The organism is Pseudonocardia sp. C8, assembly GCF_014267175.1.
Lineage (GTDB): Bacteria > Actinomycetota > Actinomycetes > Mycobacteriales > Pseudonocardiaceae > Pseudonocardia.
On sequence record NZ_JACMTR010000002.1, the window covers coordinates 4,712,496 to 4,827,838 of the forward strand.

A 115,343-nucleotide genomic window follows, 5' to 3' on the forward strand; every position below is an offset into this window, starting at 1 on the left:
TCAGCAGCGGGTCGATGACGGCCAGGGTCGGGCGCAACCGCCAGTGGCTGATCCCGGTCTTGACCCGCATCGAGAGGATGTCCAGCACGCACATCGCCGTCGACTCGGAACCGGTGCCCGCCGTCGTCGGGACGGCGATCAGCGGCTTGAGCTGTCCCGGGGGCACCTTCGCGCCGCCGATCGGCTTGTTGATGTAGTCCATCAGCTCGCCGGGGTGGCTGGTGAGCAGGTTGATCGCCTTGGCGGTGTCGATGGCCGAGCCGCCGCCGATCGCGACGAAGCCGTCCCACGGGCCCTGGGCGCGGGCGTACTCGGTCGCCTTGTTCATCGAGTCGTCGGTCGGCTCGACGTGCACGTCGTCGAAGATCTCGGACTCGATGCCGTAGCGGGACAGGTTGTCGGCCACGCGCTGCGGTGCGCCCAGCGCGTTCACGCCGCGGTCGGTGACGATCAGGACCCGCGACACGCCGTAGGCCGACAGGTCGAAGCCGACCTCGTCGATCGCGCCGGCGCCGAACTTCAGCGGGGGCGCACCCCAGGTGAAGATCGTCTCCTCGGTGAGCTCGGGAACCGCGGACGTCATCAGGTGTACGACCCCTCAGGTGCCTTGCGCAGCTGGTGGATCTGCTCGGCGTCGTGGCCGAACACCATCGTCGCGTCCGTCTGCTCCTGGATGCCGCGCAGCTTCTCCACCGAGGAGAACCAGTCCTCCAGGTTGTTGACGATCGCGGCGGGCGCCGGGGGCGGGCCGTAGCTCTCCCCCATGTAGACCGCGTCCGAGGTGAAGATCATCGTTCCGGTGTCGGGCAGGTCGACGCGCATCGACATGCAGCCGGGGGTGTGCCCCGGGGTCTGGATCATGCTCACGCCGGGGAGCAGCTCGACGTCGCCGGAGACGATCTCCCAGTCGATGCCCTCGTAGTCGGCCTTGAGGTGGGCGCCGTTGAACGGGCCCTCGAAGCCCAGCGCGAACTCCTTCTCCTTGTCCGAGCAGATCATCTTCGCGTTCGTGTTCGCGAACATCTGCGCGTTGCCGGCATGGTCGAAGTGCAGGTGCGACAGGACCACGTAGTCGATCTCGTCGAGCCCGACGCCCATCTTGTGCAGCTGCTCGTCGAGGTACTCGTCGTCGGCGACGGCGTCGTAGGGGAAGAACTCCTGCAGGCCGGTCGGTGCCCACCGGGTCTCCCAGTCCGACGGGCAGCTGGTGTCCCACAGCAGCTTGCCCTCGTCCGTCTCGACCAGGACGCAGTGCGTCGGGACCTCGACCCAGTCGACCGGTGCGTCCTTCTCCGACCGTGGCTTGATGCTGACACCGGGCTTGAGGAGCAGGAACGGGAGGTTGGCGTGCATCGCCCCGCAGGGGATGACGCTGAGCTTGTTCGCCGTGGCCATGGGGAGTCCCTTCGTCGTCGGAGGGTCTGGCGGCTCGTTTCGGAGACAGTCTCGGGAAGGTACGACCGGCCGTCCATGGCCGTGTGCGCCTGATTTGATCTCAGAACATGGCGCGGAGACACATAAGGTCGGTCGCATGAAACCGGCTCCGCCGTTCCCCGAGCCGAGCCAGGACGAGCTCCTGCGCGCGATCGGGGAGACCGCGCTCGATCTCGCCAACGTGGGCGACCGGGAGGTGATGCTCGGTGCGATCCTGCGCCGCACCCGCCAGCTGCTCGCCGCGGACATGGCCTACTTCAGCCTCAACGACCTGCACTCCGGCACGACCTACATCCAGCTGACCGACGGCGTGCGCACCCCCGAGTACCGGGCGATCCGGATGCCGTTCGGCACCGGCATCCTCGGGCGGGCGGCCGCCGGCGCGGAGACCGTCGCGACCGCGGACTACCTCGCCGACCGGTCGCTGAACCACCTGTCCGGCATCGACGTGATCGTCCGCGGCGAGGGCGTCCGGGCGATCGCGGGCGCCCCGATGCGCCTCGGCGGCCGGGTCGTCGGGGCCCTGCTGGTCGCCCACCGCGCACCCCGCACGCTCGGGCCGGCGGCCCGCAGCGCGCTCGAGCACATGGCCGTGCAGGCCGCGGTCGCGCTCGAGCAGACCCGCCGCGGCGAGGAGATCCGGCGGCTGCGCACGACCCGCGACGACGGCTCCGACCCCGGGGCCCGGCTCCGCCTGGAACACCTGCTGCAGCTCGACGAACGCCTGATGGGGGCCATGGCGGGTTCCACGGCCGAGGCCGCCGGCGTCTTCGCGGTCCTCGCCGACTCGGTCGGCCACCCGCTGTCGCTGCACGACCCGACCGGTGCGCTGCGGATGGGACGCCGGTTGCTCACGCCGGAGGAGCTGGCCGGCTGGCGGCTGCGCTCCGCGGTGCGGACCTCCCAGCAGGGCGGCGGCGTCGCGATCGCACACCTGCCCGGCGGCGGGACCTACGCGCTGCTCGCGATCACCACGGCCGGGGAGCACCTTGCGACGCTGGTGATGGAGGGCGCCGACGACGACGCGGTCGCCCGCCTCGCCCACGCGTCGGCGTTCGTCACGGTCGCGCTGCTCGTCGAGCGGGCGCTGGCCGAGGCCGACGAGGCCGCCCAGACCACCCTGGTCGAGGAGATCGTCGACAGCCGCGTCCCGCCCCGGCCGACCCTGGGGTCCCGGCTGGCGCACTACGGCGTCTCGCCGGACGCACCGGCCACCGTGCTCGTCCTCGACGTGGACCCGGCCTCCGCCGTCTCGGCGGCACGGACGGTCCGGTCGCTCGACGGCGCGGGCCGCTGGCTGGTGTCGGTGCACGACGGACACGTCTGCGTCATCGCCGGCGGCCGTGCGACCAGGGCCTGCGACGCCGGTCCCCGCCCCGCCGCTGCGGTCGCGGACGGCCTGGCCGCGGCCGGTGTGACGGCGCTCGTCGGCACCGCGTACAGCCCGACCGGTGGGCCCGCCGACCTGCGCCGCGCGCACTCCGAGGCCACCGACGTCGCCGCCGCGGCGCGGGCGCTCGGCCGGACCGCCGGGCACGCGGACTACGCGTCCCTCGGCGCGGTCGGCGCGGTGATCCGGGACCGGACCGGGACGACGGCACGGGAGATCGTGGACCGTCACCTCGGACCGGTCCTCGACTACGACCGGCGCCGGCGCACCCGGTTGGCGGACACCCTCTGGCACTGGTTCGCCGCGGGCGAGCTGCTCGTCCCGGCGGCGGAGGCGCTGTCGGTGCACCCGAACACCGTGCGGCAGCGGCTCGAACGGATCGACGACCTGCTCGGGGACTCGTGGCGCACCCCCGAGGGGCGCTTCCACGTCCATCTCGCCCTGCGCCTGCAGCGGGCGACCGCTCCGCCGGGCCCGCCCGGGTGACCGCCGCCTGCTGCGAATCCACGACGACACCCGGTGTCCGCTCGGTCACCGAGCGCTCCACCGTTCGGCCCGACCGGTACCGGTGACCGGACGCGCCGACGGGCCGGGAAGTTAGGGCCTTCAGCGCATCCGCTCCGGCCCGGGGTGTGCCAGTCTCGGCCTCGGCCCAGACGACGTCCGGACACGGCCCCGATGTCCCCGGCTGGGCCCTCGCTCCCCCGCGAGAACGCCCCGCAGGCGGTCACGGGTGTCCCCGACCCGCGCCCGCCGGCCTGGAGACCCATGCACCTGCCGACCCGCCGGGCGATCGCCGGCTACTTCCCACGCGGTTACGCGCTCAGCGACGAGGACTGGGCACGCCGGCACCGCATCGTGCTGGGTGTGCTGATCGGCCACATCCCGGCGCTGGTGCTGTTCGCGCTGTTCCTGGGCTGGGGCCTGGAGTCGGCGTTGCTGGCGGCCGGGGGTCCGGCGCTGTGCGCGGTGCTGGCCCGCGTGCTGTCGGGCCGGCGGCGGCTCGCCTCCGGGCTGGCCACGCTCGGCCTGGTCACGTGCTCGGTGACCCTGGTCGCGCTCACCCACGGCACGATCGAGGCGCACTTCCACTTCTTCATCATCATCGGGTTCATCGCGCTCTACCAGGACTGGATCCCGTTCCTGCTGAACTTCGCGATCACCGTGCTCAGCCACGGCTTCGGGTCTGCGCTGCACGGATCGATGGTCTTCAACCACCACGCGGCGCAGATGTCGCCCTGGACCTGGTCGGCGATCCACGGTGTCGCGGTGGCGTTCGCCTGCACCGCGACGATGGTGTTCTGGCGGATCAGCGAGGAGCAGCAGCAGGAGCGGCAGGCCATCGCCGCCGAGCTCACCGAGATGAACCGCCGCCGGTTCACCGCGGACCTGCTGGTCAACCTGGCCCGGCGCAACCAGAGCATGCTCTACCGACAGGCCGACATCATCAACCAGCTGGAGGAGTCCGAGCGCGACCCGGACACGCTCGCCGAGCTGTTCGTCCTGGACCACCTGACCACCCGGGTCCGGCGCAACTCGGAGAGCCTGCTCGTGCTGTCCGGCGAGGCCCCGTCGCGGATGTGGAGCAGGCCGGTCCCGCTGCGCGACGTCGTCCGGGCCGCGATCGCCGAGACCGAGGAGCTCGAGCGGGTCACGTTCACCGTCGACGAGCACACCGCCGTGCTCGGGCACACGGTCACCGACATCACGCACATGCTCGCCGAGCTGACCGAGAACGCGGTGCGCTTCTCGCCACCGGACTCGACGGTCGTGATCCGGGCCCGGCCGGACCGCACGACCCCGGGCGGGCACGTGCTGACCGTCGAGGACTGCGGGGTCGGCATGCCCGACGACGACCTGGCGGCGGCGAACGAGCTGCTCGCGGACCCGCCCGAGGTGGACCTGTCGGTGGCCAACCGCCTGGGCTTCCACGTGGTCGCGCGGCTGGCCGGCCGGCACGGGATCCGGGTCACGCTGGGCCGCACCCCCGGCTCCGGGATCACCGCGGTGATCGCGATGCCGAACAGCGTGTTCGCGCCCGTGTCCGGGCCGGACGTCGACGCCGACCAGGGCGTGCCCGCTCCCGAGCCGCCGGTGGCGCGGGCCGCCGCGACGCCCACCGGCCCCGGGACCCGCGTCACCGGGATCGGGCGCTCCCCGGCCGGGGACCACGGCGACCCGGTCGCCGCCGGGGACCCCATCGCCACAGGCCCGGTCGCGTTCGCCGGCGGCACCGCCGCGTCCACCACCGGCTCGACGGGGTCCATCACGGGGTCCGTCACGGGGTCCGTCACGGGCGCGACCGCATCCGGCACCGGGGCGTCCGGCACACCGGCCGGGCCCGCGCCCACCCGGGTCCCCGACTTCGGCCACCCCGGGCCGGGCTGGACCGGCTGGTGGGACGGGGCACCGCAGGAGCCCGCCGCGCGCCCGTCCCCGGTCCCGCGCCCGCGGCCGCAGGCCGGGAACCCGGCACCGGTCCCGGCCCAGCGCTCCGCCGAGGCCCCACCGGTGCCCGCGTCGCTGCGCCGCCGGGTCCCGCAGGCCAGCATCGCCCCCGAGCTCCGGGAGCCCGGAGCAGCCGACGGGTGGGGCGAGTCGTCCGGGTCGCACGCGCTGCCGGCCCTGTCCTCGGACCGGGCGGCCGAGGCGGCGCAGGCGCTGTCCCGGTTCCAGGCCCGGCGCGACGCGGCCCGCGCCGAGGTGGGACACGACCCGGCCGTCCGGGCCCGCGGGGACGGGATCCGCTCGTGAGGCGCGGTCCCGACTGGCTGGTCACCGACTTCGCGGCCCGCACCCCGGGCGTGCGGTACGCGCTCGCCGTGTCCGCCGACGGGTTACGGCTCGCCGCGTCCGACGGGCTCGACGACGGCCTCGCCGACCGGCTCGCCGCGGCGGCGTCGGGCCTGCTGAGCCTGGCCCGGGGCACCGCGACCCTGCTCTCCGCGGGGTTCCCGACCCAGACGATCGTGGAGATGACCGACGGCTACCTGTTCCTCGGCCCGGTCGGGCACGGCGCGGTCCTCGCCGTGCACACCGACCGCGACTGCGACATCGGGATGCTCGGCTACGAGATGACGATGCTCGCGAGGCAGGTCGGGCACGCACTCGAGCTGGCCCTCCGCACCCCCGGGGCGGCCGGGTGAGCGCCCGGCACGAACCGCAGGACGCGCGCACCGACGGCCGGGTCGTCCCGGCGTACGCGCTGACCGGGGGCCGGACCCGCAGCGCCCGCGACCTGCCGATCGAGTCGCTGGTCACCCGCACCGACCAGGGCCGGCGCGGGGGCGGCGAGCTGCAGCTGGAGCACCGCGTGATCCTCGAGATGGCCGAGCGGCCGGTCTCGCTGATGGAGCTCGGCGCCCGCCTCGGCGTGCCCGTCGGCGCCGCCCGGGTCCTCGTCGGGGACCTCGCCGAGGACGGCCTGCTGGTCGTGCACGCCCCTCCCCCGTCGGACGGCGGACGCCCGGCCCCGGCCCTGCTGAGCCGGCTGGTGGAAGGGCTCCGGGCGTGCTGAGAGGAGCTTGCGGAACGAACATCAGCGCTGAGAGCAGCATGCGGAACGAACATCAGCGCTGACCCCCCACAACCACACCATCCAAGGAGCGATGATGGAACCCGGGTCCGCGGCACCCGTGCCGCTCAAGATCCTCATCGCGGGCGGGTTCGGGGTCGGCAAGACCACGCTCGTCCGTTCGCTGTCCGAGATCCCGCCGCTGCTCACCGAGGCGGGCATGACGTCCGCGTCGGTCGGCCTCGACGACACCCGCGCGGTGCCCGGCAAGACCACCACGACCGTGGCGATGGACTTCGGCCGGATCACCGTGGACGGCGGGCTGGTGCTCTACCTGTTCGGCACCCCCGGCCAGGACCGCTTCTGGTTCATGTGGGACGAGCTCGCCCGGGGCGCGGTCGGCGCCGTCGTGCTGGTCGACCTGCGGCGGATCGACGACTGCTTCGCCGCCGTCGACTACTTCGAGAGCAGGCGGATGCCGTTCGCCGTCGCCGTGAACGGTTTCCCCGGCGCCGACGCGTTCACCACCGACGCGGTCCGCGAGGCCCTCGGCGTCGCGGCGGACGCCCCGGTACTGCGCATGGACGCCCGCGAGCGCGGTTCCTGCCTGTCCACGCTGGTGGTGCTCGCCGAGCACGCGCTGGAGCGCTCCCTGGCCGTGCACTGAGCGACCGGCAGTGAGCGGCCGGCACCGAGCGACGGGCACCGAGGCGACCGGCACCGAGCAACCGGCACGGCGCGACCGGGCCGGTACGGTCCGGAGCGTGCGACTCGTTCTCGCCTCCGCCTCCCCCGCCCGCCTCGCCGTGCTCCGCGCCGCCGGGACCGATCCGCTGGTCGAGGTCGCGGGCGTCGACGAGGACGCCCTGCTCGCCGCGTACCCGGACGAGACACCGGGCCGGAAGGTGACCCTGCTGGCCGAGGCGAAGGCCACCGCCGTCGCCGAGCGCATCGCCGGCGAGCACCCCGACGCGCTGGTCGTCGGCTGCGACTCGATGCTGCTCGTCGGCGGGGAGCTCGTCGGCAAGCCCGGTGACGCCGGGACCGCCCGCCGGCGCTGGCAGGAGATGGCCGGCAAGACCGGCGAGCTGCTGACCGGGCACGCGGTGCTGCGGCTGGCCGGTGGCACGGTGGCCGACCGCGCCACCGGTGACGCCGCGACCGCCGTGCGGTTCGCCGAGCCCACCGCCGAGGAGCTGGAGGCGTACCTCGGCACCGGGGAACCGCTGCACGTCGCGGGGGCCTTCACCCTCGACGGGATCGGCGGCTGGTTCGTCGAGGGCATCGACGGCGACCCGTCGAACGTGATCGGGATCAGCCTCCCGCTGCTGCGCAGGCTGCTCGGCGAGGTCGGGGTGAGCCCGGTCGAGCTCTGGCGCGACCAGGGTGACCGGCGCTGAGCGACCGGAGCGCGTCCCGGCTACCCTCGCGGGCATGGCTGTCCCGAACGACCCGGACCCGAAGCTCGCCGAGTACGCCCACCCCGAGCGCCTGGTCACCACCGCCTGGCTGGCCGACCACCTCAAGGACCCGGGCCTCGTCGTCGTCGAGTCCGACGAGGACGTGCTGCTCTACGACACCGGGCACATCCCGGGCGCGGTGAAGGTCGACTGGCACACCGAGCTGAACGACCCGGTGACCCGCGACTACGTCGACGGGGAGCGCTTCGCCGAGATCATGTCGGAGCGCGGCATCGGGCGGGACACCACGATCGTCGTCTACGGCGACAAGAACAACTGGTGGGCCGCCTACGCCCTGTGGGTGTTCTCCCTGTTCGGGCACCCCGACGTGCGGCTGCTCGACGGCGGCCGCAGCAAGTGGATCGCCGAGGGCCGGGAGGTCACCACGGACACCCCGTCCCCGGAGCGGGCCGAGTACCCGGTCGTCGCGCGGGACGACTCGGTGATCCGGGCCTTCAAGGACGACGTGCTGGCCCACCTCGGCAAGCCCATGGTCGACGTCCGCTCGCCGCAGGAGTACACCGGCGAGAAGCTGCACATGCCGGACTACCCGCAGGAGGGTGCGGTCCGGGGCGGGCACATCCCGGGCGCGGCCAGCGTCCCGTGGGCCCGCGCCGCCGCCGAGGACGGCTCGTTCAAGACCCGTGCCGAGCTGGAGGCGATCTACCAGGAGGAGCAGGGGCTGCGGCCGTCCGACGACGTCGTCGCCTACTGCCGGATCGGCGAGCGCTCCAGCCACACCTGGTTCGTGCTGACCTACCTGCTGGGCTTCGGATCCGTCCGCAACTACGACGGCAGCTGGACCGAGTGGGGCAACGCCGTCCGGGTCCCGATCGTGCAGGGAGAGGAGCGCGGGTCGGCGTGAGCGAGAACGCGGCACCGAGCCTCCCGCCGGAGCTGGCCGAGCTGGTCGACGACTTCGCCGGCGTCGGGCCGAAGGACCGGCTGCAGCTGCTCCTGGAGCTGTCCCAGGAGCTGCCCGACCTGCCCGAGCGCTACGCGGACGCGGCGGACTCGATGGAGCAGGTCCACGAGTGCCAGTCACCGCTGTTCCTGGCCGTGGAGGTCGACGACGGCGACGACCCCGCGACCCGGGCCGTGCACCTGTTCTTCTCCGCACCACGGGAGGCCCCGACCACCCGCGGGTTCGCGTCGATCATGCACACCGGGCTGGACGGCCAGCCGGCCACCGCGGTGCTGGACGTGCCGGACGACTTCTACACCGACCTCGGCCTGGCCGAGGCCGTGAGCCCGCTGCGGCTGCGCGGCATCGCCGCGATGCTGGCCCGGATCAAGAACCAGGTGCGCGCCGCCCTCGGCTGACTGTGAGGGCGCTGGGCCGTTCGCGGGTCCCAACCTCAAGTCTCGGTGAAATCCGGGAACCCTCCACGTGAGCGAGCGCACACTCTCCCCAACGACGAGGCATCGCAGCGCCGCTGGGGGGTGGTCGGAATGGGCACGAATCTCACCGGAGAGACCTGGGGGGTCTCCGGGCCCACGTTCCTGGTCGTCTACGTGATCATCGGGGTGACGGCGGTCGCGCTCGCGCTCTGGCGACGCTCCCGGATCGCCGCCGGGGACCCGGCCGGGGGCCGGCTCCTGGACAACCGGCCCGAGGACGTCGCCTACCTCAACGGCGGCCCCGAGCTCGCCGTCTACGCCGCCCTGTCGGCGATGCACGTCGACGGCACGGTCGTGACCTCGGGCCGGACCGCCGGCCAGGTCCGCGCCGGCGGGCCGCTGACCCGCACCGCCACCGGGCTGCAGCGGGCCATCCACCGCTCCGCGCACCGGCTCACCCCGGGCCGCACGCTGCGCCTGCACGACGCGGTCCGGGCCGAGCTGGACCGGATCGGGCAGCGCCTGCGGTCCACCGGACTGCTCCTGAGCGCCGACGAGCGGAACCGCTACCGCGCCACCGCCGTCCTGCCGGGGCTGGTCGTCGTGCTCGGCGTCGCCCGGATCAGCGCGGGCACCGCGAACGGGCGGCCGGTCGGCTTCCTGATCCTCCTCACCCTGGTCATGGCCGCGGTGACCGGCGTCCTGATGCTGCGCGCGCCGCACCGCACCCGGGCCGGGGAGGCGGCCCTGCGCCGGCTCCGCACCGACCACGCGGCGCTGTCGCCGTCGATGCGCCCGGACTGGACGGCGGTCGGCCCGGCCGCGGCCGCGCTCAGCGTCGGCGCGTTCGGGGTCGGCGCGATGCTCGCCGCCGAGCCCGCGTTCGCCGAGGAGCTCGCCGCGCAGAAGGTCGCCGCGCTCGGTAGCGGCTCCGGCAGCAGCGGTGGGTGGACCGGCGGCGGTGACAGCAGCAGCGGTGGCGGTGACGGCGGCGGGGGTGGCGGTGGCTGCGGGGGTGGCGGCTGCGGCGGCTGACCACCACGGGACGGACATCCCCGGGGGATCGGGCCGGCTCGTCCCCGCAACTCCACTCTGGGGGGTGTGGAGTTGCGGGGGCGGACCGTCCCGGGCCACCGGGGAACGCGACGGTGGAGGCACGATGACGGGTCCACGCGGCACCGGCGCCGGCTGGCGGGGCGCGATCGCCGCCGTGCTCGACGACGTGCCGGGGCTCGGGTTCCACGAGGTGATCGCCGAGTCGATCCGGCCGGACGCCGTCCCGGAGCCGCTGCGGCGGCGCGACGTCGTCGTCCACGGGGTCCGGCTGTCGCTCGGATCCGCCGGCGGGGTCGAGCCCGCCCGGGTGGCGCACCTCGCCGCCTCCGCCGCGGCGACGGACGCCGTGCTGGTCAGCGAGCACGTCGCGTTCGTCCGCGCCGGCGGGCTCGAGGCGGGGCACCTGCTGCCGCTGCCCCGGACCCGGGAGGCGCTGGACGTGCTCGCGGCGAACGTCGCGCGGACCCGCGCCGAGCTGGACGTGCCGCTGGCGCTGGAGCCGATCGCGGCCCTGATCGACTGGCCCGACGACGAGTACGGCGAGGCCGAGTTCCTGGCCCGGTTGCACGGCCGCACCGGCGCGCCGCTGCTGCTCGACGTCGCGAACGTGCACGTGAACGCGCTGAACCGGGGCCGGGACCCGCGCGCCGAGATGGACGCGCTGCTGGCCGCGCTGCCGCCGGAGGCGATCGCGTACTGCCATGTCGCCGGCGGTGCCGAGCACGACGGGCTGCTCCACGACACGCACACCGACCCGGTCCCGGACGCCGTGCTCGCACTGCTCGCGCACACGGTCGCGCAGCTGCCGACACCCCCGCCGGTGATGCTGGAACGCGACGGCCGCTACCCGCCCGCCGGTGAGCTGCGCGCCGAGCTGGCGGCGATCGCCGCGGCAGCAGGGCACCCGGCGCCGTGCGGGGCGGGGAGCGGTGCGCGATGAACGCCCTCTGGCCGCCGGACCCGGGTGCTCCGCTGTCACCGCGCCGGTCCCGGACGCACGCTCCTCGCCCCGCGGACCGGACGGGTGCACCCGGTCACGGTCCACGCCTGCGCGTCGTCGACGAGGGCGCCCGCCGGCGGGAACCCGAGCGCACCGACCACGTGCCCGCGCCGGACCCACCCGATGCCCGCGGGCTCGCGGAACGGCAGGCCGAGCTGGTGGCGGCGCTCGTCGCGGGCGGGCCGGACCCGGCAGGCGTCGATCCGCACCGGCTGGCCGCCACCCGCGCGGCGCTGCTGCGCAAGCGGGCCGGTCTCGCCGCGGCGGAGTGGCCGCTGCTCGCCGCCGGGCTCGGCCCGCGGTGGCCCGCCGTGTTCGCGGAGCGCTTCGCGGGCGTGCCGCCGTACGGCCCCGTCCGGGAGGGCTGGGATCTCGCCCGGGAGCTCGCGGCGGCGGGCCGGCTCGGTCCGGGGGCGGCCCGCGAGCTCGCCGCCCGGGAGACGGAGTGGCGTTACGACGGGCGTTCGGCGCCGCGGCGCCGGTCCGCGGTCGCGCGCCTGCTGCGTCGCGCGGCCCGTGTTCCGCCTCACCGCTGAACCGATCAGGACCAGGCACGGCGGCCACCGACCGGCGCCGACGTTGCCATCGCCACATTCCCCGCCGGTAACTTCGGGGTGTCAGGCTCTTAGACTCCGCTCAGACCCAAGCGCCGGAGCATCGGGCCGGCGCTCGCGACCGGAGGAGTTCGACCGTGCCCGCACTGCGCAAAGTGCTCGTCGCCAACCGGGGAGAGATCGCTGTCCGGGTGATCCGAGCGGCCAGGGACGCGGGCCTCGCCAGTGTCGCCGTCTACGCCGACCCCGACCGGGACGCGATGTTCGTCCGGCTGGCCGACGAGGCGTTCGCGCTGGGCGGGTCGACCGCGGCCGAGTCGTACCTCGACATCGAGAAGGTGATCGGCGCTGCGAAGCAGGCCGGGGCCGACGCCATCCACCCGGGCTACGGCTTCCTCTCGGAGAACGCCGACTTCGCCCAGGCCGTGATCGACGCCGGGATCACCTGGATCGGCCCGTCCCCGCAGTCGATCCGCGACCTCGGCGACAAGGTCACCGCCCGGCACATCGCGATGCGGGCCGGGGCGCCGCTGGTGCCCGGCACGAAGGACCCGGTCGCCGACGCCGACGAGGTCCTCGCCTTCGCCGACGAGCACGGCCTCCCGGTCGCGATCAAGGCGGCGTTCGGCGGCGGCGGTCGCGGCATGAAGGTCGCCCGCGAGCGGTCCGAGGTCGCCGAGCTGTACGACTCGGCGGTCCGCGAGGCCACCGCGGCGTTCGGGCGCGGCGAGTGTTTCGTCGAGCGCTACCTGGACCGGCCGCGCCACGTCGAGACGCAGGTGCTGGCCGACCAGCACGGCAACGTCGTCGTCGTCGGGACCCGGGACTGCTCGCTGCAGCGCCGCTTCCAGAAGCTCGTCGAGGAGGCGCCCGCGCCGTTCCTGTCCGACGAGCAGCGCAAGACCCTCTACGACGCCTCCAAGGCGATCTGCAAGGAGGCCGGCTACTACGGCGCCGGCACCGTCGAGTTCCTCGTCGGCGAGGACGGGATGATCACCTTCCTGGAGGTGAACACCCGCCTGCAGGTCGAGCACCCGGTGTCCGAGGAGACCACCGGCATCGACCTGGTGCGGCAGATGTTCCGGATCGCCGAGGGCAAGGAGCTGGAGTTCACCGACGACCCGGAGCCGCGCGGCCACGCGATCGAGTTCCGGATCAACGGCGAGGACGCCGGCCGCAACTTCCTGCCGGCGCCCGGCACCGTCGAGCGGATCTGGTACCCGGCCGGACCGGGCGTCCGCCTGGACGCGGGCGTCGAGGACGGCTCGGTCATCGGCGGACAGTTCGACTCGCTGCTGGCGAAGCTGATCGTCACCGGCGCGGACCGCACGCAGGCCCTCGAGCGGTCCCGCCGCGCGCTCGCCGAGTTCAAGGTCGAGGGCATGGCCACCGTCCTGGACTTCCACCGGCTCGTCGTGGCCGACCCGGCGTTCGCCGCCGGGGCCGGCGAGGACTTCGCCGTGCACACCCGGTGGATCGAGACCGAGTGGAACAACACCGTCGCCCCGTTCGAGGGCGGAGCCGGGGCCGAGGAGGAGTCCGGCGAGCGGCAGACGGTCGTCGTCGAGGTCGGTGGGCGGCGCCTGGAGGTCTCGCTGCCCGGCGACCTCGCCCTGGGCGGGGGCGGGGGCGGCGGCGCGGCCGCCGGCCAGAAGGCCGCACCGCGGAAGCGGGCCGGCAAGGGCGGCGGCGCGAAGGTGTCCGGTGACGCGGTCACCGCCCCGATGCAGGGAACGATCATCAAGGTCGCGGTGTCCGACGGCGACACCGTCTCGGCCGGGGACCTGATCGTCGTCCTGGAGGCGATGAAGATGGAGAACCCGGTCACCGCCACCAAGGACGGCACCGTCACCGGGCTCGCCGCCGCGCAGGGCGATTCGGTGTCCCAGGGCACCGTGATCTGCGAGATCAAGGACTGAGCGCGGAGCCTGCGGAGCGCGCATCGGCACTGAGCGCGGAGCCTGCGGAGCGCGCATCGAAACCGCGCCGCCGGCCGGACCGTTGACCGGGGCGCCCGGGGCCTCTAGCGTTCCTGCTCGCCGTGCACGCCGAGCAGGCGCCCGCGGCCGCACCACCGCACCACCGCACCACGCACAACTGCACAGAGCCGACCCGTGTGTCCGACGTCCACGGGGCCCGGAACTACCGCCACGCGGAGTACCGCGCCGCGGATCCGCTCACCACGCAGGCCCAGCCGCGCCGTGAGCCGTCATCATGCTCGACCGAGACGTCACAGGATCCGTCATGCCCCCCGACCATCGTTCGTCGTCGTTCGTGACGACGCACGTCCACACCGATGGCCCGATCCCGGGCCCGCACTCCCTGCTCACCCTGACCTCGGCCGCGTACTCCGCGGGCGGGGTCCCGATCGGTACGTTCACGGCCAACCTCCGGGAGCTCCCGGGGGCCACCGTGCACCCGGCCGCGCTCGAGATCTGGCGCGGCCGGGCCGAGGAGTGGCTCCAGACCCGGCGGGCCGCACGCCCGCCGGGCCGGGTCGCGATCGCCTACACCGCCTGGGTCGACGGCCTGGGCGGGAATCCGGTGTTCATCACCGACCCGGAGGAGCCCGAGCACCTGTTCGCCTACTGGTACCTGCAACGGTTCGCGGGACGGTGGCCGTTCTCGGCGGTCGTCGCCGCGTCCGCCCACCAGGACCGGCCGTGGTCACCGCCGCCCTGCCCGCTCGCCGGGTGCCGGACGGCCGATGACACCGGCCACCGCGCCGCCGGGACACCGGCAGCCTGATGCACACCCCCGTCCGCGCCGGTCCGGCGCGGGCGGGGGTGTCGTCATGTCGGGGTGTGCCGCCACAGATCGCGGCACCGGTTCGCGTTCCGCGGAACGCGCCGCACGCCCTGGTGCCACCGTGCACAGGCCCGTCCGCGTTCCGCGGAACGCTCCCCACGCACCGGATGCCACACCCGTTCGCGAACCCGTCCGTCGTTCCACCGAACACGCCACAAGCCCCGGACGCCACGGTCCCCGGGCCCGCCCGCGTTCCGCGGAACGCGCCGTAGGCATCGGATGCCACCGTTCGCGAGCCGTCCAGGTTCCGCGGAACGCGCCGCAGGCGCTGGTACCGCCGTTCGTGAGCCCGTACGCGTTCCGCGGAACGCGCCGCGGGCGCCGGGCGCCGCCGTTCGCGATGGCGACCCGCTCCCCGCGAACGGCCGTGCCGCGGAGCGGGCCTGCCTAGCGTGCGCCGGGAGTCCGTGCCCGCTCCCGGCGGAGGTCGCCGTGCCCGTCCCCACCTTCGTGCTCAGCGCGGCGGAGTTCGCGGTCCTGCGGGAGCATCTCGGGCTCGGTGCCGCACCCGCCGCGCTGCGCCTGCCGCCGGCCGGCCGGACCCGGGCCGAGCGGGTCCGGATCGTGGCCCACGGGCCGGGCGGGCTGGACGGGCTGCGTGGCCGCGGCCTGGCCGGCCCGGCGGGTGCGGACCCCGTCCTGGTGCGGCAGCTCGTGCTGCTGCACCGCCCGGAACGGCAGCTGGAGGTCCGGGGCTGGTTCGGGGCGCCGCTGCGGGCGGTCGCCGCCGAACGCGACGGCGACGGGGTCCTCGCCGTGCACACCGGCGGCACGGTGACGGTCAGGCCCGCGGGGGCGCCGGCGCACGCGGCGGTGTCGGCGCTGCCGCCGGTCGCGGCCGGGCCGCTGCTCCGCGTGCCGGCCACGGCTCCCGCGCTCCCCGGCGACCGTGCTGCACCCGTCGGCCCGCTCGGCGTGCCGGTCACGGCCCCGGCGGGTCGCGGTGACGCGGACGTCGTCGCCGCGGTGCTCCGCGGACCGACCCACCGGGCCCGGGTGTGCGCCGTCCGGTACGACCGCTGGGGCAGCCCTGCCCGGCTGCCGGGGCACGTCGCCGTCGTCGACACCCCGGACGGCCGCTACCTGCTCACCGGCGGCCCCGGTCGGGCGAGCCTCGCCCCGGCCGACCGGGACACGCTGGCGGGACTGCTGACGGACCTGCTCAGGCCAGGTCGGAGTGCTGCATCAGCTGACGACCCGCCTCGGTGATCGATCCCGACAGCGAGGGGTAGACCGAGAAGGTGTGCGCGAGGTCGTCGACGCTGAGCCCGTTCTGGACGGCGAGCGCGATCGGCAGGATCAGCTCGCTGGCCACCGGCGCCACCACCACGCCGCCGACGACCGTGCCGGACGCCGGCCGGCAGAACAGCTTGACGAAACCGCGCCGCAGCCCGCGCATCTTGGCCCGCGCGTTGGTCGACAGCGGGAGCATGACCGTGCGGGCCGGGACCTCGCCGGAGTCGATCACCTGCTGGCTGATGCCGACCGTCGCGATCTCCGGGCGGGTGAAGACGTTCGCCGCGACCGTGCGCAGCCGGATCGGGGCGACGCCCTCGCCGAGGGCGTGCCACATCGCGATCCGGCCCTGCATCGCCGCGACCGAGGCGAGCATCAGGACCCCGGTGCAGTCGCCGGCGGCGTAGACGCCCGGCTCGGACGTCCGGGACACCCGGTCGACCGTGATGAACCCGCCCCGGTCGGTCTCGATCCCGGCCTTGTCCAGGCCCAGGTCACCGGTGTTGGGCACCGAGCCGACCGTCATCAGCGCGTGCGAGCCGGACACGGTGCGGCCGTCGGTCAGCGTCACCAGGACGCCGTCGCCGGTGTTCTCGACCTTCTCGGCGCGGGCGTTGGGCAGGATCTCCACGCCGCGCTCGGCGAAGACCTCCTCCAGCACGGCGGCCGCGTCGGCGTCCTCGTGCGGCAGCACCCGGTCCCGGCTCGAGACGAGGGTCACCCGGCAGCCCAGCTCGACGTAGGCGGAGCAGAACTCGGCCCCGGTCACCCCGGACCCGATGACGATCAGGTGCTCGGGCAGCTCCTCCAGGTCGTAGAGCTGGCGCCAGTCCAGGATCCGGTCGCCGTCCGGGCGGGCGGACTCGAGCACCCGCGGGGTGGCGCCGGTGGCGACCAGCACGACGTCGGCGAGGATCGACTCGCCGGAGCCGTCGGCGTGGGTGACGGCGATCTCGTGCGCGGCCCGGGACTCCGCGGGCCCGGTGAACTGGGCGGTCCCGGACACGATCCGGACACCCTCGTTCTCCAGCTGCGCGCGGACGTCGGCGGACTGGGCGAGGGCGAGGGACTTGACGCGCTCGTTGACCGCCGGGAGATCGACGGCCGCGTTCCCGCGGTCGACGAGCACACCCAGGTCCTCGGCGCGGTGCAGGTCGACACGGACCGCGGCGGACGAGATGAACGTCTTCGACGGGACGCAGTCGGAGACGACACAGGCGCCGCCCATCCCGTCGCGCTCGACGACGGTCACCTCGCTGCCGTGCTGGGCGGCGACGAGCGCAGCCTCGTACCCGGCCGGTCCGCCGCCCATGATGACGATGCGGGTCACGGGACGTCTCCCCCTGTGGATGTCGGTGGTGGGGCCGGTGAGCGGCCTCGCCCACCGACGTCGGCTCCGAGCACAGTACGCGTGTCCGATTCCTCGGGGCGGCCGGGTCGAGGCGCTGGATCGGGGCCGATTACCCTGCTCGCGTGCCGCTGTATGCCGCGTACGGGTCGAACATGGACCCCGAGCAGATGAAAGAGCGCGCCCCGCACTCGCCGATGGCCGGGACCGGGTGGCTCCAGGGCTGGCGGCTGACGTTCGGCGGTGAGGACTACACCTGGGAGGGCGCGCTCTCCACCGTGGTGGAGGAGCCGGGTTCGCAGGTCTTCGTCGTGCTCTACGACGTCCCCGAGCACGACGAGAAGGTGCTCGACCGCTGGGAGGGCAGCGAGCTCGGGATGCACAAGAAGCTGCGCCTGCGGGTGGCCACCCTGGACGGCAGCGTGCTCGCCTTCGTCTACGTGCTGAACGCCTACGAGGGCGGCGAGCCGTCGGCCCGCTACCTCGGGGTGCTCGCCGACGCCGCCGAGACCGCGGGCGCGCCCGCCGACTACGTCAACGACCTGCGCAGCCGGCCGAGCCGCAAGTCCTCCCCCGGCGGCTGAACCGCCGCCGCGGCGCCGGCGCCCGGACGAGCCCGGGCCGGGCGAGCCGGGCCGCACGCCGTGGTCCGGGCGCCGCCCGGTCAGGACGCCGTGGCCAGGGCCGCCAGGGCCGCGTGCACCAGCACCCGGGTGCCGAACGGCAGCGCCCGCTCGTCCAGGTCGAACGTGGGCTGGTGGATGTCGCGCTTCGGGCCGCTGCCCGGCCACACACCCAGCCGGGCCATCGCGCCCGGCGCCTGCTCCAGGTACCAGGCGAAGTCCTCGCCACCGGAGGACTGCTCGGTGCCGGTGTCGGCCGCGTCCCCGCCGACGGTCACGGCCGCGTCGCGCAGCAGGCCGGTGGAGACGTCGTCGTTGACCACCGGCGGGACACCGCGGACGTGGTCGAGCACGTAGCCGACGCCGGTCGGGGCCAGCACGGAGGCGACCAGCGCGCGGACCGTGTCCTCGAGTTCGGTCCAGGTGGCGTGGTCGGCGGTACGCAGCGTGCCGCGCAGCAGCCCGGACTGCGGGATGGCGTTGGCGGCGTCGCCGGCGTGCACGGCGCCCCAGGTCAGCACGGTGCCCGAGCGCGGGTCGACGTGCCGGGTCAGCAGCAGCGGGACCTGGGTGGTGAGCAGCCCGAGCGCCTGGACCAGGTCCGCGGTCAGGTGCGGGCGGGACGTGTGCCCGCCGGGCGAGGTCAGCCGGATCTCGAGCAGGTCGCAGGCCGACGTGATCGGCCCGACCCGGGTGCCGAGCCGCCCGACCTCCAGGCGCGGGTCGCAGTGCAGCGCGAAGATCCGCTGCACGCCTTCCATGACCCCCTGCTCGACGACGTCGAGCGCCCCGCCGGGCTGGACCTCCTCGGCCGGCTGGAACACCAGCCGGACCCGGCCGGGCAGCGACGGCGCCGCGTTCAGCGCCAGCGCTGCACCGAGCAGCATCGCGGTGTGGGCGTCGTGCCCGCAGGCGTGCATCACGCCGGGGGTCGTGGAGGCGAACCCCAGCCCGCTCTGCTCCTGCAGGGGCAGGGCGTCCATGTCGGCGCGGAGCGCCACCAGCGGTTCGCCGTGGCCGACGTCGCACACGACGCCGGTGCCCCCGGACAGCGTGCGCGGCTCGAGGCCGGCGCGCAGCAGCGTCTCCGACACCCGGGCCGTGGTCAGGTGCTCCTGGCGGGCCAGCTCGGGCTGCGCGTGGATCGCCCGGCGCCAGCCCACGATGTCGCCCGTGTGCGCCCGCATCCACGATTCCAGCCAGGCCGGACCCGTGCCGGCGCCGAGGTCGTCGACGGCGATGTCGACGGTCTCGGGGAGCTCGGTGCGGGTCTGCAGCGCAGTCACCTTGTCCTCCTCGTCCGGTGAACGTCCGGGCCCGGCGCTGCGGTCCGCTGCCGGCCGCCGTCGGCGGCAGCTGTCACGGATACCGTTCCATCGCGCCCGTCTGAGAGGAATGGTCCTCACCCGTCCGGCGGTGTTCCAGTCGAAAGCGGCCGTTCCGGGATCGAGGCGGCGAGGGGTCGGCGAGCTGCTGCCAGCGGGTTCGTCACGCATGACGAGCGGGCGGGCGGAGGCACGACGAGCGGGCGTTACGGCCGTTCACCGCCGGTTCGCACCACCGTCGCGTCCGCGTCGTCACCGCGCCGTGATCCGGGGTCGCCCGTCGGACGGCGGCGCCCGCCGGGCGTCCGGCCCCACCGGCGCCGTCACGCATCGTGATCGGCCGGCACGCGGAGTGACATACCGTGTCCGAGCAGATCCGCCGGGGCACGATGGGACAATCACGGCGTGTCCGTTCCCGAGGGCGAGGTCCAGCGCCGTCAGATCGCCGGGCGGTACCGCGTCGACGGCCCGCTCGGCAGCGGCGCGATGGGCACCGTGTGGTCCGGCTTCGACGACGTCCTGCAGCGGCGGGTCGCGCTCAAGGAGCTGAAGATCCCGGACGGGATCCCGGACGGGGAGAAGCTCGAGCTCCGCGAGCGGATCATGCGCGAGGCCCGGGCCCTGGCCGGGCTGTCGCACCCGAACGTCGTCACCGTGTTCGACGTCCTGGACTCCGGGGGCGACGAACCGCTGGTGATCATGGAGCTGGTGCCGTCGCGGAACCTGGCCGCGGCGATCTCGGAGCTCGGCCGGCTGGACGTCGCGCAGGCGGGGGTGGTCGGGTTCGGCACCGCGGCGGCGCTGCGCGCGGCGCACCGGGCCGGGATCACGCACCGGGACGTCAAGCCCGGCAACGTGCTGATCTCCGACGACGGCCGGATCAAGCTCACCGACTTCGGTATCGCCCGCAACGAGTCCGACGCGCCGATGACCTCGGCCGGGCTGGTGCTGGGCTCGCCCGCCTACATCGCGCCCGAGGTCGCGGCCGGCCAGCCGGTGACCCCGGCCGCGGACCTGTGGGGGCTGGGCGCCACGCTGTTCGCCGCCGTCGAGGGCCGGCCGCCCTACGACGTCGACGGCGACCCGGTGAAGACGATCACCGAGGTCGTCGACGGCCCGGTCCCGGTCCCGAGCGTGACCGGCCCGCTCGCCGAGGTGATCGGCGGGCTGATGGTCAAGGAGCCGTCCGGGCGCATGACACTCGACGAGGTCCGGGCCCGGCTGCGCCCGCTGCTCGCCGACCCGGACGACCCGATCTTCCCCGGGTCCCCGGACGTCCCGACGATTATGGCCCGGGTGCCGGCACCGACCGCGGCCTCGGGCCCGCAGGCATCGCGTGCGCCGGGCACCGGGGCCCACGCCCCCGGCGCCCGCGCGCGGGCCGGGGCGCCGCTCGCCGCCGATCCCGGCCCGGTCCCGGCCGCGCCGGCGCCGCGGTCACCGGAACCGGCCCGGGCCGCCCCGCCGCGGCCCGCGCCCGCCCGGCCGCAGGCCACCCGGGCCGCGGCCCGGCCGGGTGGCGTCGCCGGGGTGCTCGGCGGGATCCCGCTGGTCCTCGCGGGCGTGCTGCTCGTGCTGGTGGGCGCGCTGGCCGGGTTCGCGGGCGTCCGCGCCCTGGCCGGGCAGGAGCCGCTGAGCACGGTCACGGTCGCCACCGAGCGCACCCCGCGGATCGCCCACCCGGACCCGCTCGGGTTCTCGGTCGCCGTCCCGCAGGACTGGACGCAGTACCGCTCGCCCGCCCGGGACGGGTCGGCGGTGGTCCGGTTCGTCAGCCCGGACGGCCGGCAGGAGCTGTCGGTGCAGGCGGCGGCCTCGCTGCCCGCGGTCACCGATGCGCTGACCCCGGAGGCGCTCGGGGTCGACGCCGTCGACGCCGGCCCGGTGCGCACGCTGCCGGACGGCACCAGCCAGGTGGAGATGACCACGACCAGCGGCCCGCACGAGCGCCGCATCCTCATGCGGGTCATCCCGGGCCGGAGCCCGGACGGCGTCTGGGTGCTGCAGCTGGCGTCCCCGGCCGGCCGGGCCGAGGGCGCCGCGGACGGCCTGTTCGACGCGATCGCGACCGGCTTCCGGAGCACCGCGGGCTGACCCGGCGGGCCCGTGGCGGGGGCCGTTTAGGCTGGCGCGCATGTCCGTCCGCACGACGACCGCCGCGGCCGACGCCGCTGCCGAGCTCGCCCGCCGCACCGGCGCCGCCACCCACGACGTCGCGGTGGTGCTCGGGTCCGGCTGGCGCCCCGCCGCCGACGTCCTCGGCGCGGAGGACACCGGGGACGCAAGGGACACCGGGGCCGTCGAGATCCCGATGACCGAGCTGCCGGGGTTCGTGCCGCCGTCCGCCGTCGGGCACGGCGGCACGGTCCGCTCGCTGACCGTCGGCGGGACGCGGGTGCTGGTACTGCTGGGCCGCACCCACCTCTACGAGGGGCACGGCGTCGACCCGGTCGTGCACGGGGTCCGGACGGCGGCCGCAGCGGGGGCCCGCGCGGTCGTCCTCACCAACGCCGCGGGCGGGATCACCGAGGGCCTGTCGGTCGGGCAGCCGGTCCTGATCGCCGACCACCTGAACCTGCTGGCCCGCTCGCCGCTGGTCGGTCCGCGGTTCGTCGACCTCACCGAGGCCTACTCCCCCCGGCTGCGGGCGGTGGCCCGGGAGCTGGACCCGTCGCTGGTCGAGGGGGTCTACGCCGGGCTGCCGGGCCCGCACTTCGAGACGCCCGCCGAGATCCGGATGCTGCGCGGGCTCGGCGCGGACCTGGTCGGCATGTCGACGGTGCTGGAGACGATCGCCGCCCGGGCCGAGGGGCTCGAGGTCGCGGGGATCTCGCTGGTCACGAACCTGGCCGCGGGCCTGTCCGGGCAGCCGCTGAGCCACCAGGAGGTCCTCGAGGCCGGGCAGGCGGCCGCGACCCGGATGGGAACCCTGCTGCGCGACCTGATCGGCCGGATCTGAGCAGCGTGCTCACTCCTGCCCTGCGCGACGCGGCGGCCCGCTGGATCGCCGACGACCCGGACCCGGCCACCCGCACCGAGCTGCAGCGGGTCCTAGCGGCGGCGCTGGCCGGGGGCCCGGACGGCTCCGCGGCCGCCGCCGACCTGGCCGACCGGATGTCCGGGCCGCTGCGGTTCGGCACCGCGGGCCTGCGGGGCCCGGTGCGGGCGGGGCCGTCCGGGATGAACGTCGCCGTGGTCACCCGGGCGACGGCCGGGCTGGCGGCCTGGCTGCGGGCCGGCGGGCACACCGGCACCGTCGTGGTGGGCCGCGACGCCCGGCACGGCTCGGCCGCGTTCGCCGAGACCGCCGCCCGGGTCCTCGCCGGGGCCGGGTTCGCCGTCGCCCTGCTCGACGGCCCGGTGCCGACGCCGCTGGTCGCGTTCGCGGTCCGGCACATCGGCGCCGACGCCGGGATCGCGGTGACCGCGTCGCACAACCCGCCCGCCGACAACGGCTACAAGGTGTACGTGTCCGACGGGGCGCAGATCGTCCCGCCCGACGACGCCGGCATCGAGGCCGCGATCACCGCCGCCCCGGCCGCGGTGGCGGTCCCGCTCGGCGCGCTCCCGGACCCGGTCGAGGTCACCGGGGCCTACCTCGACCGGGTCGCCACGCTCCCGCGCCACCCGGCCGGCCCGGCGATCCGGGTCGCCCTCACCCCGATGCACGGCGTCGGCGGCGCCCTCGCCACGGCGGCGCTGGCCCGGGCCGGGGTGCACGACGTCCACCTGGTCGGCTCCCAGGCCCGGCCGGACCCGGACTTCCCGACGGTCGCCTTCCCGAACCCCGAGGAGCCGGGTGCGACCGACGCGCTGCTGGAGCTGGCGGCGTCGGCAGGAGCGGACCTGGCGATCGCGCTGGACCCGGACGCGGACCGGTGCGCGATCGGGGTGCCGTGGCCGGACGGGTCCTGGCGGATGCTCTCCGGCGACGAGACCGGTGTCCTCCTCGGGCACTTCGTGCTCGTGAGTGGAAAGCAGGGCCAGGGCCCTGCTTTCCACTCACGACCGCTGGTCGCCACCACCGTCGTCTCCTCGTCGATGCTGGCGAAGGTCGCCGCGGCGCACGGGGCCCGGTTCGCCGAGACGCTGACCGGCTTCAAGTGGATCGTCCGGGCCGGGGACGGCCTGGTGTTCGGCTACGAGGAGGCGATCGGCCTCTGCGTCGACCCGGACGGCGTGCGGGACAAGGACGGGGTCTCCGCCGCGGTCGTCGCCGCGGACCTCGTGCGCGGGCTGGCCGCGGCCGGGTCGTCGGTGCCGCAGCGGCTCGACGAGCTGGCCGCCGAGTTCGGCGTGCACCTCACCGAGCCGATCTCGATCCGGATGGACCCCACCGACCGGGACGCGGCCGTGCAGCGGCTGCGGGACGCCCCGCCGTCCGGCTGGGCGGCCGACCGGCCCGCGGCGGACGTGCTGCGGCTGCGCCGCCCCGGCGTCCGGGTGGTGATCCGGCCGTCCGGGACCGAGCCGAAGCTGAAGACCTACCTGGAGGTCGTCGAGGAGCCGGCCGGCGACGTCGCGGCGGTGCCGGCGTCCCGCGAGCGGGCCCGGGACCGGCTCGCCGCGCTGCGCGCCGAGGTGGACGGGATGCTGGGGACATGAGCGAGCGTGCCAGCGAACCGTCGCGCCGGGCCAGGCTGCTGATCGTGCACCACACGCCGTCCCCGTCGACGGCCGAGCTGCTCGCCGAGGTGCAGGCGGGCGCGGCCGACCCGGAGATCACCGGGGTGGAGACGGTGTCCCGGGCGGCGCTGGCCGCGACCGCGTCCGACCTGCTGGCCGCCGACGCCGTCGTGCTGGGCACCCCGGCGAACATCGGCTACATGTCCGGGGCCCTGAAGCATTTCTTCGACCAGGTGTACTACGTCTGCGGCGACGACACCCGCGGCCTGCCGTACGGGCTGTGGGTGCACGGCGGGTCGGACACCTCCGGCGCGACCCGCGCGGTCACCACGATCGTCGAGGGCATGGGCTGGACCGCGGCCGCGGCCCCGGTCGAGGTCACCGGCGCCCCGGACCAGCGGGCCCGCGCGGCCTGCCGGGAGCTGGGCGGGGTGCTGGCGGCGACCGTCATGCCGGAGGACTAGCGCGAAACCTGCGGAGCGCGCATCTGCACCCAGCGCGGAGCCTGCGGAGCGCGCATGTCGTACCGACCGTCAGGCCGGAGGACCGAGCGCCCCGGAGGCACGCCTGCGGTCGGTCCGGGCGGCGAGCCAGTCCTCGATCCGCTCGGCCCACATCCCGGCGATCACCCGGTAGGCGGCCGGGGCGGCGTGCAGGCCGTCCGCGGTGCGGGTGGCCGGGAACAGCCGGCCGACGTCGACGTACTCCACCGAGTGCCCGGCCGCCCGATGCTTCGCCGCCACGCCGGGCAGGTAGCGCGCCAGCAGCGCCCGCTCGACCCGCTTCGTCGGCATCGGCGCCCACACCCCCGCCATGATCACATGAGTGCGTGGGGCCGCGGTGAAGATCCGGTCCAGCATCTGGTCCAGGTGGCCCGCGGTGGCCCGGGCGGACACCCCGGCGAGCAGGTCGTTGGTCCCGGCGTGCAGCAGGACGACGTCCGGTTCGGCGGCCAGCACCCAGCCGCCGGTCAGCGGGACCATCCGGGCCGCCGTCCAGCCCGACCGTCCCTCGTGGTCGGTGTCGGGCAGCACGTCCGGGCCGGACGACCGGCTGCCGACGTACTCGATCCGCACGCCGTCCGCCGCCAGGCGTTCCCACAGCGGCAGCCGGTACCCCGCCGTGGCGAGGCTGCCGACTCCCACCGTCGAGGACGCGCCGAGCGGCAGCACCCGCAGCGTCCCGGGCGGATGCAGCGCGGGCGTCTCGGTCTCGTCCGGCCGGTCCGCCGCCGGCACCAGGGCGACGGCGGCGGCCAGCAGCGCCGTGACGGTCCCGCACAGCAGGCGGCGCCAGGTCCGGCGGGTCTCGCCGGCCGGGCGGTGCCGGGCCCGGTGGCTGCCCGGGCGGGCGCGCGACGCACCGGCCACCGGCGGCCGGTCCGGGCCGGGAGGAGGCACCGGTCGTCAGACCGAGCCGAACTGGCGGTCCCCGGCGTCGCCGAGGCCCGGGACGATGAAGGCCGAGTCGTTGAGCCGCTCGTCGATGCTGGTGGTCACCATGCGGATCGGCAGCCCCGACTCCTTGAGCCGCTGCAGCCCCTCCGGTGCGGCGAGCGCGCAGATCGCGGTGACGTCGTCGGCGCCGCGACGGGTGAGGAGCCCGACGGTGTGCACCATGGACCCGCCGGTGGCGAGCATCGGGTCGAGCACGAACACCGGCCGCCCGACCAGCGACTCGGGCAGCGACTCCATGTAGGGCACCGGCTCGTGGGTCGTCTCGTCCCGGGCCATCCCGACGAAGCCCATCTGCGCCTCGGGGACGAAGTTCAGCGCGGCCTCGGCCATCCCGAGGCCGGCCCGCAGGACCGGGACGAGCACCGGCGGCGCCGCCATCCGGTGGCCGACGGTCCGCGAGACCGGGGTGTGGATCGGGTGCTCGGCCAGCGGCGCCGAGCGGGTCGCCTCGTAGATCAGCATCAGCGTGAGCTCCCGCAGCGCCGCCCGGAAGGTGGCGTTGTCGGTGCGTGCGTCCCGCATGGTGCTGAGCCGCGCCAGGGCCAGCGGGTGGTCGACGACGATCGTGTCCACGGACCGACAGCCTACGGACGTGCGGCCGCCCTGGGAGCCCCCGACGGCCGGTGGCGTGCACGACCGGTGACGGCCGTCGGACACGCCGGAGTGATGCCGACCCGTGACCGGACGGCCATCCCCCGTCCACCCGCTGCGCGGACACCGACGCGTGTCGGCGTTCACGCAGCGTAGGGTTTCTCGCCCACCTGACGAGTGATGTCCCGACACCCCGCGGAGCACTCCCGGCCCACCCGGGTGAGGCCCCGGGCGCCCCCGCGGACCTTGCGTGACGAGCCGCCCCCGATCGGTCACACGATCACGACGCGTGCCGCTCCCGGCCCGCCCGACTCGCCTCTTCGCGTGAACCACGGCGACAGGCGTCGCAATCGGCACGCGCGGTCGCCGATCACGGGATTCACCTGACCCGAACGGGTGGTATGGCCGAAACGGTGTCACACCGGGGCCGCCGCCGACGCTGTACTAGATGACGAGGAGGTGATCCGATGCCGGAGAACACGACTTCCGAGGAGCAGACGTTGATCGCTGCTGCGGAGAAGCTCACGCAGTGCGACGGCTACGTCGTTCTTGCGGTGGACCCGCAGACCGGGGAGGTGGACGCCCACGGCCCGTTCGACGGGATGACGGCCACGGTCAAGGCCGACCAGCTGCGGCGTGACTTCGACCGCGGGGGGCTCGAGGACGTCTCCATCGGCGTGGTCCGCCTGCACAGCCAGGCCTGACCCGCCGGGGGTTCCCCGAGACCCCTGATGTCCCCGACGCGACGATAGGGTCGCCGGCGTGGCAAGCGACATCGTCCCGATCCGGCTCGCTCTCACGCGGGGCGACGTGGTCACCCTGTGGGCTCCCCCGTGGCGGGAGGACGGCGAGGAATGGGAGGCCTTCCTCGGCGATGACGAGCACGTGTTCGTCTTCGACGAGGTGGCGGGCCTCGCCGCGTACGTCCGTACCGCGACCGGTCACGACCTGGAGGATCACCCCGCGTGGTCCGCGGTCCCCGCGCTCTCCGTGGCGGAGCTGACCCCGGACGACGCGCATCGTCATGATCTGGTCGGCGTGCCGGAGCTCGCGGCGGGCGACCCGGACTCCGGACGGGTGCAGGAGCTGCACGAGACGGTCTCGATCGTCCGGTCGCTGGCCGACGTCTGCGATCTCGCGGACGTGACGGCCGTACTGGACGGCGAGCCCGCGTTCGCCCTGCTCGCCGAGGGGTCGCACGCGTTCGCCGGCCGCGACGGCGCGAAGCGCTGGACGGCGCTGTCCGAGGCGATCGCCCAGCACTGGGACGACGTCGTCGACACGGTCGACGGGCTCGTCACCACCCCCGAGGTCGACGAGGGCGCCCTCGAGAAGGCCCGGGCCGAGGCACCCGCCGCCGACGACGCGGACGACGAGGAGCTGGAGGCCCAGGCCCTCGCCGCGGGCGAGGCCACGGACGCCGGCACCCGGGACACGGACGAGGACACCGACGAGGGCCCGACCGGTTTCTGGGCCGAGGTGGGCATCGACCCGATCCGCATCGTGTCCGGCGACCGCTCGCTGGTGACCCTGCGGTGCTACCTCGACGACAAGCCGGTGTTCCTCGGCTCCGACGGCCGGATCGACGTCTTCGGATCGGAACGGGCGCTCGTGCGGGCGCTGGCCGACCCCGAGCACCCGGCCGTGCAGCGCACCGACCTCGCGGTGGCCGTCACCTTCCCCGAGGTGCTGGAGGCCGCCCGGGTCGGCGAGCTCGAGGCGACCGTCGAGGACATGAACACCTACGTGCTCACCGGCATCGGCACGGACCTGGCCGAGGGTGTGCTCGACCTGGACCCGGTGCAGCTGGACCTCGCCGCCGAGCTGCTGACCGACGTCGGCGAGTGGGCGGGCGACCCGGAGCCCGCCGAGGCACTCGCCGAGTCGAACAGCCTGGGCTGGCTGGTGTCGTTCGTCGTCCGGCCGGACCCGACGCGGATGGCCCCGAGCCCGCCGTTCACCCAGGAGGCGCAGGCCTGGGGCGAGCTGGTCGCCGGCCTGGAGGCCCGGCTGCGGGAACACTAGGCCTGTCGGGCCAGCGCCGCGTACCCCGGCTTGATGACGCCCTCGATCAGGGCCAGGCGCTCGTCGAACCCGATGAACGCCGACTTCATCGCGTTCACCGTGAACCAGCGCAGCGTGTCCCAGCCGTACCCGAACGTCGCGGCCAGGTCGGACAGCTCGCTGGTGAGCGTGCAGCCCGACATGAGCCGGTTGTCGGTGTTCACCGTGACCCGGAACCGTAGCTCGGTGAGCAGGCCGATCGGGTGCTCGGCCAGCGAGCGCGCGGCCCCGGTGTGCACGTTGGAGGTCGGGCACATCTCCAGCGGCACCCGGCTGTCCCGGACGTAGGCGGCCAGCCGCCCGAGCCGGGGCCGCTCGCCGGGCCGCACGTCGATGTCGTCGACGATCCGGACGCCGTGCCCGAGCCGGTCGGCGCCGCACCACTGGATCGCCTCCCAGATCGACGGGAGCCCGAACGCCTCGCCGGCGTGGATCGTGACGTGCGCGTTCTGCTGGCGGACGTACTCGAACGCGTCCAGGTGCCGGGTGGGCGGGAAACCCTTCTCGGCGCCGGCGATGTCGAAACCGACCACCCCCACCGGCGGCGGGCCCGCGGAGCCGGTGTCCAGCGGCAGGCGGTGCCGGACGGAGAGCTCCGCGATCTCCCGGGACCGCGCGGCGTGCCGCATCGCGGTGAGCAGCACGCCGATCCGGATGGACTGCCCGGCCTCGGCGGCCCGGTCGATGCCGAGCCGGAACCCGTCGAGGACGGCGGCGATGACGTCGTCGACGTCCAAGCCCTGCTCCACGTGCAGCTCCGGCGCGAACCGCACCTCGGCGTAGACGACGCCGTCCGCGGCGAGGTCCTCGGCGGCCTCGGCCGCGACCCGGGTGAGCGCCTCGGGGGTCTGCATGACGGCGACGGTGTGGCCGAACGTCTCCAGGTACCGCTCCAGCGAGCCGGAGTGCGCGGCGCCGAGGAACCACGCGGCGAGCTCGCCGGGGTCGGTGGTCGGCAGCTTGCGGTAGCCGGTCTCGCGGGCCAGGTCGATGACCGTCTCGACGCGCAGGCCGCCGTCGAGGTGGTCGTGCAGCAGCACCTTCGGGGCGCGGCGCACGGTGTCAGGGGTGAGGGGCGCGGGGTCCGGACCAGTGGGATCAGCCACACCGGCACGGTAGGGGATCCGCTCCTCGCCCGGCGTGCCGCGCTGCGGGAGCCCGGGGTGCCTGCCATCATCGCCACGATTCGGGTGGTCCCGCGTGCCCCGGACGGCGCAATCCACACCGTCCGTCGACGCTCGATCGGCGGTCGCTACCCTCTGGGCACTCCCCACTTGGCTCAGAGGAAGCGCAGCAGGTGCCATGAGCGACACTTCGAACCTCTCGTTCGACCGGATGCGCGGCATGCTCATGCGGGCGGCCGAGATCCGTGACAGCGAACAGCAGCAGATCTTCGACTCCCTCGACGAGATCCACGCCCGGCTGGCCGCACTGGACGCCATCGGCACCGTGCGCAAGAAGCTCACCGAGATCCCCGACCGGACCGAGCTGAACGTCCTGGCCGAGCGGCTCGACGAGACCGTCACCAAGCTCGACAACCAGGAGATCGTCCTGGGCGCGATCACCCGGGCCATCGAGTCCCTCCCGGACAAGCTGGCGAAGCCGATCGCCCAGCTCGACGGCCGCCTCGACGGCATGGGCGGGCGCCTGGAGGGCGTGTCGGGCCGGATGGACGGCCTCGACGACCGCCTCGGCGGCCTGCACAAGCGGCTCGACGACCTCGACAACCGGCTCGACCGGCACGAGATGCGCCTCGACGCGATGCCGAACGCCGTCGCCTCCCCGATCAAGGAACGCGTCGACGGCGTCGAGCGGCAGGTCAAGGAGCAGCTCGACGCGGCCGTGCACTCGTTCGAGGAGACCGGCGAGGGCCTGCGCAACCTGCTCGGCGACACCTCGGTCGGCCTGCACCGCCGGCTGGAGGAGCTGTCCCAGCGCCCGGCCGTCGACCCGACCCCGGCCTTCGACGCGCTCACCGAGCGGCTCGAGGCGCTGTCGACCCGGCTGGAGGAGGTCGGCTCCCGGCTGGACGCCGTCGAGTCCGGTCTGGACGGCAAGCTGGGTGAGCTCGACGGCTCGGTCAAGGAGCGGATCGGCGAGCTCGATGGCACCGTGTCCGAGAAGCTGACCGGTGTGGACGAGAAGCTCACCGGCTTCGACGAGCGGCTCGACAAGCTCTCCGGCGACGTCGACGGCCGGCTCGACAAGCTCGCCGAGAACGTCGACACCCGGCTCGACAAGCTGTCCGGTGACGTCGACACCCGGCTGTCCAGCCTCGACACGGCGCTGCGGGACCGTCCGGACGCCGGGTCGGTGACCGAGCTGGTGACCCGGGCGAACGCCGAGTCCGAGCGGCGCAACGCCAGCCAGCTGGACGAGGCCATGGCGACCTTCGCCGAGCTGATCATGGGTCGGGGCGGGCAGTACGCCCAGCAGACGCCGCCGCCCCCGCCGCGCCCGGCCCAGCGTCGCAGCCGGCAGAAGGTGTCGGTGAAGAGCCAGAACGGCGCCTCCGCTGCCGACCTCGTCTCCGACGACCCGGACGCCTGACCGGCCCCGCGATCGCGCCTCGTTCGTCCGGAACGGACGCCTCGGCCGGACGGATCGGGCGCCCGCGGTTGAGTTCTGATCGACCGGGTCGGGTGTCCCTCCTCAGGCGGCTGCGGTGGTCCGCCCGGGCGGGAGCAGGGCATCGAGGATGGGTGCCGGGTCGAGCGGGTCGCCGTACCAGGCCGGGGTGAGGGTGGTGCGGTCGATCCGGAGGCCGGCCTGGGTGTTCGACTCGACCATCTGCCCGGCGTCCCCGGTGAGCGGTCGCCCGGTCGCGGGCACCGGCGTGCCGTCCGGGCGATGGAACTCCCATCTCCCGCCCCCGCGATGGCGGATCAGGTAGCCGTGGTCATGGACCAGGCGGTGATGGTGGCTGCACAGCAGGACGAGGTTGCAAGTACCTTCGCAGTGGTTCCTACGGGGTGACGTTGCGGGACATGGCCTTCCACCCGTGAAGGCGGCCCCGGGCGGTGTAGCAGCACCGGCCCCGGGGCCTTGACGGACTCTGGAGGTCCGCCCATGGCCCAGCTTCTCACTCCCGCACCCGCTGACGACCGGCTGATTGCCCTCGATGCCGTCGCCGCCACCCTCGACCTCACGCCCGCGTGGACTCTGCCCGGGCAGGCCGCACGGTGGACCGGCGATGGTGTCGACCTGGTCGCCGACGACGACGCCCGCGGCGGGTACGTCCATGTCCTCCGCGACGACGCCGACGCCACGTTCGGCCCGCACGCCGACCCCGCCGAGATCGCCACTGCGGTCCGCGCGGCCCGGTCCGGCGAGGTGACCGAGGCTGATATCCGCCTGACGGACGTCAGGTCCGGCGGGCGTTGGCACACCGCCTACAACGAGCCGCACAGCGTCCACGGCCGGTGGCAGAGCCCGCCGACGTGCCACGCCTCCCGCGCCGCCGAGGACCGGATCGGCGGGGTGACCGCGCTGGCCGGGCCGGGTGCCGCCTCCCACCGGACGTGGACGCTCGCTCCGTGCGACGGGTCGTGCGAGCGATGAGCGCCGGACGGCACACCGGGCGGCGGGCGTGGATCCTGGCCCGGCTCCCGCTCGGCCGTCTGCGGGTGACCGCGTGCGGGCTCTGCGCGGCCCTGGTCGCCGCCGAGCACACCGACGCGCACGACCGCTACCACCGGGCCGTGGTCGCCGCGCTCAGCGGATCCGACCGGCCCTGCGAACAGCAGGACTGAACGGCCGTTCCCGCACGACCGACGCCCCGGCGCTGATCTCAGCGCCGGGGCGTTCTGGTGATTATTAGTCGTCGCCGGGGCCGTTGTTCGCGCGGCTCGATCGGAGGTCGTCGATCAACGGGTTGAGGACGGCCGCTGCGCGCTCCAGCTCGGGGAGGTTGGCTTCCGCGATCGTGGCGGCGTTCGCGGTGAACCGGTCGTCGCCGTGTAGCTTGCTCAGCCGGTTGCTCACCCGAATCAGATCGCGGTGCAGGGCCAGAAACTGCTGCGGGAGCGGAGAACGCCTCATCGACGTGGGCATGGTCGGCGAGGTGTAGGTCTTGCCATCCAGGCCGGTGATCTCGGCGGGCTGCCGTTCGCCTCGGTGCTCGCGCGGGCTGGGTGCAGTGCTCTCCGGCGAATCAGGTGATCCAGATGGATCACCTGATGCGGACACGTCCCGTTGCACGGTGCCGTAGCCCTGGCCGGTGGCGCTGGCGATGGCGCGGACGGACATGCCGTGCTCGCGCATGGAGGCCACCACTTCGCGGCGCTCCTCGCGTGGGAGCTTGAGTCGCGACGTACCGAACTCGCGGTCGCAGTACTCGTCCCAGCTCAAGTAGCCCAGCGCGGCCCAGGCGCGGGAGACGTGGGCCTGCCTGATCAGTTCCCAAGCGCCCTCGACCGTGATCTTGATTCGGTCGGTGAGCTGCCGCGCTTGCTCGGGGGTGGCCTCGGCATCGTCGGTCGCGATCTCGCGCACGCCGTCAGCCCAACTCTCGCTCGATACCGTCGAGATCCATGCCCTCACCGCGGGCGAACGCCGAGACCGCAGCCTGCCCGCCGCGGGGGCCGACCTTGTTGCCGATCGTGTCGTCGACCAGGACGAAGAGCCCGTAGTCCTCGGCCCGCCGGTCGCGGCGACGGGACTTGACCAGCATCAGGCCTTGCCGCTGCGCGGCCCGCCGCAGCCGGTTCTCCCGGATCTTGTCGTCTCGCCCGATCGAGGGTTGCGATGTACGCGAAGTCATGCTTGGGAAGGTACGGAGAGTGATGCTTTAGTGACTAGTCGCCCATAAGTGCGGCACCACGAGTAGCTCGTGACACGATCAGGTGACCCGATCTCCTATCTGGGACGAATCCGAGAGGCAGAGCGTGCCGGGTCGCCGCGGGCCCGGGGAGGGGGTGGGACCCCGGGGGTCTCGGACCTCTAGGTCGTCGGCCTCGGGTCAGGCCCGTAGGCCCGGGTGCGGGGGCGTGGGCGTCGGGCTCGGGCCAGGCTGCGGCGGGATTTGCACAAGGCGGGGAAGGCGTCCCCCGCCCTCATCTCCGGGGGGATGATTGAAGCGCCGCTGGTGATGGGGACTCTCGGTCCACAGTTCTGATGAGCTGCTCAGGTCCGCCGTAACGGGTAGTGCGCGCTACGCCGATTGGCAGGTCATGACGTACCCCTCTGCTGCCAAGGCTACTGGCCCTGGCCTCGCCATCGCTGCCTGGACTATTGGCTCACTCGCGATCCTTACCACCCTCTACTGGCGGGCAGGTCTCGGGATCATTCCCCTCGTGATGTTGGTGCTCTCGCTCGGATTGACCGTGGCGGCTCGTGCTGCGTCGTCGCCAAGCCGCCATCGCACGGCAGCTGCGGTCACGACGGGGGTCGCCGTCGGGCTGAACGTCCTGTTCATCGTGCTGTCGATCTTGGTTCCGACCAGCTAAGCCTTCATCAGACGGCCGGGCTGTAGGTGATGTGCACGACGGATTCCGGGTGGATGAACCCGAACCCGCCGCGGAGCCTGCTACGGACCGCGACCCGGTCGCTGCTGAAGTAGGGGCTGGCGTCGGCGGTGACCTCGGCGTCGAGGGTGCGCAGGATGGTGAAGATCCGGCGTGCGTCCACGCCCCAGACCTGATCGGCGGGCACGTCCGGGGTGACGATGATCGGACGGCCCTCGGCGATCCTCCGGCTCGGCGCGGCCGGGTCGAGCTGGAGCAGGCCGCGGTTGCTGCCGTCGCCGTCCTTGAGTCCGGCCAGGCGCAGCGCCATCGAGCTACTGCACAGCCAGGCGGTGATGTTGGCGCCGACGTTCTCGGCGGCGGCGGCCGCGCGGGCGAAGGCCTCCAGGTCGACCAGGGCGCCGCCGACGATCTCCTGATAGCCGACCCCGGCCAGCCCGGTCGGGGTGTTGGGCGCGGTGCCATCGCCGACGAACGCGGTGTCGAGCTGGCGGGCGGTGTCGCGGGTCAACCCATCGCCGAGCACCCCGGCGGCGACGTCGTCGGAGTCCTCCAGCAGCTCGGAGCTGACGACGGTCAGCCCGGCTACCTTCGACGGAACCACGACCACCTCGTCCAGCGCGGCATCCGAAACGGGGATTTCGCCACCTTCGGCGACCCAGCCCGCCGAGGGGTCGGCGGTGATCCTGGGGGCTCGCCAGGTCGGGCCCTTGAGCCGGACCACGGTGGCGACGGCCGGGTCGGTGGCAACCGCGCGGGCGATGACCGGCTCGACGAACAGGGCGGAGACCTGCTCCGGCGAGAAGATCGCCGAGCCGTTTCCGGTGGTCATGACCATGTGAACACTCCAGGGTGGACGCGCGCCGATGCTCGCGTGTCGTCTGCTGAGGATTCACGCGGCGGGATCCACCCGTCTCCGCGCGGCCCACCCGGGGCGGCGTGCCGGACCGGCGGGCTGACCTGAGCCGGACGCCGGTCCGTGCACTGTGGAGGCTACCGGGTGCGCAAGGCCTCGGACCAGGACGCGCCCGACGGCCGGGCACCGGAGGGGTAGGAGCCTTGCCCGATACCGGCGCGGACCTCGGCCGACGACGGGGAACGTCGGAGCCCGGGCCGGGCACCGACCAGGGTCGCGGCCGCGGTGCGGATCCGGTCGGGGTCCGGGTGCCCGTCGTCGTCGATCAGGTCGTGCAGCTCGGCCTTGCCGACGTCGAACAGGTCGGAGCCGACCTCCAGGTGCTCGGCGGCGACCCGCTCGGCTTCCCGGCGCTGGAGAGCGGTCACCTGCTCGGCCAGCCGGTCGCGCTCGGCCTCAGCCTCACGGAGCCGTCGCCGGTACCCCGCGGCCTCGGCGTTGCCGGACTCCTCCGTGGCCTCAGTGCCGTTCTCCCGTCCGCCGGTGCCCTCGCCCTCCGGCGGGGCGGTGCGGGCCGCAGCGGCGCTTTCAGGGGCCTCTGAGTGGTCGGTGGCGGTGTTCGGGTCGCGGGTCTCGGTGCTCACGGTGCCTCCTCGGGGGCCGGGTCGAGGGAGATCGGGTTGCCGACCTCGTCCAGAAAGGACCGGCGGATGATGCCGGGGCTCACCCTGGTGACGATGGTGGTGTGCGGGGTGGCCGTGATGCCGAGCGCGGCCAGCAACGCGGCCTCGGTGTCGGTGGTCGCCCGGGGCTCCCACCCGATCGGCCACACGTAGTCGGCATCGGCGACCCGCCGGGCATCCTCGGCGGCCAGCAGCGGGCACCCCTGATCATGGGCGAACCGCAACGGGTCCACCGCCGGGTGCGGGTCGAGCCGTTGACCGCCGCACGCCGGGCAGTGGGCGGTCATCGGTTCACCTCCCGCTCGGCGACATCCGCAGCGTGGATCATGTGCGCGCTCACCGCGCGGGCGGTGGCGACGTCAAACCGGACCGTGCCGTGCTCGGACACGACCTCGGCCGGAATCGCCAGCTCGACCCCGGCGAGGGTGTCGACGCCGTCCGGGCCGATGGCGGTCGTGCCGATCGCGGCCACTCCGATCAGGGAACGGTCACCGGCACCGGTGTGCGGGGCGATGCCCCACATCTCGATCCGGCCCTCGGCATCGGTGGTTCCGTCGTTGGTGCTCATGCGAGGCGGCTCCATTCGCCAGGGGTGATACGGACGGCCACGGCGCGGCCGTCGCGGTTGTGCCGCACCTCAGTGCCGACCTCCACGTCCCACCCGTTGTGGGTGAGCCAGTCCAGCTCGGTCAGATCATCGGGCCGCAGCCGGGACGGCTCGGCGACATAGACCCACTGACTCGGGAGATCCGAGCGGGGCACCCGCCACGGGTCGACCAGCCAGTCCACGCTGGACTCGGGGAACCGGTCGCGAAGCGTGCACAGCGGGCCGGTATCGGTCGGCCAGCCGTGCTCGGCCGGAGTGGCGCTGGTGGTGTCGGTGGTCATGATCAGTTCTCCTCTCGGTAGGGCGAATCGGTGCCGGGCGGGTAGGCGCAGGACCGGCACCGCCCGTTGATCAGTGGGTGGTCGCTGGGATGACGGCAGCGGGAGCAGCAGGGCCTATCCGCGCCTGGATCCTGGGGAGAGTCCATGGAACGGCGCGAATGACCTGATTGAGCGTGACCTGCGGAAACGCTCCAATCATCCGCGCCAGGCTCGTCATCGGCGCCAGTGCGTTCGCCCTGGTCGGAGCCAATGCCGCCAGTCATGCCACCCTGGGGGCTCTCCCTGGCGCGGCGGGGATGATCCGAGTCGATCGACCAGATAGCTCCCTGCTGGAATCCGCGGCGCCTGGACCGGACTCCGGCTCGGTGGCGGACCCGCTGCAACGTCCGCTCCGGGATGTCGACCTTCTGGGCTGCCTCGCGGATGTCCTGGAACGGCGCGGTCCCGCCCTTGTCGTTCAGGTACTTGTTCAGCCAGTCCACGGCGTGGTCGCGTTCGGCGCGCTCGTCGGGATCCCCGCTGGTCTCCTTGGCGTCGCGCAGCAGGTCTTCCACCGATCGCGACGAGGGGCCGGTGAAGTCGAACCGGGCCGTCGCCGCGGTGCCCTTGGGGGTGGGGATGTCGACCGGGGTCAGGGTGTAGCTCAGCGATGGCAGATCATCGCGACCGAGACTGTTCTTGGTCTGGGTCATCACCCGCCCGTCGTCGTCCCGGGCGAATCCGAGCACGGCCCGCGCCACGTTCTTGAACGCGCCGGAGGCGGTGATCAGGTTGGACACGTCGGTACCGGAGGACTTGTTGAAGTGCGCGATCCCCAGGATCACGGCGCCGGTGCGGTCGGCCAGGGCGGTCAGCGGGTCAAGCGCGGTCCGGACCTCCCGTTCCCGATGGGTGTCGATCTTCTGCGCGACCGCGGACATCAACGGGTCCACCATGGTCGCCGCCACCTCGTGGCGGATGATCTCGGACTCGAGAAGGTCATTGTCGTGCGGCAGCGACAGGGCCCCGTCGGCGCCGGACTCGGTGATCACGTCGAACCGGCCGATCATCGACAGGTCAGCCCCGGCGGCGATCAGCCGCGGAACGATCGTGTGCTTCCACGAGTCCTCGACGGTCACGTAGAGCACCCGGCGCGGGGTGCCGTGGAACGCGCCGGGCAGCGTGCCCCGGCTGATCTGTGCGGCCATCCAGATCGCGAACGAGGATTTCCCGGTGCCCTCCCGCCCGGCCGCGATGACCTGCGACCCGGCCGGAACTCGCCCGTGCCCGTCTTCGGTTGTCCAGGCCCACACGACCGGCTCCGGCTCGATCTGTGAGGCCCAGGTGATCCGAGACTGGCGGCCGGTCGCCACCGTCTCGACGTCGGCCAGGTCCTCGACCCCGTATCCGGCGTGGACGTGGTCGGTCAGGTCGGCGCCCTTGTGGCCGGGCACCGGCTCGACCACCCGCACCGACCGAGCCCGGCCGGACAGGGCCGCACGGACCCGTTCGGCATGGGCCCGGCCCGGATCGTCTCGGTCGCGCACGACCAGCACATCCGCCCCGACGAGCGCCGCCGTGTGCTCGGCCTTCCAGCCTCCGGAGGATCCGCCGACACTGCACGTGGCAGTGACGCCGTACTCGCGGGCGGTCTCGACGTCGCGTTCACCCTCGACGACGAGGATCTGCCGACCGTCCGCCGCGGCGGCGAGCACCTCCGGCAGCCGGTAGAGCGTCGTGTTCAGCTCCGGGCAGCCGCCGAACTCGTAGTGCTCGCCCACCCGGTGCACCTGGTGGAACTTCTTGCCCGCCCGCCGGACGACCTTGGCGAACTCGGTGCCATCGGCGCGCTGGTAGACGTACTCGGCGCTGCCCGCGGGCGGGGCCCGGTGCGCGCCGTCGCCGTTCCGGCTCGGCGGTGCGGGGTCGGCGAACAGATCGGCCATCCGCAGCCCCAGGGCGCCGACGACGTCGCCGGTCTCGCATCCGGCGTGACACTTCAGCCCGACGCCACGGTCGTCCTCAGTGATCGACAGCGAGGGGGTCCTGTCGTCATGGCCGGGACACTGCGCCCGGCCGTTGTTGACGATGAACCCGTGGTCCTCCAGGGCGGCGCGCACCCTGTCGATCGGGGCACTCATCGGCGGGCCCCTACGCGCTTCGGGCTCCGCGCTCGGCTCCGCCGACGACGCTGCTGCGTCGGGACCGCAGCGACCGGCGGCCGGGACCGCCCGATGTTCACGGCGACGTCGCCGTGCTCGTCGAGGAACCGGATGTGCGGCAGAACGGGCGTCGTCGCGGCAGAAGGCGACTCCTCCGCCGGGACGGCATCCACGCTTCGGCACCGGCCACAGAGGACTCCGGGCGCGCCGAGCCAGGACCACGCCTGGCTCCCGCAGCGCGGGCATCGACTAGTGGGAAGCGACCGCGGCGCGAGGGTCTCGCCGTGGCCGTCGTGGTCATGCATGATTGACGTCAGCTCCTATCGGGCTGACGCCCTCGCGCGGGATGGTCGGGCACCACGTACGCGCGGGGGCGTCGTGGTGTCTACAGCGGGCGGTGAAGCGACGGCAGTAGCCCGCGAAGTCGCTCGATCTGCTCGGCGGTCGGTGCGGGCGCGGACTCGACGACCTCGCGGATGTGGTCGGCGAGCCGGTCCACGGCGAACCTGCGCCGGTCGTCGTCCACGCTGGGGTCGTCGGGGCCGCGGTGCCGGGTGCGCGCGGCGAGGGAGGCGCGTTCCCGCCGCTGCTCAGGGGTCAGAGGCGGGCGGCGACGCTGCGTCTCGTTGACGGTCATGGGCGGTGACTCCGCTGGGTGCAGTGCCCAGCGGGCCGCGTTCGAGGAGGCGACCCCCCGGGCACGGACGGCCTGGGGATCACGCTCGACGTCCCGCGGCACCCGGCCGTCGGACCTCCGGCAGCGGGTCCGCCCGGGACCCCTACTGCCCTCCGTCGTTCACCGCGCCCGCGGAGCGTGGACCCGAGGGGCCACCACCCGCACCGGCGTTTCAGTCCGCCTGAGACTCGGCGCGGGCCGCTTCGTGATCACGGCTAGCGAGTGCGCTAACGGTAGCAACGTGCTACCTGCTGCGCACTACTTCGCCGCGTCGGTGCTGCGCAACCAGTCGATCCGCTCGACCACTGGCATAGTCGCCCCGCCGCCGCGGCGGCCCTCCGGGCGCCGGTGCGCGACCAGCGTGCCGAGCAGGTCCGGGGCCAGCAGTATCCGAGCCACCGCCCGGCGAGTCGACATCGGAGACTTGCCCCACGCTGCCGCGACGTTCTTGCCAGGCGTGATCAACCCGCGCAGCGCCGACGGGGTCTGTAGCTCTCGCTCCCGAGCTTCGGCCGCCCGCAGCCGCTCCAGCAGTTGCGGCTCGGTGCGGGCGGCCAGGGTCAGCGAGACCGATCCATCGGCCACGGCGTCGGCCAGCTCATCCAGGCGGGTCCGCAGTGAGGCGATCTCGGCACGCACATTCTCAATCTCGGCGTTCTGATCGTCATTGCCCGCGGCGAGCGCCTCATGGATGTCGGCGCGGGCGAGCCACTTCAGCATGGCCTTCTCGGCGATCGAGTCCAGCTCATCGGCGTCGACTCGCACGCACCCGCGCTCGTGGCACTGGTACTCCCGTCTCCGGGCTCGGTTGGTCGCGGCCAGTCGGGAGTCACACTCGGCGCACCGGGCGATCATGGAGAGCAGATGGACACCGCGGCCGGGCCGAGTGGTTCGCCGGGTCGGGTTGGTCAGGATGCGCTGTACCGCGTAGTAGTCGGCCTCGGACACGATGCCGGGCCAGGCTCCAGGGACGATGCGGGCGTCGGTGCTGAGCGCCGCGGGCCGCTGGGTGCCGCGCACCCCGTTCCGTCCCGGGTCGTGCACCCGCAGCCCTGCATAGGTGGGGTTGAGCAGCAGCGACCGCAGGTGCGCTCCAGAGAACGGTCCGCCGGATCGCTTCTGAATGCCGCGCTCGGCGAGGTCGGCGGTGATCGACCGCAGCGAGTGCCCCTTGATCACCCGGTCGAACAGCTCGGCGACCACCGGCGCCTCGTCGGGGTGCGGTTCCTGGCCGATGTAGCGCCGGGTGTGTCCGTCGTAGGTGCGGCGGTACCCGTATGCGACCGGACCGTGCGGCTTGCCGTCCGCGGCGTTCGCGGCGGCGGCCCGCTTCGCCCGCAGGGAGACCTTGGACGACTCGTACTCGCTGTCCACGGCGTCCTCCTGGAGGGTGCGCCGATCGCGGCCGTTGGTCGGATCGTAGGTGCGCCCGTGCGTGGTGACATGGATGGCAACGCCGCGCTCGGCGCAGATGTCGATCAGGTCGCACCACTCGCCCGCCCGCCGGGACCCGCGCGAGGACTCCCAGATGATCAGCACCGAGGCACCGAACCGTCCGGAGTCAAGATCGGCCATCAGCTCCGCGAATCCGTCCCGGACCTTCTTCGAGTAGCGCGACGCGCTCACCGACTCGTCCCGGTACGGCGTGCCCAGCGTCCAGCCCTCGCGCTCGGCGGTGGCGGCGTTGTCGTCGTGCTGCTCGTCCAGGGACCGCGCCCGCCCGGACCGGTCGAGGCTGACCCGCAGGTACTCCCGCGCCGTAGGGGTCGTGCCGTTGCGCGTCGTCGTCATGACCCGTACGGTACCAATAGGAAGGCTGATGCTTGTCGATGTCCGTGGGGCCGCCGCGCAGCCAGCTCCGGACGTGGTGTGCATGCAGGTGGCGGGTACGGCCGCAGCCGGGGAACCGGCAGCCCCCGCCGTCGGCGGTGTCGCGGGCGGTGAGTGCGGCGATCTGGGCGGGCGAGGCCAGGCGACGGGAACGCCCCAGGTAGAGCCGGTTCGTCCGGCGGTCGTCGAGCAGGGCCTGGGCGCGGGCGTCGCAGGCCAGCCGCTCCGCGGTCGGAGCGGGTATCGCGGGGCCGCCGGCGAGCTGCGCCGTTCCGGTGGCGGCGTCCAGATGGACGATCACCTGCGCGGCTCCCCGTTCGACGGTCGGGCCGTCGGCCGCGTCCTGCCCCCGGACGAGGGTCAGCAACGCGTCGGCGCGGCGGGCCGCCGTCCGGTCCGCCACGCTGCCGGGCTCCTGCTCGAGCTCCCGGTGTCGGCGGGCCGCCCCGTACAGGCCGTCGACCGGGGTGCAGTCCGTCTCGCGGACCGCGTCCGGCCCCGGGAGCAGCGCGTCGATGGCCGCGATCAGCACCGCGCCGTCGTCCGGCGTCAACCGCCCGCGCAGGACGAGTGAGCCGTCGGCGTCGTGGTACCAGCTCACGCCGCGGCGGGCCGCGGAACCCGCAGGCGGGGTGCTCCGGCGGCGCACGGCCCGGACCACGGTCTCGACGTGGCTGGCCGTGCCGGAGAGGGCCAGGTCCAGGAGCACCTGCTCGGCGACCTCGGGCTCGGCCACGCCGTGCACGGCCGTTCCGGTGTGCGGGTCCGTCGAGCCGTCGGGGGTCGTGTCGTGGCCGGCCCGGGTGGAGCCGTCGGCCGCCGCGCCGTCGCCGGTCGCCGTGACGCGTGCGGTCGTGCCCGCCGCCCCGCCGGTCGCCTGGGCGCTGCCGGTCGAGCGGCAGGCGCTCGCGGTGTCCTGGCCGGTCGGAGTGCTGTCCTCGGCCGTGGGGTCGCAGTGGGCCGTGCGCCCGACCCCGGTACCGCTCTCCCCGGTCGCGGAGGCAGGAGTGAACGCACCACCGGCGGTGGTTCCCGGTACCTCATCGGCTGCGTCGACGGTTCCGTCATCGGCTGCGTCATCGGCTGGGTCATCGATACTGCCGGGCGCACCGGATCCGCCGGTCTCGGCGTGCGCGGCCACGACATCAGTGCCGTCCGCACCTGCGGTTGCCGCCGCGATCCGGGCCAGGACCGAACTGTCCGACCCGGTCACCCTGGTGATCGCCCGGACCTTCGAGTAGGAGATCCGCCCGGCTGCGAACGCGGCGGTGACACGGGGCAGGTTCTCCAGGGCGTGGGCCACCCGCAGATGCTCGGTCGCGGTGCGCAGGCTCATCCCCGCCCGCCAGGACAGCCAGTGCGCGCAGGACCGGATACCGACTCCGCTCCAGCCGCCGCGCCGGTCGAACTCGGCGAGCAGCTGCAGGAATCGGCACTCGGCGGCGGCGATGTGCCCCGCCAGGCCGAGCAGTTCCGACTCCAGGTCGGGCAGGCTCAGGGCCGGTAGCGGGACGGGCTCGGTCGTGATGGACATCGGACACTCCCGGATTTCGAACTGATGTTCCCATGCGGGAGGATGGCAGGCAGGTCCGACGTTTTTCGGCCCGCGAGCCCCGGGCGGGCCCCGTCGGGCGTTCCGCGGAATGCCGGAACGAGCCGCGTCCACGCACGGCTCACCGGCTTCACGCACGTCTCACCGCGTTCCGCGGAACGCACGGACAACCGGACCGGAACCGCACCGGCGGGGTATCGCTTCACGCCGGCCCGGCCGAGCGCGCGAGACGGCCGGCGCGTCGAGAGCGCCGGTACCGCCGTCAGGCCGAGCGCGGCGATGCCCGCGCCCACGCGCCATCGGGGCGGCCGCGGCGCCCACCCGGGGACGCGGCGCGGACCCGGGGACGCGGCGCGGGCCGGGCTGACGGTGGCCGGGCGGGTCCCGTCCCCGAGCCGGGGATCTACGGCAACGCGGCCGCCATCCGGCGCACGGCCTCGGTGAGGATCTCCGGGCTCGTCGCGAGGTTGAGCCGCGCGTGCCCGGCCCCGCCGTCCCCGAACGGGAGGCCGGAGTTGAGGGCCACGCGTCCCCGCTCGAGGAACGCCGCCGCCGGGTCGTCGCCCAGCCCGAGCTGCCGGCAGTCCAGCCAGGCCAGGAACGTCGCCGGTGACGGCCGGTACCGGACCGCCGGCAGGTGCTCGGTGAGCAGCGCCGCCAGCAGCCTGCGGTGCGACGCCAGCGCGGCCAGGAACTCGTCGAGCCAGTCCCGGCCGTCGTCCAGACCGGCGACGTGCGCCTGCACCGCCACGTGGCTCGCCCCGGCCTCGAGCATGCCGGCGGGGAAGCGCCCGAGGTCCACCTCCGGCCCGGTGACGGCGATCGCCGCCTTCAGCCCGGCCAGGTTCCACGCCTTCGTGGCCGACATCAGGCTGACCCCGTTCTCGGCGCCGGGGACGCTCAGCCACGGGGTGAACGGGGTGCCCGGATCGATCAGCGGAGCGTGGATCTCGTCGGCGACGACCGTGACCTGCCGCCGCCGGGCCAGGTCGGCGACGGCGGCGAGCTCCTCGGCGGTGTGCACGGTGCCCGTCGGGTTGTGTGGCGAGCAGAGCAGGAACGCACCGACGCGCCCGTCGGCGAACACTGCGTCCAGGGCTGCGAGGTCCAGCCGGCCGTCCTCGCCCAGCGGCGCGCCGACGGGCTGCATCCCGCCGTGCGCGAGGAACGCGTAGAACGGCGGGTACACCGGCGGGGTGACGGCGACGGCGTCCCCCGGCGGCAGCACGACCTTCAGCGCCTCGACGATCCCCTGCATCACGTCCGGGACGACGAGCGAGCGGGCCGGGTCGAGGCGGTCCCACCCCCACCGGTCGCGGGCGAACCGTGCGAAGGCCGTCGGGTAGCCGTCCCCGGCGGGATAGCCGGTGTCGCCGCGCCGGACGGCGCGGGTGACGGCGTCGACGATCGCGGGGGCGAGCGGGACGTCGGCCTCGGCCACCCAGAGCGGGAGCACGTCGTCGTCGTGGGTCCGCCACTTCATGCTCGTACGGCGGCGCAGCTCGGTCAGCGGGGGGAACTCCAGCGGCGGCACGGGGCCGATGCTGGCACGCCGATCACCTCCGCGAGAAGCGGCGGAACACCGCGTCCAGCTCCTTCACCTTCAGCAACCGCATCCCGGCGACAGCCAGCGGCAGGGCGACGAGCGACCCACCGACGAGCACGGTCCACGCCTGCGCGACGACCGGCCAGCCCGCCGTCGCCGGCTCCACGAGCCGGGCCAGGCCCCACGCGACCGCGGCGCCGGCCGCGGACGCGAGCGCCACCCGGACCACGGTGTTCAGCACCTCACCGCTGCGCGCGCGCCCCAGCCGTCTCCGCAGCAGCAGCTGGCCGAGGACCGCCCCGCCGACGAAGGACAGGGAGTTCGCCGCGGCCAGCCCCAGCACCACCTGCTCCGGCGGGAGGACCAGCGGGCACGCCAGCAGCAGCGGGATCTTCACCCCGACCATGCCCAGCTGGATCAGGGTGGGCGTGCGGGAGTCGGTCATCGCGTAGAAGACGCGCATCTGCAGCATCGTCACCGCGTACGGGAGCAGCCCGAACGCCGACCACGCGACCGTCTCCCCCAGCCGCGCAGCGCCCGCCCCGCTGCCCGCACCGACCGAGAACAGGGCCGTCCCGAGTGCGCCGCCGAACGCCGTCATGACGGCCGCGATCGGCAGCAGCCCGACCGTGGACAGCCGGGCGCCCAGCGAGAGGTCGGTGACGACCTGGGCCGTGTCGCCGCTGGCCGCTGCCCGGCTCATCCGCGGCATCAGGGCCGTCAGCAGGGACACGCCGAGCACGCCGTACGGGACCTGCAGCAGCAGCCACGCGTTCTGGTACGTCGACACCGAGCCACCGTCGGCGGCCGCGGCCACCCGGGTGGTGACGATGTAGCCGATCGCCCCGACGAGGACGTAACCCATGATCCAGCCGACCATGCCGCCGGCCACGCTCAGCCGCGGGTCCCAGCCCCAGAGCGGGCGGTACCGGAACCCGATCCGGCGCATGAACGGGATCAGCACCAGCGCCTGCACGACGATGCCCAGGGTCGTGCCCAGGCCCAGGACCAGCAGTTTCGGATCGCCCATCCGCACCGGGTCGACCGAGATCTCCCCGGGGACCAGCACGTACACGACGAGCACCACGAGCACGACGAGGTTGTTCAGCACCGGGGCCCACGCGAACGGCCCGAACACCTGTTTCGAGTTCAGGATCGCGCCGAGCAGGGCGCCGACGCCGTAGAAGAAGATCTGCGGCAGCAGCAGCCAGGCGAACGCGGTCGCGAGCTCCGGATTGGACTGTCCGGAGCTGCCGGAACCGAGATACAGGCGGGTGAGCAGCGGTGCCGCGGCCATCGCCAGCACCGTCGCCGCCAGCAGGCCGACGCCGACCACGGTCAGGAGCCGCCGGGTGAAGGCCTCGCCCCCGTCGGCGTCCTCGGCCTGCGCGCGCACCAGGACCGGGATCATCACGCTGGTGAGCACGCCGCCGATGAGGAACTCGTAGACGATGTTCGGCAGCGTGTTGGAGACGGTGTAGGAGTCGTTGACGACGGCGAGGCCGAGCACCGCGACGAGCGCCAGGTTCCGGACGAATCCGGTGATCCGGCTGACCAGGCTCGCGATCGCGATCATGCCGGACGACCGGACGAGCGAGCCGGTGTTCTCGGTGCCCGCCGTCCGGGTGGCGGCCGGCGGGCCCGGGGCCGGGCTGCCACCGGGCGGCGCGGGGTCCGCGGTGGCGGGCGGCGCGGGGTCCGCGGTGCCCGGCGCGGGTGGGGGAGGCGCCGACCGTCCGCCGGGGCGCGGCGGGTGCGGAACGGGAACGGCCGGCGGCCGGGGCCCCGCGGCCGGGTCGATCGGCGTCGTCGGCGGCCCCTCCTCGGGCGGCACCGGTCGCCCGACCGGGCGAGTGGTCTCCCGGTCCGATTCCCCGGGTGCCGGACGGAACCGTTCCGGCATCACCGGTCGGGGTATCGGCGCCCGCTCCGCCCGTCGGTCCTCACGCATCGCGCTCCATCGTGCCGGATCCCCGTCCTTCCCACGGATCCGCCCGCCCCGGGCCGGATGCGCCCGGCCGGTGGAGTGTCCGGGTGCCGGTGGCCGCGTTCCGCGGAACGCTCCTGCACCGGGCAGGGGCCCGGACGGCGGCCACGGGGGCCTCCGGGGCGTACCCCCGCCCGGGGCCGGACGCACCCGGCCGGTGGGCCGGCGGGCGCGCCGGGTGCCGGTCGTCGCGTTCCGCGGAACGCGGCCACCGGTACCGGACGCCGCGGAACGGTGGGACGGCGCCGCGAACAGGTGGGGTTCCGGGCCCGCCGCCACCCGGCGGCGGTCAGTCCGGACGGCGGATGTCCAGCACCAGCTTCCGGTCCGGCGGTGGATCGGCCGTGACCAGCAACGCCGCCCCGCCCAGGATCTGCCGGGCGTCCGGGATCCGCTCCGGGGTGTCGGTGTGCAGCTCGAGCAGCGGGGTCCCGGGGCGGACCTCCTCCCCGGGCTCGACGAGCAGCCGTACCCCCGCGGCGGGCTGCACCGGGTCCTCCTTGCGGGCCCGGCCGGCCCCGAGCCGCCAGGCCGCGGTGCCGACGGCGAGGGCGTCCGCGCCGGAGAACACCCCGGTCCGGTCGGCGGTGATCTCGTCCACGTGCCGGGCGACCGGCAGCGGCGCGGACGGGTCGCCGCCCTGGGCAGCGATCATCCGCTCCCACACGTCGTGGGCCGCACCCGAGGCGAGCACGGCGGCCGGGTCGGCATCGGTGATCCCGGCCAGGACCAGCATCTCCCTCGCCAGCGCGACGGTGAGCGCGACGACGTCCGCGGGCCCGCCGCCGCGCAGCACCTCGACCGACTCGGCGACCTCCAGGGCGTTGCCGACGCACCGCCCGAGCGGCCGGGACATGTCGGTGAGCAGCGCCGTCGTCGGGAGCCCGTGCGCGGCGCCGATCGCGGTCATCGCGTCGGCCAGCTCCCCGGCCCGGCCGAGGGTCTTCATGAACGCCCCGGACCCGACCTTGACGTCGAGCACCAGCCCGCCGGTCCCCTCGGCGAGCTTCTTGCTCATGATCGAGCTCGCGATCAGCGGGATGGACTCGACCGTGCCGGTGACGTCGCGCAGTGCGTACAGCCGCCGGTCGGCAGGGGCGAGGGTCGGGGTCGTCGCGCAGACCACGGCGCCGACCTCGACCAGCTGGTCCCGGATCTCCGCGGTCGACAGCGAGGCCCGCCAGCCGGGGATCGACTCCAGCTTGTCGAGCGTGCCACCGGTGTGGCCGAGCCCGCGCCCGGACAGCTGCGGGACGGCCGCCCCGCACGCCGCGACCAGCGGCGCCAGCGGCAGCGTGATCTTGTCGCCGACCCCGCCGGTGGAGTGCTTGTCGACCAGCGGGCGACCGACGTCGCCGAAGTCCAGCACCTCCCCGGAGTCGATCATCGCCTGCGTCCAGTGCGCCGTCTCGGCGGCGTCCATCCCGTTGAGCAGGATCGCCATCGCCAGGGCGGACATCTGCTCGTCCGCGACCTCGCCGCGCGTGTAGGCGCCGACCACCCACTCGATCTGCGCGCGGGTGAGCTCGTGACAGTCCCGCTTGGCCGCGATCACCTCGACGGCGCCGAACGACCGGCCCCCGCCGCGGGTCACCGCGCGCCCCCGCCCGGTGGCAGGTGCTCCGGCCCGAACGCGTCCGGGAGCACCTCGGTGAACGGCCGCACCCCGCGGGGCGTGTCGCACAGCAGCTCCGGCCCGCCGAACTCGTACAGCACCTGCCGGCAGCGCCCGCACGGCATGAGCAGGTCACCGCCGCCGGACCGGCACGCGACCGCGAGCAGCCGGCCGCCGCCGGTGAGCCGCAGCTGCCCGGCGAGGGTCACCTCCGCGCAGGCACCGAGGCCGTAGGAGGAGTTCTCCACGTTGCACCCGGTCACGATCCGGCCGTCGTCGACCAGCGCCGCGGCCCCGACCCGCAGCCCGGAGTACGGCGCGTACGCCCACGCGGCCGCGGCGACGGCCGCCGACCGGAGCTCGGGCCAGTCCGGCTCCGGCGGCCCCGGCCGCATCATGTCCGCACCGGCCCCGGACGGTCCGCCGCCGGCCATCAGGCCCCCTCCCCGCGCCGGTAGGGCTCGCCGAGCCGGGCGGGTGGTCGTAGTCGCTGGCTCGCGGCCGCGAGCACGACCAGCGTGACCAGCTGGGGCGCGTAGGACGCGAACTCCGAGGGCACCGTGTCGGCCGCCCAGTACAGCGCGTAGACCACGGCGCCGGCCGCCAGCGCGACCGCGGTGGCCGTCCACATGCGCCGGACCGCCCACAGCACCGCGACCACGACCGCGACGAGCGTGGCGCCGTACAGCAGGGCGTGCACGGCGTCGCCGCCGGCGCGCAGCTGCAGGCCGTCGACGTAGCCGAACAGCGCCGAGCCGACCAGCAGCCCGGCCGGCCGCCAGTTGCCGAAGATCATCGCGGCGAGCCCGATGTAGCCACGGCCGCCGACCTGGTTCTCCAGGTAGCCGAGCTGGGCCGGGTTGAGCACCAGCGCCGCACCGCCGAGGCCGGCGAGCCCACCGGAGACGACGACCGCGACGTACTTGTGCAGCACGACGTTCACCCCCAGCGACTCGGCCGCCACCGGCGACTCGCCTGCCGACCGCAGCCGCAGCCCGAACGGTGTCCGCCACAGGATCCCGTAGCTGACCGGCACCAGCACGAGCCCGAGGACGACGATCGGCGTCAGCCCGGTGACCAGCCCGGACAGCAGCCCGGCCAGGTCGGACACGAACACCCGCTGCTGGGCCTCGAGGGCCTGCAGGCCCGGGGAGACGCCGGGGACGGAGAACTCGGTGAACCCGTCGATCCGCGGCGACTGGCGCGGGTTCTGCGAGACCGGGGTGAACACCAGCGTCGCCAGGTACTTGGTCAGCCCGGTGCCGAGCAGGGTGATCGCCACACCCGAGACGATGTGGTTGACGTGGAACGTGACGGTCGCGACCGCGTGCAGGCCGCCGCCGAGCGCGCCGAACACCAGGCCGCCGAGCACGGCGGCCCACGGGCCCCCCAGGTACCCGGCCCAGGCCGCGCCCCAGGTGCCGAGCACCATCATGCCCTCGAGACCGATGTTGATGATGCCGGCCCGCTCGGACCAGAGCCCGCCGAGCGCGGCGAACAGGATCGGCAGCCCGAGCCGGACCGCGGCCTCCGAGGTGCCGGACGAGGCGAGCTGGGTCTGCCCGGTCAGCGTCACGGTGATCGACAGGACGAGCACCAGCCCGGCCGCGATCAGGGCCGACCGGGCCCAGCCGGGAAGGGTCGCGGCCCGGCCGGTGAGGCGCGCGAGCACGGCCGTCATGACGGGGCCCCCACCGGCTCCGGCACCGCGGCGGCCACCCGGCGCTGCTCGGCGCGCCGCTCCACCCGGCGCACCAGCTCGTAGGCCACGACCACCGACAGCACGATCAGCCCCTGCATGATCAGCACGATCTCCCGAGGGATCCCGACGACGTCGAGCGCCACGGCGGACTTGTCCAGGAACGCCCACAGCAGTGCGCCGAGGGCGATGCCGACCGGGTGGTTGCGGCCCAGCAGCGCGATCGCGATACCGGTGAAGCCGTAGCCCTGCGGGGAGGTGAGCGTGTACGCGTGGTCGCGGCCGAGCAGCTCCGGCAGCCCGATCAGCCCGGCCACCGCTCCGGACAGGAGCAGCGCGACGACGATCGTCCGCCGCGCGTTCACACCACCGGCCGACGCCGCCGTCCGCGATTCGCCGGAGGCGCGCAGCTCGAACCCGAACCGGGTCCGGCCGAGCAGGAACCAGTAGCCGACCCCCAGCGCGGCGGCGACGAACACCATCCCGAAGATCGTCCCGTTGCCGAGCGGGATGCCGGGGAACCAGCCGGACTCGGGGATCGGCGGGGTGGTGATGTTGTTGCCGCGCCGCTCTCCGAACGTCTCCCCGCGGATGAGGAACGCGATCGTCCCGGTGGCGATCGCGTTCAGCATGATCGTCGAGATGACCTCGGAGACCCCGCGGTAGGCCTTGAGCAGCGCCGGGATCGCGACCCACGCCGCGCCGGCCAGCACCGCCACCAGCATGATCAGCAACGTGTGCAGCACCGGCGGGAGCGGCACCGTCCCGCCGACGATCGCGGCCACGCAGGCGGCGATCCGGTACTGGCCCTCGACGCCGATGTTGAACAGCCGCATCTGGAAGCCGATCGCGACCGCCAGCGCGGCGATGTAGTAGACGGCCGCGGAGTTGACCGTGTCCACGGCGACCGTGCCCGAGCCGAGCTGGGACAGGATCGTGGTGAGCGCGGTCCACGGCGAGGCCCCGCTGACGACCAGCGCGACCGCGCACAGCAGCGCGGCCACGCCGATCGCCAGCGCGGGCGCCACGATCGCACCACGCAGCCGCGTCATGTCCGGCCCCTCATGTCCGGCCCTTCATGACACTGCCCCGGTCATCTTCGTGCCCAGCTCCTCCGGGGTGACGGTGGCGGGATCGGCGGTGCCGACCAGCCGCCCGGCGTGCAGGACGGCCAGGGTGTCGGACAGGCCGATCAGCTCGTCCAGGTCGGCGGAGACCAGCAGGACGGCGAGACCCGCGGCGCGGGCCCGCCGCAGCTCGGCCCATATCCCGGCCTGGGCGCCGACGTCGACGCCGCGGGTGGGGTGGGCGGCGATCAGCAGCACCGGGTCCCCGGACAGCTCCCGGCCGACGACGAGCTTCTGCTGGTTGCCGCCGGACAGCGCCGAGGCCATGACGTCGATGCCCGGGGTGCGCACGTCGAACGCGCCGACGATCCGCTCGGTGTCGGTGCGGGCGGCGGCCCGGTCGATCAGCCCGCGGCGCCCGATCGGCGGCCGGGACTGGAAGCCGAGAACCCGGTTGGCCCACAGCGGCTGGTCGCCGAGCAGGGCGTGCCGGGTGCGGTCCTCCGGGACGTAGCCGACGCCCCGCTCGCGCCGGGCCATCGTGGACAGGCCGGAGACGTCCTCCCCGGACAGCAGCACCCGCCCGCGGGCGTGCCGCCGCATCCCCATGATCGTCTCGACGAGCTCGGTCTGGCCGTTGCCCTCCACGCCGGCGACGCCGAGCACCTCGCCGGCGTGCACCACGAGGTCGACGCCGTCGAGCAGGTCCCGCCCGCCGGCCGGGTCGGGCAGCCCGAGGCCCTCGACCCGCAGCACCTCGCGCTCGGTCACGGTCGATTCCCGCGTCCCGGGCGACGGCAGCTCGGAGCCGACCATCATCTCGGCCAGCTCGGAGTTGGTCACCCGCCCCGGATCGACGGTGCCGACGGTGCGCCCCCGGCGGAGCACGGTGATCCGGTCCGCGATCGCGCGGACCTCGTCGAGCTTGTGCGAGATGAACAGGAACGTGTAGCCGTCGGCCTGCATCGTCCGCACGGTCGCGAACAGCTCGTCGACCTCCTGCGGAACCAGCACCGCGGTCGGCTCGTCGAGGATCACGGTCCGGGCACCGCGGTAGAGCACCTTGAGGATCTCGATGCGCTGGCGCTCGGCGACGCCGAGATGCTCGACGAGCGTGTCCGGTGCGGCCGACAGCCGGACCGCGGCCGCGAGCTCGGCGATCCGTGCGCGGGCCGCCTTCCCGATGCCGTGCCGCCGCTCCGCCCCGAGCAGGACGTTCTCGGCGACGGTCAGGTTGTCGGCCAGCATGAAGTGCTGGTGGACCATCCCGATCCCGGCGGCGATGGCGTCCGCCGGGCTGCGGAAGTGCGTCCCGGCGCCGCCGACCGCGATCGTGCCCTCGTCCGGGGCCAGCATCCCGTAGAGGATCTTCATCAGGGTCGACTTGCCGGCCCCGTTCTCGCCGCAGAGGGCGTGGACCTCACCGGGGCGCACGGCGAGGTCCACGCCGTCGTTCGCGACGACGCCGGGGAACCGCTTGGTGATCCCCCGCAGCTCGACGGCGTGCTCGATCACTTGGTGGACGACACCTGGATCCGACCGGCGATGATCGCCGCCTTGTAGGCCTCGAGCTGCGGCCGGATGTCGTCGACGAAGCCGCCGGAGGTGGAGTAGCCCACGCCGTCGTTGCGCAGGTCGAACCGCTTCGGGAGCTGGTCGACGGTGTTCCCGGCGACGGCGTTGACGTAGTCGTACACCGCCACGTCGACCCGCTTGATCATCGACGTCATGATCACGTCGCGGACCTGGGTCAGCTGCGGCGAGTTGTACTGGTCGGAGTCGACGCCGATCGCCTTCTTCTGCGCGGTCTGCGCGGCGGCGAAGACGCCCTGGTTCGACTGGCCGGCCGCGGCGAACACGATGTCCGCGCCCCCGTCGTACTGGCCGGAGGCGATCTCGGTGCCGCGGGTGGCGTCGTTGAACCCGGAGTTGTCCCCGAGCGGCGAGATGTAGGCCGAGTCGACCTGAACGTTCGGCGCGGCCGCCGTGGCCCCCTGCGCGTAGCCGGCGTCGAACTTCTGGATCAGCGGGTTGTCGACGCCGCCGACGAAGCCGACCTTGCAGGTCTGGGTCTTCAACGCGGCCGCCACGCCGACCAGGAAGGAGCCCTGCTCCTCGGCGAAGACCAGCGGGGTGACGTTCGGCAGCTGCACGGTGTCGTCGTCGACGATCGCGAACCTCGTCTGCGGGAACTCCTTCGCGACCGTGCTCACCCCGGTCGCGTAGTTGAAGCCCACCGCGATGATCGGGTTGAAGCCGCCCTGTGCGAGCTGGCGCAGCCGGGTCGTGCCGGCGTCCTCGCTCTCGCCCTGCTGGGCGGTGGCCTCCCGGGTGTTGGCCTTCTGCAGGCCCAGCTCGGCGACCGCCCGGTCCAGCCCGGCCGCGGCGGCGTCGTTGAACGACGCGTCGCCGCGCCCGCCGATGTCGTAGGCGAGGCCCACCTTGAGGCGGCTCGCGTCGGCCCTCGGCTTCTCCGGGGCGGGCTGCGCGCTCGCCGCCGGGACCGACGGCGGTGCGACGCGCTCGCACTGCCCGCCCTGGGCGGTCCCCCCACCGCCGCCGGTGTCGCGGGCGCAGCCCGCCAGTGCGAGTGCTGCGACGGCCGCGACGGCGACCGCGGTCGCGACCCTGCTCCGCCGTCCGATGCGCTGCTGGATCCGCACGAACGTCCTCCCCCCGTCCCGGCGCCGCCCGTCCGGTGGCACCCGTTCCGCGGGACGGTAACGCTCCCGGGCGGCGCCGGGCAGGGTCGAGACAACGCCGTGACACGCAATCGTCGAGCGGTTGACGGACCGGTACGGTCCAGCCTCGTGGATCGTGCGGAGCTGACCGTGGAGGCCCCACCGGAGCGGGTGTGGGCACTGGTCTCGGACATCACCCGGGCCGGCGAGTGGAGCCCGGAGGCCACCGGGGGACGCTGGACGCACGGCGCGACCGGCCCCGCGGTCGGCGCCCGCTTCGTCGGCACCAACCGGAACGGGCGTCTGCGCTGGTCGACGCACTGCCGGGTCACCGAGTGCGAGCCGGGACGCCGGTTCACGTTCGTCGTCACCGAGTCACGGACGGCGTGGGGCTGGGTGCTCGCCCCGGCCATCGACAACCCGGCCACCGACGACCCGGCCAGCACGCGGGTGATCGCCTGGCGGGAGGGCGTCGGGCGCCCCGTGCTGCCGGTGCGGCTGCTGCAGCGCTCCGGCCTCCTCGGCCGGGACCGGGAGGGCATGATGCGCGACGGGCTGGCGCGGAGCCTGGAGCGGGTGAGACAGATCGTGGAGGCTCGACCGCCGAGGTAGGGCATGCTGCGCAGGTGAGGGTGCTGATTCCCGGCCTGCTGGTGGTCCCGTTGCTGCTCGGCGCGGCCGCCCCGGGGCACGCGGGCCCGGGTCCGGCCGGTCCTGCTGTTCCCGCTCTGGCGGGCGCACTCATCCCGGGACCCACCGCCGCGGGACCCGCCGACGCAGGGCTCACCGACGCGGGACTCACCGGCGCAGGGCTCACCGCCGCAGGGCTCACCGACGCGGGCCTCGCCGGCGCGCCGGGCGCGGCCGTCCCGGCGTTCCCGGCGGCACCTGCCGGGGCCGGCGCCTGTCCCGGGCAGGCGGTGCCGCCCGGACCACCGGCGAAGGAGGAGGCGGGCGCGGCCGTCGCGCCGCTTCCGGTGCCGGACCCGCCGGTCGGCGGCCTCACCGTCTGCGCCGAGGCGCACGTGGGCCCGGTCCCCCCGCCGCCGGTGGGCGTCGCGTCCTACCTGGTCGCCGACCTCGACACCGGGGCGGTGCTGGCCGCGCGTGCCCCGCACGCCCGGCACCGGCCGGCGTCGACGATCAAGCTGCTGCTCGCCATGGTGGTCGACCGGGCGCTACCGCCGGAGCAGGTGGTCACCGGCACGGTCGAGGACGCGAACATCGAGGGCAGCCGGGCCGGGATCGGCCCGGGCGGCCGGTACACGGTCGACCAGCTGCTGCACGGCCTGCTGCTGGCCTCCGGCAACGACGCCGCGCACGCGCTCACCCGCGAGCTCGGCGGCGGGCCTACGACCCTCGCCGCGATGCAGGACGTCGCCCGCCACCTCGGCGCGGCGGACACCCGGCCCGCGACCCCGTCCGGGCTGGACGGTCCCGGCGCGTCGTCGTCGGCGTACGACCTGGCGCTGATCCTGCACGCCGCACTCGAGCGCCCGCGGATCGCCGCGATCCTGCGGACGCCGGCCGTCCCGTTCCCCGGCTTCGCCGGCCGGCCCGGCTTCGTGCTCGGCAACGACGACCGGTTGCTCGGCACACCGGGCTTCCTGGGCGGCAAGAACGGCTTCACCGATGCGGCCCGGCACACGTTCGTCGGTGCGGTCGAGCGGGGCGGACGGCGACTGGTCGTCGCGCTCGTGCGCGGCGAGTCCCGGCCGGTCCGGATGGTCGACCAGGCCCGCGCCCTGCTCGACTGGGGCTTCGGCACCCCCGGCGGGACGGCGGTCGGGACGCTCGTCGCCCCGGGTGCCGGGCCCGGTTCGGCGCTCCCCGACCCGGCGGCGGCTCCCGACCGGCTCTCCGGGCCGGGCCTGCCGGCCGGCCCGGACCCGCTCGCACCCCCGGGCAGCGGAGCCGCGGCCGGCGCCGTTCCGGGCACCGGTGCACCAGGGATCGGCGCGGACGGCCCCGGACCGGGCGTCCCGGCCGCCGTCGTCGTCGGCGGGGTCGCCGCCGCGGTCGGCCTCGCGGGCCTGCTCGCGGGCCTGCTCACGGTCGTGCACCGGCGCCGCCGCTGACCCCGGGCCCGGCCGGGCCCGCCCGCGTGCGCCCGGCCCGCCGCCCCGTCGCCGGGTCAGTGGCGGCGTCTCCCCCAGGCCCGCAGGCCCAGCGCCCCGCCGAGCAGCCCCGCGGTCAGCAGGCCCGCCGACGCCAGCGCGCCGGGGCCCTCACGGACGACGTACTGCGGCCGGATCACCGCCGGTGCCGGGACGTCCCGCGGGCCCTGGTCGTTCTCCTCGGCGCTGGCAGCCCAGGCCGTCACGAACAGCAGGAACCGGGACGCGAAGAAGATGAAGATCAGCAGACCGAGGATCGACCCGAACGCCGCCCCGGCCGCGGAGTTGGTGACCGTCCCCAGGTAGACGACCATCACCCGCTGCAGGATCGCGAACCCGACCGCGCCGAGCAGCGCGGCCTTCGCGGCGCTGCGGAACGTCACCGGTTCCCGGGGCAGCCGGGCGATGACCCACAGGAACACCAGCCAGTTCCCGCCGAGACCGATCAGGAACGACGCGACCCCGAGCAGGAAGCGGGCCCAGCCGGCCTCGCCGAGCCCCACCAGCCCGAGCAGGTAGGCGCCGAGCGTGCCCCCGATCGAGGCGATCGCGAACGAGGCGACCAGCGCCAGGCCGAGCCCCACGAGCGCGAGGAGGTCCCAGAACAGCCGCTTGATCATCGGTGGGGCCTCGTCACGCTGGCCCCACTGCTCGGTGAGCGCCTCGCGCAGGTTGCTCATCCACCCGATCCCGGAGTACAGCGCGCCGAGCAGACCGACCGCACCGATCGTGCCCGCCTGCCTGATCGCGGTGTCGACGACCCCGCCGAGGGTGTTGCCCAGGTCGCCGGGGACCGCCGAGGTGATCCCGCCCTTGAGCTGCTGGAGCAGCTCGGGGTTGCCGCGCAGCACGAACGCCGCGACGGCGAACGCCACCATCAGCAGCGGCACGAGGGCGAGGATCGAGAAGTACGTGATCGCCGCGGCGTAGTGGTCGCCGTGGTTCTCGGTGTACCGCTCGCCGGCCCGCACCAGGTGGTCCAGCCACGGGTACTTCTCGCGCTGGCGCTCGAGGAAGGTCTGGCCCTCCTCCACGTCCTCGTCGAGCCGGTGTGCCGTCGTGGTCGCGCTGCGGTCGGCCATGGGTCCCCCGGGGTCGGTCGTCACCCGCCCGGGACGGATCACGCGGGCAGGAGGAACCCGATCCTCTCGTGAACCGCGGCCAGTGTCGCGCCGGACACCTCGCGCGCCCGGGTGGCGCCCTTCGCGAGCACCCGGTCGAGCTCGGCCGGGTCGGCGAGGTAGCCGTTCACCTTCTCCGCGAACGGCTCGGCGAAGCCGGCGACGATCTCGGCCAGGTCCTTCTTCAGGTCGCCGTACCCGCGGCCGGCGTACTCGGCCTCCACCTCGGCGACCTTGCGGTCGGTCATCGCCGCGTTGATCGTGAGGAGGTTCGAGACGCCCGGCTTGTTCTCCGGGTCGTAGCGGATCTCCCGCTCGTTGTCGGTGACGGCCGAGCGGATCTTCTTCGCGGACGTCTTCGGCGGGTCGAGCAGCTCCACGAGCCCGGACGGCGACGACGCCGACTTGCTCATCTTCGCCATCGGGTCCTGCAGGTCGTAGATCTTGGCGGTGGCCTGCGGGATGTACGGCTCGGGCACCTGGAACGTCTCGCCGAAACGGTGGTTGAACCGCTGCGCGAGGTTGCGGGTCAGCTCGAGGTGCTGGCGCTGGTCCTCGCCCACCGGGACCCGGTCGGCCTGGTAGAGCAGGATGTCCGCGGCCTGCAGGACCGGGTAGGTGAACAGCCCGACCGTGGCGCGGTCGGCGCCGTGCCGGGCCGTCTTGTCCTTGAACTGGGTCATCCGCCCGGCCTCGCCGAAACCGGTGATGCACTCCAGGACCCAGCTCAGCCGGGCGTGCTCGGGCACGTGCGACTGCACGAACAGCGCGCACCGGTCGGGGTCCAGGCCCAGGCCGAGCAGCTGCGCCGCCGCGACCCGGGTGCGCCGGGCCAGCTCGGCCGGGTCGTGCTCGACGGTGATCGCGTGCAGGTCGACGATGCAGTAGTACGCCTCGTGGTCCTCCTGCATGGCCACCCACTGCCGCAGCGCACCCAGGTAGTTGCCGAGGTGGAACGAGTCGGCGGTGGGCTGGATCCCGGAGAGGACGCGAGGTCGGTGGGCGTCGGCCATGACCCCATCGTTCCACCCCGCCCGGCACGCCCCGAGCGGGGATGAAAGATCCCTCATGGTGGTTTCAGGCTCGGTTCATCGGCCGAGCCCACGCTGGTCACATGACCGCCCCCACGCTCGTCGACGCACCGCCGCCGGCGCACGGCTCCGGCCGGCGACGGACCGCGAGGCCGGCCCTCCTCGTCGCGGTCGTGGCCCTCGTCCTCGTCGGCGGCACCTGGGCGGCGACCGGCGGGCCGGGCGCGCTGCCGGCCGGCCTGTCGGTGACCGGAGCGGTGACCCTCTCGGTGTTCCTGGTCGCGGTGGGGCTCTGGGCCTTCACCCGGGTCGACGAGACCTACGTCGCGCTGGGGGCGGCCACGCTCCTCACGCTGGCCGGTGCCCTCGAGCCGGACACGCTGTTCGGCGCGCTCGGCGACGAGACGATCTGGCTCCTGGTGGCCGCGTTCGTGCTGGCCGCCGGGGTGCGGGCGACCGGGCTGAGCACCCGTGCCGCGGTCGCGCTGGTGTCCGGGGCCCGCAGCCCGCGCGGACTCGCGCACCGGGTCGCGTTCGCGGTGTTCGTCACCGCGTTCGCGGTGCCGTCGACGTCGGCGCGGGCGGCGGTCGCCCTGCCGGTGTTCACGGCCGTGTCCGGCACGCTCGGCGCGGACGCCCCGGACCGGCGGTTGCGCAAGGCCCTGGCCCTGCTGTTCCCGTCGGTGATCCTGCTCAGCGCGGTCGCCACCCTCACCGGTGCCGGAGCCCACCTGGTGACCAGCCAGGTCCTGCACGCCGCCACCGGCGCCGGCATCGGGTTCGGCCGGTGGCTCCTGCTCGGGGTGCCGCTGGCGGTGGTGTCGACCGTGCTCACCGCGGAGCTGGTGCTGACCCTGTTCACCCGCCGCGACGACCGGCGCCGCAGCCTGCGCGTCGACCGGGAGGCCGTGGCCTCCGCGATACCCACGCCGGTGACCGGCCCGCTGACCGGGCCGGAGCGCCGCGCCCTGATCGTGCTGGCCGCCGTGACAGCGACGTGGTCCACCGAGAGCTGGCACGGGATCCCGGCCGCGCTGGCGGCCCTGGCCGGGGCACTGGTCCTGGCCGGCCCGCGGATCGGCACGACGTCGCTGGAGGCCGGGCTGCGGTCGGTGCCGTGGTCGTTGCTGGTGTTCATGGCCGCCACCGGAGCGCTCGGGGCCGCGCTGGTCGGCTCCGGAGCCGGTGGGTGGCTGGCCGGCGTCGCGCTGGGCGGAGCGGGCGCGGTCCCGGGCCCACTCTTCATCACGGTCGTGATCGCGCTCAGCGCCCTGGCCCACCTGGTCCTCGCCTCCCGCACGGCGCGGTCGAGCGTGCTGATCCCGCTGCTCGTCCCGGCCGCCGTGGCCGCAGGCCTGGACCCGGTGGCCGTGGCGTTCGCCTCGACCGCCGCGGCCGGCTTCTGCCACACGCTGCCCTCGTCGGCGAAGCCGGTGGCCATGTTCGCCCGGGTCGACGGCGTACCGACCTACGACCGCCCCGACCTGCTGCGGCTCTCGGCCGGGCTCGGGCCACTGACCGTTGCGCTGGTCCTCGTGTTCTCCCTGGCCGTCTGGCCACTGCTCGGCCTGCCGCTGCGCTGAGCCCGTCCGCACACCGATCCTTCGTGGAGGTCCTGCCATGCCCGTCACGCGACCGCGCCGTTTCGTCGTCGCCCCCAGTGGCTTCAAGGAGTGCCTCGACGCGCACGACGTCGCCGCCGCCATCGCCGCCGGGATCCGCCGGGTCGTGCCCGGCGCGGTCATCGACCTGGTGCCCCTGGTCGACGGTGGGGAGGGCTCGGCTGCGGCGATGGCGGCCGCGACCGGGGGACGCCTCGTCCCGGCCCGGGTCACCGGGCCGGTCGGCCGGCCCGTCGACGCGCACGTCGGCCTGCTCGGCGGCCCGGGTCCCCTCACCGCGGTGGTCGAGATGGCGCAGGCGGCCGGTCTGTACCGGGTGCCCGCCGACACCCGGGACCCGGGCGTGACCACCACGTACGGGGTCGGTGAGCTGATCACCGCCGCGCTCGACCTCGGCGCGACCCGGCTGCTCGTCGGCTGCGGCGACTCGGGCACCAGTGACGGCGGTGCCGGCGCGTTGCAAGCCCTCGGCGCGGACGTGCGCGACTCCCTGGGCAATGCCGTCGGGCCCGGGGGGTCCGCGCTGGCCGAGGTGGACGGTGTCGATCTGTCGGGGCTCGACCCCCGGCTGGACGACGTCGAGATCCTCGCCGCGGTCAACCCGCACAACGTGCTGTGCGGCCCGAACGGGGTGGCCCGCGTGTTCGGGCCGCAGAAGGGCGCCACCCCGGAGCAGGTCGACGAGCTCGACGGGGCTCTGGAGCGATGGGCCAAGGTGCTCTCCCGCGACACCGGCCTCGACGTCGGACGGCTCCCGGGTTCCGGGGCGTCGGGCGGGCTCGGCGCGGGACTCGCCGCCGGGCTCGGAGCCCGGCTTCGCCCTCGCTTCGACGTGCTGCTCGACCACGTCGACCTCGACGGTGCGCTCGCCGCCGCCGACCTGGTCGTCACGGCCGAGGGCGCGCTCGACGCGCAGACCCCCCGAGGCAAGGTCCCCGCCGAGGTCGCGCGGCGCGCCCGGCGCCACCACGTCCCGACGATCGCCCTGGCCGGAACCCTGGGCGCCGGCGTCGAGACGGTGCACGAGGCCGGCATCGACGCCTACGCCACGATCGTGCCCGCCCCGATCGGACTGCCCGAGTCCGTCTCCCGGGCCGCCGAGCTGCTCACCGACGCCACCGAACGCGCCCTGCGCATGGTCCTCGTCGGCACCCTGTGCGCCGCCCGCGCCGCCTGAGGGGGCGCGCCGGCGCGGTCGTCACGGCAGGCGGTAGCCCATCCCGCGGACGGTGGTGATGCACTCGGCGCCGAGCTTGCGGCGCAATGCCCGCACGTACACGTCGACGATGTTCGAGCCGGGGTCGAAGTCGTAGCCCCACACCTGGGAGAGGATCTGCTCCCGGGAGAGCACCTGACCGGGGTGGCGCAGGAACATCTCGAGCAGGACGAACTCGCGGGCGGTGAGGTCGACGGTGCGCCCGTCCACCCGGGCCTGCCGGGTGCGCAGGTCCAGCGCGAGGTCACCGAGCTGCAGGGTGGTGAGCTCCCCGACCCGCTCACGGTCACGCAGGCGCAGCCGGATACGGGCCAGCAGCTCCGCGAACTCGAACGGCTTGGTCATGTAGTCGTCGGCGCCGCCTTCGAGCCCGGTCAGCGTGTCACGGGTCGTGTCCCGGGCGGTCAGGATCACCACCGGGGTGTCGACCCGGGCCTGCCGCATCGCGCGCAGCACGGCGAACCCGTCGCCGCGCGGCAGGCCGATGTCGAGCACGACGAGGTCGAACCCGAGGCCGACGGCGTGGGCGAGGGCGGACTCGCCGTCGGCGACCACGGTCGGGGTGAACCCGTTGGCGCGCAGCCCCTTCTCCAGGAACGACGAGATGTTCGGCTCGTCCTCGACGATCAGGATGCGGCTCACGGGCGTCCCCTTCCGGTCGTGGCGGCCCGGGCCGGTAGCCCGACGGTGAACGTGGCGCCCGCCCCGGGCGGGGACTCGACCCGCACCGTGCCTCCATGTGCCTCGGCGATGGCGCGGACGATGGCCAGGCCCAGCCCGGCTCCGGCCCCGGGGCCCCGGTCGGAGGGTCCGGTCCCGCGGGAGAACCGCTGGAAGATCGCCGCCACGTCCCCGGCGGGTACGCCGGGGCCGGAGTCGGCGACCCAGAACGACACCCACGGGCGCTCGTCCTCGCCGGTGTGGAGGGCCGACCCGATCCGGATCTCGTCGCCGACCCCGGTGTGCTGGACGGCGTTCTGTGCGAGCTGGACCATCGCCTGGGTGACCCGCTGCGGGTCGAGGTCGGCCCGGTCGTCCTCACCGACGGACTCGAGGACCCACCGGCGGTCGGCGAGCGCACGGACCTTGGCGTCGATGTCGCTGGTCAGCTCCGGCACCGACGTGCGTTCGAGCCGGACGAAGTCAAGCCGGTCGGACTTCGCCAGCAACAGCAGGTCCTCCACGATGCGGCCCATCCGGTCGAGCTCGCCGGAGACGATCCGGAGCGTGGCGTCACGGTCGGCCGGGTCGTCCCCCATCAGCTCCAGATGTCCGCGGATGATCGTGATGGGGGTCCGCAGCTCGTGCCCGGCGTCGTCGACGAACTCACGCTGGGTGGCGAACGCCGTTTCGAGCCGGTCGAGCATCGCGTTGAACTGCCGGGTGAGCGCGGCGATGTCGTCGCGCCCCCGCACCGGGATGCGACGGCTGAGATCCTGTTCGGTGATCTGCGCGGCCGCCCGGCGCACCAGGCGGACCGGCTCGAGGATCTGGCCGGACACCAGCCAGGCCGCGCCCCCGGTGAGCAGCAGGCCGACCAGGCTGACCGCGGCGAGGATGTACATCGTGCCGGTGACCTCGGCCTGCTCGCGGTCGAGCAGCTCGGCGACGAGGTAGACACCGCGATCGGTGGGCGACCCCGTGGAGACGTCGATCTTCGCCCAACGCAGCTCGCCCGCCTCGGTGGCCAGCGCCCCCGTCCGGGAGGGTGCGGCGACGATCCGGTCCAGCAGGTCCGGGCGCCGGGACAGCGGGAACGGTTCGGGCGTGGTCTGCGGGATGACCCGCGGCCCGCCCTCCGGCCGCAGGACGAGTCCGAGCAGGACCGCGTTCTCGTCCGGTTCCTGACGCAGGATGTGGTTGAACAGCAGCTGCTCGGTACCGGCGAACGGCAGGCCGGTCGCGCGGTCGACACCCTGACCGGCCACCCCGGCGAACTCCTGGATCTCCTGGTTGAGGTCGCCGAGGACGTCCGCGGTCTCCGCACGGGTGAGCAGCCCGTAGCTCATGACGTTCACCGTCACCAGCGCCACCGCCATGAGCAGCAGCACCCAGCCCATGATCCGGACCCGTGCGGGCAGCCGGTGGCCCACCTCGTCGGCCACGCTGCGCCCCGACCGGTCCCGGCCACCGGTGACACCCGCCCGGCTCGGTGGCAGCGTTCGTGCGCGGGAGCCGAGCCGCGTGTCAGCCATCCCCGTCCCTGCCGGACGGAGGGGGCACCGGGCCCGTGCTGCCCTCGCCGATCCGGATGTGCGCCGGCGCGGCCGGCCGGTCCGCGGCCGGGTCGGGCAGCATCGAGATCGTGATCGCGCCGCCCACGGGCACGACCACCACTGCGGCCAGCACGACGATCCGCGGGACGAGTCTCATAGGGCCAGCGGCAGCATCCGGGGCCCCGACGACCGGGCCGGCGTGAGCACGGCCGGCTCGCCCCGGTAGGTGGTCGTCCGCTGCCGGACCGGGCGCCCCGCCGCACGGGCGATCGCGGCGAGCTCCTCCACCGAGCGTTCCGAGCCGTTCTCCGAGCCGGCCATCCGGCTGATCGTCTCCTCCATCAGGGTGCCGCCCATGTCGTCGGCGCCGCCGCGCAGGATGTCGGCGGCCAGGTCGTCGCCGAGCTTGACCCAGGAGCACTGGACGTGGTCGATCCGGCCGTGCAGGGCGAGCCGGGCGAACGCGTGCACGGCCCGGTTGTCCCGCTCGGTGGGGCCCGGGCGGGCGAGGCCTGCGAGGTAGATCGGCGCGTTGTGGTGCACGAACGGCAGCGGCACGAACTCGGTGAATCCTCCGGTGCGGTCCTGCACGGAGGCGAGGGTGCGCAGGTGGCCGAGCCAGTGCCGGGGCCCGTCGACGTGGCCGTACATCATCGTCGACGACGACGGGATCCCCAGCTCGTGCGCGGTCGTGACGACCTCGATCCACTGCGCGGCGGGCAGCTTGCCCTTGGTCAGCACCCAGCGGACCTCGTCGTCGAGGATCTCGGCGGCGGTGCCGGGGATCGAGCCCAGCCCGGCGGCCTTCAGCTCGGCGAGCCAGTCCCGGATCGACACGCCGGCCTTGGCCGCCGCGGAGACGATCTCCATCGGGGAGAAGGCGTGCACGTGCATGCCCGGCACGGCCTCGGTGACCGCGCGCACCAGGTCGGCGTAGAACGACACCGGCAGCTGCGGGTCGATCCCGCCCTGCACACACACCTCGGTGGCGCCGTCCCGGGCGGCCTCGGCGGCGCGCTGGGCGATCTCGTCGAGCGAGAGCCGGAACGCGTCGGCGTCCCGCTCGCGCTGGGCGAACGCGCAGAACCGGCAGCCGACGTAGCACACGTTCGAGAAGTTGATGTTCCGGTTGATCACGTAGGTGACGTCGTCGCCGTTCACCGAGGCCCGGACGTCGTCGGCGAGCCGGGACAGCGTCGCCAGCGCCGCACCGTCCGCGGTGAGCACGGCCATGGCCGCGGCCTCGTGCGCCGGGTCCAGCAGGGCGGCCGGGTCCGATGCGGCCAGGTCGAGGCCCGCCCTCACGTCGCCGTCGAGCCGCTGCGGGGCCCGGGAACGCTGGTCGGCGAGCTCCGCGGCGACCTCGTCCCAGTCGCCGTAGACCGACCCGAAGTCGCTGCGCCGGTCGGCGGTCCGCCCCTCGGTGTCGACGGCGGTGTGCAGGTCGGTGCGGCCGGTGGAGGCGAAACCGCCGTCCGGCTCCTGCCACGGCCTGCCCTCGACGGCCGCGCCGGCGCGGGCCAGCCCGTCCGGGCCGGCGAGCGCGGCGACGTGGCCGTGCAGCCGGGTGTCGATCCACGGCGAGCCCGCACGCACGTACTTCGGGTAGGCGGTGAGCCGCTCGGCCAGCGTGAACCCCTCGGCGGCGGTCACCCGGGCCAGCTCGTCGACGGCCGGCCACGGCATCTCCGGGGACACGTGGTCGACGGTCACCGGGGACACCCCGCCCCAGTCGTCGATCCCGGCCCGCAGCATCAGCGCCTGCTCGTCACCGACCAGGTTCGGCGGCGCCTGCAGGCGGGTCTTCGGGCCCAGCACCAGCCGCGCGACGGCGATGGTGGCGGCCAGGTCGTCCAGGTCGGCGTCCGGGTCGCCCGCCATCGCGGTGCCCGGCTTGGCCCGGAAGTTCTGGACGATGACCTCCTGCACGTGTCCGTGCGCCCGGGCCGCGGAGCGGATCGCGAACAGCGACTCGGCCCGCTCGGTGCGGTTCTCGCCGATCCCGATCAGGATCCCGGTGGTGAACGGGACCCCGACCCGCCCGGCGTCGGCCAGCGTGCGGAGCCGGACCGCGGGTTCCTTGTCCGGGCTGCCGAAGTGCGGCCCGCCGCGCTCGAACAGCCGCTGCGAGGTGGTCTCCAGCATCATCCCCATGCTGGCCGCGACCGGCTTGAGCCGGGTGATCTCCTCCCAGCTCATGACCCCGGGGTTGAGGTGCGGCAGCAGCCCGGTCTCCTCCAGCACCGCGATGGCGCACGCCCGCACGTAGTCCAGCGTCGAGTCGTACCCGCGCGCCTCCAGCCACTCGCGGGCCTGCGGCCACCGGTCCTCGGGCCGGTCACCGAGGGTGAACAGCGCCTCCTTGCAGCCCTGGGCGGCGCCCTGCCGGGCGATCTCGACGACCTCGTCGCGCTCGAGGTACATCGACTCGAGCCGCCCGGGCACGGTCGCGAACGTGCAGTAGTGGCACCGGTCCCGGCACAACCGGGTCAGCGGGATGAACACGTTGCGCGAGTACGTGACCACCCCCGGCCGGCCCTCCTCGACCAGCCCGGCGTCCCGGACCCGGCCGGCGTGGGTGAGCAGCTCGTCGAGGGCCTCGCCGCGGGCGGCGAGCAGCACGGCGGCCTCGGTGACGTCCAACGTGGCGCCGTCGCGGACCCGGCGCAGCGCGCGGCGCAGCGCCGACGCGCTCGGGGCGGGTTCGATCGGGGCGGCGGAAGAGTCGGCCATGCCCTCACACTAGGTACGGCGGATCATCCCGGCGACCACCGAGCCCCGGCCGGCCCGCGACACGCGCATTCTTCGTCGGAACGCACCCGGGCCCGTGCACCGTGCACGACACGCCGTGGCGCAGCTCGATCCGCCAGGGCCCGGCCGGCCGCCCTCCCCGCCGAGATGCAGCTCACGGTTCACCGAAGATCGACGATTCGCGCTGGGCCGCACCTCGGCGGGTTTCGTCCGGACACGGAACGGTTCGCGGGTGCGCCCGGGACCTCGACACCCAGCGCGGCGGCGGGGTGCTCGGCTGCGGTCTCGCTCATGGGGGACAGATCTACAGCACCACCCAGGCGACCATCGCCACCACCGCGAGCAGCAGCAGGCCGGCCACGACCAGCAGGATCGGGCGGTTGCGCCCCAGGTCACCACCGGACGGCCGGGGCCGCGCGGCCCGCTCCAGCAGGGCGTCGGCGTCGTCCGGGCCGATCCGCTCGGCGGGGTCGGGCGCGGTCAGCCCGGTGATCGCCTGCGCCAGCGGGCTGCCCGGCTGGACCCGGCCCCCGGTGGCGTGGTGCAGCACGGCGCCGAGGCTCCACAGGTCCGCGGCCGGGGTGTCGGCCCGCTCGGGCGGCGCGAACGCGGCCGGGTCGGGGCCCCGGCGGCCCACGGCCCGGGCCAGCCCGATGTCGGTGACGACCCCGCGACCGTCCGGGGTGAGCAGCACGCACTCGGGGTCGAGGCCGCCGTGCGTACGCCCCTCGGCGTGCACCGCCCGCAGCGCGGCCAGCGCGTCCCGCCCGACCGCGGCGACCCGGCGGGCCGGCAGCGGGCCGTCCCCGTCGCCGGCCCGGCTCAGCGGGCGGGCGTCCGGGTGCTCGGTGACCAGGTACTCGTGCATCCGGCCGTCGGCGGCCCGGCCGGTGACCAGGTCCAGCACCCCGACGATGCCGGGGTGCCGCAGCCGTCCCGCGGCCCGGACCTCGGCGAGCAGCCGCTCCCGCGCGGACCCGTCGGCGGGCATCGCGATCTCGGTGACGGCGACGATCCGCCCGGTGATCCGGTCCTCGGCCCGCCGGGACCGGCCGAAACCCCGGCGGTCGAGCTCGTCCAGCAGCAGGTAGCGACCCCCGACGATCCTGCTCTCGATCACCCGGCGCCCCCGAGCCGGACGAGCACCGGGGCGTGGTCGGACCAGCGGGTGTCGTGCGACGGCGCCCGTTGCACCTCGGCGGCGGTCGCCGCCGCCGCGAGTCCGGGCGTGCCGAGCAGGTGGTCGATCCGCCAGCCCACGTCGTTGTCGAAGGCCCGGCCCCGGTAGGTCCACCACGAGTACGGGCCGTCGGTGTCCGGGTGCAGGGCCCGGACGACGTCGACCCAGCCGTGCTCCAGCAGCTTCGCGAACCACTCCCGCTCGTGCGGCAGGAACCCGGAGCTGCGCTGGTTGTTGCGCCAGTTCCGCAGGTCCCGCTCGGTCGGCGCGATGTTCCAGTCCCCGGCGACGACCATCTCGCGGCCGGTCGCGGCGCACCGGTCGAACGCGCTGCGCAGGTGGTCGCCGAAGGCCGCGAGGAAGGCGTCCTTGGCGTCCTGCCGGTCGGTGCCGGCCACGCCCTTGGGCAGGTACAGCGACGCGACGGTGAGCCCGCCCGGCAGGTCGGCCTCGAGGTAGCGGCCGTCGGCGTCGGTGGCGGTGTCCCCGAACCCCACCCGCACCGCCTCGGGAGCGGCCCGGCTCAGGACGGCGACGCCGTTGCGGCCCTTCGCCGTCTCCGACGGGGCCAGCAGCAGGTGCCAGCCGTGGGCGTCGAGCACCTGCCGGAGGGCGGCCGGCAGCTCCGCGGGACGGGCCCGCACCTCCTGCAGGCAGACGACGTCGGCGTCGGTCGCGGCGAGCCAGTCGAGCAGCCCCTTGGCGGTGGCCGCGCGGACGCCGTTGACGTTCGCGGTGGCGAGGGCACGGACGGGAGGGACCACGCCTCTACTGTCTCCCACGGACGGTCGCGATGCGCAACGGGCTCAGCAGACGCTCCCGGGCGTCGCGGCGACGCTGTTCGACGGCACCCACCGCTCCCCGCCGGTCAGCTTGCGGAAGCCGGTGTCGACGATCGTCTCGGCCGGGACCTCCTGGCCGCGGGTGAGGGTGTCGACGGCCTGCGCGGAGGCGCTCGGCGCGGCCCGGACGGTCACCTCGGGGGCCTGCACGGTCACGGTGCAGGTGGTGCCGATCTCGTCGGTGGCACCGCCGTACCCCAGCGCGACGACCGTCAACGCGACCGCGATGACGACGACCAGCGGCCAGCCACGCAGGAACGACTTCCGCGTGAGCCCCGGGAGCTTCACCTTCGCCACGTGCGCCGTTCCCTTCTCGCCACCGCCGTCGCACGTACGGTAACCGCTCGGGCACCATCGGCAGATCCACCGGCCGGGGTGTCGGGCGGGTTACTCCTGCGGGCGTCCGCGCCGGTCCAGGGGATAGCGTGTGCCCGCGGAGAAGCGGGCCGCCGCGCCGGTGGCCCACCACCACGACGAGCCCGAGGCAGGCCAGACACGCGATGAAGCTCATCTACACGTACACCGACGAGGCGCCCGCGCTGGCGACCCACTCCTTCCTGCCGATCGTGGAGGCCTTCGCCGGGCAGGCGGGGGTCGACGTGGAGACCCGGGACATCTCGCTGGCCGCCCGGATCCTGGCGAAGTTCCCGGACCGCCTGACCGACGCGCAGCGCGTGCCCGACTCGCTCGCCGAGCTCGGCGAGCTGGCGAAGACACCGGACGCCAACATCATCAAGCTGCCGAACATCAGCGCGTCGATCCCGCAGCTGAAGGCTGCGATCCGGGAGCTGCAGGCCGCCGGCTACGACGTCCCGGACTACCCGGAGGACCCCCGGACCGACGAGGAGAAGGCCGCCCGCGCCGCGTACGACTCCGTCAAGGGCTCCGCGGTCAACCCGGTGCTGCGCGAGGGCAACTCCGACCGCCGCGCGCCGGCGTCGGTGAAGAACTTCGCCCGCAAGCACCCGCACTCGATGGGTGAGTGGTCCGCCGACTCGCGCTCGCACGTCGCGACCATGTCGGACGGCGACTTCCGGCACTCCGAGCAGTCCTTCACCGCCCCCGCCGACGGCACCCTCCGGATCGAGCACGTCGGCACCGACGGCACCGTCACCGTCCTGAAGGACGGCCTGGCGGTGCTGGCCGGCGAGGTCGTCGACGGCGCCGTGATGCGCAAGGAGGCGCTGCAGGCGTTCCTCGCCGAGCAGGTCGCCGACGCCAAGGCCAAGGGCGTGCTGTTCTCGGTGCACCTCAAGGCCACGATGATGAAGGTCTCCGACCCGATCATCTTCGGGCACGCGGTGCGGGCCTACTTCGCCGACCTCTTCGCCACCTACGGCGACGACCTCGCCTCGGTCGGCGCCGACCCGGACGACGGCCTCGCCGCCGTGCTCACCGCGATCGAGAAGCTGCCCGCCGAGAAGCGCGAGGCCGTCGAGTCCGCGATCACCGACGCCTACGCGACCGGCCCGGCGCTGGCCCAGGTCGACTCCTCCCGCGGCATCACCAACCTGCACGTGCCGAGCGACGTCATCATCGACGCGTCGATGCCGGCCGCGATCCGGTCGTCCGGCCGGATGTGGAACGCCGACGACCAGACCCAGGACACCAAGTTCGTCATCCCGGACTCGTCCTACGCCGCCCTCTACGACGAGACCGTCAAGCACTGCATCGCCAACGGCGCGTTCGACCCGACGACCATGGGCACCGTCCCGAACGTCGGCCTGATGGCGCAGAAGGCCGAGGAGTACGGCTCGCACGACAAGACGTTCGAGATCACCTCGCCCGGCACCGTGCGGGTCGTCGACGCCGCGTCCGGCGAGACGAAGATCGAGCACGAGGTCGCCGAGGGCGACATCTGGCGTGCCTGCCAGACCAAGGACGCCCCGATCCGCAACTGGGTCGGGCTGGCCGTGGAGCGGGCCCGGGCCACCGGCGCGCCCGCCGTGTTCTGGCTGGACTCCTCGCGCGCCCACGACGCGCAGCTGATCGCCAAGGTCGAGCGGTACCTCGGTGAGCTCGACACCGACGGGCTGACCATCGAGATCCTCCCGGTCGCCGAGGCCACCCGCTACACCCTGGAGCGGGCCCGCAAGGGCGAGGACACGATCTCGGTCACCGGCAACGTCCTGCGCGACTACCTGACCGACCTGTTCCCGATCCTCGAGCTGGGCACCAGCGCGAAGATGCTCTCGATCGTCCCGCTCATGAACGGCGGCGGCCTGTTCGAGACCGGCGCCGGTGGGTCGGCACCCAAGCACGTGCAGCAGCTGCAGAAGGAGAACCACCTGCGATGGGACTCGCTCGGCGAGTTCCTCGCGCTGGCCGCCTCGCTGGAGATGCTGGCGTCGAAGTCGCCCGACCCGCTGCGCGCGACGCTGCTGGGCCGCGCGCTCGACGACGCCACCGGACGGCTGCTCGAGAACGGGAAGTCCCCGTCCCGCAAGGTCGGCGAGCTGGACAACCGGGGCAGCCACTTCTACATCGCGCTGTACTGGGCACAGGCGCTCGCCGCGCAGACCGAGGCGCCGGAGCTGGCCGCGGTGTTCGCGCCGCTCGCGACGTCGCTGGCCGAGCAGGAGGAGGCGATCGTCGGCGAGCTGAACGGCGTGCAGGGCGAGCCGGTCGACCTGGGCGGCTACTACTACGTCGACCGCGCCGAGGCCGACTCCGTGATGCGCCCGAGCACCACGTTCAACACCGCGATCGACGGGTTCGCCGGCAAGGCCTGACCCGCGTCCGCGACCACGAGGGCCCGCCTCCGGGAAACCGGGGGCGGGCCCTCGCGTAGAATGTTGTTAGCGATGATCATTATCGAGCTCCCCAGGATCGCGCCGACCGGGACCCCCGCCCGGCCGGCGCCCGCCCGGCCGGCCCGCCACGGGCTCCGGCCGCGGGCCACCAGCACCGGCCCCGGGCGGCCCGGCAGCAAACGGCCCGCCGGCCCGCGCCGGCCCCCGACCCGGCGTCCGGCCACCCCCGCGGCCCCGGGCGACACCCGCCGCTGAGCGCGGTCAGGCCCGCCCCATCCCGGCGTCGCGAGCCCGGACGATCGCCTCGGCCCGGTCCGCGACGTGCAGCTTCGCGAAGATGTTCGACACGTTGTTGCGCACCGTCTTCGGCGACAGGTACAGGGCACCGGCGATCTGCGGGTTGGACCGGCCCGCAGCCAGGAGATCGAGGATCTCCCGCTCCCGCGCCGTCAGCTCCGGGAACGCCCCGGCCGGCACCGCGGCCGGGGCGGCGAAGAAGTCCGCGATCCGGCGGGCCAGCGCGGGCCCGAACACCACGTCGCCGCGGGCCACACCGGTGATCGCCCGGACGATCTCGGCCTGGTTGGCGCCCTTGAGCAGGTAGCCGCGTGCCCCGGCGCGCATCGCGGCGAACACCGTGGCGTCCTCCTCGCTCATCGTCAGCACCACCACCCCGACCGACGGCGACACCGAGGTGATCTCCCGGGTCGCGGCGATGCCGTCCAGGCCGGGCATGCCGACGTCCATGACGACCACGTCGGGCTGCAGGTCCACGGCGCGGGAGACGGCCTCCCGCCCGTCCGCGGCGACGCCCACGACGTCGATCCCGGGCACCGAGCGCAGCAGCGCCGCCAGGCCGTCCCGGTAGACGGGGTGGTCGTCGGCCAGCAGCACCTGCACGATCTCGTCGCCGTCCACGGTCACCCCTTCCCCAGCGGCAGCCGGGCCCGCACGACGGTGCCGCCGCCGTCCGCGGCCAGCACCGCGCACGTCCCACCCAGCTCGGCGGCCCGCTCGCGCACCGACAGCGTGCCGACACCGGCCGCCACGTCCGGCGCGATCCCGCGGCCGTCGTCGGCCACCTCCACGACCAGTGTGCCGGGCTCCCGCACCAGGGAGACCCGCGCGGTGCGCGCCCCGGCGTGCCGGACCACGTTGACGAGGGCCTCCGCGGCGATCCGGTAGGCCGCGACCTCGACGGCTGCGGGCAGCGGTGGCCCGTCGCCGTCCTCGGTGACGGTGACCTCCAGGCCGGCGGGCGCGGTGCGCCGGGCGAGCTCGCGCAGCGCCCCGGCCGGGCCGAGATCGTCCAGCGCGGGCGGGCGCAGCTCGTGCACGAGGCGGCGCATGTCGGCGAGGACGGCGGCGACGTCCCCGATGGCGGCCTCCAGCATCCGGTCGGCACCCGCCGGGTCGCCGGCGGCGAGGTTGCGGGCCGTCTCGATCCGGAGCGCGACGGCGCCGAGCGCGGGGCCCAGGCCGTCGTGCAGGTCGCGGCGCAGCCGCCTGCGCTCCTCCTCCCGGGCCGTGACCAGGGCGGTGCGGTGCTGCTGCAGCCGGGTGGTGAGCTCGTCGGCACGGGCCGCCGTCGCCGCCTGCCGGACCAGGTCGCCCAGCAGTCGCTGGTCGGTGTCGGAGAGCGCCGTCCCGCCCACGCACAGCTCGACCCGCCCGATCGGCTCGTCGCGCCACGTCACCGGCAGCGAGCTGACCGGCCCGTTCGGACGGCCGTGCTCGGCGACGGCCGTGCCGCCGTCCGGGCGGGAGGTCACCACCCGGACGTAGGGCAGCCGGAACGCCTCCGCCACCGACGTGGCGACCGCGGCGAGCTGCCGGTCGCCCGCTGCCCGCTCCAGGCGCTCGGCCAGCGTGGACAGCGCCCCGTACGGGTCGTCGCGGCGGCCGCGGACGACCCGCCGGGCGGTGGCCCAGAGCCGGGTGCGCAGCGGCGTGTAGAGCACCGCGACGACCGCGACCGCCAGGAAGGTCGCGTCCCGCCCACCCAGCAGGTTCCCGGCCAGCGCCAGTACCAGCACGTCGACCGCCCCGACCAGCGCGACCAGCAGGACCGAGACGACCGTCCCGGACAGCAGCCGGTCGACGTCGTAGAGCCGGTGCCGGGTGACGGCGACGACCACCGCCCCGGACGTCGCCGCGACGGCCACCGCCAGCAGCACCGACGGCCCCGGTGCCGGGACGACCCACATCGGCGCGACGGCGACCGCGCTCACCAGCCCCGCCCACACCAGCCAGCGCAGCTGCAGCCGCCGCTCGCCGACGGCGGCCCGGTACCGGGACACGACCGCGGCGGCCGGGACGACCAGGCTGAGCGGAACCATCAGGTAGGCCAGCGCCAGCACCGGCTGCCAGAACGGCAGCGGCACGCTGAGCAGGTCCCGGTCCAGCGCCAGCTCCTCCGGGCGCGGCGCGACACCGCTGTACGCCTGCACCTCCGCGGCCGGGACGAGCACCAGCGTGAGCGGGAGCAGCGCCGTGGAGAGCAGGCTCGCCACGGACAGCGGCCGCCACACCCGGCCCGCGGGAAGCCGCCCGTCGGGGAACAGCAGCAGCAGCAACGGCAGACCGAGCAGCAGCGTCGCACCCAGCCGGTTCCAGAACCACCAGGCCGGCGACAGCAGCGGCAGGCCCGGGTCGGCCGCGACGTGCAGGCCGTACCGGGTCCACGCGGCAGCGGCGGCGTCGAGCGCCCACAGCGCCCCGGAACCGGCCAGCACCCAGGCGACCGGATGCCGAGGCAGCCGGGCCACCAGCAGCACACCGGTTCCGAGCAGCACGGTCGCGATCGCCACCGTCGCCCACGCCGGTTCGAGCCCCGCCTCGCCCGGGACGGCACCGTCCGGCACCCGGAGCTCGATCGCGACCGCGGCGGCCAGGGCGGCCAGCGACGGCACCCCGAGCAGCGCGACCGGCAGGACCGCGGGCCGGGCGCGTGCTGGGACGCCGGCCGGCACGTCCGCGGGACCGCGGGGCGTGGTGCCCGGCGCACCGGCCGTCGTGCCAGCGGTCATGCGCTGCCCCTCTCCGGTCGCCTGCGACACCCGCACCGGGTGGTAGTCGCCGGCCGGGGCATCGTCGCAACATCCCGTGTCCCGTGTCCCGGGACACCGGTCCCGTACCGGCGGGACACGCCGACGGGACGGCGGCCGGGCTCCGTGCCCCTGCCGCCCCGGGACGCGGGCACCGGAGGGTTCTCCCCGGCACGCCGGACCCACCGGCCCCACCCGAGGAGGACACCGTGAGCAACCCGGCCCCCGCACGCACCGACGTCGACCCGCTCGGCACCCCGGCCACCGCACCCGGAGTCGCCGCGCCGGCGCTCGGCACCACCCGCCGGATCGGCACCGGGCTGGCGCTCGGCGCCACCGCGTTCGGCCTCAGCTTCCTCGTCGGTGACCCGCAGGACGCCGGCGGCGCGGGCGACTTCACCGACGCCGGCGGGTTGCTGTTCCAGTTCGGCCTGTTCGGCCTGCTGTACCTCATGCGCCGCACCCGGGCGACCGGCGACGGGCGGTTCGGTCGCGGGCTGCTGTGGACGGTGACCGCGCTGCTGGTCCCCGCGACGGCCTGGTCCGCACTGGCGATCGTCGTCCCGGCGGACGCCCGTGGCACCTGGTTCGTCGTGCTCGACCTGTTCTGGCCGCTGTCCATGCTGGGCATGGCCGTGATCGGGGTGACGATCGCCGTCGTCGGGCGCTACCGGGGGATCCTCCGGTTCTGGCCCGCGGTCGCCGAGACCTGGGCCGTGGTCACCGTCCCGGTACTCGGCGTGCTCGGGCCGGCGGTCGGCAACGCCGTCGGCGGCCTGCACATGATCCTCGGCTACGGCGTGCTCGGGCTGCTCGTCGCCACCCGCCCGCAGCGCCTCGGGGTTCGCTGACCGGCTGGTTCAGCTGACGGTCAGCGAGCCCCGGGTGATCGTCAGCGCCAGCAGGAGGACGGCCAGGCCCAGGCCGCCGTAGACCAGGGCGTCGGCGTACCGGCCCCGGATGGCGAGCAGCCCCACGCGGTCCGGGGGCAGCGCCACCCGGAGGCCGGCCGCGACCAGCATCGCCAGCCCGAACGCCGCCGAACCCTCCCGCCAGTGCTCGCTCACCACCCGCTGGAGGCCGAGCAGGGTGATCGCGAGGACCACGAGCAGCGGCCAGTGGGCGCGCAGCCGGGCCCGCAGCCCGTACCCGCTCCGCGTGGTGGCCATCCGCCCTCCTCGGCTCAGCGTCCCTACGACGTCCCGCTGCTCACTCCGACAAGCTCCGTTCGGTGTCGATGCTCACTCCGACAAGCTCCGTTCGGTACCGATGCTCACTCCGACAAGCTCCGTTCGGCTGCCTCGACGACGTTCGTCAGCAGCATCCCGCGGGTCATCGGTCCCACCCCGCCCGGCATCGGCGCCAGCAGGCCGGCCACCTCCGCGACCTCCGGGGCAACGTCGCCGACCAGCCCGAGCTCGGTCCGGGTGACCCCCACGTCCAGGACCGTCGCCCCCGCGCGGACCTGGTCGGCGGTGATCAGCCCGGCCTTCCCGGCCGCCGCGACCACGACGTCGGCCTCCCGCAGGTGCGCACCGAGGTCCCGCGTGCCGGTGTGGCACAGCGTCACCGTCGCGTTCTCGCTGCGGCGGGTCAGCAGCAGGCCCAGCGGCCGCCCCACGGTGACCCCGCGGCCGACCACGACGACGCGGGCGCCGTTCAGCTCGACACCGAACCGGCGGCACAGCTCGACGATCCCGCGCGGCGTGCACGGCAGCGGGCCCGGTTCGCCCAGCACGAGGCGCCCCAGGTTCGTCGGGTGCAGGCCGTCGGCGTCCTTGGCGGGATCGATCCGTTCCAGCGCGGCGCCGGCGTCCAGCCCGGACGGCAGCGGCAGCTGGACGATGAAGCCGGTGCAGGCCGGGTCGGCGTTCAGCTCGTCGATCGTGTCCTCGACCTGGGCCTGGCTCGCACCGGCCGGGAGCTCACGCTGCAGGGACGTGATGCCGACCTTGGCGCAGTCGCGGTGCTTGCCCCGGACGTAGGCCTGCGATCCCGGGTCGTCACCCACGAGCACGGTGCCCAGGCCGGGCGCCGCCCCCGACGCCGTCAGCTTCTCCACCCGCGCCCGGAGGTCCTCGAGGAGCTCCGCCAGTGTCGCCTTGCCGTCCATGACCGTTGCGCTCACACCGGCATCCTCGCAGGCGCCCGGACGGGCCGCCGCACCTGACCGAAGGGAGCGGACGTGCGACCCGAGGAGGGGATCCGGGCGAGGCAACCTGCGAGAACGGCAGGCGTTCGGCCGACCGGAGCAGGGGACGTCGTCTGATCGTCCGGAGGGCCCGGGGCCCGGCCCGCCGAGAGCAGAATCACAACGCCGGTGATCAGACCGGCCGAAACTCGACGAGGAGTCCCCCATGACCGTGGAGAGCGAGACCGCCGGGGCGTACACGGACGCCCCGCCCGCGGCGGCCGCGCCGCCGGCCGCCAACCCCGCCCTGATGGGCCTGATCTGCTTCCTTCCCTCGGGCATCACGCTGGGCCTGTGGTTCGTCGGCTACCTCGACACCACCGCCCTGCCCGGCGGCATGATCCCGATCGTCACCTTCGCCGCCGGCCTGTTCCTCCTGCTGGGTGCCGTCTCCGCGCTGGGGGCCGGCGACAGCGTCACCGCCGCGATCTTCGGCGTGTTCTCCGCGTTCTGGACCAGCTTCGGCGTGCTGCTGATGGCCCTGAACAACGGCTGGATCATCGACGCCGGAACCGGGCAACCGCTCTCGACCGAGCAGATCGGCTCGATCCAGTCGACCTACCTGCTGTCGTTCACCCTGGTCTTCGTCCTGCTGACGCTGGCCACCCTGCGCCTCCCGCTGATGTTCACGGTCGGCTTCGTGCTGGTCGACATCACGTTCGTGCTCGCCTACCTGGGCGTGACCGCCGGCAATGCCGGGCTGTTCCCGATCGCCGGGATCACGACGTTCGGGTTCTGCGCGGTGTTCGCCTACATCCTCTACGACGCGTTCGGCCAGGCCCTGGGTGGTCGTGCCCTGGCGATGGGCAACCCCATCCGGAGGTCGTGACGACGGTCAGCGGAAGTCACGGGAGGCCACCTGCACGGCCAGCGGCAGGCGTTGCAGCCGGTCCGCCAGCAGGTTGAGGACGCCCTCGGGGCTGCGTTCCAGCCGGCCCCGCACCAGCAGCGCGGCGCTGCCCAGCGCCACCGACCGGTAGCGCGCCCACAGGCCCTCCGAGCAGGTCACGTTCAGCATCCCGGACTCGTCCTCCAGGTTCACGAACGTCACCCCGCCGGCGGTCGCCGGGCGCTGCCGGTGGGTGACCAGGCCACCGACCAGCACCCGGGGCGGCGCGTCCGGATCGGCACGGCGGCCGACGGCGTCCAGCCGGTCGATCCGGATCGCGCCGAGCTCGTCGAGCTTGTCCCGCAGGTGCTGCACCGGGTGGCTGTCCGGGGAGACGCCGGTGGCCCAGACGTCGGAGACGGTCAGCTCGGCGTCGGTCATCCCGGGCAGCGCGGGCGCCTCGAACCCGACGGTGGTACCCGGCAGGTGCTCGGGCCGTACCCCCGCGACGACACCGGCCGCCCACAGCGCCTCCCGCCGGTCCACCCCGAAGCAGCCGAACGCCCCCGCGGTGGCCAGAGCCTCGGCCTGCGGCCCGGTCAGCCGGACCCGGCGGGCCAGGTCGGCGAGGTCGGCGAACGGACCGGCGGTGTCGCGCTCGGCGTCGATCGTCTCGGCGAGCTCGGTGCCGATCATGCGGACACCGGACAGCCCGAGCCGGACCGCCCGGCCACCGATGCTGTCCGGGTCGGGCTGCAGGATCGCGTCGGCCCGGCCGTCGTTCACGTCCGGGCGGCGGACCCGCACCCCGTGCCGGCGGGCGTCGGCGACCAGCGACTGCGGTGAGTAGAACCCCATCGGCTGGGCGTTGAGCAGGGCCGCGCAGAACGCCGCCGGGTAGTAGAGCTTGAACCAGGCCGAGGCGTAGACCAGCGACGCGAAGCTGATCGAATGGCTCTCCGGGAAGCCGAAGTTCGCGAACGCCAGCATCTTGGTGAAGATCTTCTCGGCGAGCTCGCCGGTGATCCCGTTCGCCGCCATCCCGTCGAAGAACCGGCCGCGCAGCCGTTCCATCTTCTCGGTGGAACGCTTGGCGCCCATCGCCCGGCGCAGCTCGTCGGCCTCCGCGGCGGTGAACCCGGCGACGTCGACGGCGATCTGCATCATCTGTTCCTGGAACAGCGGGATGCCCAGGGTCCGCTCCAGTGCCGGTTCCAGCAGCTCGTGGTCGTGCTCCCACTTCTCGAGCTCGTTGCGGCGCCGGATGTAGGGGTGCACCGAGTTCCCCTGGATCGGCCCGGGCCGGATCAGCGCGACCTCGACCACCAGGTCGTAGAACTCGCGCGGGCGCAGCCGCGGCAGCGTCGCCATCTGGGCGCGGGACTCCACCTGGAACACCCCGACCGAGTCGGCCCGGGCGAGCATCGCGTAGACCTCGGGATCGGCCTGGTCCAGCTCGTGCAGGTCGACGCGCCGTCCGTGGTGCCCGGCGACCAGGTCCACCATGAGGTGCAGCGCGGTGAGCATGCCCAGCCCGAGCAGGTCGAACTTGACCAGGCCGGCGGCCGCGCAGTCCTCCTTGTCCCACTGGACGACCGTCCGGTCCGCCATCCGCGCCCATTCCACCGGGACCACCTCGGACACCGGCCGGTCGCAGATGACCATCCCGCCGGAGTGGATGCCGAGGTGCCGGGGCGCCCCCATCAGCTGCCCGGCCAGCTCGACCAGCCGGTCGGGCATCCCTGCCGGTAACGGACTCGCCTCCAGGGCGTGCCAGCGCTCCACCCGCTTGCTCCAGGCGTCCTGCTGGCCGGGGGAGAACCCGAGCGCGCGGGCGGTGTCGCGGACCGCCGACCGCGGCCGGTAGGTGATGACGTTCGCGACCTGCGCGGCGTACAGCCGCCCGTAGCGGCGGTAGACGTACTGGATGGCCTCCTCGCGGCGCCCGGACTCGATGTCCAGGTCGATGTCGGGGTAGCCGTCCCGGTCCGGGGACAGGAACCGTTCGAACAGCAGGCCGTGCCGGACGGCGTCGACGTTCGTGATGCCCAGCGCGTAGCAGACCGCGGAGTTCGCGGCGGATCCCCGGCCCTGGCAGAAGATGTCCTCCCGGCGGCAGAAGGCGACGATGTCGTGGACGATCAGGAAGTAGCCGGGGAAGTTCTTCTCCTCGATGATGGCCAGCTCGCGTGCGACCGTGTGTGCGGCGAGCGGGTTCTCGGCCCAGCTGCCGTAGCGCTCCATCCGGCCGCGCTCGGTCAGCGTCCGCAGCCAGGACGCCTCGGTCTCCCCGTCCGGGACGCCGAACGGCGGCAGGTCCGGCGCCACCAGGTGCAGCTCGAACGCCAGCTCCCGGCCGAGCTCCGCGGCCCGCGCCACCGCACCCGGGTACCGGTCCTCGAAGCGCCGCGCCATCTCCTGCCCCGAACGCAGGTGCGCGGTGCCCGCCGCGGGCAGCCAGGGGTCGATCTCGTCGAGGCTGCGCCGGGCCCGGACGGCAGCGACCGTCGCGGCCAGCGGGGCCCGCTCGGGCCGCGCGTAGTGCGCGGCGGTGGTGGCCACCGTCGCGACGCCGGCGGCCTCCGCCAGCGCCGTCAGGGCGTCGTTCCGCTCGGTGTCGGACGGGTCGCCGTGCGCGGTGAGCTCGACCCGCACGTTCTCCCGTCCGAACCGGGCGGCCAGGTCCTCCAGCGCCGCCGCGGCCCCCGCCGGGCCCTCCCGCTCCAGCGCCCGGCGCACCGCGCCCTTGCGGCAGCCGGTGAGCACGACGACCTCGCCCACCGTGTCGGCCACGACCTCGTCGAGGTCGTAGACCGGGCGCCCCTTCTCCCGGCCGCGCATCTGCGCGGTGGAGATCGTGCGGCACAGCGCGCGGTAGCCGTCGGGGCCGCGGGCGAGCAGGAGCAGGTGCTCGCCCTCCGGGTCGGCGACACCGTTCTGCGGGGCGGACAGCCCCAGGCTCAGCTCGGCGCCGAAGACGGTGCGCAGGCCCAGCGCCCGCGCCGCCTCGGCGAACCGGACCACGCCGTACATGCCGTCGTGGTCGGTGAGGGCGATCGCCTCCAGGCCGAGCTCGGCGGCCCGCTCGACGAGCGCCTCGGGGGCGCTCGCGCCGTCCAGGAAGCTGAAGTGGGAATGGCAGTGCAGCTCCGCGTACGGGACCGTCGCCGGTGCGGGACGCAGGTCCCCCGGCGGCTCGTACGGGTCCCGGTGGGCGGACCAGGCCGGGGCGTCGCCGCCGTCCGCCTCCGGGCCACCGCGCAGGCTCGAGCCGTCGCGCACCCGCCGGCCGGAGAGCGCGCGCTCCAGCTCGGACCAGGGGACGTCCGGGTTCTGCCAGCCCACGCGACACAGCATACTCGAACACAAGTTCGATCGCCGAGCACGGAACGACCGCGATCGGGCCGGGATCGGGGGCCGCGGGCGTGCCGTGCGGGGGCCGGCCGGCCACTCCCCAGCACCGGTCGGCCCCGCACGGCGGAAACCGAGCTCCTCCGCGGCACCGGCCGCTCCCCAGCGCCGGGCCGCAGGGCCACTCGGGCGGCCGCGTCGGACGTCGGCCGGGCCCGCACCGGACCTCCGCCGACGAGTCGAGTTCACCAGCAGAACCTGTGGAACTGCTGAGACGAGACCGTGGAACCGCCATGGATCCGCACCCGCGGCCCGGCCGGCGATGCCGAGTCGTGATCGCCAGTTCACGGCGCGACCACACCCGAAGGCGGATGCTGGCCCAACGCTGCGGTGCCCGGGCCCCCGGGCGCCCTCGACGACGGGCACCGGAGGACCGGTGCGGACGAGGCCCGGGACGGGCCGGACGGCGGGGTAGGTCCATGAGGTCGGGAGCCACGGGAACGGGACCGGGCGGCCGCGCCCGGCGGATCGTCGGGGGCCTGCCGGGCGGCCGCGCCCGGCGGATCGTCGGGGGCCTGCCGGGCAGCCGCGCCGGAGGGATCGCCGGGCGCCCGCCGGACGACCGCACCGGGCAGATCGTCGAGCCCCTGCCGAACGACCGCACCGGGCGGATCACCGCTCGCCTGCCGGGTGGCCGCACCCGGCAGGCGAGCGGGGGCCGGCCGGCGGCCGGAAGCCGGCTGGCCCGGCTGCTGGGGGTCGGACTGGCGGTCGCCGCGCTGGCGGCCTGTGCGGACGCTCCCGCCGGGCCGGGCACGGCGACGATCGGCTCCGGGACGATGGGCGCCGGAACCGCTCCCCCCGGCACGAGTACCACCCCGGCCGACCCCGGGCTGCCGGCCCGGCTCGCCGACGCGGTGAGCGGGGACGCCGCCTTCGCCCACCTCCAGGAGCTGGAGAAGATCGCCGACGCGCACGGGGGCAACCGGGCGGTCGGGACACCGGGCTACGACGCGAGCGTCGACTACGTCTCCGGCACGCTCCGCGAGGCCGGGTACAAGGTGCGGACACCGTCGTTCGAGGTCCGCACGTTCAGCGCGGGCGCCGCCCGGCTGACCGTCGCCGACGCCCCGGTGCCGACCGAGGTGCTGAGCTTCTCGCCCGCCACCCCGCCCGGCGGGCTGACCGCGCCGCTGTCGGTGCGGCCGCGCACCCCGCAGGACCCGACACCGGGCTGCGAACCTGCGGACTACACCGGGATCCCGCGCGGCGCGATCGCCGTCGTCGAGCGCGGGATCTGCCCGTTCGGGCAGAAGTCCCAGCTGGCCGGGGCGGCCGGGGCCGCCGCGGTGATCATCGTGAACACGGAGGACGCGGCGCTGCCCGCCACGCTCGGTGACACGCCCGGTGTGGTGCCGACCGCGGCCGTGCAGAAGACCGCGGGAGCGGCACTGCGCGACGGGCAGCGGGCCACGCTCGTCCTGGACACCACGATCCAGGAGCAGACCTCGCGGAACGTCGTCGCCGAGACCACGACCGGGGACCCGAACCGGGTCGTGATGGCGGGTGCCCACCTCGACTCGGTGCCCGAGGGTGCCGGGATCAACGACAACGGCAGCGGCAGCGCGGCGCTGCTGGACGTCGCCCGGCAGCTCGGCGCGGCACCGCCTGCCGGGCAGAAGGTGCGGTTCGCCTGGTGGGGCGCCGAGGAGATCGGGCTGGTCGGGGCGACCCGGTACGTCGAGTCGCTGTCCGAACAGGACCGGGCGCGGATCGCGCTCTACCTGAACTTCGACATGGTCGGGTCCCCGAACGCGGGCTACCTCGTCTACGACGGCGACAACTCCGACCGGCTCGGTGGCCGGCCCGGCCCGCCCGGCTCGGAGACCGCGGAGCGGGTGCTGACCGAGTCGCTCGTCGCCGCGGGCGTGCAGGGGCCGGAGGGGACCGCCTTCGACGGCCGCTCCGACTACGGGCCGTTCATCGAGACGGGGATCCCCGCCGGTGGGCTGTTCACCGGCGCCGAGCAGCCCAAGACCCCGGAGCAGGCGCGGAAGTGGGGCGGGACGCCCGGCCAGCCCTACGACGCGTGCTACCACTCGCCGTGCGACCGGCTGACGAACGTCGACCGGAACGCGCTCGACCGGAACGTCACCGCGATGGGGTCGGCGATCGGCCGCTTCGCGGTGGACCTGAGCGGCATCCCGCCCCGGTAGGCTCCGCGGGCCGCCCTCAGTCGTAGACACCGGCCACCTCCCAGCGCGCCCCGCGGTGGACCAGTAGCAGCGCCGCCCCGTCGGCGAGCGCCACCTGGAGCCGCGCCAGGGGGCCGGGTCCGCCGGGATCCCACCAGCGGGCGTGCACCGGCCAGGGCCCGGCCCAGCCGGTGACCTCGCGGTCCGCGCCGCCGCCGGAGACCCGGTGCGGGACCCGGTCGAGCAGGTCGGGAGCCGCGAGCCCCACCTCGGCACCGTCCGCGGCGATCAGCCGGACCGGCACCGGGTCCGGCGGGACCGTCGCCGGCGAGGGCGCCGGCAACCGGCCGGGCCACGTCGCAGGCGGGTCCTTCGGCACCCGCCCGCCGGGCGCCCGGCCCGCCGCTCCCGGGTCGGCGACGGTCCCGCCGGACCCCGTCCCCGGATCTGCGGCTCCCGGCTTCGCGGCGCCGTCCGGGTGTGGGGGCACGGCCGTCTCCTCGACGACCCGTTCCTCCCCCCAGGGCACCAGCCGCACCCGCTCCCCGGGATCCCGCCCACCCGTGGGCACCGCGGTGACCACCGCCTCCGGCCCGAGCAGCGCCTGCACCCGGACCAGGGCGCGGCCGGCCCGCTCGTCGCCCTCGCCGACGTCGCCCCACAGGCCGCGCTGCAGCGCCCCGGCGACGACCGTGTCCTCGGGGGTGAGCCGCAGCGCGACCAGCGTGCCGGACCCGCCGCGGCCCAGCCACGAGTCGAGCTGCCAGCGCACCCGGTCGACGGTGCCCGACGGTGTCAGCGGTTCGGCGCACCGCCAGATCCGCAGCAGCTCCTCGCCGCCGTCGGTGCGTGCGTGCACCCCGAGCCGGGTGCAGGCGAGACCGTGCCCGGCGAGCGCCTCGTGCAGCCGGGCCGCCAGCCCGCGTGCGGCGAACGCGGCGGCGTCCACCCGGTCCACCGGCGGGTCCAGCTCGATCGCGGCGGCCAGCTCCTCCGGCGGGACCCGGCGCACCGGGGGCCGCGGGTCGCGCCCCCGGGCCAGCCGGTGCGCGGCCACCGCGTCTGCCCCGAACCGGGAGGCCACGTCGGCCTCTGCCAGCGACGCGAACGCCCCGAGCGACCGCAGGCCGAGCCGGCGCAGCAGGTCGACCAGAGCGGAGCGGTCGGCCTCCGGGTCGCGGTCCAGCTCGGCGACCTCCAGCGGGGCCAGGAACTCCGCCGACCGGCCGGGCGGCACCCCGCGCCCGCGACGGGCGGCGAGCTCGGCGGCGAACATGCCGTCCGCGACGCCGATCTGGCACTCGACGCCGGCCCGCAACGCCACCTGGTCGATCAGCCGCTCGACCGCCTCCCGCTCACCGCCGAACCAGCCGACCGGGCCACGCGCGGGCAGCACGAGCAGCCCGGGCCGGACGACCTCGACCCCCGGTGCGAGCTCCTCGACCGCGGCCGCGACCGGTTCGAACAGCCGGGCGTCCCGCCCGGGATCCGGGGCGAGCACCGCCAGGTCCGGGCAGCGGGCCTGCGCCTCGCGCCGGCGCAGCCCGCGCCGGACCCCGTACCGGCGGGCGGTGGCGGAGCAGGCCAGGACCCGGTTGGCGTGGAAGACCGCCGCCGGCCGGTGCGCGGGGACGTGCGCGGCCCGGGCGGCCGCGGTGACCGGCCAGTCCGGGGACCAGACCGCCAGCACCCGCGGGTCGGGGCCGCGGCCCCCGCCGGTCGGCCCGGTGGTGACGGCCTCGCCCGCCGCCCCTCCGCCGGTGGTGCTCATCCGGCCACCCGCCCGAGCACCCGGCCGCGCTCCGCCGCGCCCCCGGTGCCGGGCCGGACCGCCGGCGTGCGGATCTCCGGCGCCGCGGCGACCGCCCCGCCCGGTCCCGGCAGCAGCACGTCGATCCCGCGACCGGCGGGTGCGATCCCCCGGCCGGCGACCCGTACCGCGACCCGCCGGTACCGCAACCGCCCGGTGCCGCGCCCGACCCCCTCCCAGCGCGGTCGCTCGCAGGACAGCCGCAGCTCCGCCCCCGGCCAGGAACCCAGCGCCAGCAGCACCGACCCGCGCTGCCGGGCCCGGGCCATCAGCCGCTGCCGGTCGGCGGCGCGCAGACCGGCACGTTCCGGGCCCGCCAGCGCGACCAGGTCCAGCCCGTCCAGCAGGGCACCGGTGACGGCGACCGGATCGGCTCCGGGGTCCGGGACCAGCGCCAGCCGGTCCAGCCGGATCCCGGCCTCGGCCGCAGCCGTCGCACCCAGCCCGGGACGCCCGACCACACCGGCCCATGAGCCCTCCGCGGACGCCGCGGCCAGCAGCGCGAACAGCAGCGAGCCGGCCCCGGGCCCGGCACCCACCGCCACCGTGGAACCGCGGCGCAGCCCGCCCCCGGGCAGCAGCGCGGCGAGCGGTGCGGCCACGGGGAGCGACACGGCGTCGCCGTCGGTGAGGTCGGCCGTCCCGGCGACGCGAGCCGGGCTCGTGCCGGGGCCCGCAGGCGCGGCCGCGGTCCGGGCCGTGGGGCGGGGCCGCTCGGCACCGGCCCGGGTCTCCATCCGGTACAGGACCTGCCGGGCGCGGGCCAGCCGGTCCGCCACGGACCCCGGCGCACCCGGACCGCGCTTCCCGGCACGCGCGGGGGCGGGCTCCCCGCCCGGCTCGGGGGGCGACACCGGGTCTGTTTCCCCGGCGGCTGCCGCACCGGCGACCCGGCCCACCGCCGCCGCTCCCCCGACGACGGTGATCCCGGTCGCGGTGTCCCGTCCGGCGCCCTGATCTCCAGCTGCCCGCTGCACGGCAGCGTGCTCTCGCTCGCGCGCCTCGGCCGCGGTCCTGCTCACCGAACCTCCCCCATCGCACCGCGACCGGCGTGCCCGCCGGTCGGTACCTGCTGGTGCGCCGTGGGGAAGACGGCGCGATCTCGAACTTACGTTCGAATCATAGAAGCCGGGGCGGTCCGGTGCAGCCCCCGGTCGGGGGAACCGCCGCCCACCCCGCACCGCGGCGGCGGCAGCAGCCCACCGTCCCACCCGCCGGTTCGGCGTTCCCGGGATGCGCTCGGCTTTCACCCTCGACGCCGCCGGGTGCCGATCGGTGGGTGCGGCGTCGGTGGGCGCGTGTCGGCGGGTGGCGCGTCAGTGGGCGAAGTGCCGGGTCCCGGTCAGGTACATCGGCACGCCCGCCTTCGCGCACGCGGCCACCACCTGCTCGTCGCGCACCGACCCGCCCGGCTGCACGACGGCCGCGACGCCGGCCTCGAGCAGCACCTCCAGACCGTCCGGGAACGGGAAGAAGGCGTCCGAGGCCGCGACCGCGCCCCGCACCCGGTCGCCGGCCCGCTCGACGGCGAGCCGGGCCGCGTCCACCCGGTTGACCTGTCCCATGCCGACGCCGACGGCCGCGCCGTCGCGGGCGAGCAGGATCGCGTTGGACTTCACCGCCCGGCAGGCACGCCAGGCGAACGCGAGGTCGGCGAGGGTCTCGGGCGAGACCGGGTCCCCGGTCACGAGCTTCCAGGAGGCCGGGTCGTCGCCGTCGGCGTCGACGAGGTCGCGCTGCTGGGCGAGCAGGCCACCGGAGATCGGGCGCAGCTCGATCCCGGCCCGCACGACCTCGCCGGGGATCCGCAGCAGCCGCACGTTCTTCTTGCGCTGCAGGACCTCCAGCGCGCCGTCGGCGTAGGCCGGGGCGACCAGGACCTCGGTGAAGATCTCCGCGACCTGCTCCGCCAGCTCGGTGGTCACCTCACGGTTGACCGCGATGACGCCGCCGAACGCCGACACCGGGTCGGTCGCGTGCGCCTTGCGGTGCGCCTCGGCGATGTCGGCGCCGACCGCGATCCCGCACGGGTTCGCATGCTTGATCACCGCGACGGTCGGGACGTCGCCCTGGTCGTGTGCGGCCCGCCAGGCGGCGTCGGCGTCGACGTAGTTGTTGTAGGACATCTCCTTGCCGTGCAGCTGCTCGGCACCGGCGAGGCCGGTGGCGTCGCCGTCGGAGTACAGGGCGGCGGCCTGGTGCGGGTTCTCGCCGTAGCGCAGCGGGCGCTGCCGGGTCCAGGCGGCACCGAACCACTCCGGGGTCGCGGACTCCTCGGCGTCCGGGAACTGCTCGCCCATCCAGGCGGCGACGGAGACGTCGTACGAGGCGGTGTGCCGGAACGCGTCGGCGGCGAGCCGGCGCCGGTCCTCCACGACGAAGCCCCCGGCCGCGACCTGCTCCAGCACCCACCCGTAGCGGGCCGGGTCGACGACCACGGCGACGCTCTCGTGGTTCTTCGCCGACGCGCGGACCATCGCGGGGCCGCCGATGTCGATCTGCTCGACCGCCTCGTCACGGCTCGCGCCGGACGCCACGGTCTCCCGGAACGGGTACAGGTTCGACACCAGCAGGTCGAACGGCACGATGTTCAGCTGCTCCAGCTGGGCGACGTGCTCCTCCTTGCGGGTGTCGGCCAGCAGGCCGGCATGCACCCGCGGGTGGAGGGTCTTCACCCGGCCGTCGAAGCACTCCGGGAAGCCGGTGACCTCCTCGACCGGGGTGACGGGGACGCCGGCGTCGGCGATCCGCTGGGCCGTCGACCCGGTAGAGACGATCTCCACCCCGGCCGCGTGCAGCCCGGTCGCCAGGTCCAGCAGACCGGCCTTGTCGTAGACGCTGATCAGGGCCCGGCGGACCGGCCTGCGCTCACTCACTGTTCACCTCGTGCGTTCTCCCGGCACGGTCACCGGCCGCGGCGAGCCGCCGCACCGTCTCGACCAGCAGCCGTCGTTCCTCGGTCTTGATCCGCTCGTGCAGGACGGCTTCGTCGTCGGTCGGGAGGACGGGGACCTCCACCTGCGCGAGCACCGGCCCCGTGTCCAGTCCCGCGTCGACCTCGTGCACGGTCGCGCCGGTCACCTCGACACCGGCGGCCAGCGCGTCACGGACGGCGTGCGCGCCGGGGAACGCCGGCAGCAGGGCCGGGTGCGTGTTCAGCATCGGGCATCCGATCGCGTCCAGGAAGGCCGGTGCGACCAGCTTCATGAAGCCGGCCCCCACGACGAGGTCCGGGCGGTGCGCGACGACGGCGGCGGCGAGCGCGTCGTTCCACGCGGCGCGGTCGGGGTGGTCGGCGAGCCGCTCGACGAACGTCGGCACCCCCGCCGTGCGGGCCCGGTCCAGCCCGGTCGCACCGGGCCGGTCGGCACCGACAGCGACGACACGATACTCCGGACCGTGCACGTCGAGCAGCGCCTGGAGCAGGGTGCCGCTCCCGGAGACGAGCACGACGACCCGGTACGGCCCCGCCTGCTCCGGCACGTGCACCGTCTCCCCTCCGACGCCGTGTGGTCATGGCCGCCGCCGCAGCCGGTGACCAGCGTAGACGCGCGGGGCGGGTGCGGGGCGGACCGGGTCGTCGGTGCGCGCAGGCCGTGGGGCACGCCGAGCACCGGGTCGGGCGCCGGGGTCCACCACCGGTGATCACCGGTGTTCGCTCGGGTCCTCCCGGTCGGTGGTGGGGGCGGCGGCGCCTCCGGAGTCGGCCGGATCGGGCCGGTCGGCGGTGCCGGCCCCGTCGGCGCTATCGGTCCCGTCAGCCCGGTCGGGCCGGTCGGCCACGTCGGCCCCGTCGGCCCTGTCCGCGCATTCGGCCCGGTCGGAGCTGTCGGTGCCACCGTCCCGATCGGCGCCGCCGTCGACGTCCGGTCCGGCCTCCCCGGAACCCCGCGCGTACCCCGCGCGCCGGCCGGTGTCGCGGCCGCCACCGGCGGTGCGGCGCGCATCGACCGCCGCCTGGACGGTCGACGCCCGCGCGCGACCGCCGGCCGGCTGCGGGTCGGGGCGCCCACCCGGCAGCGCCCCCATCGGGACGTGCCGGGACAGCTCGGGACCGGCACAGGCCAGCAGCGCCGGTAACCCCACGAGCAGCAGCACGGCGGCGAGCACCCCACCGCCGTGGAACGAGACCGGGTCGTACGGGCCACCGGCGAGCTGCCCGCCGGCCACCGTCGCGAGCACGGAGGCGGCGAGCGCGGTCACCGCGACCGCCGTGACCGGGGCCGCGACCCGGTCCACGGTGGGCGCGTCCACTGGCAGCGCGCGCCGGCAGGCGAGGCCGGTCAGCACGCCGACCCCGACCGGGAGCAGGAGCACCAGCGGTGCCGCCGCCGGCACGTCCGCGACCGGCAGGACCACCGTCAGCGGGAACGGCGGCAACGGGCCGGGCGCGGCCTGCAGCGGCCCGGAGGTCGCGGCACCGATCGAGACCCCGGCGCCCAGTCCCCAGGAGAGCGCACCGACCAGTGCGTTGGGCAGGTAGCCGACGGCGAGCGCCAGCACCCCCAGGGTGGCGCCGAATCCTGGACCCAGGCGTGCGGCCGCCTCGGTCACCGCGGGCGCGGACAGCACCAGGGCGCCGCTCAGCACCAGCGCTCCGGTCAGCAGCAACCCGGTCGCGGCCACCCGGACCCCGGCCAGCGACGCGCCCGGCCAGCCCGCGAGCACCCGCTTCCAGGCTGCGGGCAGCCCGCAGGCGTGGACGACACCGACACCCGCGGCCGTGCCCCCGATGAGCCCCGCCCCGACGAGCGATGCCCACGGCGCCGTCACCGCCATCTCCTTCGGCAGCAGCGCCCCGGCCAGGACCGCGACCGCGGCCGCCGCGCCGGCCTGTGACGCGACGACCGCCCCGGCGTCGTGCCGTACCCGGCCGCCGAGGCGGCGCACCGCCCAGTGCGAGGAGCAGGCGACCATGAGCACGACCACCAGGGTCGGCAGCAGCGGGAGCACGCCGAGCGGGCGGTCCTGCAGCGCGATCGGGATCTGGTGGGCGGCCAGCCACATCGGGACGGCCGTGGCGAGCGCTCCGTCCGCGGTCACCGGCGCGCCCCCGGAACCGGCGAGCAGCGCCGCGACCGGGACCAGCAGGGTGTAGCCGGTCAGCACCGCGCCCATGGTCGCCGCGAGGAGGATCCGCAGGCGGTCGAGTCCGTTCCCGTCGCCGTGCCGGGCCGGCGCCGCCCGCCGTGCCGTGCCGCGGGAGCGCCCGCGCTCGGCGTCGGCGCGGGTCCGTCCCGCCCCGGTGCGCGTGCGTTCCGGCCCGGTGCGGACCCGCTCCGGCCCGGCGCCGCGCACCCCGTCCGTGGCGGCGACGCGCGACCGGTCGGCTCCGGAACCGGTCGGCCGGGCGCGGGACGCGGGACGGCCGCGGGTGGGCCGGGACGAGGTGGTCACCCGGTCAGGGTCGCAGCGCAGCCGCGCCGATCGGGTCAGGCACGCCGGGTCCGGCCGGCACGCGTCCGATCCGGCCAGTACGCCCACGACGCGCACGGGCGAGGACGGCGACCGGGCAGCACGGGTTCCATCGCCCCGTCAGGTCGTCGCGAATCGATCCGTTCCCGGAACACCCTCACCGAGGTGCACCTGAGCGTTCGGCAAAGATCAACAATTCGCGCTGAGCTGCATCTCGGCGGGGACGGGTCAGGACGATGACGCCGAGCCGCCCTCGGTCCGGAAGGCGCGGGTGGACTCGCCGTCCTCGGAGGACGGCCCCGGCCAGGAGCGGGTGGCCTCCGACGACGCGCCACCGGCGTTCGGCTGTGCGCTCCCGCCGCCCGGCTCGACAGCGCCCGCCGGACCGGTCGCGTCCACCGCGGATCCGCCCGACGTGCCAGGTGCCTGCTCGGAGCTCTCGCCGGCGGTCCGGCCGGGACCGGATCCCTGCTGGCCGGTGCCGTTGTGGCCGGACGACTGCCCACCCGGGTGACCGGACGCCCGTCCGGCCCCCTCGGACGCCGGTCGCGCGCCCTGCTGGCCCGCCGCCTGTCCGGCACCGGGATGGCCGGAACTCTCGTATGCGGTGCCCGGCTGCTCCGGAGCCGCCGGCTGGCCGGCTGCGTGCCCGGTTCCGGGCTGCTCGGCCACCTGCCTGGAACCCTGCAGATCAGTCCCCTGGCCGGGATCGCGCTGGTCTGCCCCCTGCCCGGAAGCCTGGTATGCACTGCCCGCCTTCTCCGGAACCGCACCGGCACCCGGCTGGCCGGCCGCGTGCCCGGTTCCGGCCTGGTCGGCCCCCTGATCGGAACCCTGCGGACCGGTCCCCCGACCGGGACCCCACAGATCAGTCCCCTGCCCGGAACCCTGCAGATCGGCCGGCTGCCCTGCACCCGTCCACCCGGAGGGCGACCCGGCCCCCGGGCCGGGCACCGGGTAGCCCTGCTGGCCGGGGACCTCGGCGGTCGCGGCGCCGGGCTGCGCCGCGTACGACCCCGGGGCCCAGGCCTCGGTGGCCTGCTGCCCGGCGCTCGCCTGCGTACCGGCGCGCTCGCCGTACGCCACCCCGGAGAACGCCCCGCCGGCGTACCCGCCGGCCACGGGCTGGCCGTACGGCGCGCCGGGCCGGCCGCCGGGAACGGGGTGCTGGCCGGCGTCCTGCTGCGGCGCGCCCGCGTACCCGCCGTACGCCGGTGCCCCGTACTGGCCGTACCCGGGCTGCCCCGGCTGGCCGTAACCCGGCTGACCCGGCTGACCTGGCTGGCCGGGCTGCCCCGAACCAGGCTGGCCGGGCTGGCCGGGCTGGCCCGGCTGGCCCAGCTGACCGGGCGGACCGTAGCCGCCCGGCTGGCCGGCCCATCCACCGGGCCGGCCGGGCTGCTGGGGCAGGCCGGGTGTCGCCCACTGGTGCTGCTGGTCGCCACCGAGGTGTGCCGGCCGGGCCGGGCGCGGCGCGGGCGGGCTCAGCACACCGGAGAGCAGGAGCTGGCCGTAGAGCAGGGCGGCGACCGCCAGCAGGGCCAGCGGCAGCGAGATCCATCCGGCGGCCCCGGCCGTCACCGGGCTCCCGCTCGCGGTGAACACGAAGAGCATCAGCAGGAACCCGGTCCCGGTGAGGACCACCCCGGCGACCAGCGTCCGGCCGGTCCCCGGCAGCAGCGACAGCGTTCCCGCGATACCGCCGGCGACGAGGAGGCCCAGCGGCAGCGCCACCCCGACGCCGGGCCCGAAGAACCCGGCCAGCAGCGCCAGCAGGGCCGCGACCCCGCCGGCCAGGACCGCGAGCCGCACGGGCCCGGCCGGCGAGGCGACCGGGCCGTCCGGGGAGGACGGCGGGTTGCTCGACATGACGACTACTCCAGCGCGTCGGCGACAGGACTCCGGACCCGCACGCTAGCCGATGGGCGGCCACGGCCGGGTGATGCCCGGCCGTGCCACCCACGACGACGCGGGCCCCGGGACCGACGTCCCGGGGCCCGCGTACGGAACGCGTGTCCTACTTCGCGGACAGGATGTCCTTCATGAGGCCCGCGGTCTCCGACGGCGTCTTGCCGACCTTGACGCCCGCGGCCTCGAGGGCCTCCTTCTTCGCCTGGGCGGTCCCGGCGGAGCCGGACACGATGGCGCCGGCGTGGCCCATCGTCTTGCCCTCGGGGGCGGTGAAGCCCGCGACGTAGCCGACGACCGGCTTGGTGACGTTGGCCTTGATGTAGTCCGCGGCCCGCTCCTCGGCGTCGCCGCCGATCTCACCGATCATCACGATGGCCTCGGTCTCGGGGTCCGCCTCGAACGCCTCGAGGGCGTCGATGTGCGTGGTGCCGATGACCGGGTCGCCGCCGATGCCGATCGCGGTGGAGAAGCCGAACTCGCGCAGCTCGAACATCATCTGGTAGGTCAGCGTGCCGGACTTCGACACCAGACCGATCTTGCCGGGGCCGGTGATGTTCGCCGGGATGATGCCCGCGTTGGACTTGCCGGGCGAGATGATGCCGGGGCAGTTCGGGCCGATGATGCGGGTCTTGTTGCCCTTGGCGACCGCGTGCGCCCAGAAGTACGCGGAGTCGTGCACCGGGATGCCCTCGGTGATCACGACCGCGAGCGGGATCTCGGCATCGATGGCCTCGATGACCGCGTCCTTGGCGAACTTCGGCGGGACGAACAGCACCGAGACGTCGGCGCCGGTCTCCTTGATCGCCTCTTCGACGGTGCCGTACACGGTGACGTCCTTGCCACCGACCGAGTGGGTGGTCCCGGCCTTGCGGGCGTTGACGCCGCCCACGATGTTGGTGCCGGCAGCGATCATCTTGGTGGCGTGCTTGGTGCCCTCGCCGCCGGTGATGCCCTGGACGATGACCTTGCTGTTCTCGTTGAGGAAGATCGACATTTTTCTCAGGCTCCCGCGGCGTTCGCAAGCTCGGCGGCCTTGGCGGCCGCGTCGTCCATCGTGCCCACCTGCGTGACCAGCGGGTGGTTCGCCTCGTCGAGGATCCGGCGACCCTCCTCGACGTTGTTGCCGTCCAGCCGGACGACCAGCGGCTTGGTGGCCTCGCCACCGAGGATCTTCAGGGCCTCGACGATGCCGCGCGCGACCTCGTCGCACGCGGTGATCCCGCCGAAGACGTTGACGAAGACGCTCTCGACGTCGTCGTCGCCGAGGATGACGTCCAGGCCGTCGGCCATGATCTGGGCCGAGGCGCCGCCGCCGATGTCGAGGAAGTTCGCGGGCTTGACCCCGCCGTGCGCCTCGCCAGCGTAGGCGACGACGTCGAGGGTCGACATGACCAGGCCCGCGCCGTTGCCGATGATGCCGACCTTGCCGTCCTCGAGCTTGACGTAGTTGAGGCCCTTGGCCTTGGCCTTCGCCTCGAGCGGGTTCTCGGTGCGCTCGTCGACCAGCTGCGCGTGCTCGGGGTGGCGGAAGTCGGCGTTGCCGTCCAGCGTGACCTTGCCGTCGAGCGCGATCACCTTGTCCTGCGGGTCCCGGACCAGCGGGTTGACCTCGACCAGGGTGGCGTCCTCGGAGACGAAGGTCTCCCAGAGCTTCACGATGACGTCCGCGGCCTCGTCGGCGACGGCGGCCGGGATCTTCCCCGCGGCGACGATCTCGTCGGCCTTGGCCCTGTCGACGCCGGCGATCGGGTCGATCGCGATCCGGGCCAGCGCCTCCGGGCGCTCGACGGCCAGCTGCTCGATCTCCATGCCGCCCTCGGCCGAGCACATCGCCAGGAACGTGCGGTTCGAGCGGTCCAGCAGGAACGAGAAGTAGTACTCCTCGGAGATGTCGCTGGCCTCGGTCACCAGCACCTGGTGGACGACGTGGCCCTTGATGTCGAGCCCGAGGATCGCCTCGGCCTTCTCCTTGGCCTCGTCGGCGTTCTGGGCCAGCTTCACACCGCCGGCCTTGCCCCGGCCACCGGTCTTGACCTGGGCCTTGACCACGACGGCGGTGCCCAGCTCGGACGCCGCGGCGGCCGCGTCGGCGGCGTTGTCCACGGTCTTCCCCGGCAGCACCGGGACTCCGTGCGCGGCGAAGAGGTCCTTCGCCTGGTACTCGTACAGGTCCACTCGGCTCTCCCGCTCCACTTCGCTCTCGCCGCGACCCGGCGCGGTCCCGGGTTCCCTCCGGGCCGCGCCCCGCTCTGGGAGGCGGCAGCGGTCGCGGACGTCGGTCGTGCTGCGTCGAGAGCCTAGCCACGCCGGCGACACCGGTCCTGACCTGGGCCGGTGACTGCTGTCACCCCGTCGGGGCAGTGCTCGATTCAGATGGCCCGTCCGGGTGACGCACGCCACCGGCCGCTCGAGCCCTCGGCAAGATCGTGTGATCTGGCTTACCGTGCGTCCATGGCGACGTCGCTGACCGGGTGGGGTCGCCTGCGCGCGATCGCCACCGGGGCGGCGGCCCTTGCGAGCGACTCCGCGCAGGCGGCGCGCTACGCCGTGCGCACCTTCACCTCACCCGCGGGCCTCCGGGGACTGGCCGTCGAATGGGCCTGGCTGGCCACCCATGTGGCGCTCTATCCGATCGGCCTGATGGAGGAGAACCTCCGGCCGCACGAGCACTGGCGCACCGACAGCCTCCCTCCGGTGAAGCGGAGCCTCGTGGTCGCCGACCCGACCGCCGCGCGGACGCCGATCCTGCTCATCCACGGGATCATGGACAACCGCTCGGTCTTCACCGTGTTCGCCCACGCGTTGCGCCGGCGCGGCTTCGGCGTGGTGCACGCGATCAACTACAGCATGCGCACCGACGATGTCCGCAGCGCCGCGCACGAGCTGCGCGGGCACGTCGAGCGGCTGTGCGAGGCCACCGGATCGGACAAGGTCCACATCGTCGGTCACTCGCTCGGCGGAGTCATCGCCCGGTACTTCGTCCAGCAGATGGGTGGTGACGACGTCGTCGACACCCTCGTCACGCTCGGCAGCCCGCACTCCGGCAGCAACCTCGCCTACCTCGCACCGATCCCGCTGGGCCACCAGCTGCGGCCGGGGTCGGCGATGCTGCGCGAGCTCGACGCGCCCGCTCCGGGGTGCCGCACCCGGTTCCTGGTCGTGTGGTCGCGGATGGACGAGGTCGTCGTGCCGCAGCGCCACGCCCGGCTCCGGCACCCCGACCTGGACGTGCAGGAACTCGAGCTGGACGACGTCGGGCACCTGTCGCTGCCCATCGACCGGCGCACCGTGCACTGGGTGGCGAGCACGCTGGCACGCGGTGAGGAGGAACGGCGCGAGCACGACCGGGTGCGCGACCGCCGGCTGCGGGGTGCGCTGCGGTTCGCCGGCCGGCACACGGTGTCCCCCGCGTTCGCCACCGGGCGCGGCGCACCGGCCTCCTGACGCCGCCGCACCCGGCCGGAGCAACCGCACGGCGCCCGCGACTCCCCCTCCGGCGCGTTCCCCCGACCGGTCGTCGATGATCTCCGACCGTCCGCACCCGGGCGCCGACCCACCGTTGCCGCACTGCGACGATCGGGTTACCGTCGCGTCGTCCACGTCACGGACCGATCACGGTGGTCGGCGCTGTCCCCGAACGGCGCCCGCCCCCCGACGGAGCCCCCACTCCGATGGCCACCGCCGACCGGCCCGGGACGACCTGAACACCAGAAGGGCAGGTCTTGGCGCGCCACCGCTCCCCCAGCGGCGCCGTCCGACCGGAGCTCCGGCCCGGCACGCACCCCCGCGTGCCGGTCGCCGCGGGCAGCCACCGGCACCCGGCGCCTCCGTCGTCGGTTCCGCGTACCCCCGCGACGGCCGGGCCCGACGGCCCCCGCCCCGCACCGCCGACCGCGTTCCTGCACCGTCCGGTCACCGGTGACACCGCACGGCCGGCTGCGCCGCGCACCCCCCTGCCGGCGCACACCCCCCGCCGTCCGGTGCCGTCCGCGGGCACGAGCGCCGGTCACCCGGCGGCACGGGTGCACGCTCGGCAGCCCGCACCGGCGGGCCCGTCCGGCACGGGAGCGGCGGCCCACCCCGGCCGGCAGCACGTCCGGGAAACCCGCACGGCGGCGCATCCCGGCGCGGCAGCCGGCGGGCCGGCCCGGCCGGGCACGCTCCCGCAGACCCCGCCGCTGGCGCCCCGCACCCGGGTGACCGTCGCCGCCGCGGCCGGCGGCGCGCTCGTCGCGGCCGGCCAGACGGTCGCCGGGGCGCTCGGCATCCCCGGCCTCGCCGGCGAGCCGTCGGTCGAGCAGTCGTACACGACGCTGTCCGCCTCGGCGATGCTCCCGGTGCCCGCCGAGTCCCACGCCGCCGCCCCGGATTCGACCCCGGCGATCGGTGGCGAGCAGCTCGCCCGCCAGGTGTCGGTCCCGGACCTCCAGGACACCGGCAAGGTCGACGTGGCCAACATCGCGAAGGCCGCGCGGCTCGGCGAGCAGGCCGCGAAGGTGGAGCGCGCCGTCTCCGGGGCCATGTCGCGCGGCGCCCCGAAGGCCGTCCTGTACGACGGCGAGCCGCTCGTCATGCCCACCGCCGGCCGGTTCACCTCCGGTTTCGGCGCCCGCTGGGGCGTGCAGCACAACGGCATCGACCTCGCCGCCCCGATCGGCACGCCGATCTTCGCCCTCACCGACGGCGTCGTGGAGAAGGCCGGCGCGGCCAGCGGCTTCGGGATGTGGGTGGTGCTCAAGCACCCCGACGGCACCAGCTCGGTGTACGGCCACGTCAACCGCGCGCTCGTCGAGGTCGGCCAGGAGGTCAGGGCCGGCGACGAGATCGCGGAGGTCGGCAACCGCGGCCAGTCCACCGGGCCGCACCTGCACCTGGAGATCTGGGAGGCCGACGGCAGCAAGACCAACCCGCTGCCGTGGCTCGCCGAGCGGGGCCTGGACGTCAGCCGGGCGACCGCCGGCCGGGGCGCCTGACCGCCGAACCTGCTTCCCCCGTCCCGACCGCACCGGCGAGACTGTGCCGGTGGCGGGTGACGGCGGGATCCGGGTGGGCGACGAGGAACGCCGTTCGGTCGACGCGCGGCTGCAGCGGGCGCACGGTGAGGGCCGGCTCAGCCTCGAGGAGTACGAGGAGCGGTCCACCCGCGCCTGGGCCGCGCGCACCCGCGACGACCTCGCCGCGCTGACCGCCGACCTGCCCCCGGAGGGAGCGGCGATCACCGCCGCCCGGAGCAGCGAGGCCACGGTCCCGGCGGGGACCGGCGCGGTCGCGACCGAGTGGGTCCGCCGCGCCGGGTCGGCGCTCGGGACCGTCCTGCTGCTCGGCGCCGCGCTCTGGGGCGGCTCGCACCTGCTCGGCGGCGACGACGGCACCGTCGTGTTCGGCAGCCGCACGGTCGGCGTCGCCGGGGACACCGACCGGGTGGAGGTCGGCGTGCTCTTCGGGAGCGTCCAGGTCGTCGTGCCCGACGACGCCCGGGTCACCGCGACCGGGTGGAAGGTGTTCGGCTCCACCGACTGCGAGGTCGCGTGCGCCGGTACGGGTACCCGGCCGGTCACGGTCGACGTCTCCGGGGCGTTCGGCAGCACGGAGATCATGACCCGGACGCAGGCCGCGTCCGAGCCGCCCGACCGGGACGACCGGGGAGACCGGGACGACGACGACTGAGGCGCTACAGCTTCTGCATCGGGACGCCGCCGATCAGCATCAGCCGCACCGTCCCGCCGGACCCGAAGTCGATCGTCACGGTCGCACGCGGGCCGACCCCGTCCGCGGCGATCACGGTGCCCAGGCCGTACTTGTCGTGGTTGACCCGGTCCCCGACGTCGAGCTGCAACGACGTGGTGTTCCGGCTCCGCTCGGGCACCCGCCAGTCCCCGCGGTCGGACGGCTGTGCCGCCCCCCGCCCGCCCGACCGGCCGAACCCGAAGCGCCCCACCGGCGCGGACGGCCGCTCGGCGACCAGCTGCTCCTCGGTGCGGCGCCAGTCGACCAGCCCGGCGGGGACCTCGTCGAGGAAACGGGACTGCGGGTTGGTGCTGGGCTGGCCGAACGCGGTCCGGACGATCGCCCGGGACAGGTAGAGCCGTCGCTCGGCGCGGGTGATGCCGACATAGGCCAGCCGGCGCTCCTCGGCGAGCTCCTTCGGGTCCCCGAGCGTGCGCTGGTGCGGGAAGATCCCGTCCTCCCAGCCGGTCAGGAACACGACCGGGAACTCCAGGCCCTTCGCGGTGTGCAGGGTCATCAGGGTGACCAGGCCGGAGTCGTCCTCGGGGATGGAGTCGGCGTCGGCGACCAGCGCGACGCGCTCGAGGAACGCGGCCAGGGAGCCGGGCTCGGGGACGCCGGCCTCGACGTCGTCGTCGTTGCCGGGGCCGTCGGTGTCGTCGACCGGTGCCTCGCCGCCGCCGATCGCGGGGCGCCGCGCGTCGGGATCGGTGCTGAGCGCCGCCAGGTCTGCCACGGCCGCGTCGCCGGCGAACTCGCGCGCCACCGTCACCAGCTCGGCCAGGTTGTCCATCCGGGTCCCGTCCTGCGGGTCGTCGGAGGCCTGCAGCTCCTCGACGTACCCGGTGCGGGCGTAGACCGCCTCCAGGATCTCCGCGGTGTCGTCCCCGCGCTCGACGAGCTCGCGCAGCTCGTCGAGCATCCGGACGAACCCGGCGATGTTGCGCTGCGAGCGGGTCGCCAGCGCCGGCAGCTTCTCCGGCTCCTCGGCCGCGGTGCGCAGCGCCCGGGCGAACGACGTGCGTTCCCGCTCGGCGTACTCGGCCACGACCGCCTCGGCCCGGTCCCCGATGCCGCGCTTGGGCACGTTGAGGATCCGGCGCAGGCTGACCGTGTCCTCCGGGTTGGACAGCACCCGCAGGTAGGCGAGCGCGTCGCGGATCTCGCGGCGCTCGTAGAACCGGACACCGCCGACAACCCGGTAGGGCAGCCCGACCCGCAGGAAGACGTCCTCGAACACCCGGGACTGGTTGTTCGTCCGGTAGAAGACGGCGATGTCGCTGTTGCGGTACTCGCCGGAGTCGACCAGCCGGTCGATCTCCTTCGCCACGAACGACGCCTCGTCGTGCTCGTTGTCGGCGACGTAGCCGACGACCTTCTCGCCGTCGCCCGCGTCGGACCACAGCCGCTTGTCCCGGCGCTCCGGGTTGCGGGCGATCACCGCGTTCGCCGCGGAGAGGATGGTCTGGGTGGAGCGGTAGTTCTGCTCCAGCAGGATCGTCCGGGCGTCCGGGAAGTCCTGCTCGAACTCGATGATGTTGCGGATGTTCGCGCCGCGGAACGCGTAGATCGACTGGTCGGAGTCGCCGACCACGCACAGCTCGGCCGGGGCCGCCGACGCCGTCGCGGGCAGCACCAGCTGGCGGACCAGCTCGTACTGGGCGTGGTTGGTGTCCTGGTACTCGTCGACGAGCACGTGCCGGAACCGGCGGCGGTAGTACTCCGCGACGGCCGGCATCCGGTCCAGCAGCGACACGGTCTCCATGATCAGGTCGTCGAAGTCGAACGCGTTCGCCTGGCGCAGCCGGGACTGGTAGACGCCGTAGACCTCGGCGATCCGTCGCTCGTGGTCGGTGCCGGCACGCTCGGCCGCGTCGTCCGGCGAGAGCAGCTCGTTCTTCAGGTTCGAGATGTGCGCGGCGAGCGCGCGCGGGGCGAACTTCTTCGGGTCGAGCTCCAGGTCGCGCCCGACGATGCCGACCAGGCGGCGGGAGTCGTCGGCGTCGTACACCGAGAAGGCGCTGCGCACGCCCAGGTGCTTGGCCTCCCGGCGCAGCACGCGCACGCACATGGAGTGGAACGTCGACACCCACATCGGCCCGGAGCGGCGGCCGACGAGCGCGTCGACCCGCTCCTTCATCTCGGCCGCGGCCTTGTTCGTGAAGGTGATCGACATGATCTCGCCGGGGTGCACCCCGCGCTCGGCGAGCAACCAGCCGATCCGGTGGGTGAGCACGCGGGTCTTGCCCGATCCGGCGCCGGCGACGATGAGCAGCGGGGCGCCCGCGTGGGTCACGGCCTCCCGCTGCCGGTCGTTGAGGCCCTCGAGCAGCCGGCGGCCGCGCGAGGTCCTGGGCTCGGGGACCGAGCTCGTGCCGGGGAGTTCGAACAGCGCACTCATCGCGAGACAACACGGTACGCCGGGGGTCCGACACCCCGGCCCCGGTGGGGGGAACGACGGCGACGGGTGGGCGCGCGTCGTCTACACTCGCACGCGTGCACAGCAGCAGGCGATTTCGCTACGGGTTCCGGACCCCGGTACCCGCTGCGCATCCTGCCTGAGCACGGACGATCAGCACGCCCCGGAGTCCAGTGGACCCGGGGCGTTCGCGTGTCCTCGGTCCACACGCACCGGTGCACGACCGAGACGAGGAGAGCATGACCGTGGCCGAACCCGTTGCCGACACCACGCAGAACGACACGGGCGGATCGGTGCCCACCGGTGCCGATGCCGAGATCGAGGAGCTCCGCAAGGAGATCGACCGGCTCGACGCGGAGATCCTGGACGCGATCCTGCGCCGGACCGAGGTGTCGAAGCGGATCGGCGCCGCCCGGATGGCCGCGGGTGGCCCGCGGATCGTCTACAGCCGGGAGATGGCGGTGCTCGACCGGTTCGCCGAGCTCGGACCCGAGGGGCGCGAGCTGGCGATGATGCTGCTGAGGCTCGGCCGCGGCCGGCTCGGGGGCCGCTGAGGCGTCGCTCACGGTGACGGCCGGGTGCGGCGCGACCGCTCGTCGATTCGCACGACGGTCACCCCTTCGTCACCAGACGCGCACGGGTCAGGTGTCCGACCTGGGACTTTCGCCCCAGGGTCGTCACGGAGGGGTTGCCTCCGCCCTCAACGAGATGGGCGAGCGGTCGGTTACGGCCGATGAGCGGGAACCACTCGTTCGGGTGACGTGCGACGAGCGGAGGGTGACCGCTTGGGGAACGGGAGCCGTTCAGGTAGACCTTCTCCCGAAGCGAATCCCGAAGGAGGACGTGCGGCCGTGACCGACCCATCCGCTGGCGCCCCGCTCCCCGGCTCCCCCGGCGCCACCGGGCCCCGTCACGTCGTGAGCGTCGCCGAGCTGCTGGCCCGTCACTCGGCCGCCGCCCGCGACGCCGGCGAGGGCGCGGGACCGACGACCGGCCCCGTACTGTCCGTCGGCGACCTGCTGCGCCGCGAGGGGCGCACGCCGGTCGGCACCGGCCCGTCCGACGTGCCGGCCTCCGGCGCCCCGGGCGGCTGGCCGGACATCGACCTGCCGCAGCCGCGCCCCACCTCCGCCGACGACGGTCGCGACTGGCCGGCCCGCCCGCTGTCCGGGCGCCGGCGGGCGGCCGCCGTCGCCGGCGCACTCGTCGCCGCCGGCTCGGTGCTCGGTGCCGCGATCTACAACGGGGCCGCCTCGCACGGCTCGGACGCCCGGGCCGCCGCCGACGGGCTGTTCCCCGGCATCGGCCTGCCGGCCGCGACCGGGGGCCCGGAGACGCTGCCGCAGCAGTACCTGCCGGCGAACGTCGCGCTCTCCTCGGCGCTGCCGGAGCTGCAGTCGGCGAGCCTGCCCGCGACGGCGCCCGGGGCGACCGACTGGATGGGTGTCGCGTTCCCGCGGGAGTCCGCGGCCGCGGGCACCCTGCGGCAGGTCTCGACCGGCAGCGCGTCCGACGCGGCCGCCGCCATCCCCGCCCAGCGCAGCCTCCCGGCACCGTCGGGTCCGTCCGCCGGCGACGACGACCGGCCGTCCACCGGCTCCGGTTCCGTCCTCGCACCGGTGGCCCGGCCGCTGAACGGCCCGGACCGGCAGCCCGCCGGGAACCTGATCGAGCCGCTCACCGCCCCGGCACCGCGCGACGGTGGCACCAGCACCGGCCCCCTGCAGGACGCCACCGAGCCCACCCGCGCGGTCGGCACGGCCGCGGGCGAGGTCGTCTCGCCGGTGGCACGGGCCGCGGCACCGGTCGGCTCGGCGCTCGGCGGGGCGGTGAAGCCGGTCACGAAGGCCACCTCCCCGGTCACCGACGCCGTCAAGCCGGTCACCCGGCCCGTCGCCGACACCCTCGAGCCGGTCACCACGCCGGTCGTCGGTGCCCTGTCCCCGGTCACCGAGCCGGTGCTCGGCGCGACCGAGCCGCTCACCGGGCCCCTGCTCGACGCCGCGGAGCCGGTGACCGGGCTGCTGGACACGTCGGCGAAGGCGAAGAAGCAGAAGAAGGACTCCTCCGACGACGGGTCCGGCTCGGACACCGGGAAGAAGTCCGGCAAGAAGTCGGGGAAGCAGTCCGGGGACTCGGATGCCACCGTGCCGCTGGAGACCGTCACGACACCCGCAGGGAAGGCGCTGACCGGGGTGACCGAGCCGGTCGGCGGCACCGTGTCGACGGTGACCGAGCCGGTCGGTGGAGCGCTCGACGGCGTCACGAAGGGCGCCGGGTCGCTGCTGGGCGGCGGCGGGAGCTGAACCCGCTGCTCCTTCCGGCTCGTTCCGGTCGCTGCGCGACCTACACGAGCCTCCTGTCGTGCTGATGCTCCTTCCGGCTCGTTCCGGTCGCTGCGCGACCTACACGAGCCTCCTGTCGTGCTGATGCTCCTTCCGGCTCGCTCCGGTCGCTGCGCGACCTACACGAGCCTCCTGTCGGAAGCCCAGCGGGACAGCTCGTGCCGGTTCGACGTCTGCGTCTTGCGCAGCACGCTGGACACGTGCGTCTCGACGGTCTTCACCGAGATGAACAGCTCCCCGGCGATCTCCTTGTAGGCGTACCCCCTGGCCAGCAGCCGCAGCACGTCGCGTTCCCGCTTGGTCAGCTGGTCGACCTCCGGGTCCACCGGCGGGGCGGCGCCCGGCCGGTCGGAGAACGCGTCGAGCACGAAGCCGGCCAGCCGGGGGGAGAACACCGCGTCCCCGGCCCGGACCCGCCGGACCGCGTCCGCCAGGTCCCGGCCCGAGATGGTCTTGGTGACGTAGCCCCGCGCGCCGGCCCGGATGACGCTGATGACGTCCTCCGCGGCGTCCGACACCGACAGCGCCAGGAAGACCGACTCGGTGCCGGCGGCCCGGGCGCGGCGCAGGATCTCCGCACCCCCGCCGCCGGGCAGGTGCACGTCCAGCAGCACGACGTCGGGCTTCAGGTGCCCGACCCCGGCGACCGCCTCGTCCACCGAGCCCGCCTCGCCGATCACCTCGACCACGGGGGTCCCGCCGTCCCCGCGGTCCAGCTCGGCGCGCACCCCGGAGCGGAACAGGGCGTGGTCGTCGACCAGGTAGACCCGGATCGACGCGCCGTCCTCGCTCATGCCGTCTCCTCCCCTGCCAGCGGCATCGACAACCGCACCTCCGTCCCCTCGCCCGCGCCGGTGCGGATCCGGACCGTACCGCCGTGCCGCCGCATCCGTTCGTGGATGGAGTCGGCGAGACCGTGCCGGTCGTCGTCCACCGCGTCCGGGTCGAAGCCGCGGCCCCGGTCCCGGACGAACACCTCGGCCACGCCGGAGCCCTCGTCCGAGGCGGGTTCGACCTCCACGTAGACGTCGACCTCGGCGGTCCCCGAGTGCTTGGCCGCGTTGACCATCGCCTCCCGCGCCGCGAGCACCAGCGCGCGCAGGTCGGCGTCCAGCTCGGCGTCGCCGACCAGCACCGGCCCGACGGCGACGGCGTAGGTGTCCTCCACCTCGCCGGCCACCCGGGTGATCGCCGCGGAGAGCGTGGCGTCGGCCGCGGCCGCCGGCCCGTCCCCGCCGCGGGCCCGGCCACCGGGCCCGTACAGCCAGGACCGCAGCTCGCGTTCCTGCCCCCGGGCCAGCCGCAGCACCTCGCGGGAGTCGCCGGCCTGGCGCTGGATCAGCGCGAGGGTCTGCAGCACCGAGTCGTGCAGGTGCGCCGCGATCTCCATCCGCTCCGCCGCGACGGCCCGGGCCCGCCGTTCCTCGCCCAGGTCGCGGACCAGCCGCACCCACCACGGAACCGTCAGCACCGCGACGCCGAGCAGGGTCGCGACTGCGGCCAGGAGGCCGAACCGGACCTGCCCGAGGTCGAGGTTGCCGAGCAGGAACACCGCCAGCCCGGTCATGACGAGCGCGGCTCCCAGCAGGGTGCGCAGGAACGCGGCGCGCCCGCCGACCACGCGCGAGCGCGCGTCCCGCGCCCACCGGCGGCGTTGCGCCTCGTCTGCCTCCCGCCAGACGACCGCGGCCCCCACCGCGGCCAGCCCCATCGGCCCGGCGATCCAGCCGACGACCGTCGACCCCGAGGTCGCCGCGACCACCGACAGCCCCAGGCCCAGGGCGAGCAGGCCGGCTGCCTGCAACCGTTCCGAGCGGGTCACCGTGCGTTCGACGCCGGTGTCCTCCTCCCGCAGGAACACCCACAGCAGCCCGTAGGCCAGCACCCCCGCCCAGCCCAGGAACGTGAGGACGACGAACGCCGCGCGCACCCACCGCACGTCGACCTCGAGGTGGTCGGCCACCCCGCCCGCGACACCACCGAGCATCCGGCCGGTCCGGCGCCGGGTCAGGGTGCGGCCGGCCGGGATCCGCACGGTCGTGCGGTCGCCGGGCGGGGGCCCGGCGGCGGCACCCGTCGCGGGGGTAGCACCGGGCCCCTGCCCGGGGCCGGTTCCCGGCGCCGCAGCGGTCGTCGCCCCCGGAGCGGTCCCCGGCTCCGCCGCGATCGGCCCGGTCGTCGTCTCCTGCTCCGTCGTCGTCCCCGGCACCGGGGAGGTGCCCGCCCCCGACTCCGGCCCGGTGCCGGTGACCCGCACGGGCCGGGTCACCGCGGTGTCCGGGTCGGGACCGGGGCCCGCACCCTCCGCCGTCACGGGTCCCGTCACCGTGCCGTGCGGGCCGGAGTTCGACGGGTTCGGGCTGTTCACGACACCATGGTCACACGCCCGGCCACCGGTTCCCTCCGGTCCGGTTCCGGGGTCGTCTCCGGGTTGTCCCCGAGACCCCGGGGTACGCAGGCGTGCAGGCTGATCCCATGAGCGGATCGCGGGCGCCGGACACACGACGAGCGGGGGCGCAGGGCATCGACGTCCTGCGCGACATGTGGGAGTCCCGGCCGGTACGGCCGCGCGACGACCGGAAGCTCGCCGGGGTCGCCGCGGGCGTCGCCCGCCGCTACGACCTGGACCCGACGCTGGTGCGGGTGGGGTTCGTCGTCGCCGCGGTCACCGGGCCGGGCCTGCCGCTCTACCTGGCCGGCTGCGCCGTCCTGCCGGACGCCGGCCCACCCGGGGCACCGCCGCCGGCCCGGACCGGCTCGACGTCGGCGCTCTCGATCGTCCTGCTCACGCTCGCGGCCCTGCTCGCGATCCCGATGGCGCTGTCGGTCGAGCGGCTGGTCGCCACCGCGGTCACGGTGGGCCTGCTGGTGGCGCTGCACCTGACGCGCGGGTCCCGCCCGGGGGCCCGGGAGGCGGCGACCGCGCCGACCCCGGCGGTGCCGTGGGCAGCGCCCGCCGGCGCTGTGCCGTTGGGCACGCCGGACGGCGCGGTGCCGGCGGCCGCGCCGGACGGGGCGCTGCCCGCACCGGACGGCCCGCCGCGCGCGACGCCGCCGGCCTGGGACCCCCTCGGCGTCGCCCCGTTCGCCTGGGACCTGCCCGAACCGGGTCCCGAGCCGGCGCCGCCCGCCCCGCCCCGGTCGGCGCTGACGCCGGTGACCCTCGGGATCGCGCTCGTCGTCGCCGGGATGGTCGGGGTCGTCGTGCTCGCCGCGCCCGGCGTGCTTCCGGCGTCCGCGGTACCGGGTGCCGCGCTGGCCGTCGTCGGGATCGGGCTGCTCGTCGGGGCGTTCCGCCGGGCCGGGCGCTGGCTGATCCCGTTCGCGGTCCTGCTGGCCCTGCTCACCGGGATGACGTCCCTGGTGAACGGCGCGTTCGGCCCGGACGGCTGGGCGATGCGCGGCGGCTTCGGACCGATCGAGGAGGCCCCGCCGACGCCCGCACAGCTCGCGCCGGAGTACCGGCGCGGCACCGGCTCCATCGACCTGGACCTCACCCGGCTCGACCTGACCGCGACCCCCGGCGCCGACGGGCCGGTCCGCACCCTTGCCGAGGTGGGGGCCGGCGCGATCACCGTCCGGGTGCCGGAGAACGCCGACCTGGTCGTCCGCGGATCGGCCCGGTTCGGCGACGTGACGGTCGACGGCCAGTCCCGGACCGGGCAGGACTCGCACCTGACCGTCACCGACCCGGGCCCGGACGGGCCCGGCGGGCGGGTGCTGGAGCTGGACCTGCGGGCGGAGATGGGCGCGGTGGAGGTGCAGCGTGGCTGAACGGAGCTTGCGGAGTGAACATCATGACTGAGGTTGTGCGGAAGCGCCGGCCGGACGTGCTCACCCTGGTCGCGGGGCTGCTGTCGCTGCTCGTGGCGGCGGCCGGGATCACCGGGACCGGCCCGTGGGAGATCGTCGATCTCCGCTGGCTGCTCGCCGGGACGGCCGTCGTGGCGGGGATCGCATTTCTGGTCGCCGGCCTGCGTAACTCCCGGGGCGCTTCCGGCGACTAACAGGCATCGCGGGTGTCGGCGGGCTGGGGAGCGCCGCCGACGTCCGCGCCGCCCGAGCGGTCGCACCTCGACGACGACGTCGCGGCGCTGGACCCGGGCGGGTCGGGGCGGGGCCGGGGCACCGGCCCCGCCCCTCTCATTCCCACTCGATGGTGCCCGGCGGCTTGCTCGTCACGTCCAGCACGACCCGGTTGACCTCGGCCACCTCGTTGGTGATCCGGGTGGAGATCCGTTCCAGGACGTCGTACGGCAGCCGGGTCCAGTCCGCGGTCATCGCGTCCTCGCTGGACACCGGACGCAGGACGACCGGGTGGCCGTAGGTGCGGCCGTCGCCCTGGACGCCGACGCTGCGGACGTCGGCCAGCAGCACCACCGGGCACTGCCAGATCTCGTGGTCCAGGCCGGCCGCGGTGAGCTCCTCGCGGGCGATCGCGTCGGCCGCCCGCAGCGTCTCCAGCCGGTCCCGGGTGACCTCGCCGATGATCCGGATGCCCAGGCCCGGCCCGGGGAACGGCTGCCGGCGGACGATCACCTCGGGGAGCCCCAGCTCGGCGCCGACCGTGCGGACCTCGTCCTTGAACAGCGCCCGCAGCGGCTCGACCAGCGCGAACTCGATGTCGTCCGGCAGGCCGCCGACGTTGTGGTGGCTCTTGATGGTCGCGGTGCCGTCGCCGCCGCCGGATTCGACGACGTCCGGGTAGAGGGTGCCCTGCACCAGGAAGCCGACCTTCTCCTCGTGCGCGACGACCTCGGCGGTGGCGGCCTCGAAGACCCGGATGAACTCCCGGCCGATGATCTTCCGCTTCTCCTCGGGGTCGCTGACCCCGGCGAGCGCCTCCAGGAACCGGTCGGCGGCGTCGACGGTGTGCAGCTTCGCGCCGGTCGCCGCGACGAAGTCCTTCTCCACCTGCTCCCGCTCCCCGGCGCGCAGCAGGCCGTGGTCGACGAACACGCAGGTCAGCCGGTCGCCGATGGCGCGCTGGACGAGCGCGGCGGCGACCGCGGAGTCGACCCCGCCGGACAGCGCGCAGATGGCGCGGCCGTCGCCGACCTGGGCCCGGACCGCCTCGACGGTCTCGTCGATGATCGACGCCGTGGTCCAGCCCGGGCGGATGCCGGCGACGTCGTGCAGGAACCGGCGCAGCACCTCCTGGCCGTGCGGGGAGTGCCCGACCTCCGGGTGGTACTGGACCCCGGCCAGCCGGCGTGCGGTGTCCTCGAACGCGGCGACCGCGACCCGGTCCGACGACGCCGTGACCGTGAAGCCCTCCGGCGCCGCGGTCACCGAGTCGCCGTGGCTCATCCACACCGGGTGCCGCCCCGGCAGGCCGCCGTGCAGCGCCCCCGGGGTGCCGGACAGGGTGATGTCGGTACGGCCGTACTCGCGGGTGCCGTCGGGGGCGACCTCGCCGCCGAGCGCGCGGGCCATGGCCTGGAAGCCGTAGCACATGCCGAACACCGGGATCCCGGTCTCGAACATGGCCGGGTCGACGCCCGGAGCGTCCTCGGCGTACACGCTGGCCGGACCGCCGGACAGGATCACGGCGGCGGGTTCGCGGGCCACGATCTCGGCGACGGGCGTGGACGCCGGGACGATCTCGGAGTACACGTCCGCCTCCCGCACCCGGCGGGCGATGAGCTGCGCGTACTGGGCGCCGTAGTCCACGACGAGGACGGTCGGGGTCTGCACGGGTCAAGGGTAGCGACGCGACGCAGGTCACCGCGGTCGGCGTACGCGCTCAGCCCGCCCGGCCGGCGGTCAGCCGCTCGATGCCGTCCAGGATCAGCCCCAGTCCGAACTCCCAGTCGCCGACCGGGTTCTCGGCGTCGAACCCGCCAGCGTGCCACAGCCGGGCCATCGTCGGGAACCGGTCCTCGCGGAAGTGCGTCCCCCAGAACCCGGCCCGCGCGGAGTAGTAGTCGTCCTGGCTGACCCCGGTCCGGGTCGCCACGCTGGTGTCGGTGATCTCCGCCCGGGCGGCGCCGAACACGTGCGACTCGATCAGCCCGGCCGTCCGGACCACGGTCGCCGCGTCCAGCCCGGTCAGCGACACGACCCGGTAGAGGTCCTCCTGGACGTCGAGCACGTGCGGCCCCAGCGGCATCCGCCAGAGGTTCGAGCTGATCAGCCACGGGTGCTCGCGGTACATCCGCCAGGCCTCGTGCGCGTGGAACTCGGCCTGCGCCCGCCAGGGCAGGTTCCGGTCCGGGAGCGCCCGCTCCCCCCACGCACGGTCGATCATGAGCTCGAACAGCTCGTCCCGGCCGGGCACGTAGGTGTAGAGGCTCATCGTGCCCACGCCGAGCTCCTGGGCGACCTTGCGCATCGACAGCGCGTCGACCGACCGGGCGGCCACGGCCATGCCGGCCTCGACGACCTGGTCGAGCGTCAGCCGCTGGCGCGGGCCCCGGCGCGGCGCCGGCGGCGGGTCCCACAGCAGGTTGATGATCGCCTGCCCCTCGGGCGTCCCCCACTGCTCCGGTCCGGTCACGGAAACTCCCTCGCATGCTTTCTCCGTACGGCGTACCCTATCGGTTCGCCACTCAGTACGGCGTACGACGAGAGGGACATCGTTGATCCACACTCAATCACTGACCCGGCACTTCCGGGTCGGCCAGGACACGGTCGAGGCGGTGCGGGGCGTCGACCTCGACGTCGTCGCCGGTGAGCTCGTCGCCTTCCTCGGCCCGAACGGCGCGGGCAAGTCGACCACGCTGCGGATGCTCACCAGCCTGCTGCCGCCCACCTCCGGGCGCGCCGAGGTCGCCGGCCTGGACGTCGTCGCGCACCCGGCGGAGGTGCGCAGGCGGATCGGCTACATCGGACAGAAGGACGGCGCCGGGCACAACTACCGGGTCCGCGACGAGCTCGTCCTGCAGGGCCGCTTCTACGGGCTCGGCAAGGCGGAGTCGGTCCGGAACGCCGACCGGCTGCTGCGCACCCTCGACCTGGACCGGCTCGGCCTGCGCAAGGTGAGCACGCTGTCCGGCGGGCAGAAGCGCCGCCTGGACATCGCGCTCGGGCTGATCCACTCGCCGCGGCTGCTCTTCCTCGACGAGCCCTCGACCGGGATGGACCCGCAGAACCGGGCGAACCTGTGGGAGCACATCCTGCGGATCCGCGAGGAGCACGGCACGACGATCGTGCTGACCACGCACTACCTCGACGAGGCCGACGCGATGGCCGAGCGCGTGGTGATCATCGACCACGGCCGGGTGATCGCCGACGACACCCCGGAGCGACTCAAGGCCGAGCAGGCGGGCGACCGGCTGACCGTCACCGTCCGGGCCGGCGACGTGCCGGCGGCCCGCGCGGTGCTGGCCGCGGCCGTCGACCCGGCGCTCACCGGCGCGGGCGCGAGGACGACCGGCACCGCAGCCCTCGCGGACCCGCCGGCTGCGGTCGAGGAACGGCCCGTGCCGGACGGCCACGCGCTCACGGTCGGCATCGCGGCGGCGGCACACGCCCTGCCCGGCCTGCTCGGGCGGCTGCGCGAGGCGGGCGTGGAGGTCGTGGCCGCCGAGTCCCGCCGGCCCACGCTCGACGACGTCTTCCTGAACCTGACCGGCCGCAGCCTGCGCGAGGAGTCCTGATGACCACCGCCGCCCTCACCGACGTCCGCAACGTCTGGTGGCGCGAGACGCTCACGATCGTCCGCGACCCGTTCTCGCTGATCTTCAGCCTGGTCCAGCCGCTGGTGTTCCTGGGCCTGTTCGGGCCGTTGCTGTCCGGGCTCTCCGGTGACGCGGGCGTGTTCGGCGGATCGTCGCTGCAGTGGTTCCTGCCCGGCGTCGTCGTCATGATCACGATGTTCGGTACCTCGATGACCGGCGCGAACCTGCAGTTCGAGATCATGACCGGGGCGTTCGAGCGGATGCTGGCGACCCCGCTGACCCGGTCCTCGCTGATGATCGGGCGGGCGCTCAAGGAGCTGACGCCGCTCGTCGTGCAGGCCGCGCTCGTCACGCTCGTGGCAGTGCCGTTCGGGTTCGCGCTGTACCCGCTGCACGTGCTCGTCGGGCTGGTCCTGCTCGGGATCTTCGGCGTCGGCGTCGGCGCGCTGTCCTACGCGCTGGCGATCGCGTCGCGGAAGACCGAGTGGATCTTCTGGGCGGTGCAGCAGTCGCTGCTGTTCCCGCTGCTGATCCTCTCCGGGATGATGCTGCCGCTCGAGACGGGTCCGGAGTGGATGCGGATCGCGTCGCTGGTGAACCCGCTGACGTACGTCGTGGACGCCGAGCGGGCGCTCTTCGCCGGCACGCTCGCCGCGCCCGCGGTGCTGTCCGGGTTCGTCGCCGCCGTCGTGACGGCCGCGGTCGGGCTGGCCGTCGGGGTCCGGTCGATCCGCGGGGCCACGGCCTGAACCCGCACCCGCGCCTTGACGGCGCCCCGCCCGCGATCTGTAGTGTCCGCCACATACCATGCGGTCGGTAAGGATGTGGGCACATGGCCTCGGTGGAGACGGTGCGGGGCACCGTGGACCTGGACGAGCTCGGCACCACGCTCATGCACGAGCACGTCTTCGTGCTCACGCCCGACGTGATGCAGAACCACGGCCACGAGTGGTGGGACGAACGGGAACGCCACGACGACGCGGTGCGCAAGCTGCGCGAGCTCGCGCAGGCCGGGGTGGACACCATCGTCGACCCGACGGTCATCGGCCTGGGCCGCTACATCCCGCGCATCCAGCTGATCAACGCCGAGGTCGACATCAACATCGTCGTCGCCACCGGCCTGTACACCTTCGACGAGATCCCCCACTTCTTCCACCACCGCGGGCCCGGCACCCTGCTCGGCGGCCCGGAGCTCATGACCGAGATGTTCGTCGAGGACATCCGGGAGGGCATCGGCGAGACCGGGGTCCGGGCAGCACTGCTGAAGTGCGTGGTCGAGGAGCGCGGGCTCACGCCCGACCAGGAACGCGTGCAGCGCGCCGTCTGCGAGACGCACCAGGAGACCGGGGTGCCGATCACGGTGCACACGAACTCGGCGCACGAGACCGGCCGGATCGCGCTCGACTTCTACGCGGCGCACGGCGTCGACCTGACCAAGGTCGTCGTGGGGCACGCCGGGGACAGCAACGACCTCGACTACCTGCGCTCGCTGATGGACCGCGGAGCCACGATCGGCTGCGACCGGTTCGGGCTGGACCTGTTCAACCCGACCGAGCAGCGGGTGGCGACGATCGCGACGTTGTGCGAGCAGGGCTACGCCGACCGGATCGTGCTGTCGCACGACGCGGCGTGCTACATGGACTACTTCTCCGGTGCGGACGCGCAGCAGGCCCTGGCCGCGGCGGCGCCCAACTGGCACTACCTGCACATCAGCCGGGAGGTCCTGCCCGCGCTGCGGGAACGGGGCGTCACGGAAGGGCAGATCCGCACGATCGTCGCGCTCGCGCAGGGGGTGAAGCCGGCCCGCGTCGTGTCGGAGTTCGCCGGCACGCTCAAGACGCTGCGGTACGCCTTCCTCACGGTGGCCTCGGTACTCGCACTGGCCTACGTGATGAACCTGTCCGGGCAGACCCAGACCCTGGGCACCTGGATCGCCGGCACCGGGGCGCTGTTCGCGTTCCTGTCCCCGACGCTCGGCTGGCTCGGTACCGCGGTCACCGGCTCGGACACCAGCGCCAACGCGTTGTTCGCCACGCTGCAGCAGACCGCAGCGCAGAAGACCGGGATCGACCCGACGCTGCTGGTGGCCGCCAACACCTCCGGTGGCGTGGTGGGCAAGATGATCAGCCCGCAGAACCTGACCATCGCCGCCACCGCCGTCGGCCTGCACGGCAAGGAGTCCGACATCTTCCGCCGGGTGGTCGGCTGGAGCGTCGGCCTGCTGATCGTGCTGTGCCTGCTGGTCGGGCTGCAGTCGACCGTCCTGTCGTGGATGGTGTGACGCCGTTGTCCTCCCTTCCTGGATCCGGGATGCGCGTCGCCCTGTTCGCCACCTGCTTCAACGACACGATGTGGCCGCAGACCCCCAAGGCCGTCGTGACGGTCCTCGAGCGGCTGGGCGTCACCGTTGAGTTCCCGCTGGAACAGACCTGCTGCGGGCAGATGTTCACCAACACCGGCTACGCCCGGGAGGCGCTGCCGCTGGTCGAGCGGTTCGCCGACGTGTTCGGGGCGTACGACGCCGTCGTGGCCCCGTCCGGGTCGTGCGTCGGCAGCATCCGTCACCAGCACGGCACCGTGGCCCGCGGCTGTGCCCGGCCGGCGCTGGCCGAGCGCGCCGAGGCCGGTGCCCGCAACGTCTACGAGCTCTCCGAGCTGCTCGTGGACGTCCTCGGCGTCACCGACGTCGGCGCGACCTTCCCGCACCGGGTCACCTACCACCCGACCTGCCACTCGCTGCGGATGCTCCGGGTCGCCGACAAGCCGCTGCGGCTGCTGCGCGCGGTGCGCGGCATCGACCTGGTGGAGCTGCCCGGTGCCGATCAGTGCTGCGGCTTCGGCGGCACCTTCGCGATGAAGAACGCCGACACCTCGGTGTCGATGGGCTCCGACAAGGCCCGCCACGTGCGGGAGACGGAAGCGGAGGTGCTGGTGGCCGGCGACAACAGCTGCCTGGCGCACATCGGCGGGCTGCTGCACCGCCAGCGCGCCGGCGTGCGCGTGCTGCACCTGGCGGAGGTGCTCGCCTCGACCGAGCGGGACTTCGCCGCCGATCAGGAGCTCGGGGCGGTGGCGTCGCGATGAGCGGCACGTTCATCGGCATGCCGGCGTTCCCGGTCGCGGCGCGGGAGGCGTTGGACAACGCCCAGCAGCGGCGCAACCTACAGCACGCCACGCAGACCATCCGCGACAAGCGCGCCGCCGTCGTCGACGAGGTCGATCGGTGGGAAGAGCTGCGGGTCGCAGGCGCCGCGATCAAGGACCACGTGCTCACCCACCTGGACGGCTACCTGGTCCAGCTCGAGGAGTCGCTCACCCGGGCCGGCGCCACCGTCCACTGGGCACGGGACGCCGAGGAGGCCAACCGGATCGTCACCGCGCTCGCCCGGGAGACCGGAACCGACGAGGTGGTCAAGGTCAAGTCGATGACCACGCAGGAGATCGGTCTCAACGAGGCGCTGGAGGACGCGGGCATCCACGCCTGGGAGACCGACCTGGCCGAGCTCATCGTGCAGCTGGGCCGGGACCGGCCCAGCCACATCCTGGTCCCGGCGATCCACCGCAACCGCGCGGAGATCCGGGAGATCTTCCTGCGCGAGATGGGCAAGGTCGGCACCCCGGCTCCGGAGGGACTCACGTCCGCACCGCACGAGCTGGCCGAGTCGGCCCGCCGGCACCTGCGCGAGAAGTTCCTGCGGGCCAAGGTGGCGATCTCCGGGGCGAACTTCGCGGTCGCCGAGACCGGCACCCTGGTCGTGGTCGAGTCCGAAGGCAACGGCCGGATGTGCCTGACCCTGCCCGAAACGCTGATCAGCGTGGTGGGCATCGAGAAGGTACTGCCCACAGTGGCCGACCTCGACGTGTTCCTGAAGCTCCTGCCGCGCAGCTCGACCGGCGAGCGGATGAACCCCTACACCTCCACCTGGACCGGGGTCACACCCGGCGACGGTCCGCAGCAGGTGCACGTCGTCCTGCTCGACAACGGCCGCAGCGACGCCCTCGCCGACCACGTCGGGCGGCAGGCCCTGCGCTGCATCCGCTGCTCGGCCTGCCTCAACGTCTGCCCCGTCTACGAGCGGGTCGGCGGCCACGCCTACGGCTCGGTCTATCCCGGCCCGATCGGCGCGGTGCTCAACCCACAGCTGCGCGGCACCGAGTCGCCGGTCGACAAGTCGCTGCCCTACGCCTCGTCGCTGTGCGGTGCGTGCTTCGACGTGTGTCCGGTGCGCATCGAGATCCCCGACCTGCTGGTGCACCTGCGCACCCGGGTCGTCGACGAGAAGCGCGGCGGGCTGCCCTCGGGCGAGCAGCTGGCGATGAAGGGCGCGTCGTGGATGTTCGCCGAGCACACGCGCTGGGAACGGGCGCAGCGCGGCGCCGAGCTGGGCGGCCGGGTGCTCGGGAAGAAGGACTCGATCGGACGGCTCCCCGGGCCGCTGTCGGCCTGGAGCGACGCCCGCGACGCCCCGATACCGCCGGGCGAATCGTTCCGGACCTGGTGGAAGCGCGAGAGAGGACAAGGATGATCGGCTCCAGGCAGGAGATGCTCGGCCGGATCACCGCCGCGCTCGACGGCGCCGAACGGGCGCCCGCGCCGGGCCGCCGGCACGGCGCGGTGACGTCCTCGCCCGACGTCGCAGCGCTCTTCGTCGAGCGGGTGGAGGACTACCGCGCGGTCGTCGAGCGGGTGGCCCCGGCCGGGGTCGCCGCGGCCGTGGCCGACGCGCTCGCCGGGACCGGCCAGGTCGTCGTACCCCCCGGGCTGCCCCGGGACTGGCTCGCCGCCGACGGCGTCGACGTGGTCACCGACGACGGCGGCCTCGCCGCCGACGACCTCGACCGCATCGACGCGGTCGTCACCGCCGCCGCCGTGGGTGTCGCCACGACCGGCACCATCGTCCTCGACCACGGCCCGGACCAGGGACGGCGAGCGCTGTCGCTGGTCCCCGACCTGCACGTGTGCGTGGTGCACGAGTCCCAGCTGGTCGGCGACGTGCCGGAGTCGATCACACGGCTCCGCGACGCGGTCGTCGGCGGACGGCCGCTGACCTGGATCAGCGGGCCCTCGGCCACCAGCGACATCGAGCTGGAGCGGGTGGAAGGCGTGCACGGTCCGCGCCGCCTGCACGTCCTGCTGGTCTCCGACGGGGACTCGACGCCACGGGCCCGAGCCTGACGGGACCCGGCCGGCGTCCATCCGTCGCGCCGGCTCCCCCGGGTGACGCCACGATGACGCTCGGTTCGCAAGGGTGGGCGCGACCTGAGGCCCGTGCCTCGTCGATCTCGGCAGGGAGCGTGTGGCATGAACGACACCGGGTTCGATCCGAACCGGAGCAGTCTCGCAGCCTGCATGGAGCGGATACAGGAAGCGCTCAAGGGTCACGGCCGCGAGCTCAACTCGGGCATCGTCACCAGTCGCGACGAGGACGCCCGGGAGCTGCGTCGCGAGCTGGCGATCGACAACGTGCCCGAGGGATTCCGCAAGTACCAGCTGCCGGTGATGTTGCCGGAGCAGTCCTTCATGTTCATCACGGTCGCGGATCCCGATGTCGAGTCGCCGGCCCACTCACACGACGAAGGGGACGGAATCCGGTTCATCGCCGGCGGCTCCATCATCTATGACGGATCCGAGCTGGTGGCCGGGGACTGGATGTTCATCCCCCGTGGTGAGCGCTACTCGTTCAGGACCGGCCCGCACGGCGCCCTCATGTGCTACTGCTACTGCTGTTGCTGCGCCTAGCTTCCTTGAGCCAGGCCGTGGTCAGGACACGGCCCGGCCCTGGGGTGCGAATCCGTCCTCGGGCTGCAGGATGGTCACGCTGTTGCCGTCCGGGTCCTCGAGGATCCCGAACGACACCCGGGGCTCGGCACCTGCTCCTCGTACGTCGCCAACCGAAGGCTGGCTGCGGCTGCCGTCCGGACTCATCGGTGGCCGGCTCGCCGACGGTTCCAGGTCCGCCACCACCGGTCCTCATACGCGGGTCGGATAGTCCCTGGGACGCCGGTGCGCACGCCTGCGCGCCGAAGCGGCGGGTAGCCATCGCGCCCTGACCGCAGCGTCCGGGTGCAGGTCGGCGGTATAACCAGGGCGCACAGTACGCCGACGGGTGGTGAGGGGCCTCGGGGAGGAGCGGTCCGTGGCCGGAGACCAGGACGATCACTTGGCCGAGGCCGGAGAAGCGGTACGGCTGAGCGACCTTGCCATCCGGCAGAGCGCGGAAGGTCGGCGGGAGCAGGCGCTGGCCGCAGCCGAGGGAGCTGCGAGGCTGTATCGCGCTCTCGCGGAGGGCTTCCCTGTGATGTTCGGCCCCGACGCGGAGCGGGCCGACGCGCTCGCCGCAGCGATACGGGAGGACCGGCCCATCGCGTCGACCCCCGAACCCACCACGTCCCGGCAGTGCGCGCCGGCGGACCAGATCACCACGGCCGGCGTCCCCGCGTCCCACACGGCACGCGTGCCGGACGGGCCCGCAGCCGTTTCCGCCCCTGAGCCGGAACCGCCGACCCCACCGGTCCTCACCACACGTCGTACCGGCCGGTCGCGGCGGCGCACCGTGCTGTCGGCGGTGGTGTCGGCCGTCCTGCTCGTGCCCGTCGGTATGGCCGGCTGGGCATTCTCGCGACCGCCCACGCCGACCCCGGTACCGGTGCAGGCGCAGGCGCCACCTGCCGCTGTCCCGGCCACGCCCACCTGGACTGCCACCGCCCGCATCGATGTCGCCCCGACAGGGGTCACCCTTCGTTCCGTACCGTCCACCGCCGGAGCCCCGGTCGGGCGACTACAAGCCGGCGCCGTCGTCCGGATCCAGTGCGGCGAGATCGGCCGGATGACCTCGACCGATGCCGGGGAGCGCAGCTCCACCTGGCTACGCGTTGCCGCCGGCAGCTACCTCGCCGCGGTGAACGTCGAGGTCCGCGGGTCCCGGCCGGTGACGAACTGCATCCCCGGACAACCGCCCGCACCCATCCCTCACCACAGGTGAGGGATGGGTGCCGACGCCGGGTGGGACGGCGTCCACCGTCACGCACGGCCTGCGGATCGGGCGCGACTGCTGTGGCGATGACCAGCACGCCTCCCGGCCCACCGTCGCAGAGTTTCGTTTCGGGCGACGGCGTCTG

At 74.6% G+C, this 115,343-nt stretch carries 100 protein-coding genes and 1 pseudogene (1 of these 101 only partly in view); 47 read left to right on the top strand and 54 right to left on the bottom strand.

What is annotated here, in order from left to right:
• Window positions 1-583 carry the beginning of a hydroxyacid-oxoacid transhydrogenase gene (locus H7X46_RS22340; protein ID WP_186361262.1) on the bottom strand. The gene continues 713 nt to the left of window position 1, outside the view, so only the first 583 of its 1,296 coding nucleotides appear in the window; the start codon lies at window positions 581-583; its stop codon lies off the left edge, out of view.
• Window positions 583-1,395: an N-acyl homoserine lactonase family protein gene (locus H7X46_RS22345; protein WP_186361263.1), complete on the bottom strand. Its 813-nt coding sequence runs from the start codon at window positions 1,393-1,395 to the stop codon at window positions 583-585. The genes H7X46_RS22340 and H7X46_RS22345 overlap by 1 nt, the downstream gene beginning before the upstream one ends.
• 136 nt (window positions 1,396-1,531) lie before the next feature.
• Here H7X46_RS22345 and H7X46_RS22350 point away from each other — a divergent pair, with 136 nt between their 5' ends.
• From H7X46_RS22350 to H7X46_RS22415, 14 genes are all read left to right on the top strand, one after another.
• Entirely contained in the window at window positions 1,532-3,310 is a 1,779-nt protein-coding gene (locus tag H7X46_RS22350) for a helix-turn-helix domain-containing protein (RefSeq protein WP_186361264.1), read from the top strand.
• 282 nt (window positions 3,311-3,592) lie between these two features.
• Window positions 3,593-5,578, top strand: a complete 1,986-nt coding sequence (locus tag H7X46_RS30415) for an ATP-binding protein (RefSeq protein ID WP_186361265.1) — start codon at window positions 3,593-3,595, stop codon at window positions 5,576-5,578.
• Window positions 5,575-5,970: a roadblock/LC7 domain-containing protein gene (locus tag H7X46_RS22360; protein ID WP_186361266.1), complete on the top strand. Its 396-nt coding sequence runs from the start codon at window positions 5,575-5,577 to the stop codon at window positions 5,968-5,970. Before H7X46_RS30415 ends, H7X46_RS22360 begins: the two co-directional genes overlap by 4 nt.
• The gene (locus H7X46_RS22365; RefSeq protein WP_186361267.1) at window positions 5,967-6,341 is read left to right on the top strand and encodes a DUF742 domain-containing protein; all 375 of its coding nucleotides are present in this window, start codon (window positions 5,967-5,969) and stop codon (window positions 6,339-6,341) included. The genes H7X46_RS22360 and H7X46_RS22365 overlap by 4 nt, the downstream gene beginning before the upstream one ends.
• Before the next feature lie 94 nt (window positions 6,342-6,435).
• Window positions 6,436-7,005 carry an ATP/GTP-binding protein gene (locus tag H7X46_RS22370; RefSeq protein ID WP_186361268.1) on the top strand — a complete coding sequence of 190 codons (570 nt, stop codon included), beginning with the start codon at window positions 6,436-6,438 and terminating at the stop codon, window positions 7,003-7,005.
• Window positions 7,006-7,102: 97 nt separating this feature from the next.
• Window positions 7,103-7,738 carry a Maf-like protein gene (locus H7X46_RS22375; protein WP_186361269.1) on the top strand — a complete coding sequence of 212 codons (636 nt, stop codon included), beginning with the start codon at window positions 7,103-7,105 and terminating at the stop codon, window positions 7,736-7,738.
• Window positions 7,739-7,772: 34 nt separating this feature from the next.
• On the top strand, window positions 7,773-8,663 hold the full coding sequence (locus H7X46_RS22380) for a sulfurtransferase (protein WP_186361270.1): 891 nt from the start codon (window positions 7,773-7,775) through the stop codon (window positions 8,661-8,663).
• Window positions 8,660-9,121: a SufE family protein gene (locus H7X46_RS22385; protein WP_186361271.1), complete on the top strand. Its 462-nt coding sequence runs from the start codon at window positions 8,660-8,662 to the stop codon at window positions 9,119-9,121. Before H7X46_RS22380 ends, H7X46_RS22385 begins: the two co-directional genes overlap by 4 nt.
• A 129-nt stretch (window positions 9,122-9,250) precedes the next feature.
• The gene (locus H7X46_RS22390) at window positions 9,251-10,174 is read left to right on the top strand and encodes a TIGR04222 domain-containing membrane protein (protein WP_186361272.1); all 924 of its coding nucleotides are present in this window, start codon (window positions 9,251-9,253) and stop codon (window positions 10,172-10,174) included.
• Window positions 10,175-10,298: 124 nt separating this feature from the next.
• Complete coding sequence (locus H7X46_RS22395; RefSeq protein WP_186361273.1) at window positions 10,299-11,135, top strand: DUF692 domain-containing protein; 837 nt, start codon at window positions 10,299-10,301, stop codon at window positions 11,133-11,135.
• Window positions 11,132-11,731: a hypothetical protein gene (locus H7X46_RS22400; protein ID WP_186361274.1), complete on the top strand. Its 600-nt coding sequence runs from the start codon at window positions 11,132-11,134 to the stop codon at window positions 11,729-11,731. The genes H7X46_RS22395 and H7X46_RS22400 overlap by 4 nt, the downstream gene beginning before the upstream one ends.
• Before the next feature lie 155 nt (window positions 11,732-11,886).
• The gene (locus tag H7X46_RS22405; RefSeq protein ID WP_186361275.1) at window positions 11,887-13,668 is read left to right on the top strand and encodes an acetyl/propionyl/methylcrotonyl-CoA carboxylase subunit alpha; all 1,782 of its coding nucleotides are present in this window, start codon (window positions 11,887-11,889) and stop codon (window positions 13,666-13,668) included.
• Between the two features lie 325 nt (window positions 13,669-13,993).
• The gene (locus tag H7X46_RS22410; protein WP_186361276.1) at window positions 13,994-14,497 is read left to right on the top strand and encodes a hypothetical protein; all 504 of its coding nucleotides are present in this window, start codon (window positions 13,994-13,996) and stop codon (window positions 14,495-14,497) included.
• Between the two features lie 492 nt (window positions 14,498-14,989).
• On the top strand, window positions 14,990-15,766 hold the full coding sequence (locus tag H7X46_RS22415; RefSeq protein ID WP_186361277.1) for an ESX secretion-associated protein EspG: 777 nt from the start codon (window positions 14,990-14,992) through the stop codon (window positions 15,764-15,766).
• Here the strand turns inward: H7X46_RS22415 and H7X46_RS22420 are convergent.
• Window positions 15,720-17,123, bottom strand: a complete 1,404-nt coding sequence (locus H7X46_RS22420) for an NAD(P)H-quinone dehydrogenase (protein WP_186361278.1) — start codon at window positions 17,121-17,123, stop codon at window positions 15,720-15,722. The genes H7X46_RS22415 and H7X46_RS22420 overlap by 47 nt on opposite strands.
• A gap of 143 nt (window positions 17,124-17,266) precedes the next feature.
• Between H7X46_RS22420 and H7X46_RS22425 the strand changes: the two genes are divergently transcribed.
• Window positions 17,267-17,725 (top strand): gamma-glutamylcyclotransferase, encoded by a 459-nt coding sequence (locus H7X46_RS22425; protein ID WP_186361279.1) that lies wholly within the window; start codon window positions 17,267-17,269, stop codon window positions 17,723-17,725.
• A gap of 80 nt (window positions 17,726-17,805) precedes the next feature.
• On the opposite strand, the gene H7X46_RS22430 is transcribed toward H7X46_RS22425, so the two are convergent.
• Window positions 17,806-19,050 carry an amidohydrolase gene (locus H7X46_RS22430; RefSeq protein ID WP_186361280.1) on the bottom strand — a complete coding sequence of 415 codons (1,245 nt, stop codon included), beginning with the start codon at window positions 19,048-19,050 and terminating at the stop codon, window positions 17,806-17,808.
• A gap of 444 nt (window positions 19,051-19,494) precedes the next feature.
• Between H7X46_RS22430 and H7X46_RS22435 the strand changes: the two genes are divergently transcribed.
• Genes H7X46_RS22435 through H7X46_RS22450 form a run of 4 tightly spaced genes read left to right on the top strand, consistent with a single transcriptional unit; the run spans window position 19,495 to window position 24,179 of the window.
• Window positions 19,495-21,183, top strand: a complete 1,689-nt coding sequence (locus H7X46_RS22435) for a serine/threonine-protein kinase (protein ID WP_370588909.1) — start codon at window positions 19,495-19,497, stop codon at window positions 21,181-21,183.
• 40 nt (window positions 21,184-21,223) lie between these two features.
• Complete coding sequence (locus tag H7X46_RS22440) at window positions 21,224-22,048, top strand: purine-nucleoside phosphorylase (RefSeq protein ID WP_186361281.1); 825 nt, start codon at window positions 21,224-21,226, stop codon at window positions 22,046-22,048.
• Window positions 22,045-23,694 carry a phospho-sugar mutase gene (locus H7X46_RS22445; RefSeq protein WP_186362835.1) on the top strand — a complete coding sequence of 550 codons (1,650 nt, stop codon included), beginning with the start codon at window positions 22,045-22,047 and terminating at the stop codon, window positions 23,692-23,694. The genes H7X46_RS22440 and H7X46_RS22445 overlap by 4 nt, the downstream gene beginning before the upstream one ends.
• Complete coding sequence (locus H7X46_RS22450) at window positions 23,691-24,179, top strand: flavodoxin family protein (RefSeq protein WP_186361282.1); 489 nt, start codon at window positions 23,691-23,693, stop codon at window positions 24,177-24,179. Before H7X46_RS22445 ends, H7X46_RS22450 begins: the two co-directional genes overlap by 4 nt.
• Window positions 24,180-24,248: 69 nt before the next feature.
• Here H7X46_RS22450 and H7X46_RS22455 read toward each other — a convergent pair whose 3' ends face one another.
• Both H7X46_RS22455 and upp read right to left on the bottom strand, forming a co-directional pair.
• The gene (locus H7X46_RS22455) at window positions 24,249-25,085 is read right to left on the bottom strand and encodes a GDSL-type esterase/lipase family protein (protein ID WP_186361283.1); all 837 of its coding nucleotides are present in this window, start codon (window positions 25,083-25,085) and stop codon (window positions 24,249-24,251) included.
• A gap of 36 nt (window positions 25,086-25,121) precedes the next feature.
• Window positions 25,122-25,745 carry a uracil phosphoribosyltransferase gene (gene upp, locus H7X46_RS22460; protein ID WP_186361284.1) on the bottom strand — a complete coding sequence of 208 codons (624 nt, stop codon included), beginning with the start codon at window positions 25,743-25,745 and terminating at the stop codon, window positions 25,122-25,124.
• A 485-nt stretch (window positions 25,746-26,230) separates the two neighbouring features.
• Here upp and H7X46_RS22465 point away from each other — a divergent pair, with 485 nt between their 5' ends.
• Window positions 26,231-26,467, top strand: a complete 237-nt coding sequence (locus tag H7X46_RS22465) for a hypothetical protein (protein ID WP_073576391.1) — start codon at window positions 26,231-26,233, stop codon at window positions 26,465-26,467.
• A 58-nt stretch (window positions 26,468-26,525) separates the two neighbouring features.
• A complete protein-coding gene (locus H7X46_RS22470; protein WP_186361285.1) occupies window positions 26,526-27,788 on the top strand; it encodes a primosomal protein in 1,263 nt (420 codons plus the stop codon).
• Here the strand turns inward: H7X46_RS22470 and H7X46_RS22475 are convergent.
• Window positions 27,785-28,933, bottom strand: coding sequence for an adenosine deaminase (locus tag H7X46_RS22475; RefSeq protein ID WP_186361286.1), 1,149 nt, complete (start codon window positions 28,931-28,933; stop codon window positions 27,785-27,787). The genes H7X46_RS22470 and H7X46_RS22475 overlap by 4 nt on opposite strands.
• A 196-nt stretch (window positions 28,934-29,129) precedes the next feature.
• Between H7X46_RS22475 and H7X46_RS22480 the strand changes: the two genes are divergently transcribed.
• Window positions 29,130-30,377: a PA containing protein gene (locus H7X46_RS22480; RefSeq protein ID WP_186361287.1), complete on the top strand. Its 1,248-nt coding sequence runs from the start codon at window positions 29,130-29,132 to the stop codon at window positions 30,375-30,377.
• 102 nt (window positions 30,378-30,479) lie between these two features.
• Here the strand turns inward: H7X46_RS22480 and H7X46_RS22485 are convergent, their stop codons facing one another.
• The gene (locus tag H7X46_RS22485) at window positions 30,480-30,659 is read right to left on the bottom strand and encodes a hypothetical protein (protein WP_186361288.1); all 180 of its coding nucleotides are present in this window, start codon (window positions 30,657-30,659) and stop codon (window positions 30,480-30,482) included.
• Window positions 30,660-30,896: 237 nt separating this feature from the next.
• Between H7X46_RS22485 and H7X46_RS22490 the strand changes: the two genes are divergently transcribed.
• Together H7X46_RS22490 and H7X46_RS22495 are read left to right on the top strand one after the other, a co-directional pair.
• Window positions 30,897-31,388 carry a hypothetical protein gene (locus H7X46_RS22490; RefSeq protein WP_186361289.1) on the top strand — a complete coding sequence of 164 codons (492 nt, stop codon included), beginning with the start codon at window positions 30,897-30,899 and terminating at the stop codon, window positions 31,386-31,388.
• The gene (locus H7X46_RS22495) at window positions 31,385-31,579 is read left to right on the top strand and encodes a hypothetical protein (RefSeq protein ID WP_186361290.1); all 195 of its coding nucleotides are present in this window, start codon (window positions 31,385-31,387) and stop codon (window positions 31,577-31,579) included. The genes H7X46_RS22490 and H7X46_RS22495 overlap by 4 nt, the downstream gene beginning before the upstream one ends.
• 64 nt (window positions 31,580-31,643) lie before the next feature.
• Here H7X46_RS22495 and H7X46_RS22500 read toward each other — a convergent pair whose 3' ends face one another.
• The 19 genes and pseudogenes from H7X46_RS22500 to H7X46_RS22590 form a co-directional block, all read right to left on the bottom strand.
• Complete coding sequence (locus H7X46_RS22500; RefSeq protein WP_186361291.1) at window positions 31,644-32,321, bottom strand: hypothetical protein; 678 nt, start codon at window positions 32,319-32,321, stop codon at window positions 31,644-31,646.
• A 4-nt stretch (window positions 32,322-32,325) separates the two neighbouring features.
• Window positions 32,326-32,589 (bottom strand): hypothetical protein, encoded by a 264-nt coding sequence (locus H7X46_RS22505; RefSeq protein WP_186361292.1) that lies wholly within the window; start codon window positions 32,587-32,589, stop codon window positions 32,326-32,328.
• A 692-nt stretch (window positions 32,590-33,281) separates the two neighbouring features.
• Window positions 33,282-34,124 (bottom strand): phage major capsid protein, encoded by an 843-nt coding sequence (locus H7X46_RS22510; protein ID WP_186361293.1) that lies wholly within the window; start codon window positions 34,122-34,124, stop codon window positions 33,282-33,284.
• A gap of 161 nt (window positions 34,125-34,285) precedes the next feature.
• Window positions 34,286-34,792, bottom strand: coding sequence for a hypothetical protein (locus H7X46_RS22515; RefSeq protein WP_186361294.1), 507 nt, complete (start codon window positions 34,790-34,792; stop codon window positions 34,286-34,288).
• Window positions 34,789-35,118, bottom strand: a complete 330-nt coding sequence (locus H7X46_RS22520) for a hypothetical protein (RefSeq protein ID WP_186361295.1) — start codon at window positions 35,116-35,118, stop codon at window positions 34,789-34,791. The genes H7X46_RS22515 and H7X46_RS22520 overlap by 4 nt, the downstream gene beginning before the upstream one ends.
• Window positions 35,115-35,399 (bottom strand): hypothetical protein, encoded by a 285-nt coding sequence (locus tag H7X46_RS22525; protein WP_186361296.1) that lies wholly within the window; start codon window positions 35,397-35,399, stop codon window positions 35,115-35,117. The genes H7X46_RS22520 and H7X46_RS22525 overlap by 4 nt, the downstream gene beginning before the upstream one ends.
• Complete coding sequence (locus H7X46_RS22530) at window positions 35,396-35,719, bottom strand: hypothetical protein (protein WP_186361297.1); 324 nt, start codon at window positions 35,717-35,719, stop codon at window positions 35,396-35,398. Before H7X46_RS22530 ends, H7X46_RS22525 begins: the two co-directional genes overlap by 4 nt.
• A gap of 2 nt (window positions 35,720-35,721) precedes the next feature.
• The gene (locus H7X46_RS22535) at window positions 35,722-37,839 is read right to left on the bottom strand and encodes an AAA family ATPase (RefSeq protein ID WP_222131388.1); all 2,118 of its coding nucleotides are present in this window, start codon (window positions 37,837-37,839) and stop codon (window positions 35,722-35,724) included.
• A gap of 406 nt (window positions 37,840-38,245) precedes the next feature.
• A complete protein-coding gene (locus tag H7X46_RS22540) occupies window positions 38,246-38,497 on the bottom strand; it encodes a hypothetical protein (RefSeq protein ID WP_222131389.1) in 252 nt (83 codons plus the stop codon).
• Between the two features lie 297 nt (window positions 38,498-38,794).
• Window positions 38,795-40,327 carry a recombinase family protein gene (locus H7X46_RS22545; RefSeq protein ID WP_186361299.1) on the bottom strand — a complete coding sequence of 511 codons (1,533 nt, stop codon included), beginning with the start codon at window positions 40,325-40,327 and terminating at the stop codon, window positions 38,795-38,797.
• 151 nt (window positions 40,328-40,478) lie between these two features.
• Window positions 40,479-41,900: pseudogene (locus tag H7X46_RS29150) on the bottom strand (DUF222 domain-containing protein); the annotation flags it as partial.
• 421 nt (window positions 41,901-42,321) lie between these two features.
• Entirely contained in the window at window positions 42,322-43,452 is a 1,131-nt protein-coding gene (locus H7X46_RS22555) for a MalY/PatB family protein (protein ID WP_370588910.1), read from the bottom strand.
• 22 nt (window positions 43,453-43,474) lie between these two features.
• The gene (murJ, locus tag H7X46_RS22560) at window positions 43,475-45,040 is read right to left on the bottom strand and encodes a murein biosynthesis integral membrane protein MurJ (protein WP_370588911.1); all 1,566 of its coding nucleotides are present in this window, start codon (window positions 45,038-45,040) and stop codon (window positions 43,475-43,477) included.
• A 700-nt stretch (window positions 45,041-45,740) separates the two neighbouring features.
• A complete protein-coding gene (locus tag H7X46_RS22565; RefSeq protein WP_186361301.1) occupies window positions 45,741-47,045 on the bottom strand; it encodes a thymidine phosphorylase in 1,305 nt (434 codons plus the stop codon).
• The gene (locus tag H7X46_RS22570) at window positions 47,042-47,500 is read right to left on the bottom strand and encodes a cytidine deaminase (RefSeq protein WP_186361302.1); all 459 of its coding nucleotides are present in this window, start codon (window positions 47,498-47,500) and stop codon (window positions 47,042-47,044) included. Before H7X46_RS22570 ends, H7X46_RS22565 begins: the two co-directional genes overlap by 4 nt.
• Entirely contained in the window at window positions 47,500-48,747 is a 1,248-nt protein-coding gene (locus tag H7X46_RS22575; protein ID WP_186361303.1) for an ABC transporter permease, read from the bottom strand. Before H7X46_RS22575 ends, H7X46_RS22570 begins: the two co-directional genes overlap by 1 nt.
• Window positions 48,744-49,817 (bottom strand): ABC transporter permease, encoded by a 1,074-nt coding sequence (locus H7X46_RS22580; protein ID WP_186361304.1) that lies wholly within the window; start codon window positions 49,815-49,817, stop codon window positions 48,744-48,746. Before H7X46_RS22580 ends, H7X46_RS22575 begins: the two co-directional genes overlap by 4 nt.
• 24 nt (window positions 49,818-49,841) lie before the next feature.
• A complete protein-coding gene (locus H7X46_RS22585; protein WP_186361305.1) occupies window positions 49,842-51,347 on the bottom strand; it encodes an ABC transporter ATP-binding protein in 1,506 nt (501 codons plus the stop codon).
• Window positions 51,344-52,495 (bottom strand): BMP family ABC transporter substrate-binding protein, encoded by a 1,152-nt coding sequence (locus tag H7X46_RS22590; protein WP_186361306.1) that lies wholly within the window; start codon window positions 52,493-52,495, stop codon window positions 51,344-51,346. Before H7X46_RS22590 ends, H7X46_RS22585 begins: the two co-directional genes overlap by 4 nt.
• Window positions 52,496-52,642: 147 nt before the next feature.
• On the opposite strand from H7X46_RS22590, the gene H7X46_RS22595 reads away from it, so the two are divergent.
• Both H7X46_RS22595 and H7X46_RS22600 read left to right on the top strand, forming a co-directional pair.
• Window positions 52,643-53,125, top strand: coding sequence for an SRPBCC family protein (locus tag H7X46_RS22595; RefSeq protein WP_186361307.1), 483 nt, complete (start codon window positions 52,643-52,645; stop codon window positions 53,123-53,125).
• Between the two features lie 14 nt (window positions 53,126-53,139).
• Window positions 53,140-54,591: a D-alanyl-D-alanine carboxypeptidase family protein gene (locus tag H7X46_RS22600; RefSeq protein WP_370588912.1), complete on the top strand. Its 1,452-nt coding sequence runs from the start codon at window positions 53,140-53,142 to the stop codon at window positions 54,589-54,591.
• A gap of 56 nt (window positions 54,592-54,647) precedes the next feature.
• Here H7X46_RS22600 and yhjD read toward each other — a convergent pair whose 3' ends face one another.
• Together yhjD and trpS are read right to left on the bottom strand one after the other, a co-directional pair.
• Window positions 54,648-55,712, bottom strand: a complete 1,065-nt coding sequence (gene yhjD / locus H7X46_RS22605; protein WP_186361308.1) for an inner membrane protein YhjD — start codon at window positions 55,710-55,712, stop codon at window positions 54,648-54,650.
• 38 nt (window positions 55,713-55,750) lie between these two features.
• Window positions 55,751-56,764 (bottom strand): tryptophan--tRNA ligase, encoded by a 1,014-nt coding sequence (gene trpS, locus H7X46_RS22610; RefSeq protein WP_186361309.1) that lies wholly within the window; start codon window positions 56,762-56,764, stop codon window positions 55,751-55,753.
• A gap of 101 nt (window positions 56,765-56,865) precedes the next feature.
• Here trpS and H7X46_RS22615 point away from each other — a divergent pair, with 101 nt between their 5' ends.
• The gene (locus H7X46_RS22615) at window positions 56,866-58,365 is read left to right on the top strand and encodes an SLC13 family permease (RefSeq protein ID WP_186361310.1); all 1,500 of its coding nucleotides are present in this window, start codon (window positions 56,866-56,868) and stop codon (window positions 58,363-58,365) included.
• Window positions 58,366-58,402: 37 nt separating this feature from the next.
• Window positions 58,403-59,581, top strand: a complete 1,179-nt coding sequence (locus H7X46_RS22620) for a glycerate kinase (protein ID WP_186361311.1) — start codon at window positions 58,403-58,405, stop codon at window positions 59,579-59,581.
• Between the two features lie 21 nt (window positions 59,582-59,602).
• Here H7X46_RS22620 and H7X46_RS22625 read toward each other — a convergent pair whose 3' ends face one another.
• The 7 genes from H7X46_RS22625 to H7X46_RS22655 form a co-directional block, all read right to left on the bottom strand.
• Window positions 59,603-60,262, bottom strand: coding sequence for a response regulator transcription factor (locus H7X46_RS22625; RefSeq protein ID WP_186361312.1), 660 nt, complete (start codon window positions 60,260-60,262; stop codon window positions 59,603-59,605).
• Window positions 60,259-61,725: a sensor histidine kinase gene (locus H7X46_RS22630; RefSeq protein WP_370588913.1), complete on the bottom strand. Its 1,467-nt coding sequence runs from the start codon at window positions 61,723-61,725 to the stop codon at window positions 60,259-60,261. Before H7X46_RS22630 ends, H7X46_RS22625 begins: the two co-directional genes overlap by 4 nt.
• A gap of 82 nt (window positions 61,726-61,807) precedes the next feature.
• The gene (locus H7X46_RS22635) at window positions 61,808-61,993 is read right to left on the bottom strand and encodes a hypothetical protein (protein WP_186361314.1); all 186 of its coding nucleotides are present in this window, start codon (window positions 61,991-61,993) and stop codon (window positions 61,808-61,810) included.
• A complete protein-coding gene (locus H7X46_RS22640) occupies window positions 61,990-64,569 on the bottom strand; it encodes a bifunctional FO biosynthesis protein CofGH (protein WP_186361315.1) in 2,580 nt (859 codons plus the stop codon). Before H7X46_RS22640 ends, H7X46_RS22635 begins: the two co-directional genes overlap by 4 nt.
• Before the next feature lie 322 nt (window positions 64,570-64,891).
• A complete protein-coding gene (locus H7X46_RS22645) occupies window positions 64,892-65,707 on the bottom strand; it encodes a serine/threonine-protein kinase (protein WP_186361316.1) in 816 nt (271 codons plus the stop codon).
• Window positions 65,704-66,531: an exodeoxyribonuclease III gene (locus H7X46_RS22650; protein ID WP_186361317.1), complete on the bottom strand. Its 828-nt coding sequence runs from the start codon at window positions 66,529-66,531 to the stop codon at window positions 65,704-65,706. Before H7X46_RS22650 ends, H7X46_RS22645 begins: the two co-directional genes overlap by 4 nt.
• 42 nt (window positions 66,532-66,573) lie before the next feature.
• The gene (locus H7X46_RS22655; RefSeq protein ID WP_186361318.1) at window positions 66,574-66,906 is read right to left on the bottom strand and encodes a hypothetical protein; all 333 of its coding nucleotides are present in this window, start codon (window positions 66,904-66,906) and stop codon (window positions 66,574-66,576) included.
• A gap of 203 nt (window positions 66,907-67,109) precedes the next feature.
• Between H7X46_RS22655 and H7X46_RS22660 the strand changes: the two genes are divergently transcribed.
• A complete protein-coding gene (locus tag H7X46_RS22660) occupies window positions 67,110-69,341 on the top strand; it encodes an NADP-dependent isocitrate dehydrogenase (protein ID WP_186361319.1) in 2,232 nt (743 codons plus the stop codon).
• A 282-nt stretch (window positions 69,342-69,623) separates the two neighbouring features.
• Here the strand turns inward: H7X46_RS22660 and H7X46_RS22665 are convergent, their stop codons facing one another.
• Complete coding sequence (locus tag H7X46_RS22665) at window positions 69,624-70,280, bottom strand: response regulator (protein WP_370588914.1); 657 nt, start codon at window positions 70,278-70,280, stop codon at window positions 69,624-69,626.
• A gap of 2 nt (window positions 70,281-70,282) precedes the next feature.
• Window positions 70,283-72,391, bottom strand: a complete 2,109-nt coding sequence (locus tag H7X46_RS30040; protein ID WP_186361320.1) for a sensor histidine kinase — start codon at window positions 72,389-72,391, stop codon at window positions 70,283-70,285.
• Between the two features lie 227 nt (window positions 72,392-72,618).
• On the opposite strand from H7X46_RS30040, the gene H7X46_RS22675 reads away from it, so the two are divergent.
• Window positions 72,619-73,260: a hypothetical protein gene (locus H7X46_RS22675; RefSeq protein WP_186361321.1), complete on the top strand. Its 642-nt coding sequence runs from the start codon at window positions 72,619-72,621 to the stop codon at window positions 73,258-73,260.
• Window positions 73,261-73,269: 9 nt separating this feature from the next.
• On the opposite strand, the gene H7X46_RS22680 is transcribed toward H7X46_RS22675, so the two are convergent.
• Together H7X46_RS22680 and H7X46_RS22685 are read right to left on the bottom strand one after the other, a co-directional pair.
• Window positions 73,270-73,578, bottom strand: a complete 309-nt coding sequence (locus H7X46_RS22680; RefSeq protein WP_186361322.1) for a DUF3017 domain-containing protein — start codon at window positions 73,576-73,578, stop codon at window positions 73,270-73,272.
• Window positions 73,579-73,682: 104 nt separating this feature from the next.
• Entirely contained in the window at window positions 73,683-74,537 is an 855-nt protein-coding gene (locus tag H7X46_RS22685) for a bifunctional methylenetetrahydrofolate dehydrogenase/methenyltetrahydrofolate cyclohydrolase (protein ID WP_186361323.1), read from the bottom strand.
• 229 nt (window positions 74,538-74,766) lie between these two features.
• On the opposite strand from H7X46_RS22685, the gene H7X46_RS22690 reads away from it, so the two are divergent.
• Window positions 74,767-75,429 (top strand): GPR1/FUN34/YaaH family transporter, encoded by a 663-nt coding sequence (locus H7X46_RS22690; RefSeq protein WP_186361324.1) that lies wholly within the window; start codon window positions 74,767-74,769, stop codon window positions 75,427-75,429.
• Between the two features lie 6 nt (window positions 75,430-75,435).
• On the opposite strand, the gene H7X46_RS22695 is transcribed toward H7X46_RS22690, so the two are convergent.
• A complete protein-coding gene (locus H7X46_RS22695; protein WP_370588915.1) occupies window positions 75,436-78,774 on the bottom strand; it encodes an error-prone DNA polymerase in 3,339 nt (1,112 codons plus the stop codon).
• Between the two features lie 485 nt (window positions 78,775-79,259).
• On the opposite strand from H7X46_RS22695, the gene H7X46_RS22700 reads away from it, so the two are divergent.
• Window positions 79,260-80,996 carry a M28 family metallopeptidase gene (locus tag H7X46_RS22700; RefSeq protein WP_222131391.1) on the top strand — a complete coding sequence of 579 codons (1,737 nt, stop codon included), beginning with the start codon at window positions 79,260-79,262 and terminating at the stop codon, window positions 80,994-80,996.
• A 16-nt stretch (window positions 80,997-81,012) separates the two neighbouring features.
• On the opposite strand, the gene H7X46_RS22705 is transcribed toward H7X46_RS22700, so the two are convergent.
• The 8 genes from H7X46_RS22705 to sucC all read right to left on the bottom strand — a co-directional run bounded on the left by H7X46_RS22705 (window position 81,013) and on the right by sucC (window position 92,304).
• A complete protein-coding gene (locus H7X46_RS22705) occupies window positions 81,013-82,746 on the bottom strand; it encodes a DNA polymerase Y family protein (protein WP_186361326.1) in 1,734 nt (577 codons plus the stop codon).
• Window positions 82,743-83,807, bottom strand: coding sequence for a hypothetical protein (locus H7X46_RS22710; protein ID WP_255426196.1), 1,065 nt, complete (start codon window positions 83,805-83,807; stop codon window positions 82,743-82,745). The genes H7X46_RS22705 and H7X46_RS22710 overlap by 4 nt, the downstream gene beginning before the upstream one ends.
• Window positions 83,808-84,101: 294 nt before the next feature.
• A complete protein-coding gene (gene purH, locus H7X46_RS22715) occupies window positions 84,102-85,661 on the bottom strand; it encodes a bifunctional phosphoribosylaminoimidazolecarboxamide formyltransferase/IMP cyclohydrolase (protein ID WP_186361327.1) in 1,560 nt (519 codons plus the stop codon).
• Window positions 85,654-86,274 carry a phosphoribosylglycinamide formyltransferase gene (gene purN / locus H7X46_RS22720; RefSeq protein ID WP_186361328.1) on the bottom strand — a complete coding sequence of 207 codons (621 nt, stop codon included), beginning with the start codon at window positions 86,272-86,274 and terminating at the stop codon, window positions 85,654-85,656. The genes purH and purN overlap by 8 nt, the downstream gene beginning before the upstream one ends.
• A gap of 156 nt (window positions 86,275-86,430) precedes the next feature.
• Window positions 86,431-88,182 carry a DUF6350 family protein gene (locus H7X46_RS30045; protein WP_186361329.1) on the bottom strand — a complete coding sequence of 584 codons (1,752 nt, stop codon included), beginning with the start codon at window positions 88,180-88,182 and terminating at the stop codon, window positions 86,431-86,433.
• A 246-nt stretch (window positions 88,183-88,428) separates the two neighbouring features.
• The gene (locus tag H7X46_RS22730) at window positions 88,429-90,069 is read right to left on the bottom strand and encodes a DUF5336 domain-containing protein (RefSeq protein WP_186361330.1); all 1,641 of its coding nucleotides are present in this window, start codon (window positions 90,067-90,069) and stop codon (window positions 88,429-88,431) included.
• A gap of 148 nt (window positions 90,070-90,217) precedes the next feature.
• Window positions 90,218-91,105 (bottom strand): succinate--CoA ligase subunit alpha, encoded by an 888-nt coding sequence (gene sucD / locus H7X46_RS22735; protein ID WP_186361331.1) that lies wholly within the window; start codon window positions 91,103-91,105, stop codon window positions 90,218-90,220.
• A 5-nt stretch (window positions 91,106-91,110) separates the two neighbouring features.
• The gene (gene sucC, locus H7X46_RS22740) at window positions 91,111-92,304 is read right to left on the bottom strand and encodes an ADP-forming succinate--CoA ligase subunit beta (protein ID WP_370588916.1); all 1,194 of its coding nucleotides are present in this window, start codon (window positions 92,302-92,304) and stop codon (window positions 91,111-91,113) included.
• Between the two features lie 258 nt (window positions 92,305-92,562).
• Between sucC and H7X46_RS22745 the strand changes: the two genes are divergently transcribed.
• The 3 genes from H7X46_RS22745 (at window position 92,563) to H7X46_RS22755 (ending at window position 95,778) form a co-directional block, all read left to right on the top strand.
• Complete coding sequence (locus H7X46_RS22745) at window positions 92,563-93,555, top strand: triacylglycerol lipase (RefSeq protein ID WP_186361333.1); 993 nt, start codon at window positions 92,563-92,565, stop codon at window positions 93,553-93,555.
• Between the two features lie 578 nt (window positions 93,556-94,133).
• On the top strand, window positions 94,134-95,084 hold the full coding sequence (locus H7X46_RS22750; protein ID WP_370588917.1) for a M23 family metallopeptidase: 951 nt from the start codon (window positions 94,134-94,136) through the stop codon (window positions 95,082-95,084).
• Between the two features lie 49 nt (window positions 95,085-95,133).
• The gene (locus tag H7X46_RS22755) at window positions 95,134-95,778 is read left to right on the top strand and encodes a DUF1707 domain-containing protein (RefSeq protein ID WP_186361334.1); all 645 of its coding nucleotides are present in this window, start codon (window positions 95,134-95,136) and stop codon (window positions 95,776-95,778) included.
• A gap of 4 nt (window positions 95,779-95,782) precedes the next feature.
• Here H7X46_RS22755 and H7X46_RS22760 read toward each other — a convergent pair whose 3' ends face one another.
• Window positions 95,783-98,239 carry a UvrD-helicase domain-containing protein gene (locus H7X46_RS22760; protein ID WP_186361335.1) on the bottom strand — a complete coding sequence of 819 codons (2,457 nt, stop codon included), beginning with the start codon at window positions 98,237-98,239 and terminating at the stop codon, window positions 95,783-95,785.
• A 311-nt stretch (window positions 98,240-98,550) separates the two neighbouring features.
• Between H7X46_RS22760 and H7X46_RS22765 the strand changes: the two genes are divergently transcribed.
• Both H7X46_RS22765 and H7X46_RS22770 read left to right on the top strand, forming a co-directional pair.
• Entirely contained in the window at window positions 98,551-98,811 is a 261-nt protein-coding gene (locus H7X46_RS22765) for a chorismate mutase (RefSeq protein ID WP_370589082.1), read from the top strand.
• 297 nt (window positions 98,812-99,108) lie between these two features.
• Window positions 99,109-100,563: a hypothetical protein gene (locus H7X46_RS22770; RefSeq protein WP_186361337.1), complete on the top strand. Its 1,455-nt coding sequence runs from the start codon at window positions 99,109-99,111 to the stop codon at window positions 100,561-100,563.
• A gap of 158 nt (window positions 100,564-100,721) precedes the next feature.
• Here H7X46_RS22770 and H7X46_RS22775 read toward each other — a convergent pair whose 3' ends face one another.
• Both H7X46_RS22775 and H7X46_RS22780 read right to left on the bottom strand, forming a co-directional pair.
• A complete protein-coding gene (locus H7X46_RS22775; RefSeq protein ID WP_186361338.1) occupies window positions 100,722-101,396 on the bottom strand; it encodes a response regulator transcription factor in 675 nt (224 codons plus the stop codon).
• Window positions 101,393-102,769 carry a PspC domain-containing protein gene (locus H7X46_RS22780; RefSeq protein ID WP_370589083.1) on the bottom strand — a complete coding sequence of 459 codons (1,377 nt, stop codon included), beginning with the start codon at window positions 102,767-102,769 and terminating at the stop codon, window positions 101,393-101,395. Before H7X46_RS22780 ends, H7X46_RS22775 begins: the two co-directional genes overlap by 4 nt.
• A gap of 308 nt (window positions 102,770-103,077) precedes the next feature.
• On the opposite strand from H7X46_RS22780, the gene H7X46_RS22785 reads away from it, so the two are divergent.
• Both H7X46_RS22785 and H7X46_RS22790 read left to right on the top strand, forming a co-directional pair.
• On the top strand, window positions 103,078-104,376 hold the full coding sequence (locus H7X46_RS22785; RefSeq protein WP_186361339.1) for a PspC domain-containing protein: 1,299 nt from the start codon (window positions 103,078-103,080) through the stop codon (window positions 104,374-104,376).
• A gap of 23 nt (window positions 104,377-104,399) precedes the next feature.
• Window positions 104,400-104,609: a hypothetical protein gene (locus H7X46_RS22790; RefSeq protein ID WP_186361340.1), complete on the top strand. Its 210-nt coding sequence runs from the start codon at window positions 104,400-104,402 to the stop codon at window positions 104,607-104,609.
• Window positions 104,610-104,745: 136 nt separating this feature from the next.
• Here the strand turns inward: H7X46_RS22790 and guaA are convergent, their stop codons facing one another.
• Both guaA and H7X46_RS22800 read right to left on the bottom strand, forming a co-directional pair.
• Window positions 104,746-106,299: a glutamine-hydrolyzing GMP synthase gene (gene guaA / locus H7X46_RS22795; protein ID WP_186361341.1), complete on the bottom strand. Its 1,554-nt coding sequence runs from the start codon at window positions 106,297-106,299 to the stop codon at window positions 104,746-104,748.
• Between the two features lie 49 nt (window positions 106,300-106,348).
• On the bottom strand, window positions 106,349-107,101 hold the full coding sequence (locus H7X46_RS22800) for a TetR/AcrR family transcriptional regulator (protein ID WP_370588918.1): 753 nt from the start codon (window positions 107,099-107,101) through the stop codon (window positions 106,349-106,351).
• 82 nt (window positions 107,102-107,183) lie between these two features.
• On the opposite strand from H7X46_RS22800, the gene H7X46_RS22805 reads away from it, so the two are divergent.
• The 8 genes from H7X46_RS22805 to H7X46_RS22840 all read left to right on the top strand — a co-directional run bounded on the left by H7X46_RS22805 (window position 107,184) and on the right by H7X46_RS22840 (window position 115,207).
• Window positions 107,184-108,203 carry an ATP-binding cassette domain-containing protein gene (locus tag H7X46_RS22805; RefSeq protein ID WP_186361342.1) on the top strand — a complete coding sequence of 340 codons (1,020 nt, stop codon included), beginning with the start codon at window positions 107,184-107,186 and terminating at the stop codon, window positions 108,201-108,203.
• Window positions 108,203-108,973: an ABC transporter permease gene (locus H7X46_RS22810; protein WP_186361343.1), complete on the top strand. Its 771-nt coding sequence runs from the start codon at window positions 108,203-108,205 to the stop codon at window positions 108,971-108,973. The genes H7X46_RS22805 and H7X46_RS22810 overlap by 1 nt, the downstream gene beginning before the upstream one ends.
• A gap of 83 nt (window positions 108,974-109,056) precedes the next feature.
• Window positions 109,057-110,505, top strand: a complete 1,449-nt coding sequence (locus H7X46_RS22815; protein ID WP_186361344.1) for an L-lactate permease — start codon at window positions 109,057-109,059, stop codon at window positions 110,503-110,505.
• A gap of 29 nt (window positions 110,506-110,534) precedes the next feature.
• A complete protein-coding gene (locus H7X46_RS22820; protein WP_186361345.1) occupies window positions 110,535-111,308 on the top strand; it encodes a (Fe-S)-binding protein in 774 nt (257 codons plus the stop codon).
• Window positions 111,305-112,750 (top strand): LutB/LldF family L-lactate oxidation iron-sulfur protein, encoded by a 1,446-nt coding sequence (locus H7X46_RS22825; RefSeq protein WP_222131392.1) that lies wholly within the window; start codon window positions 111,305-111,307, stop codon window positions 112,748-112,750. The genes H7X46_RS22820 and H7X46_RS22825 overlap by 4 nt, the downstream gene beginning before the upstream one ends.
• Complete coding sequence (locus tag H7X46_RS22830) at window positions 112,747-113,400, top strand: LUD domain-containing protein (protein ID WP_186361346.1); 654 nt, start codon at window positions 112,747-112,749, stop codon at window positions 113,398-113,400. The genes H7X46_RS22825 and H7X46_RS22830 overlap by 4 nt, the downstream gene beginning before the upstream one ends.
• A gap of 126 nt (window positions 113,401-113,526) precedes the next feature.
• Window positions 113,527-113,964: a cupin domain-containing protein gene (locus tag H7X46_RS22835; RefSeq protein ID WP_186361347.1), complete on the top strand. Its 438-nt coding sequence runs from the start codon at window positions 113,527-113,529 to the stop codon at window positions 113,962-113,964.
• Between the two features lie 397 nt (window positions 113,965-114,361).
• Window positions 114,362-115,207 (top strand): hypothetical protein, encoded by an 846-nt coding sequence (locus tag H7X46_RS22840; protein ID WP_186361348.1) that lies wholly within the window; start codon window positions 114,362-114,364, stop codon window positions 115,205-115,207.
• The last annotated feature ends 136 nt before the right edge of the window (window positions 115,208-115,343 follow it).

Excerpts from the sequence above, each read along its gene's own strand:
- H7X46_RS22345 (WP_186361263.1), bottom strand. The coding sequence starts at position 1,395 with ATGGCCACGGCGAACAAGCTCAGCGTCATCCCCTGCGGGGCGATGCAC.
- H7X46_RS22350 (WP_186361264.1), top strand. The coding sequence starts at position 1,532 with ATGAAACCGGCTCCGCCGTTCCCCGAGCCGAGCCAGGACGAGCTCCTG.
- H7X46_RS30415 (WP_186361265.1), top strand. The coding sequence starts at position 3,593 with ATGCACCTGCCGACCCGCCGGGCGATCGCCGGCTACTTCCCACGCGGT.
- H7X46_RS22370 (WP_186361268.1), top strand. The coding sequence starts at position 6,436 with ATGGAACCCGGGTCCGCGGCACCCGTGCCGCTCAAGATCCTCATCGCG.
- H7X46_RS22380 (WP_186361270.1), top strand. The coding sequence starts at position 7,773 with ATGGCTGTCCCGAACGACCCGGACCCGAAGCTCGCCGAGTACGCCCAC.
- H7X46_RS22390 (WP_186361272.1), top strand. The coding sequence starts at position 9,251 with ATGGGCACGAATCTCACCGGAGAGACCTGGGGGGTCTCCGGGCCCACG.
- H7X46_RS22395 (WP_186361273.1), top strand. The coding sequence starts at position 10,299 with ATGACGGGTCCACGCGGCACCGGCGCCGGCTGGCGGGGCGCGATCGCC.
- H7X46_RS22400 (WP_186361274.1), top strand. The coding sequence starts at position 11,132 with ATGAACGCCCTCTGGCCGCCGGACCCGGGTGCTCCGCTGTCACCGCGC.
- H7X46_RS22410 (WP_186361276.1), top strand. The coding sequence starts at position 13,994 with ATGCCCCCCGACCATCGTTCGTCGTCGTTCGTGACGACGCACGTCCAC.
- H7X46_RS22440 (WP_186361281.1), top strand. The coding sequence starts at position 21,224 with ATGTCCGTCCGCACGACGACCGCCGCGGCCGACGCCGCTGCCGAGCTC.
- H7X46_RS22450 (WP_186361282.1), top strand. The coding sequence starts at position 23,691 with ATGAGCGAGCGTGCCAGCGAACCGTCGCGCCGGGCCAGGCTGCTGATC.
- H7X46_RS22465 (WP_073576391.1), top strand. The coding sequence starts at position 26,231 with ATGCCGGAGAACACGACTTCCGAGGAGCAGACGTTGATCGCTGCTGCG.
- H7X46_RS22480 (WP_186361287.1), top strand. The coding sequence starts at position 29,130 with ATGAGCGACACTTCGAACCTCTCGTTCGACCGGATGCGCGGCATGCTC.
- H7X46_RS22490 (WP_186361289.1), top strand. The coding sequence starts at position 30,897 with ATGGCCCAGCTTCTCACTCCCGCACCCGCTGACGACCGGCTGATTGCC.
- H7X46_RS22495 (WP_186361290.1), top strand. The coding sequence starts at position 31,385 with ATGAGCGCCGGACGGCACACCGGGCGGCGGGCGTGGATCCTGGCCCGG.
- H7X46_RS22505 (WP_186361292.1), bottom strand. The coding sequence starts at position 32,589 with ATGACTTCGCGTACATCGCAACCCTCGATCGGGCGAGACGACAAGATC.
- H7X46_RS22510 (WP_186361293.1), bottom strand. The coding sequence starts at position 34,124 with ATGACCACCGGAAACGGCTCGGCGATCTTCTCGCCGGAGCAGGTCTCC.
- H7X46_RS22520 (WP_186361295.1), bottom strand. The coding sequence starts at position 35,118 with ATGACCGCCCACTGCCCGGCGTGCGGCGGTCAACGGCTCGACCCGCAC.
- H7X46_RS22525 (WP_186361296.1), bottom strand. The coding sequence starts at position 35,399 with ATGAGCACCAACGACGGAACCACCGATGCCGAGGGCCGGATCGAGATG.
- H7X46_RS22530 (WP_186361297.1), bottom strand. The coding sequence starts at position 35,719 with ATGACCACCGACACCACCAGCGCCACTCCGGCCGAGCACGGCTGGCCG.
- H7X46_RS22535 (WP_222131388.1), bottom strand. The coding sequence starts at position 37,839 with ATGAGTGCCCCGATCGACAGGGTGCGCGCCGCCCTGGAGGACCACGGG.
- H7X46_RS22540 (WP_222131389.1), bottom strand. The coding sequence starts at position 38,497 with ATGACCGTCAACGAGACGCAGCGTCGCCGCCCGCCTCTGACCCCTGAG.
- H7X46_RS22545 (WP_186361299.1), bottom strand. The coding sequence starts at position 40,327 with ATGACGACGACGCGCAACGGCACGACCCCTACGGCGCGGGAGTACCTG.
- murJ (WP_370588911.1), bottom strand. The coding sequence starts at position 45,040 with ATGATCGCGATCGCGAGCCTGGTCAGCCGGATCACCGGATTCGTCCGG.
- H7X46_RS22570 (WP_186361302.1), bottom strand. The coding sequence starts at position 47,500 with ATGGCCGGCGGCGGACCGTCCGGGGCCGGTGCGGACATGATGCGGCCG.
- H7X46_RS22575 (WP_186361303.1), bottom strand. The coding sequence starts at position 48,747 with ATGACGGCCGTGCTCGCGCGCCTCACCGGCCGGGCCGCGACCCTTCCC.
- H7X46_RS22580 (WP_186361304.1), bottom strand. The coding sequence starts at position 49,817 with ATGACGCGGCTGCGTGGTGCGATCGTGGCGCCCGCGCTGGCGATCGGC.
- yhjD (WP_186361308.1), bottom strand. The coding sequence starts at position 55,712 with ATGGCCGACCGCAGCGCGACCACGACGGCACACCGGCTCGACGAGGAC.
- trpS (WP_186361309.1), bottom strand. The coding sequence starts at position 56,764 with ATGGCCGACGCCCACCGACCTCGCGTCCTCTCCGGGATCCAGCCCACC.
- H7X46_RS22615 (WP_186361310.1), top strand. The coding sequence starts at position 56,866 with ATGACCGCCCCCACGCTCGTCGACGCACCGCCGCCGGCGCACGGCTCC.
- H7X46_RS22620 (WP_186361311.1), top strand. The coding sequence starts at position 58,403 with ATGCCCGTCACGCGACCGCGCCGTTTCGTCGTCGCCCCCAGTGGCTTC.
- H7X46_RS22635 (WP_186361314.1), bottom strand. The coding sequence starts at position 61,993 with ATGAGACTCGTCCCGCGGATCGTCGTGCTGGCCGCAGTGGTGGTCGTG.
- H7X46_RS22640 (WP_186361315.1), bottom strand. The coding sequence starts at position 64,569 with ATGGCCGACTCTTCCGCCGCCCCGATCGAACCCGCCCCGAGCGCGTCG.
- H7X46_RS22660 (WP_186361319.1), top strand. The coding sequence starts at position 67,110 with ATGAAGCTCATCTACACGTACACCGACGAGGCGCCCGCGCTGGCGACC.
- H7X46_RS30040 (WP_186361320.1), bottom strand. The coding sequence starts at position 72,391 with ATGACCGCTGGCACGACGGCCGGTGCGCCGGGCACCACGCCCCGCGGT.
- H7X46_RS22680 (WP_186361322.1), bottom strand. The coding sequence starts at position 73,578 with ATGGCCACCACGCGGAGCGGGTACGGGCTGCGGGCCCGGCTGCGCGCC.
- H7X46_RS22690 (WP_186361324.1), top strand. The coding sequence starts at position 74,767 with ATGACCGTGGAGAGCGAGACCGCCGGGGCGTACACGGACGCCCCGCCC.
- H7X46_RS22700 (WP_222131391.1), top strand. The coding sequence starts at position 79,260 with ATGAGGTCGGGAGCCACGGGAACGGGACCGGGCGGCCGCGCCCGGCGG.
- H7X46_RS22705 (WP_186361326.1), bottom strand. The coding sequence starts at position 82,746 with ATGAGCACCACCGGCGGAGGGGCGGCGGGCGAGGCCGTCACCACCGGG.
- H7X46_RS22730 (WP_186361330.1), bottom strand. The coding sequence starts at position 90,069 with ATGTCGAGCAACCCGCCGTCCTCCCCGGACGGCCCGGTCGCCTCGCCG.
- sucD (WP_186361331.1), bottom strand. The coding sequence starts at position 91,105 with ATGTCGATCTTCCTCAACGAGAACAGCAAGGTCATCGTCCAGGGCATC.
- H7X46_RS22745 (WP_186361333.1), top strand. The coding sequence starts at position 92,563 with ATGGCGACGTCGCTGACCGGGTGGGGTCGCCTGCGCGCGATCGCCACC.
- H7X46_RS22760 (WP_186361335.1), bottom strand. The coding sequence starts at position 98,239 with ATGAGTGCGCTGTTCGAACTCCCCGGCACGAGCTCGGTCCCCGAGCCC.
- H7X46_RS22775 (WP_186361338.1), bottom strand. The coding sequence starts at position 101,396 with ATGAGCGAGGACGGCGCGTCGATCCGGGTCTACCTGGTCGACGACCAC.
- H7X46_RS22785 (WP_186361339.1), top strand. The coding sequence starts at position 103,078 with ATGAGCGGATCGCGGGCGCCGGACACACGACGAGCGGGGGCGCAGGGC.
- H7X46_RS22790 (WP_186361340.1), top strand. The coding sequence starts at position 104,400 with ATGACTGAGGTTGTGCGGAAGCGCCGGCCGGACGTGCTCACCCTGGTC.
- H7X46_RS22810 (WP_186361343.1), top strand. The coding sequence starts at position 108,203 with ATGACCACCGCCGCCCTCACCGACGTCCGCAACGTCTGGTGGCGCGAG.
- H7X46_RS22815 (WP_186361344.1), top strand. The coding sequence starts at position 109,057 with ATGGCCTCGGTGGAGACGGTGCGGGGCACCGTGGACCTGGACGAGCTC.
- H7X46_RS22820 (WP_186361345.1), top strand. The coding sequence starts at position 110,535 with ATGCGCGTCGCCCTGTTCGCCACCTGCTTCAACGACACGATGTGGCCG.
- H7X46_RS22825 (WP_222131392.1), top strand. The coding sequence starts at position 111,305 with ATGAGCGGCACGTTCATCGGCATGCCGGCGTTCCCGGTCGCGGCGCGG.
- H7X46_RS22830 (WP_186361346.1), top strand. The coding sequence starts at position 112,747 with ATGATCGGCTCCAGGCAGGAGATGCTCGGCCGGATCACCGCCGCGCTC.
- H7X46_RS22835 (WP_186361347.1), top strand. The coding sequence starts at position 113,527 with ATGAACGACACCGGGTTCGATCCGAACCGGAGCAGTCTCGCAGCCTGC.